The sequence below is a fragment of the Novosphingobium sp. DS6-6 genome (genome assembly GCF_057784975.1).
Map to the genome: position 1 here is coordinate 56366 of NZ_JBYNTS010000005.1, position 113982 is coordinate 170347.

The following is a 113982-nucleotide window of genomic DNA, read 5'->3' on the forward strand; positions in this document are numbered from 1 at the left end:
CTGCTTTGCGTGAGGAGGGCGGCGGCATGGGCCGCTCTTGCCTCCACCGCTTCGAAGCTCATGTCCGCGATGCTGAAATCTGCCAGATCCAGCTCACGACGAAAGAACGCCTGGGACTGCATTTCCTGCCAGACCGCCTCGATAAAGGCTTCCGCCTTTCTAATGGCCGTATCCATCGTGCCCTTCCGGATTACAGGTGATCAAAGTCCCGCTCAACACGTCTCCAGCTGCTTGACGACCTGCCCGCCCTTCATCACCATCATGATATTGTCTTCCTCGGCGAAGACCTTGATATCGTCCAGCGGTTCGCCGTCGACCAGAACGAGATCGGCCATGGCCCCGGGCCGGATCACGCCGATCCTGCCCTCGGCCCGCAGAATCTTCGCATTGATGGATGTTGCCTGGGTCAGGATTTCGACCGGCGAATAGATACCCTCACGCAAGAGCAGCTCGTTGAGCTGATCGGATTCCAGATCGCCGAGCAGGTCGGAGCCAAGTCCGACAATGACGCCCGCGTCCTTGCAGTTCTGCAGGCCCGTGCGCATCTGGCGCTGCACATGCTTGAGCTTTTCGACGCTGTTGGCATGAAGGTTGGCTTCCGCGCTTCGCGCCGCATAGGAATCGACCACTGCCAGCGTGGCAACGACGAAGACGCCGCGCTCGGCCGCCAGCCGCGCCGTTTCGGGCGTGATCATGCTGGCGTGTTCGAGGCAGTGCACGCCCAGTTCGATCGCGCGGCGTATGCCTTTGTCGGTGTGCACGTGGGCCGTGCAATAGATGCCATGCCGTTCGCATTCGCTGACGATGGTCGAAACTTCCTCGTCGCTGAACTCAAGCGCGTCCAGACGGCTGCCGGATGTGGTCACGTCGCCCGAAGCGATGAACTTGATGAACGAGGCCCCGCGCCGGATGTTTTCGCGGACCGCGGTACGGATCGCGTCCACGCCGTCGACGATGGCGCTCATGGTCGAACACTGGCCGCAGGCGCAGGCACCGCCCGTCGAGAACCGCGCGTCGTGCGGATCGCGCAGGTCGAAGCCGCCGCCGGTCTGCGTCAGTGCCCGGCCGCAATAGAACATGCGCGGTCCGCGGATGAAGCCCCGGTCCAGCGCCTGGGCCAGGCCATAATCGCCGCCGCCCACGTCGCGCACCGTTGTGAAGCCACGGTCCAGCATGCGGCCCAGCATGAAACTGGCCCAGCCGGTGCGCAGGGTATCGGGTGCCTTGTCGACCACTTCGGCGTTGGCTGCCATGCCGAACGCGTGGATATGCGCGTCGATCAGCCCCGGCATCAGTACTTTGCCGCCGCAATCGATCATGTCTCCGTCGTCCGGATGCGGCGTCCGTTCCGATACCTCTGCGATGAGGCCGCCCCTCACGAAAACGTTGAGACCGTGGCGCAGGCCCTGGAACTCACCATCGAAAACGCGGGCATTGATAAGAACCGTCATCGGTGGACCTTCCAGCTTTCCGTATCAGAATACGATACATCCCTGCATCGTGTTTGCAACCGTGCCGTATATCAGGCCACGACCAATGGCCGCTGCCGCTCTTGCGTTTCCTTCCCCGCCCGCAGCCCGGCGAGCTTTGCCTCGCGCCACGCGGCCGTCGCTTCGAATGCACGCAGTTTGACATGGCCGAAGCCACGAATGCGATCGGGGTACTGCGCCAATTCGCACAATGCTGCATGATTGTCGGCAGACAGCGTGGGCAGCAATTCTTCGATGAGGCCACGATAGCGTGCGATCTCCTGGCGCTCCATCCGGCGTTCCCGGCTGTAGCCGAATGGATCGATCATCGTGCCGCGCACGTGCTTCATCGTCCGCAGCATGCGGAACACCGGCAGTATCCATTCCCCGAATGCAATTTTCCGGGGCTCGCCGCCTTTCCCGAACAGGCTGAGGACCGGCGGCGCAAGATGGAATTTCAGCCTGGCCGACGCGCCGAACCTGCGGCGCAGATCATCGAGGAATTCGTCGCGGGTGTGCAGCCGGGCGATTTCGTATTCGTCCTTGTAAGCCATCAGCTTGGCCAGCGCGCGCGCCACCGCGATCGCCAGCTTGTCGGACGCGATCGCCGCTTGTTCGCGCGCCTGGACATTGCGCACGAATGCTTCGTAGACATCGGCATAGCCCGCATCCTGATAGGCGGTCAGCCACGCACGGCGATGGGCGATGATGTCTTCGAGGCTGGTCGGGCTGCCGGCCGCCGGCACTGCCGGCAGAAGGCTGGCACAGCTATGCGATCGCCCGGCCCGGAACGCGGCAATGTTGGTCTCGACCGCCAGGCCGAGTTCGGTGATCGCGGCTTCGATCGCGTCGGGCGAAACGGGTATCGCGCCTTCCTGGCATGCGTAGCCGAGCAGGATCATGTTGGCTGTCGCGGCGTCGTCGAACAGCGTCAGCGCCAGGGCATGGGCGTCGAGCGTGCTCAAGGCATCAGGATCGGCAAGGCGGCCCGCCAGTGTCTGCAGTGCGAGCGGCGTCGGCGTGACGAAGTCGGGATCGAGCTGGAAATGGGCGGTTGGCGGCGCATGGCGATTGGCCACGACCTTGCTGCGCTGCGGATCGATTGCCTGCAGCACGTCTGCGCCCGCACCGGCCACGGGGTCGCAGACGATGACGGCGTCGGCATTGCCTTCGGGAATACGCGCCGCGCGCGGCTTCTGGTCCGGCGGGCCGATCCGCAGGTGGCTGAGAACCGCGCCGCCTTTCTGCGCCAGCCCGGTCATGTTGAAGCTTGTTGCCGCAAGCCCGCTTTTGCGAGCGGCCGACGCCAGGATCATGCTGAGCGTCACCACGCCGGTGCCGCCGATTCCGGAGAACAGGATCGAAAACGGCTTGTCGGCGGGCGGTAGCGCGGGTGCGGGCAGATTGTCGAACTGTGGCAGGCTGCCGCGTTTGCGGGAAGCTGCCCCGGCGTGCACGCTGACGAATGAGGGGCAGAACCCGTCCGCGCAACTGGTATCCATGTTGCAGCTTGACTGGTCTATCTGCCGCTTCCTGCCGAGCGCGGTTTCGAGCGGCATCACGCTGACGCAGTTCGACTTCTTCGAGCAGTCACCGCAGCCTTCGCAAACTTCGGGATTGATGAAGATGCGCAGGTCAGGCGCCTTCGCCAGGCCGCGTTTGCGGCGGCGGCGCAGTTCCGTGGCGCAGACCTGCGAATAGATAAGAACCGTCGTGCCAGATACCTGCGCCAGCGCCTTCTGCACCGTATCGAGTTCGCCGCGGTCGTGAATGGCAACGCCTGACGGAACCTTGCCCTGCAACGCCTGCGGATGGTCCGTCACGATCACGCACCGCGCCACGCCGGCCGCCTGTACTTGCTGGGCAATGTCCTGTGCCGTCATCGCCCCTTCGACAGGCTGGCCGCCGGTCATGGCCACGGCATCGTTGTGCAGGATCTTGAACGTGATGTTGACCTTGGCGTTGACCGCGGCACGGATCGCCAGCAGCGCCGAGTGCGAAAACGTGCCGTCGCCCAGGTTCTGGTAGATATGCGCGCGGTTGACGAAGGGCGCGGCGCCGATCCAGTTTGCCCCTTCGCCGCCCATCTGGACAGGCGGAAACGTAGCCCGGTCCATAAACATTGCCATGCCGTGGCAACCGATGCCGCCCAGGGCCACGGCGCCTTCGGGCACCTTCGTCGAACGATTGTGCGGGCAGCCCGAGCAGAAATAGGGCATCCGGGCAGGAACGCCGCTTGCCGGGGCGGGCGGCGCGCCCAGCGCGGCATGGCCGGGTACGGGAATCCCCAGGCTTTCCAGCCGCTGCGCAATGACGCGGGCAACGCCAACCGGATCGAGCTGCTGCCATGACGACAGCAGGGGTTGGCCGTGTTCGTCGGTCTTCCCGACAAGACGCGGCCGGTCGTCGCGGTTGACGATGGCGGACGCGATCTGGCTTTGCAGAAGCTCGCGTTTTTCTTCCACCACCAGGATTTCACGCGCGCCGGCGGTCGCTTCAAGCAGCCCGGCCCGGTCCAGCGGCCAGACAAGCCCCGCCTTGTACACCTGCACGCCGTGGGCGAGGCATCGCTCTTCGTCGAAGCCAAGCAGTTTCAATGCCTCCGCCACGTCGCCAAAGGCTTTGCCGGCCGTTACGATTGACAGGGTAGGCGACAGGCCGTGCGGGTCGGCCCCGATGGCGATGCGATCGATCCGGTTATGGCGCGCGAATTCGGCCGCCAGCCGCAGCTTGCGGTCCACCAACAGGGCCTCATGCTGCAGCGGCGCATAGGTGCCGACGAAATTGACGCCGCCTGGCGGAACATCCGCGCTTTCCGGATTGGAAAAGGACTGGCGCTCCACGGCGGCCAGGTCCACCGTGCCGGTGGTTTCCGCTGTTTCGTTGACCAGCTTGAGCCCTACCCAGGTACCGGCGAACCGCGAAAGCTGCCATCCTGCCAGCCCATAGGTGATGACTTCGGCCACATCGGCTGGATAAAGCACCGGTATCCCGAGTGCGGCAAGCAGGGGCTCGCTCTGGTTGGGCACGGTCGAAGACTTGGACGGGTGATCGTCGCCAAAGGCGATCAGAACGCCGCCCAGAGGCGCAGACCCTGCCAGATTGCCATGACGCAGCGCATCGCTGGACCGGTCGACGCCCGGACCCTTGCCATACCACAAAGCGAAGACACCGTCGCAGTTGGCGCCGAACTGGGCGATCTGCTGCGTTCCGGCCACTGCCGTCGCGGCCAGATCCTCGTTCAGCCCGGGCTCGAAAACGATATCGTCGAGCTGGGATTTTTTCGCAGCCTTGACCAGTTCGGTATCCACACCGCCCAGCGGCGATCCGCGATAGCCCGAGACGAACCCCCGCGTGTTGCGGCCCAACGCCCGATCGCGATCGCGCTGCAGCGCCAGCAGGCGTACGAGAGCCTGCGTCCCGCTGAGGAACTCGGTCTTGGTCATCCTGCTATGTCTCCCGAGGCAGGTTGTCGTCAGAAGGCAACAGCGTCGCTATTGCTGCGATTGTGCGATGCGGCATGAAGAAGTCGGGTGTCGGGATCACGGCTGATCGCCACCCACTTTCCTTCTCCGCCTTCCCTAACCTCGCTCAGCGGTATCTCCCGCCAGGCATAGCCGGTATCGTCGAGCACGTAGGTGTCATAACGCCCGATCGGAAGGTTGATCGTCTGTTGCATCGTCTTCATGTCCAGCCCGGGGACGAAGAAATCGGCCGTATTGACTGCCTGCTCCACGCTCATGCCGAAGGCCGTCACGTTCAACAGGCACTGGAACGTCCGATGATGCAGCCCGGCGCCCATCGAGGCAAAGCTGACGGCTGGCCGGTTGCCCTTGAACAGGATGCCCGTTTCGGTGATCGCCGGCAGCCGCTTGCCGGGGCCGGTCGCGGCAATGGCCTGCTGCTGGAAAGAGCCCGGGTCCCCGATGGTAATACCGTCGATCGTGATGGCCGTCTTGCCCCAGATCACGGAATTGATCGACAAGGTGATCGAAGCCATGTTGCCGTCGGCATCGACTGCCACGACGTCGTCGGAATGGCGTGGCTTGGCTGGAATGAAGGGAACGAGCTGGACGCCGGACGAAATGCGCTGCCAGATCGCCTTGGCATGGTCCATGGTCACGCGCGCTTCGGGCGACATGTCGAGGCCGGGGAACGTCGTGGCCACCACCGATGCCGGCAACTCGCTGATATAGCCAAGGTTCGCAATGTCGAGCGCCTTGCGCAACGCCTTGCCATCCCTGGTCCAGTGCGGACCATCGGCTAGGCCGGAAACGATCGCAAGGTTCTGGGCTTCGATCATCGCCACGCCGCCGGCGTTTGGCCAGGGATTGGTATAGATGCTGTAATCGCCATAGATCGGAGCGACCAGCGGTTCCTTCCACAATACCTCGTAGCGGGCAAGGTCATCCAGTGTCATCTTGCCGCCATCGGCCTGCACGGCCTTGACCAGCTTGCGCGCCCAAGGGCCAGTATACATGTACTGCGCACCCTGTTCGGCCACGCGACGCAGGGTTTCGGCCAGCGCCGTCTGCCGGAACACTTCGCCGGTCTGGTAAATGGAACCATCGGGCTTGAGAAAGTTGGCCTTGGTTGCAGGCAGGCGGGCCAGATCTTCGCGGCGGAACTGGAATTCCCCGGCAAGCGCACGCGAAACCGGCATGCCGTTTTCGGCAATGTGGATCGCAGGGTCGAACAGGGTGGCGAAAGGCAGGCGTCCGAATTTGGCGTGGGCCGCTTCGACTCCCTTCATGAAACCGCCGACCAGCGCGGTACGCCCGCTGGCCGCCCCGGCGCCTCTGCGGCCGCTTTCGGTGGCAAGGTCGATTCCGCCGGGAATGGACAGGGGATCGCGTTCGTTGGCGACCGTGTTCCATTCCGCGTTCATCGTATGCACCTTGCCGGTGCTGGCCTCGTAATAGACCAGCGACATGATGCCGAAATAGCTGACGGGCGCGCCGGCGGTGAGAGCGATCTGGGCAAGCGCCGCCGTCAATGCGGCATCGATGGCCGAACCGCCCTTGCGCAGCGCTTCCAGGCCGGACCGGGCGGCCAGGGCGTTGTAGGAAACGGTGACGGCACCCTTGTAGCCAAGAGCCGAACCGGCGGCCGTGCGATCCTGAAGCTGCAGGCGCATGTAGCGGTCGTAATCGCCGGCAGGCCAGGTCGAGGGAGAGAGATCGACACGCGCCGTGCCCGGTGCGGCGCGGGCCACGATCGGCGGGGTGCCCATGGCAACGGCGGAACCCAGCAGGGCCTTGTTGAGCGTACGGCGATCCACTTGCATCGGTCTCTCCATCGTCCGGCATCGCTGACGGCAAAATCTTGCCGCATCAGCAGTTTGTTTTTTGCGGTGCCCGACGCTGGGGCCGCCGACTCATTGCCCACCCTCATGGTGCCTGCAATACAGTAGTGTATTGCAGGCACCTGTCAAATCCCGGCTCGCTTGCCGGCCGATCTTCTGGCGCGCGAACGCATCTTGTCGTTCAATCGAAAACGATCGTGCTGTTGCCATTGACGAACACTCGCCCCGTCGCATGCCATTGCACGGCACGGGCCAGTACGCTGGCTTCCACTTCCTGGCCGATCTGCACCAGCTCGGAAGGCCAGCGCGCATGGTTCACCCGGCGGACGTCCTGCTCGATGATCGGCCCTTCGTCGAGATCGGTGGTGACGTAGTGGGCCGTGGCGCCGATGATCTTCACACCGCGGGCGTGGGCTTGGTGATAGGGCTTGGCGCCCTTGAAACTGGGCAGGAAGCTGTGGTGGATGTTGATGCAGCGGCCAGCCAGCGCCGCGCACAGGCGCGGGCTCAGCACTTGCATGTAACGCGCGAGCACCACCAGATCGACCTTTGCTTCCTCGATCAACGCCAGCAGCCGGTCTTCCTGCGCCTGCTTGGTTTCGGCCGTCACGGGCAGATGATGATAGGGAAGGCCGCACCATTCGACGAACGAGCGCATGTCGTCATGGTTGGAAACGACTCCGACCACATCGACCGGCAACTGGCCGGCTTGCCAGCGATGCAGCAGGTCGTGCAAACAGTGGCCGAACTTGGACACCATCAGCAGCACGCGGGGTTTCTCGTCCAGATAACGGATCCGGTACTCGATATCGAACCGTGCCGCGATCGGCGCCATCGCTTGGGAAAGGGTGGCTGGCGAGGTAGCGGATTGCTCGCCCGCGAACACGACGCGCATGAAGAATTCCTGCCCCGTCGGGGTGGCATGCTGATGCGCTTCCTGTATCGAACAGCCCTGCTGGTGGATGAATCCCGAAACGGCCGCCACCACGCCGGGGCGGTCGGCGCATCGCACCGTGAGGAGATAGCAGTCTTGCTTGGTCATTGTGTCTCCGCAAATTGCCGGAATTCGAGCGCGGCGTCGTCGAGCCAGCTTTGCAGATAGTCGGCAAAGCCCGCTTCTGTGGTAAGCCTGAAGGCATTCGGCGCGATCCGTTCGACCAGCACGCGGATCTGCGCAAACCGGGTCCTCGCGCAGTGGTCGTGCCCGAACGTAGCGATATGCAGGTCCAGCGTGCAGCCTTTCGACAGCAGCGCGGCGGCGGCTGGCCCGCTTACCAGAAAGCTGACAAGCCCATCGGTTACGTCGGCAAAATGCCACGCGCCTGGAAAATCGAGCGAGTCCAGTATCGCCTGATCGGCATCCACCACCATGTATTCGCCCGGCCCCAGCCACAGGACGCGCGGCCGCGTACCCACCGCGCGATTGGCGGGCGGAATGGTCAGGCCCGACCCCTGCAGTTCGGCCAGGCCGACGGCGTGCGCTCTGACCTTGAGAAGATGAGCCCTGGCAAAATCGGCTCGCTCGACGGTCACGCCCTGCGCGGTTTCGTTATGCTCGGCCATCGCTCACTTGAGCCTCTCGTTCTCTGGATCGTAGACACCCGGCTTGATGACGATCGCTTTCCACTCGCGGGCATCGCCCGTGGTGATGGACACGATCTGCCCGAGCCGCTCCAGCCCGCCCCGCAGCATTCCCAGGGCGACCGGCCGGCCCAGCAGGGGACTGAAAACGCAGGACGTGACATAACCTTCGCTGTCCCGGTGTCTGGCGGTGCCCTGCACGATGTGCGCGCCGACCGGCGGCGCATCGGTTCCCACGATTTCCAGGCCGACGAACTGGTGCCGGTCCGCGCGGGCGTCGTTCTCGCGCAGGAGCGACCGCTTGCCGATGAAATCGACCTTGCGCCGCAGAACGTGGCCCCAGCCCACGTCCAGGGGATTGGTGGTTCCATCGGTATCGCCGCCGATATGGAGATAGCCTTTTTCCGTCCGCAGGATCATCCAGGCCTCGACGCCCACCGGCGTCAGGCCATGGCCGGCCCCCGCGGCCATCAGGCTGTCCCACAACACCCGGGTGGAGCGGGCCGGAACGTTGATTTCGAAACTCGTTTCACCGGTGTAGCTGACGCGCAGGACACGGACGGGAAGACCCGCCAGCATGCCTTCCGCAAACGACATGTGCTCCATTTCGCGGACCGGCAATGTCGTGCCGGCATCGATCAGAATGTCGCGCGCCTTGGGCCCGGTCAGGGTCAGCACGCCCCAGGCGGACGTGACCGGAACCGTGACCACGTCGAGGTTCAACCATTCGCACTGCAGCCATTCCTCGAGCCAGGCGGCGATCCGGTCCGCCCCCGCGCTCGACGTGCAGACCAGGAACCGCTCGTCCCCCAGGCGCGTCACCACGCCATCGTCGATGATCACCCCCTGCTCGTCGAGCATGAGGCCATAGCGCACGCGGCCCTGCTTGAGCGTGGACATCGCCCCGGCATAGACGAGGTCGAGAAACCGCCCGGCGTCAGGCCCCACCACTTCGATCTTGCCCAGCGGAGAGGCTTCGAACAGCCCGGCGGCGGTGCGCACTGCCAGTGCCTCCCGCTGTTCGGCAGCATGAAGCGACTCGCCGTTTCCGGGATAGCTCGACGGACGCGCCCAGCCGCCATGATCTTCCAGCACCGCGCCGGCCGCGACATGGCGGTCGTGCGCCGGCAATTGACGCAAGGGACGGAACAGCTTGCCCCGCGCCCGCCCGCCGAACACGGCAAGAGGCACCGAGGTGAACGGAAAGCGAAAGCGGGTATGGCCCACGTCCTGGGGCTGGCGCCCCGTAAGCGCGCCCATGATGGCCAGCGCGTTGACGTTCGCGGTCTTGCCCTGGTCCGTCGCCATGCCCAGCGTGGTGTAACGCTTGAGATGCTCGATGGCCTGGAAATTCTCCCGGGCGGCCAGCGCGATATCGTCGCTGGTAACGTCGTTCTGGAAATCGACGAAGGCCTTGCCCGGCGCATCGACCTGCCACAGCGGCAGCAACCGCTCCGTCGCTGGCTCGCCCGCGGCGACGGGCGCTTCCCGGTTGTCGGGGGTCCGCCCGGCCGCCTGCGCTTCCGCCAGGCCCGCGCCATGGCCATCCAGCAGCACTTGCGCTGTCGACCAGATTCCCGCCGCGGTGCCTGCCACGCGGGGCAGGCCTTCCGCGGGACGGGGAACGAACGTGGCCAGCTCCTCGCTCCACGCCAGGTTTCCGCCCGCCTGGCTGTAGAGGTGAAGGGCGGGATTGTGCCCGCCGGAAACCGACAGGTGATCGCAGGCGATCCATTCGGACTTGCCGTCATGCGCCACATGCACGGCGGCCAGTGCCTTGCGGCCGCGCGTGCCGACGATTCGCCCGCCCGCGATCAGGCGGACGCCGCGTTCGCGCAGGCGCGCGGCAGCGGCCTCGGGCAACGCGTTGCGCGCATCGATCAGGGCGGCAACGCCGGCGCCCGCATCGCGCAGCGCAAGCGCCGCGTCATAAGCCGCATCGTTATTGGTGAACAACACCGCGTTGCGGCCGGGCACGACGGCGAAGCGTCGAACATAGGCGCGCGTCGCATCGGACAGCATGATGCCGGGGCGGTCGTTGCCGGGAAAGACCAGCGGGCGCTCGATCGCGCCGGTTGCAAGGATAACGCGCTGCGCTCTCACCAGCCACAGGCGATGCCGCGGCAGGGCAGCCGATGCCGCGCAACGGCGATCGTCGCCTACGCGCTCGACGATGCTCACCAGGTTGTCTTCGTGGCAGCCGATGGCCGTTGCCCGCATCATTACCGTGTTCGAGGGAACAGCGGCGATTTCCTGCACGACCTGCGCCGCCCAGTCTGCCCCGTTCAGGCCATCGATCGTGCAATCGGCATGCAGTAGTGCCCCCCCGGCGCAATCGTTCTGCTCCACCAGCATGACCCGCGCGCCGCCGCCCGAAGCGGCCCGGGCCGCGGCAAGACCGGCCGGCCCGGCGCCGATCACCAGCACGTCGCAATGGGCAAAGCGGTACTCGTAGCGGTCAGGGTCAGGTTCCCTGGCCGCCTTGCCAAGCCCGGCCGCGCGCCGGATGAAGCCTTCGAACAAGTGCCAGTCGGGCCACATGAACGTCTTGTAGTAGAATCCGGCCGACAGGAACCGCGACAGCATGTCGTTGATGGCGCCAAGGTCGAAATCGGCAGAAGGCCAGCAATTGACCGGCCCCGCCACCAGCCCCTCGTACAGTTCCACTTCGGTCGCCCTGACGTTGGGCGTCGACCGGCCGCCGCGGCCCAGTTGCACCAGGGCGTTGGGTTCGTGGACGCCGGCAGTCAGGATGCCGCGGGGGCGGTGGTACTTGAACGAGCGCGCCACCAGTTTCACGCCATTCGCGGCCAGGGCCGATGCCAGCGTATCGCCGTGGAAACCGGTGAGCGTCTTGCCCGCCCATTCAAAGGTTACCGGGCGCGAACGATCGATCCGTCCGCCCGCAGGAAGTCGAAATGGTTGCATCGCGTTCAATTCCCGCTCGCCGGGGAGGAGCCGGTCCAGGCGGGTTCGCCCATCCGGTAGGTCGACAGGATCCTGTGTGTGACCGTGTCGCGGACGACGTTGAACCACCGGCCGCAGCCATCGCCATGCAGCCAGCGTTCCACCTGCGGGCCTTTGACGTTCTGGCGGACATAGAGATATCCGCCCCAGGTTTCGGCCGTCACGTCGGCGGCCGGCTCGGGCCGGACGACATGGCTTTCGCCGCCGAACCGGAACTCGATGTCTTCTCGCAGACCGCAATAGGGGCAGGGTATACGGGTCATGGGCTTTGCCTCAATGCGCGATGCCGGAAGCGGCAGCCTCGTTGATAAGGGCACCGGAAACGAACCTGTCCAGCCCGAAAGGACGGGCCAGGGCATGCGGCTCGCCGGTGGCAAGATGATGGGCCAGCAAGTCGCCGCCGGCCGGAATGGCCTTGAAGCCCCCGGTCCCCCAGCCGCAATTGATGTAAAGGCCCTCCACCGGCGTTTGCCCGAGTATCGGGCTGGAATCGGGCGAAACGTCCACCACGCCCGCCCACTGTCGCAGGAACTGGACCCGGCCGAACGACGGATATTGTTCGGCAACGGCGCCAAGCACCGATTGCGGGGTGTGAATCGTGCCGCGCTGGGCATAGGACGGAAACAGATCCAGCCCCCCGCCGATCACCAGCCCGCCCTTGTCGGACTGGCTGATGTAGACGCCGGTCGCCAGGCTCAGTACCACCGTATCGATCGCCGGCTTGATGCTTTCGCTGACGAAGGCCTGCAGGCTGTAGCTCGTGATCGGCAGGCGGAACCCGGCCATTTCCGCAAGGACAGAGGAATGGCCCGCCGCGGCCAGCGCGACCTTGCCGGCGCGGATGCTGCCCCGGCTCGTTTCCACGCCGATCACTCTGCCGCTGGCGTCGCGCTGAAAGCCCGTGACCTCGCACTGCTGGATGATGTCCACGCCCAGGCTATCGGCCGCGCGGGCATAACCCCAGGCCACCGCATCGTGCCGGGCGGTACCGGCGCGCTTCTGCCTGAAACCGCCCAGCACCGGATAGCGTGCGTCGGGCGACATATCGAGCGCGGGCACCCGGGCCGCGATCTCTGCCCTGTCGACCATCTCGGTATCGACGCCGTTGAGCTTCATGGCGACGACCCAGCGCCGCGCCGCGTCGAGATCGTGGCGGGAATGCAGCAGGGTGATGATGCCGCGCTGGCTGAACATGATGTTGTAGTTCAGTTCCCGCGCCAGCCCTTCATAGAGCTTGAGCGAGTGGTCGTAGAGCGCGGCGCTTTCGGGATAGAAATAGTTCGATCGGATGACGGTCGTATTCCGGCCGGTGTTGCCCCCGCCCAGCCAGCCTTTTTCCAGGACCGCCACGTTCGTTATGCCATGGGTCTTGGCCAGATAGTAAGCCGTCGCCAGGCCGTGGCCACCCCCGCCGACGATGACGACGTCATAGGCTGCCTTCGGCTGCGGGCTGCGCCAGGCCGGATGCCACCCCGATTGGCCGCGCAAGCCCTCCCGAAAAACGCGCCACGCGGAGTATCGGTGCGCCATCAGCCTTTCCTCTCGATACACATATGTATCGTGTATGGTTTTGCATGATGCTTGGCAAGGCGCATTTAGACATTATAGAGCGCACATGCCTTCGAAAGTCACAAACCGCGCTGAACCGGCCATGGCCGCGCCTCTCGCACCGAATTTCGCCGGCGCCGAGGCAGCGGCTATCCTGCAGGCAAAAGGCCGGAAAAGCGCAAGGCCTGCGGGCAGGGCCAAGCAGACCAGCAGCGCGAATGCGCCGGAACGCGATACACCCGTGGAGGCCGACTGGATCGCGGCAGCGCGGCAGTTGCTGATGGAAGGTGGTGTGGCTGCGGTGCAGATCAGCCCGCTTGCCGCGCGGCTGGGCGTCACGCGCGGGGGATTTTACTGGCGTTTCCGCAACCGCCAGGACCTGCTCGATCATCTGCTGGTGGATTGGCACAACCGCAATACCCGCCCGTTCATCATGGCGGCCGACCGGGCCGGAACCCCGCGCGAGCGCTACAACCGGGTCATCCGCCTGTGGATCGATGAAAGCGATTTTCTGCCCGAGCTCGATATGGCGGTGCGGCAGTGGGGCGTGATCGATCCCGCCGTCGCCACGCAGGTGCGGCAGGCCGACGAAGACCGGGTGGCCGCGTTGACGCGGATATTCATGGAAGCGGGCGACGATGAAGTGAAAGCCAAAGTCCGCGCCCAGATCATCTATTATCACCAGGTCGGGTACTATGCCCTGGGATTGCACGAATCCAGCAGGGAGCGGCGCAAGCTCGTGCCCATCTACAACGAAATACTCACCGATTTCTGAAGGCTTCCGCCCCCACGGCGCAGGGAGCGCGGCGGGGGCGCATATGGAGAACGGGAGGGAACCCCGGTGGCCCCCCGTCCCGCCCGAAAGACAACCGGGCCGTCAGTGGACGAAGCGGGCCACCACGTCGCGATACGAGCGGCTCACTTTGACTTCCGCGCCCGACTCCAGCACCAGGAAGCATTCGCCGTTGGTGTGCGGGCGTACCTGGCGGACCTGATCCAGATTGACGATCTTGGAGCGATGCACGCGCTGGAACACGCGCGGGTCGAGCCGACGCTCGAGGTCCTTCATCGTTTCGCGCAGGATCAGCGAGTTATCGCCGGTGTAGATGCACATATAGTCGCCAGCGGCCTCGATCCGCTCAATCGTGTCGACATCCACGCGGAATATCTGGCCGCGGTCCTTGATGTTGATCAGCTTTTCGAACCGGCCGGCGGCCACTTCACCGTCGTCTTCGAGTTCGGGCATGGCATCGGGCGCCACTTCGGCCAGCACGTTCTTGAGTTTTTCCACTTCCTCCAGCCCGCGCTTTTCCGCCAGGCGGGTGCGCGCCCGGTCAAGCGCGTCGGCCAGATGGTCTTCCTCCACGGGCTTGAGCAGATAGTCGACCGCATTGGCCTTGAATGCCTTCAGCGCATGCTCGGAAAAGGCAGTGACGAAGACGAACAGCGGCGGATCGATTTCCATCACGCCTTTGACCACGCTGAACCCGTCGAAGCCGGGCATCTGGATGTCAAGGAACACGAGATCGGGCTTTTCCGTCTTGATCTTGCGGATCGCTTCGCGCCCGTTGGAACACGTGTCGATCACCTCGACATCGGGGAAGGCCTGAAGACGCAGCTGAAGGCCCTGGATGGCGAGTTTCTCGTCATCGACGAGGATCGTACGGATGGTCATTGGCTACCTTTGTTTGGAGCGTCTGCCCTGTTGTGATTTTCTTGCCCCCGCGTGACAAATGCGACAAGCTCGAAAAGTTCCCGATGCCTGCGTACAAGCCGCATCATGCCTGCGCCAGCCTGACGGGCTGACCGGGCACGGCCGCTTCCTCCCTGGCTTCGAACGGCAGCTCGATCGTCACGACAAAGCCGCCTTCGGAACGGTTGCCCACCTCGAAGCGCTGCTGGCTGCCATAAGCCTGGGCCAGGCGATCGCGAATGTTGGGCAGGCCAACACCGGTCGAGACGGGGTAGCCCGGCGTGAAGCCGCTATCGGCAGAGTCGGTGTGCACGTCGAACAACGTCGATGGATCGGTGCCCGCTGGCAAGCCCGGCCCGGTATCGGACACGGTGACCCGTAGCGTGGGGCCGACGAGTTGCGCTGCGATCGTGATCTGTGCCCCATCCTCGAGCGGGCCGACTGCATATTTGATCGCGTTTTCCACCAGCGGCTGCAGCAGCAACGAAGGCATCAGCGCCTGCCGCGCGGCATCGTCGATGCGGAATTCGGTGCGCAACCGGTCTTCGAAGCGCATCCGCTCGATATCGAGATAGAGCTTGAGAGTCTCGACCTCCTGCGCCACCGTCACCCGCCCGGTCGGCTCGTTGATCAACGTATAGCGCAGGAACGCGGAAAGGCGGCTGAGCATGGCATTGGCCGGCTCGGTCTGCTTGAGCAGCACCAGCGTGGAAATCGAATTGAGCGTGTTGAACAGGAAGTGCGGATTGAGCTGATAGCGCAGCATCGCCAGCTGCGCCGAGGTTGCCTGCGCTTCGAGATAGAGAAGCTGATCGTTCTGCTCTTCCACCTGGATATAGAAATTGATCGCATAATAGAGTGCCGACCACGCCCCCAGAAGCGTCAGGTCGATGTAGAACACGCCCAGGAAAAGCTGGGCAAACCCTGCGTCGTTGCCCGGGCGATAGAGGCTGATGACCCAGGCGTCGATAAACGCATAGAGCCCGACGGCCACGGCCAGGACCAGCGCAGTGACGCCCCAGGTGATGACGGGACGGCGGTTGATCAGCGCGCGAAAGATCACCGACAGGATCGACGAGATCGAAAAGCCGGTGATCGAAGCGATCAGCACGATCAGCAGGAATGAGACGGGTTGCGCGTTGGCAAGGCTCGACATGGCGCGCAGCAGCATCGCGCCGCCCCAGCCAACGAACTGGAGCCGCCAGAACGCTCGGTTCTTGTTGCCGAAGAACGGCGTGGGACGAAGCGGCAGCATAGCCATGACAGCCCCGGGTCTTAGGCGGCGTGGATGAATTCCGCAACGCCACGGTTGCTCTGCGGGGCTGGACCGGAAACCCCCCATTCCAGCGTCGGCGCGGCGCGGAACATTCCCGATATTGCGCTAGCCTCGCTTGCCGGGACTGGGCCTCATCGCACTGGCCGGTTTTGCTTCCAGCTGCGGCGCAACAGAATTTGTCCACGCCGTCCAGAAGCTTAGGCCCAGAAGCTTGGGCCCAGAAGTTTGGGCCGAAAACTCGGGCTGGGAATCTCACGCATCCTGCGAAAAGCGGCGGGCGCATGCCCCCGCTCTATTCGCGCGATGCGAACCAGTCGGCCAGCAGATAGCGCAGCATCATGTGATAGCCTTGTGGCGTAAGCCGCAGGAACGTCCGCCGCTCGTCGCTGGCGTCACGCACGCGCGTCACCATCCCGCGGTTTTCCAGTATGCCGATCCAGCGCAAGGCGGTGGTTGCGGGCACGCACGCGCCCACGCAGGCGCTCGATACGCTGATATCCTGATTCTGCTCGGTGGCCATGAACAGGTCGAGCAGCAGGTCCCAGGCCGGTTCGCCGAACAATCCTGTGGGAAAGTGCTGCTCGCGCAGGCGGCGTCCGCGATAGATCGCGGCGGCCCGCCCTGCCAGGTCGGGAACATGGCCGGGCGATGCTGCAGCCAGAGACATCATGCCGCGGCGTTCTTTCGAAAGCGCGGTATCATCTCGTTCCGTGGCTAGATGACTGGTCAAAGGCCCCCCTTTCCCCAAAATGAAATGTCCGGACCAAAGCTCATTCGGGCCCCGGCGCTACAAGGCCGGCTTGCCGGCCCGGCGCGCCCGCCAAGCCTCACCGACCCCGGACAATTGCGACTGGAAGCGCGCCATGAATTGCGGCGTAAGCGCAATGGACTTGGTTCGACGGTCGATTGCGTTCGGCTTGACTTCGATGATGCCGTTATCTTCCATTCTTTTGAGCAATTCATGAAACGCTCTGCTGGAAAGACGCGAAAGAAGCCATGCATCCTTTATGATAAGGTGCGGTTTCTTGACAAGGTTAAGTATAAGACGCATTTCATCATTGAAAACATCAAGATGAAAATTCTTTTCGATTTCGTCGTCCGCTTTTAGAAGCGTTTCGCAAAATAGTTCAAAATGGTTATTTTTCTGGCTGACAACATCCGGCAACGACTCCGAGGAAAGTGTCAGAGATTTCTCGTCAACGGCTTGCAGCATAAATATAATCCTTGCGTCAGCGCCTGAACATAACCGGCACCTATCCCGTATCCCCATGACCTTGCATTCAGGCAAGCTTGCAAGCTTCTTGCGTTAAAGGTGTTAACCAACATGTTAATAAGAACAAATACAAATTGAATTTAAAAATGCCGGAAAAAATTATATGTAAAGTCTTCCGATAAATTGTTCTTTGAAAACATGTGGATTATGTAAACACAAAAAATATGATCGGCAAAAACGATTTGAGCAGGCATATGATCGCTAAGGCTATATTATTCATTGATTCCGATATGTGATTTGTACGTATGTGGATATCAATGTGTTTTTACGTTCACAATGGATGCTTCTCGAAGTGTGCAACTGCGAAATATCGGCGAACATGATCTGGATCCGAACCGGATCGCGTTGCTTTTCCGCCTTCTCAACAAAGTCTGGCATGTCGCAAAAGCCCTTCTGGCCACGCCTTGCCGGTGAAACCAAAGTCAAACCGGGGAGATCGCGATGATCGCCTATCTTGTCGTTGCTTCGGTCAGTACATGCCTGGGTTTCCTGCTCGCAGCGCTGGCAAGGGCTGCCAAGATCGACGCTCTCCAGGCCGAGATCGAAGCCCTGCGACTGCGTAGTACGGAGCCGGAAAGCCAGAGAATTCCAGGCGATCGCCCGACCGACCTTGCCGCCTGACCCGCCCGGCACGGCCCTGGCGGCCAGCGCCAAACGGTGCGTCGCAAACGGACCTATTTTGATCCAGAACGGTTCAGAAAGGTATCAACGAACGGACGGCGGCGGGGTGGCGGGGGTATCCGTTTCCCGCCGGAACAGACGCGGCCAATCCGCCAGGCCATCGTTGCCGACGGCGGCTTTCATGGCCTCGATCTCAGCGCCCATGTCGCGCACGCGGGTGCGCCAGCTGCCGTGATCGGGTGACGCCAGGAAGAGGAATTCATAGCGCGGACCGATGCGCCGCATCCAGGTCAGGGCCGCGGCGGGATCATAACCTGCGTTCCATAGCAGCCATACCGAAAGGCGGTCGGCCTCGCGCTCGGTCTTTCGTGCGCTGCCGCCTCGTTCCAGCCAGGTCTGGTGATCGAGCACGGCATGGGCCAGCTCATGCGCCATGAGCGCGGCAATCTCCGCCTCGTCCCACTTCGCCACCTCCGCCATGGGGCGGCCGATGCGCACCACGTCGCGGTTGGCGCCGGCATTGCCCGTGCTGTCATCCATCAGGAAGCGCACCTGGCAGACGGGCTCTCCGGCAACGGTTATCGCTTTGCCGTCAGCCAGTTGGAGCGTCAAACGCCCGTCGCGCGCCACGCCTTTCTCCAGCGCGTCCTGCAAGGCGAAAAGGCGGGTCCACTTGCCCTGACGCGGCACGGGCAGGCTGTCGACGCGCAGGCCGGCAACGGCCGTTACCGTGGCATTGAGTGGCAAGCCGACCCTGGCAGCAGGCCCTGTGCCGGCGATCGCGCCGATTCCGATGTCGCCGGAAAGGCCGTAGACCTGCCGCGCCAGAGCAGGATCGCTGAATGTCTGCGCATCCTGCAGCATCACCCCGATGCCCGGCGCCACCCGGTTGCAGAACCGCGCATTGGCACGGGCCAGATTCCAGCCGATGGTCTGCACGATAATGTCATCGCGCTGAACCTCGTCAACAGGCTGAAGAGTGGCTTCCGGGGCTAAGGCCCGGGCTTCGGTAGTCTGAACACTGCTAGCCTGAATACGCGCAGGCAGCGCGATGCCCGAGGCAGACAGCGCCCATGCCGCCCCTGTCACCAGGCCTCCGGCAAGGCGCGGGGCCGTCATGCACCTTGAACCCTGGCCCCGTTGCGCGTCGCATCGATCGCCTGCTGCAGACGTTCCCGGCCCACGGCGCCGCTGATCAACTGGTCACCGACGATCCAGGCCGGCGTGCCGTTCACGCCCAGCTGGCGCGCCAGATCGATATTGCGCTGCAGCTCGCGCATGGTTTCGGGCCGCCCGGCAAAGGCATTGGCGGCGGCACTATCCAAGCCTGCCTGCTTCGCGGCACTCGCAATGCTTGCCGTATCCGGCCGTTCCCCGCTGAACATGGCCTTGTGGAACGCGGGATACCGGCCTTGCGCGGCCGCCGCCAGGCCCATGCGCGCTGCCGGCACGCTCTGTTCCGAAATGATCGGCAGTTCGCGCACGACCACTTTGAGATCGGGATTGGCCGCGATCAGCGCTTCCACATCGGCGACGCTGCCGCGGCAATACGTGCAGGCGAAATCGGTAAATTCCACCAAGGTCACGCGCCCTTGCGGATTGCCCAGCACGGCGCCGGGAAAGGCGGTTTCCAGCGCCCCGCGCAAGGGTGCGACCCGGCCCGCCGTTTCCCGCGCTTCCAGCCGGTTGGCCGCGTCGCTGAGTATCTCGGGGTGATCGAGCAGCGTCTGGCGTACCAGCGCTTCGAGCGTGGCGCGTTCCCTGCCGTCGATTCCGGCATCGACCAGCGCCCTGGCCAGTTGCTTCTCGTCCATCAGCGCGGCGCTCGACGCAGTGGCTGCCGCGGTTTCCTGATTGCGGTTGGAAACGATCCACCCGGCCAGCCCGGCCGCGCCCAACGCGACCAGGCCCAGCAGGACAAGAAACGAACGCTTCGGAACAGCAGCAGCCATCGGTCTACTTTTTCTTCCTTTGCCGCTCCAGCATCACCTGGGCGGACATTGCGATATCCTGCGCGCGCAGCCAGTCGGGGCTGCCTTTGGGCAGGCCGTCCTCTGCCGCCTGGGCGCTGCGTGCGGCCTGGGGCAACTGCATCTGCATCAACTGCTGCTCGGCACTGGCCAGGCGGGCGCGGGGCGTATCCCCTTGCGCTTCGTAAACCACGCCAAGCTGATACCACGCAAACGGATTTTCGCGGTCCTTGGCGACCGCAGCCTTCAGCACGCGTTCCGCCTCGGCAAAGTTGCCCTTGTCTTCGGTGGCAAGCAGGGCATGTCCGAACGTGGTGGCGATCAGCGGATTGCTGCCCGTTAACTGCGTGGCCCGCCGCAATGGGGCAATCGCGTTCTGAGGCTGCCCGGATTCCAGCAGTATCTGGCCTTTCAGTTCCAGCGCATAGGGATCTTCGGGCAACTGGTTCAGCATTGCGTCGACTTCGGCCAGCGCTTTGTCGAGCAACGCTTCCTTGTGATAGGCATAGGCCCGGGCATAATGGGCCGGGGCATCCTGCAGATAATCGGGATAGGCGTTGAGAGTGGACTGGGGCTCGGCCAGATAACCGTAAAGCTTTGCTTTCACCCGCAGGAACCGCGCCTGAAGCTGCGCATCCATCGGCGCGTTCCACGACGGATCGCGTTCGTAGATGTCCTGAAGATAGGTCAGGCGGTCGGCGGTCATCGGGTGGGTGGAATAGAATTCCGCATCGGCATTGCGGGTGAAGCCATAGCGGAATTCCTGGTTCTGCAGCTTCTTGAAGAAATCGAGCGAACCGCGCCCCGAAATGCCGGCCGTCGAGAGGTACTGCGCGCCGGCGGCATCGGCCTGCGATTCCTGGGCGCGGCTGAAAGCCAGATAGCTGCCGAGAGCCGCCTGCTGCCCGGCCATGAACACGCCCATCCCGGCGTCGGCCGATCCGGCCGCCGCGGCCAGCCCGCCCAGCAGCAGCGACAGCAGCGTGATCCCGGTTGCGGGTTTCGATCCGGCCGTGCTGATGACATGGCCGCCGGTGATATGGCCCAGTTCGTGCGCCACCACGCCCTGCACTTCGTTGATATTGTCAGCCGCGCCGATCAATCCCGAATGGATGTAGACCGCCTGGCCGCCGGCGACGAAAGCGTTGATCGATCCATCGTTGAGCAGCACCATGTCGACATTGCGCGGGTCGAGACCGGCCGCCTTGATCAACGGCGCCGACATGTCGCGGAACAGCGCCTCGGTTTCGGCATCGCGCAGCATGCTCTGCGCCATGACCGGCTGGACCGACAGGGCCAGGACGGCCATGGCGGAACACAGGGCCGCCAGACAGCGACGCAGGCGAACGGGGGAACGGGCGGGGATCACCATGCCGCTTATTGTGGCGTGGAATGAACTGGCGGTGAAGCGCAAACCGCGCGGATGAACGCAAGGACGGCGGCAAGGGGCCGCGTCTCGCGCGCGAAGGGGCGGGCAAAGGCGGTGATCAGCCCTTCGTGGCCCATGGCGTCGAGTACCAGCGCCTCGGTCGGCTGGCCGGCGGCTGTCATTGCCGCCGCCAGCGCGAGACTGTTGCGCGGCCGCACGCGCGTGTCGTCGGCCCCATGCACCAGCAGCAGCGGTGCGGCCCCGGCGCGGGCATGGGCGATCGGCTGGGTCTGTGCCGGATCCGCGCAATGGCCGAACGCCGCGATCGAAGCGGGATCGTCAAGTGGCAGGAAATCGGCGGGCGTTGCCAGGCCGATCGCCCCGGCCAGGGTATCGGCATCGAGACCCTCGGCCGCCAGCCAGCGCTTGTCCAGCGCCAGGGCAAGCGCATTGTAAGCGCCGGCGGAATGGCCCATCAACACCACGCGCGCGGGATCGCCACCCAGCGCCGCGCCGTGATCGGCCACCCAGCGCAGGGCACGCGCACCGTCGGCCAGCATCACTGGCCAGCGCCCCTCGGGCAGAAGCCGGTAGCCGGCCAGCACCACGATGCACCCTCCGGGCGCCATCGCCGCGATCAGCGTACGGGCCAGGAACCGGTAGTCCTGCGGGCGCCCGCTGTTCCACCCGCCGCCATGCAGGAAAACGACGATCGGCAACCGCGCGCCGCGCCCGATGCCGCGCCGGGGGCCGGGCGGGCCATATACTTCCAGCCGCTGTCGGGGATCGGGGCCGAAGCGCGCGCGCGCCAGGCAGGCCGCCCCTGCCCGTCCGCCGCGCATGGCCAGGTCGGCGGCGTCAAGCACGGCAACGGGATTGCGGGCCAGGGCGCGGCGATAGAGGGCTTGTCCGGCCAAGCCGAATGCGATCAGCCCCATGAGCCATCGAGACAATGTCATTGTTCTGGCAACGCCCTCCGCCGGGCGGCGGTTCCCGTCCGGATCAGTGCAGATCAGTGCATCAGGCGGCGTGCCGCACGTTCCAACAAGGGCATGTCGTCCAGCACTTCACCCAGCACGGCAAGGCCGCCATCGGGCAGACGGCGCGCCATGACCAGCAAAAATTCGGGGCCGTCGGCGGAAAGGTCTTCCAGCCGGCGCAGAGGCAGGGTGCGCAGGCTGGCTTCCAGCGCGGCACGCGGATCGATCCGGGCCTCGCTTTCCTCCGCCCGGCGCAGGCGGCGCTCGGCCGCCACGACCCCTTTGAGGCCACCGGGCGCATTGGCCAGGAAACCGGCCAGCTCGCCGCGCGACAGGCCCAGGCGGTACGCATGGGCCAGCGCCGTGGCATATTCGGTCAGCCGCGTCTTGTCATACTGCGCACCGAACACCAGCTTGACCACCGGGACCAGGGGCGCGCGGGCCTGCATCGCAATGCCCGCATCGGCCAGCAGCGCGGCAAGATCGTCCGGCTCCGCCTCGGCCGCCAGGGCAAAGTCCCAGGTGCAGCCGATCGCGGCATAGAGCATCTGGCGGGTGCGGTCCTCGCTGCCCAGCGCCAGGGCGGCCATGGCCCGCGCGCTGGCCAGCCAGTCTGCCAGGCTGTCAGGAGCCGCGATCGCGGCCGCTCGGTCGGGCACGGCAGCGGGATCGGGGGTGGCAAAGCGATCGAGCGGGGGCAAATCCAGCGCAGGCAGGATTTCCACGGCAATCGCGCCCAGGTCCAGCGCGCTGTCGGGTGTCGTGGTCGAGGCCGGGTGATCGCGCGGGTCGCGCGTGCGGGCCGGGCCATCGGCCCACTGGCCCAGCGAATCGGCCAGTGCACCCCAGTCTTCGCCAGCGTCTCCACCGGCGCCGGCCCCGGTGTCGGCGGCAGGATCGGCAAAACTGGGCTGCGGCAGGCGGGGTGGCGTGCGGGCCACGGCTTCGCCGACGGGGGGGAGCGCGGCCACCGCTTTGGCCCGTGGTTTCTTGGCGCCTAGCACCAGGCCGATTTCCGCCATCAGTTCGTCAGTCGTGGCCTGGTCGGCCAATTCTTTCCAGTTGATCACCCCATAGATGTAGTCGAGCGTTGTCCCGTCCGATGAAAATGGCAGGAGAATACCCCGATAAAGGATCGTGCGTCCGCGCTGGTTGACGAATTCGGCTTCGAACCCGATCGGTGCCGTGTTCGCCACGATCTGCATGTAATGGTCGGTGATGCGCGAAAGGATCGAACGTCCGGGCACGTCGCTGAGCCGGGCAAGCGTGCCCTGCGCCTCGCAATCGTCGAACAGGGCGGCGCCGACATAGGCAATCGCCGGGTCTTCCATGCCCCGGTCGAAATGCAACAATACCGAATGATCCGCAAAATCGGGCAGATGGCCCTGAAGAAGCGGGCCGGCCAGCGGCAAGGGCGCATCGCCCAGCATGCCCGCCCAGAAGTTGTAGGCGCGCACCTGCATCCGCCGCTCGTCGGTGCCGACCACGGGGGGCAGCGGCTCGATCAGGTCCTCGTCATAGGGATCGGCGCCGCGTGACAGGCCCAGGCGGCCCGGCTCGTCGGCAGATCCACGCATGCTGTCCATCGCCCAGGCCCTTCGTCATGCTCGCACCGGGCCTTTCTGGCGCAACATGGTGAAGAACCGATTAAGTTGCGCCAATGAAATCATCGAATCCGGAGGGTGGCGTCAACCGCGTGCGGCAATGGCCCTGGCCCGGGCGATCAGCTGCTCGGCCATGTCGCGATGCAGCCGCTCGACCATCCGCCCGTTGACGCGCAGGGCACCCACGCCCGCATTGGCCGGATCGGCAAAAGCCGCAAGGATCGCCTCGGCTTCGGCCAGCGCCATGTCATCGGGGGCAAAGACGCGGTTGGCCACCGGCAGTTGCGCCGGGTGGATCAGAGTCTTGCCGTCGAACCCCAGTTCGCGCGCCTGCAGGCATTCGGCTTCCAGCACGGCCGGATCCTCGATCGTGTTACACACGCCATCCAGCACGGTCAGGCCATTGGCGCGCGCGGCCATGACAGCCTGAGCCATCAGCGGCACGAAAGCGGCACGCCCGGGCGCCTGAACCATGCCCGTGTCCTTGGCCAGGTCGTTAAGGCCCAGCACCAGACCAGACAGGCGCGTGCGGTCGGCGCAATCGGCGATCCGTTCCACCGCCAGGGCCGCGCGCGGGGTTTCCAGCATCACCCACAGGCCGACATCGACGGCAAAGCCTGCGCGGTCCATGGCCGAAGACAGTTCCAGCACATCGGCGGCATCGCTCACCTTGGGCGCCAGCAGCGCTTCCACCGGGGCACTGGCCAGGGCCGCCAGATCGTCATGGCCCCAGGGGCTTGCCAGCGCGTTGCACCGGGCGATCAGCCGACGATGGGCAAAGCCGCCGGCCCGGGTTTCGCGTATCAGCCCCAGGCGGGCGGCCTCTTTCTGGCCGGGGGCGACCGCGTCTTCCAGATCAAGCACCACGGCATCGCAATCGAGACCGCGCGCCTTGGCCATGGCGCGTTCGTTGCTGGCGGGCATGTAAAGCGCAGAGCGCAGCGGGCGGGTGTCGGTCATGCAGTCTCAACCTTTGCGAAAGGCACGGGTTTGCGGGACGGGCTCCGGCACGGCATCCACCCGTCCTTCTTCACGCGCCGGCATGGGCACGAACAGGCGCAGCACCAGATTGCCCGCCAACCAGGCGGCGGCGGCATCGAGCGAGAACGCCAGGCCTTGCTGATCGGCCAGCCACCCCCAGGCCCAGGCCCCCACGGCCATCGATCCGAACGTGACGGCCTGATAAAGCGAGAGGCACCGTCCCAGGATCGCCTCGGGCGAGCGCAACTGCATGGCGACATTGATGCTGGTCAGGGCCGCGACCCACCCCGATCCGGCCACGAACCCGGCGAGCAGTGCGGCCGGCAGGGTGCTTGCCCGCGCCAGCAGCAGCAGCGCGACCAGAAACACGACAGTCCCGCCCGAAACGATCGCTTCGGCGCCGAAGCGACGGCGCGCCCGCGTGACCCACAGGGCCGCGGCGATCGATCCCAGGCCGAACGCGCCGAGCATGAAGCCGTAATCGCGTTCGGTGCCGGCAAGGGTATCATGTGCCACGGCGGGCATCAGCGCCTGAAACGCACTGGCGCCAAAGCCGAACATGGCCCCGCGCAGCAGCACTTTGCGGATCGGGGCGGAGCGGGCACAGAACGCGATGCCGACTTTGATCGATTGCAGGATCGGCTGGCGCACCGGTGCCCGCGCTTCGGGCCGCCAGCGCGCCAGCACCACGATCATGCCAATATAGCTGATGGCATTGGCGGCAAAGGCAGCGCTGACGCTCCAGATCGAAATCATCACCCCGCCAAGCGCCGGCCCCGCGCTGCGCGCAAGATTGGCAGACATGGCATTGAGCGCGACGGCTTGCGGCAGATCGGCCCGCCCCACCTGAAGCCGTACCGAAGCCTGCCAGGCCGGCTGGTTGATCGCGGTTCCCATGCCCACCATCAGCGTCAGCGCCAGCAGCGAAGCCGGCCCCAGCGCTCCGCGATAGCCCATCACGGCCAGCAGGGCCGATACTGCCAGCATCGCGCTCTGCGCCCAGATCATCACCCGGCGACGGTCGAAATTGTCGGCAATGGCTCCGGCGAAGAGGCCCAGCAACAGAATCGGCAGGGTTGACGAGGCCTGGACCAGCGCGATCAGCACGTGGCTGCGCGTCAGTTCGGTCATCAGCCAGGCGGCGGCGGCGGCCTGGATGGTCGAACCCAGATTGGAGAAGAGGTTTGCCGTCCAGATCGCGCGGAAAGCGGGATAGGCAAAGGGAGCCAGCGCCCCGCCCGGCGCCTGCGCGGGGGAAGTCGCGCCGTTCAAAGAAGGTAACGCACGCGGATCGATGTGGTCATCTGCACGTCGCCCAGGGTAAAGGCGGCGGCGGAAAAGCGTGGCGGCCCGAAATGGACCGGCGCATCGCGCGAAAAGCCGAAGCCTTCGCGCGGCATCATGAACAGCTTGTCGAGCCGGCCATTGGCGTTTTCGTCATGGAACAGCGCAACCGCATAGCGGCCTGGCAGCACCTGCTGAAACGTGATCACGTCGCTGCCACGGGCGGGCACGGTCTGGTGCAAGGCCTGCGGGTCTTTCTCGCAATCGGGAAAGGTCACGGGATCGGACGTGAGACAGGCCTGGATCATGCCCTTGGCCGAACGCAGGCCCACCACGTCCACCAGCACCGTGGTGCGTTGCGGTATCACGGCGCCACCCTGGCTGATCGCCAGGGCGGCCAGCGCGCCAAGGCGCACGACGGATCGGTTCATGCCGCCGGCCTTTCTTTCCAGACCGCCAGCCCCGCGTCTGTCTTGCAAAGCCGATCCCATACGCGAAAATAAAGGCCGTAGTTGCACCGATACCGCTCGTGATGCTGCTGATGATGGCTTGCCGTTATCAGCCAGTTCCCTGCCCGGGCATGAACCAGCCAGCGGGGAAAGATCTCCCAGCCCATGTGGTTGGTCACGCCCATCACGGTCATGACGGTCAGAACCAGCGCCAGCATGCCGACGTGGATCGGCACTACGAAGACCAGTGCGGGGACGAACAGGCCGACAATGGCCGCTTCGATCGGATGAAAGTTCATCGCCGCCCATGCGGTGGGGGGCCGGCTGGCGTGATGCACGGCATGGATGGCCCGGAATAGGCGCGGTTCGTGCATCCAGCGGTGCGTCCAGTAGAACCAGGTATCGTGGGCGAACAGGTAAAGCAGGACCGACGCCGGCATCCACCACAGCGGATAGGCGGCCGGATCAGCATAGAGTCGCGTCCAGCCGTGCTGCTGCCAGCCCCAGGCGATGATCCCGGCGGGCACGCCATAGATCGCCGCTGAAGCCAGGCTCCAGCCGATCTCGCGGCGGATCTGTGCCCGCAGCCCGCCATGATAGCCGGGCAGGCGCCGCCCCGTCAGCCAGGCGAACAGGCCGCTGGCCGCCACATAGCGCACCGCGACGATGGCGGTCATGGCAAGCGCCGACAGAAGCAGCGCGGCAAGCGTTGGATTGTTCATGCTTTCCCTGGGCAAAACGCAGCGGCACGGGTCAGCTCTCCCTATGCCAAGCCGCGGCGATGCTGCCCAGCTTTTTCGCGTCGGCAAATGCCGATCATGCCCGCCTTGCAAGCGCAGGGGAGCACGCCTAGATAAGTGGAGTGATTCGGTCTGATTTCGGGTTTCCGCGACAGGCCGGCCTTTCCGGTTTGCGAGCAGGTGCGATGCGATTGTCCAGCATGGCTGACTATGCCGTTGTCATGATGTGCGCGGCCGCGCGCCATTGCGGCCGCCAAGGCGCCGATCGCCCGCTGCTGTCGGCCCAGCAGCTGGCGCTTGAAACCGGCTTGCCCGCGCCCACGGTGCAGAAGCTGGTCAGCAAGATGTCGGCCGCCGGGTTGCTCAAGGCCGTGCGCGGCGCGCGTGGCGGGTTGAAGCTGGCGCGCCCGGCCGCGGCCATCAACCTGGCCGACATCGTCGAGGCGGTGGAAGGCCCCATCGCCATGGCTGCGTGCAGTGGGCAGGGACGCGGCGATTGCACGCTGGAGGCGGCCTGCATGGTGCGACCGCACTGGCCCGCTGTCGACGCCGCCCTGCGGGCCGCGCTTTCCGGCGTCTCGCTAATGCAGCTGGCCCGTCCCGCCCCGATCCACGCGGTCTCGCATGCCGTTGCCGCCACCCCCGTTTCTGCCGAGTTGCCTGCATGACCGATGAAACAATCAACGCGCTGTCCGTGAAGGACGCTTTGCCCGTAAAAGACCAGGCCGCGCGCGATGCCGCTGCAAGAGTGACCGAATACGAGCACGGCTGGGTTGCCGATATCGAGCAGGAATATGGCCCGAAAGGCCTGTCGGAAGACACCGTCCGCTTCATTTCGGCCAAGAAGGAAGAGCCGGAATGGATGCTGGCGTGGCGGCTCAAGGCCTATCGCCACTGGCAGACCATGCCCATGCCCGACTGGGCCAGGCTGAACATCCCGCCGATCGATTATCAGGATGCCTATTACTGGGCCGCGCCCAAGAAAAAGGACGGCCCCAAGTCGCTGGACGAGGTCGATCCCGAAATCCTGCGCGTCTATGAAAAGCTGGGCATTCCGCTGGCCGAGCAGGAAGTGCTTGCCGGCGTGGAAGGCGCGCGCAAAGTGGCGGTCGATGCGGTGTTCGACAGCGTCTCGGTGGCGACCACGTTCCGCAAGGAGCTGGAAGCGGCCGGGGTCATTTTCCGCTCGATCAGCGAAGCGATCCGCGAATATCCCGATCTCGTCCGCCGCTGGCTGGGCAAAGTCGTGCCGATGCACGACAACTTCTTTGCCGCGCTCAACTGCGCGGTCTTTTCCGACGGCACGTTCGTCTACATTCCCGAAGGCGTGCGCTGCCCGATGGAGCTTTCGACCTATTTCCGCATCAATGCGGAAAATACCGGACAGTTCGAACGCACGCTGATCGTGGCCGACAAGGGCGCCTACGTCTCGTACCTTGAAGGGTGCACCGCGCCCCAGCGCGATGAGAACCAGTTGCACGCCGCGGTTGTCGAACTGGTCGCGCTCGATGATGCGGAAATCAAGTATTCCACGGTGCAGAACTGGTACCCCGGCGACGCACAGGGCAAGGGCGGCATCTACAATTTCGTCACCAAGCGCGCGCTGTGCCAGGGCGCGCGCTCCAAGGTTTCGTGGACCCAGGTGGAAACGGGGTCTGCCGTCACCTGGAAATATCCCAGCTGCGTCCTCAATGGCGAGGATTCGGTGGGCGAATTCTATTCGGTGGCGGTCACCAACAATTTCCAGCAGGCCGATACCGGCACCAAGATGATCCACAACGGCAAGCGCAGCCGATCGACCATCGTTTCCAAGGGCATCAGCGCCGGCAGGTCCAACAACACCTATCGCGGCCTCGTGCGGGTCGCCCCGCAGGCCGAAGGGGTTCGCAATTTCACCCAGTGCGACAGCCTCTTGCTGGGCGCCGATTGCGGCGCGCATACGGTGCCCTACATCGAAGTGAGAAACCCTTCGGCCACGATCGAGCACGAGGCGACGACCAGCCGGATCAGCGACGATCAGCTGTTCTATGCCATGCAGCGCGGGCTGGATCAGGAGCAGGCCGTGGCGCTTATCGTCAACGGCTTTGCCCGGGAAGTGCTGCAGCAGCTGCCCATGGAATTCGCCGTCGAAGCGCAGAAGCTGCTGGGCATCAGCCTTGAAGGTTCGGTCGGATGAGCGCGCTTGTCGCACTGATGCTGGCCACGGCGGCCGCGCCCGACAGTGCCCCGGCGCTGGCGGTGGTCCAGTCTTGCGACAAGCAGGCGATGCGGGCGCTGGTCATGCAGGAGCCGCACCGCCGCACCCAGTTCGCCGCCGCCGTCTATGCCGAGCAGCGCGCCATCGCGCAGGAGCGTGCGGCGTTGCTCGACGCGCAGATTTCCGGCAGCCCCAGCGGTGCTGCCACGACGGCCAATGCTCTCGTCCAGATCGACGCCCGGCAGAGGCAGCTGGATGACGTGAAGGCCATCGAAAAATCCTGGCGCGACCTGTTCGACGAGGTGCGCGCCGATTTTCTTGCCAATTGTTCGAGCGGAAAACGCAATGCTGACGATAAGTGATCTTTCCAATGAAATCGCCGGCAAGGCCATTCTCAAGGGCCTTTCGCTCACGATCAATGCCGGTGAAATCCACGCGATCATGGGTCCCAACGGGGCGGGCAAATCGACCCTGGCCTATACCCTGGGCGGGCGCCCCGGCTATGCCGCGACGGGAGGCAGCGTGCTGTTCGACGGGGCCGATCTGCTGGCGCTGGAACCGCACGAGCGTGCCGCAGCCGGCCTGTTCCTGGGCTTTCAGTATCCGGTGGAAATCCCCGGCGTGTCCAACGTGCAGTTCCTGCGCGAGGCGCTCAACGCGCAGCGCAGGAGCCGGGGGGAAGAGCCGCTGTCCGGCGCCGCGTTCCTGAAACTGGCGCGCGAGAAAGCCGATCTGCTGCGCATGGACATGGACATGCTCAAGCGCCCGGTGAACGTGGGCTTTTCCGGCGGCGAAAAGAAGCGCGCGGAAATGGTGCAGATGGGCATTCTCGATCCCAGGCTGGCCATTCTGGACGAGACCGACTCGGGTCTCGATATCGATGCGCTGCGCATCTGTGGCGAAGGGATCAATGCGATCATGCGGCGGCCGGACAAGGCCGTGCTGCTGATCACGCACTATCAGCGCCTGCTCGATTACGTGAAGCCCGATTTCGTCCACGTTCTGGCCGGCGGGCGCATTGTGCGCTCCGGCGGGCCGGAACTGGCGCTCGAACTTGAGCGCCATGGCTACGAGGCGGTGGCGTGATTTCGGCGGAGACTCTTTCTGCACGCCCTCTGCCCACCAGGGCCGACGAAGCGTTCCGCTATGCCGATCTGGCAGCGCTTGCCAAGCTGTGGCCCGTGCCGGCCCAGGCGTTGACGGTGGCGGCAGGCGAACGCCAGAGCCTTTCGGTTGTGCTTGCCGGCGCTGCGCCGGCTGCGCGCGACCTGACGATCACGCTGGGCGAAGGGGCGCAGATGGATTTGCGCCTGCTGAATGCGGGCGGTGCCTATGGCCGCATTGCGGTGACCGCGCGGCTGGCCCGCGGGGCACAGTTCCATCTTGGTGCGGCCCAGATCGGCGGCGGCGATCAAACGCTGGAGATCGTGACCGAGGTTGTCCATGCAGAGCCCGACGCCACGTCCAGCCAGGTGGTCCGCTCTGTCCTCGCGGGGCAGGCGACGGGCACCTACCTGGGCCGCGTGGTGGTCGATCGCGGCGCAGCGGGTACCGACGGGGAACAGTCGATCCGTGCCATGCTGCTGGGTCGCACCGCCACTGCCAATGCCCGGCCCGAACTGGAAATCTATGCCGACGACGTGAAATGCGCTCATGGCTGCGCCGTGGGCGAGCTTGACGCCCAGGGCCTGTTCTATCTGCAATCGCGCGGGCTGCCGCCGGCAGAGGCCAAGGCACTGATGCTGCAGGCCTTCATCGCCGAAGCGTTTATCGACGCGCCCGAGGAGGACGTGCTGACCCAGGCCGCGCTCCAGGCGCTGAAAGGGCTGCTGTGACGATCGCTGTGCCCCACACTCTTGCCCCTTCCACCCTTACCCCGGCCGCCGATTGGCCGGGCCTCGTCAATCCCGACGGTACGCGCTGGCACTATCTCGATACCGGGGCCACCGCGCAAAAGCCGCAGATGGTGATCGACGCCATGACGCGCGCCATTGGCGTGGATTATGCCACGGTCCATCGCGGGGTCTATACGCGGTCGGCGAAAATGACGCTGGGCTTTGAAGCCGCGCGGGGCAAAGTGGCGGCGTTTCTGGGCGCGGGAGAGGGGGAGATCGTCTTTACCCGCGGCGCGACCGAAGCGATAAACCTGGTGGCGCAGACCTGGGGGCTGGCCAATCTCAAGGCTGGCGACCGGGTGCTGCTTTCCACGCTCGAGCACCATTCCAACATCGTGCCCTGGCAATTGCTGGCGCAGCGCATCGGTATTGTCATCGATGTCTGCCCGCTGACTGCCGATGGCCGGATCGATCTCGATGCAGCCCAGGCCATGCTGACCCCGGCGCACAAGCTGGTGGCGCTGGCGCATGTGTCCAACGTGCTGGGCAGCGTGCTCGATGTGCCGCGCGCAGTGGCATTGGCGCGCGGCGTGGGTGCCCGGATCCTGCTCGACGGCTGCCAGGCTGTGGCGCGCCTGCCGGTCGACGTGAAAGCGCTCGGTGTCGATTTCTACGTCTTTTCCGGGCACAAGCTCTATGGGCCGACCGGCATCGGCGCGCTTTATGCGCGGGCTGACATTCTCGATGCGATGCCGCCATGGCAGGGCGGCGGGGCGATGATCGATCGCGTCAGCTTTGCCGGCACCACGTTTGCCCCCCCGCCGCAGCGGTTCGAGGCCGGTACGCCGGCGATCGTCGAGGCGATCGGGCTGGGCGTGGCGATCGATTATGTCGGGAAAGTAGGCCTTGCGGCCATCCATGCGCATGAAGCCGCGCTGGTGCAGGCCACGCGCGACGCGCTGCGCCGCATCAACGCGGTACGCCTGTTCGGACCCGAAGCAGCCGCCGGTATCGTCAGCTTCGTGATCGAAGGCGTGCATCCTCACGACCTTGGCACCATTCTGGACGAGGAAAACGTGGCGATCCGCGCCGGCCATCACTGCGCCCAGCCTTTGATGGAACATCTGGGCGTGCCGGCCACCGCCCGCGCCAGCTTTGGCATCTATAGCGACGAAAGCGATGTCGCCGCGCTGGTGCGCGGCATCGAACGAACCTTGAGGATATTCGGATGAGCGCCGAAACACCCCGCTTCACGATCGAGGAAGTCGACGCGGTGAACCCGCCGCGCCGCGCGCTGGTCGATGATATCCCCCCGCCGCCGGCGCCGCCAGCGGAGCGCAAGCGCGACTATCTGGCCGGCTTCCTGGCGGAAAAACCGCAGGACGTGACACCGGGCGAGCCGGGCGGCGAAATCTATGACGGGGTAATCGCCGCGTTGCGCGACATTTTCGATCCCGAAATCCCGGTCAACATCTATGACCTGGGCCTGATCTATGGCGTCGATGTTTCGGAAGACGGGCATGTGGCGGTGACCATGACGCTGACGACCCCGCATTGCCCCGTGGCCGAATCGATGCCGGGCGAAGTGGAATTGCGGGTGAGCGCGGTTCCCGGCGTGCGCGATGCCGAAGTGACCCTGGTGTGGGACCCGCCGTGGGACCCGCAGAAAATGAGCGACGATGCCAAGCTCGAACTCGGGATGCTGTAAGCCATGACTCAGACCACCACCCGCACCCGCCAGCGCCCCGCAGCCGTTCTGCTGACCCCGGCAGCCGAAGCGCGCATTGCCGCGCTGATGGCCACCGCGCCGGCCGGGGCCATCGGGGTCAAGCTTTCCACCCCGCGCCGGGGCTGCTCGGGCCTTGCCTATTCGGTGGACTATGTGGACCAGGCCGACGCGGCGGACGAGCGCATCGAAACGCCCGGTGGCATCTTTTTCATCGACGGCGCATCGGTGCTTTATCTGGTGGGCAGCACGATGGACTGGGTGGAAGACGATTTTCAGGCCGGTTTCGTGTTCGCCAATCCCAATGCCAAGGGCACTTGCGGCTGCGGGGAAAGCTTCACGATCTAAACGGTGGCCGGCAGGTGGCCCGGCCGATCAGCCCGGGATGGAGGCACGCGCGTCCGCGCCATCGCCCTGGGGTGCGGCCAGGATATCCTTGACCAGCGCGCCCTTGGCAACGGTTTTGGTCTGCGGATCGCCTACCGTGCTGCGGATGCCCGCGGCCGACGCGCCGGCCTTGCCCAGCGTATCGGTTTCCACCGCGCTGCGCGGCGCCGGGCCGCCGAACAAGGCATCGAGGGCCTGGCGCGACGAATCGACATCCTGCGGCCGCGGCGCGCCGGGATTGGGCGGGGTCAGTGCGAAATCGGGCGGCACGACCAGCGGCGCCTGCCGGCTGACGGCGAATTCGTCGGGACGCACGCGATTGAACAGCGAACTGTTCGAACTGCACGCAGCCAGAAGGCTCCCGGCCGAAACGAGAAAGGCAAGGGCGGCGGCTTTGCGCATTACTTAAATCTCCGTGGGGCTGGGGCTGCCCGAAGCGGGCTTTTCGCGCGAAAACAGCGAACGGGCAAGCAGGATCACGACACCGAGCGAGATTGCCACATCGGCCAGGTTGAAAATCAGGAAAGGCCGGAATTCCCCGAAATGGAGATCGGCATAATCGATCACATAGCCACGGGTGAACCGGTCATAAATGTTGCCCATGGCCCCGCCCAGCACCAGCGCCAGACCAGCCAGCTCGCCCATCGCCTTTTCGCGCAGCATCCAGACCACCACGCCGAGCGCGATCAGTCCGGTCAGCGCCAGCAGCGCAAGCTTGCCTTCGCTGGAATCGGCGCTGAACAGGCCGAGCGAAACGCCCAGGTTCTGAGTCCAGCGCAAGCTGAAAAAGCTGGTCACGTAAACAGCGCCCTGTTCGGGCAATGCCAGCGGCCCGGCAACCCAGGTCTTGACCGCGCGGTCGATTGCGAACGTGACGAAAGCCAAGGCAAAGCCAGCCAGGCGGTTGCGCGTCAGCAGGCTCACGCGGCGGCTCCGTCAAGCGTCGCCACCACGCTTTCGCAGCGGTTGCACAGCGCACCGTCCTCGGGCACGTCGGGCAGGTGGCGCCAGCAACGGCCACATTTGTGATCGTCCGTCCGGGCGACGGACAGGCCTTCCCCACGCGAAACCGCCGCACTGATGAACAGTTCGGCCAGGCCCCCTTCGGCATCGGGCGCATCGACCGGTACGGTCACGGCTGCTTCCAGCCCGGAACCCAGCACCTTGTCGCGGCGCAGCGGCTCGATCGCCTCGTTCACCCGGTCACGCAGCGCACGCAGGCTGTCCCACTGCGCCAGATCCGCTTCCACCGCCGGCAATACCGGCCATTCCAGCAGATGGACCGACGCGCCGGGATAGCGGCTTTGCCATACCTCCTCGGCGGTGAAGACCAGCACCGGCGCGCCATAGCGCACCAGGGCGTGGAACAGCGTATCAAGCACGGTGCGATAGGCGCGGCGTTTCGGATCGGCCGGTGCGTCGCAATAGAGGCAGTCCTTGCGGATATCGAAGAAGAAGGCCGAGAGGTCTTCGTTGCAGAATTCGGTCAGGGCGCGGACATAAGTGTTGAAGTCATAGTCCGCCACGGCGCGGGCCAGCGTCGCATCCAGCGTGCCAAGCCGGGCCAGCATGTAACGCTCCAGCGCGGGCATGGCCTCGGGCGCAACGCGCTCGTCCTCGGCAAACCCGTCAAGCGCGCCCAGCAGATAGCGATAGGTATTGCGCAGCTTGCGATACTGGTCGGCCACCCCGGCCAGGATTTCCTTGCCGATGCGGTGATCCTCGGTGAAATCGACCGACAAGGCCCACAGGCGCAGGATATCGGCACCGTAATCGCGCATCAGATCGAGCGGGCTGACCGTGTTGCCCAGGGACTTGGACATCTTGAGGCCCTTGGCGTCCATGGTGAAGCCATGCGTCAACACGGCGTCATAGGGCGCGCGGCCGCGCGTGGCGCAGCTTTCCAGCAGCGAGGACTGGAACCAGCCGCGATGCTGGTCGCTGCCTTCCAGGTAAAGGTCGGCGGGCCAGCGCAGTTCCGGCCAGCGCCCCGATTCCAGCACGAAGGCATGGGTGGAACCGGAATCGAACCAGACGTCGAGAATGTCGGTGACGCGCTCGTAATCCTCGGCCCTGTAGTTGGAGCCGAGATAGTTCTGGGCGCGCTCGTCATCCCAGGCATCCACGCCTTCGGCCATCACACCGGCGATGATGCGGGCGTTGACTTCGGGATCAGCCAGATACGCGCCGGTCTGGCGGTTGACGAACAGGGTGATCGGCACGCCCCAGGCGCGCTGGCGCGACAGCACCCAGTCGGGCCGCCCTTCGACCATGGCGCCGATGCGGTTGCGGCCCTTTTCGGGCACGAAGCGCGTGGCGGCGATCGCGGCCAGGGCCTTTTCGCGCAAAGTGCCGTCATCGCCTGCCCGGTCCATCGGCACGAACCACTGCGGGGTGCAACGATAGATGACCTTGGCTTTCGATCGCCAGGAATGCGGGTAGGAATGCCGATAGTCCGCGCTTGCCGCCAGCAATGCGCCTGCCTCGGCCAGCGCCGTGCAGATCGGCCCCTCTGGCGCGTTGAACCTGGGGTTGATCACGCTGCCCTGGCCGGCCAGCCAGCCCCAGTCGTCGCGATAGCGGCCATCGGCCGTCACGGCGAACTTGGGCTCGATGCCATGCGCCTTGCACAGCTCGAAATCGTCCTCGCCGTGGTCGGGCGCCATGTGCACCAGGCCCGTGCCCGAATCGGTGGTGACGAAATCGCCAGCCAGCAGCGGGCGCGGTTCGGCAAAGAAACCGCCCAGCGCGTGCATCGGGTGGCGGGCCACGGTGCCGGCGAGATCTGCGCCTTTGCCCTGCCAACGCGCTTTGCCCACTAGCTTGGTGCGCAGTTTGAAATCTTCAATCAATTTTTCGGAAACAAGAAATTTCTTGCCGACGGTCGTCTGATACTGATCGAAGGGATAATCAGGGAGTGCTGATCCAGCTTCGATTGTTTGAGGGACGATGATGCTAAGCGCTTCGAATAGGACGTAATCCACCTCAGGCCCATAGGCGAGCGCCTGGTTCACCGGGATCGTCCAGGGCGTGGTCGTCCAGATCACCGCATAGGAACCCTTGAGCGCCTCGATCGGCGAATCCACGATCTCGAACGCCACGTCGATCTGCGTGGAAACGATATCCTCATATTCCACTTCGGCTTCGGCCAGCGCGGTCTTTTCCACCGGGCTCCACATCACCGGCTTGGCGCCGCGATAGAGCTGGCCGCTTTCGGCGAATTTCAGCAGTTCGCCCACGATCGTCGCTTCGGCCTGGAAATCCATGGTCAGGTAGGGCCGGCTCCAGGCGGCGTTGATGCCCAGGCGCTGCAACTGCGCGCGCTGCACATCCACCCATTTCTGGGCATAGGCGCGGCATTCGGCGCGGAATTCGCGTGGAGGAACCTCGTCCTTGTTCTTCTTTTTCTTGCGATACTCTTCCTCGACCTTCCACTCGATGGGCAGACCGTGGCAATCCCACCCCGGAACATAGGGTGCATCCTTGCCCAGCAGAGTCTGGGTGCGCACCACCATGTCCTTGAGAATGTGATTCAGCGCATGGCCGATGTGCATGTCGCCATTGGCATAGGGCGGGCCATCGTGAAGGATGAATTTTTCACGGCCTGCGCGCGCGGCGCGCAGCTGGCCATAGACGTCTTCTTCCTGCCAGCGCGCGAGAATGACCGGCTCCTTCTGCGGGAGGCCGGCTTTCATGGGGAAATCGGTCTTCGGCAGGAAGACGGTGTCTCGATAGTCGCGCTTGTCGGTCATGATCGGCGGGCCTTAGCGATCTGCGCAGATTCCTGCAAACGCCGGATGCAGGCAAATGCCGGGGGCTGCTCGCCGGGCATCGTCATGCAACGTAGCGCCGGAGTTGATCCGGGGTCCCGCTCGATGGCTGGCGCTGTGCGCTTGAAGAAGCGGGGACCCGGGGTGGGGCCAAGGCTGACAAGGCTTCGCTACGGCGTCTTTTCGTCGCGATCCTGCGCAGCCAGGGCTTCGGCGTTGGTGCGCGCGTCCATGCCGGGATGCAGCGCGGGGCCGATGGTCCAGAAATTGTCGATCAGCACGGCGCCGTGGAACGTGGCGGGCACGTCGGGCAGTTCCCGCACGTGGCGCAGGCCGGTCCCCAGCCCGTCCCCGGCGCCGCTTTCGCCGGCAACGACCATGATCTTGCCGCCCGCATCCTCCATCCGCCGCTGCACGCGGTCGGGCCAGCCCCACAGGGTGAAAACCCCGCCAGGAAAGCCGTCGCCCAGGGCGGCGATCATCGTCGTGCCCCGGCAGCTTGCCGGAACCACCGAGGTCCAGCCTTTCCAGCGATAGTCGCTGGCGCAGGTGCGGCCCCGTGCGGGGTCGATGGTCCAGGCGCCAGGCAATGCCCGGTTCACCGCCGCCGCCACCGCGGCATTGCCGACAAAGCCTTCGCCCAGCGCCCGCGCATCGTGGCCGGCCCGGGCCAGCGACGTGATCAGCAGCGGGACCGCAGCAGGGTCGTTGCCCGGAAAGCGATAGAGGAAGCGGCCCATCGGATTGGCCGCCAGAATTTCGTCGAGCGAGGGAATGAGGCCCACCCCTTTGCTGCGCAGCGGGAAGGTCTTGCCACCATCGGCGCTGTAGCCGTGGCCGGCATCGAGCCGGGCAAGCTGCGCCATCGTCTTTTGCGCAACCGGGCCGGTCGCCTCGGTGCGGCAGCCAAGATCGGCATCGGGATAGAGCGCCAGCTGGTTGTCGGCCGTGCGCACCACGTCGATCGCCACGTAATCGGCGCCCATGCGCCGCGCCGTGAAGACCGCGCGCGCGGTGTCTTCGAGAATGGCATGAAGCGGGGGCAGGATGGCGCGCGCCGGGCAGGGCGCGCTGCGTCCGCCGGGCTGGTAATCCTGGGCGATGCCGCCATTGGCAACCAGGCGCGGCCGCCCGGGCGGCGCGGTGACCAGCCAGCTGGCGTTCACGAACGTCAGCACCAGGAACGCCAGAGCACCGGTAAACAGGATGCCCCGCAACCAGATCATGCCGCCGTGCCGGCCGCAAGGCGCCGTGCGGCACCAGTGGGAAGCGAAGCGATCATGCGCTTTCCAGCAATCGCCGCGCTTCCAGGCAATCCCGCGCCATCTGCGCCACCAGCGCGTCAAGGCTGTCGAACTTGGCCTCGGGACGCAGGAAATGGTGAAAGCTCACTTCGATTTCCTGGCCATAGAGATCGCCGGTGAAATCGAAGAAGTGCGGCTCCAGCAGCTCCTTGGGCGGATCGAAAGTAGGGCGGATGCCCACATTGGCCGCGCCCAGCAGTTCGGTCCCGTCATTCAGCAGGCGCCCTTTGACGGCATAGATGCCATAGGCCGGGCGCAGGTACTTGCCCATGGCAAGGTTTGCCGTGGGGAAATTGATCGTGCGGCCCACTTTGTCACCATGCTGGACCACGCCGCGAATGGCAAAGGGGCGAGTCAGCAGCGTAGCGGCGGTGGCGCAATCGCCGGCCTTGAGCGCCTCGCGCACGCGGCTGGACGAAACCACCGCACCATCGTGCATGACCGGCCCCACCGCCCGCGCGGCCAGGCCAAGCGTCTGGCCCAGGTCCTGCAGCACGATCACGTTGCCGCCGCGCTGCTTGCCAAAGGTGAAATCCTCGCCCGTCACCACGCCCGCCGCGCCGATGCGGTCCAGCATCACGTCGGTGACGAACGCCGCGGCCGAAGTCTGCGCCAGAGCGGCATCGAATTCGAACACCAGCATGGCATCTGCCCCGGCTGCGGCAAACAGTTCCTGCCGCTGGTCGAGCGAGGTCAGGCGGAACGGCGGCGCCTTGGGATCGAAATAGCTGACCGGGTGGGGATCGAGCGTGGCGATCATCACCAACCGTCCCTCGGTGCGCGCCCAGCGCACCGCCTCGGCCACCACGGCCTGGTGCCCCCGGTGGAACCCGTCGAAATTTCCGAGCGCCACGATGGCGCCCCGCCAGTTTTCGGGCACGCGGTCCCGTGCATAGAGCCGGATCATGGCTGGCTGCTTTCTTTCTGAGGATGCGCCTGTTCAAGGGTGACGAACGTGTAGGCGGGATGGTCTGCCCCGGCAGGATGGGTCTGCCGGGCGGTTTCGCGCCATTGCGGGCCAGGATAGGGCATCGTGGTATCGCCGGCAAAGCGGGCATGAACCTGGGTCAGCTCGCACCGCGCGGCGTGCGGCGCGAACAGAGCCAGCACTTCGGCCCCGCCGATTACCGCCGCTTCGGGCGCGGTGGCCACGGCGGCCAGCGCGTCCTCCACGCTGTGCACCACCTCTGCCCCCGGTGCGGTCCAGCCGCGGTCGCGGGTCAGCACCACGTGGCGGCGGCCGGGCAGAAGGCCGGGCAGGGATTGGAACGTCTTGCGCCCCATGATCATCGGTTTGCCCATGGTCAGCGCTTTGAACCGCTTGAGATCGGCGGGAATGTGCCAGGGCAGCCGGCCCCGTCCGTCGACCGTTTCGCCGATGGTGCCGTCATCGGCGCGGGCGACGATCAGGAACAGCGCGGCGCCCATTCCTAGCGCACCAACCGCGTGACATGGCCCATCTTGCGCCCGGCACGCGCCTGCGCCTTGCCATAGAGGTGCAGGTGGCTGGCGGGATCGGCCATCAGATCCCGCCAGGCGTCGGCCGCATGGCCGATGAGATTGTCCATGACCGCACCCGCGGAGACCAGGTCGGTGCAGCCGAGCGGCAGGCCCAGAATGGCGCGCACGTGATTCTCGAATTGGCTGGCAATGGCCCCTTCGATGCTCCAGTGCCCGGAATTGTGCACGCGGGGCGCCATTTCGTTGAACACCGGACCATGGGGCGTGGCAAAGAATTCCAGCGTCAATACGCCCACGTAATCGAGCGCCTGCGCGACTTTTTCGGCAAGCGCGCGCGCGGCTGGCACTTGCGCGATGATTTCGGCCGGGGCAGGCACGGTGGAGCGGGACAGGATGCCTCCCTCGTGCTCGTTCCGCGCCGAATCCCAGAAGCGCACGGTGCCGTCCTGCCCGCGCACCAGGATTACCGAGAACTCGCCGAAAAACGAAACCAGGCCTTCATAGATCAGCGGCACCGCCGGCAGAGCGAGGCCGTCCACGCCGTCGGCTGCGGCGATGCGCCACTGGCCCTTGCCGTCATAACCGTCGCGCCGGGTCTTGAGAATGCCAGGCGCGCCGATCGTGGCGATGGCGCGGGCCAGGTCCTGCGGCCCGTCAACCGGCATCCAGGGTGCCGGCCGGCCGCCCAGCGCTTCGACGAAGGATTTCTCGCTGACCCGGTCCTGCGCGACTTCCAGCGCGCGCGCTGGCGGGAACAGCGGCGCGTGGCTGGCCAGGGCGGCAAGCGGCGCCGCGGCGACATTCTCGAACTCATAGGTGACGACGGCCACTTGCGCGGCAAAGGCGGCGAGCGCGGCGTCATCGTCATAGGCGCCTTCGGTATAGCGCGCGCTGACCTGCGCGGCGACCGAGGCTTCGCGCGGTTCGGGCGCATAGACATGGGCGCGATAGCCCAGTTGGGCCGCGGCAAGCGCCATCATCCGGCCAAGCTGTCCGCCGCCCAGGATGCCGATAGTGGCGCCCGGCGCGATCGCGGTCATTGCGGCCGCTCGGCCACGGCATCCGTCTGCGCCTCGCGAAAGGCGATCAGCCGTTCGGCCAGGGCAGCGTCGCCGATGGCCAGGATCGATGCGGCCAGGATGCCTGCATTGGTGGCGCCTGCCGTTCCGATCGCCAGAGTGCCGACCGGAATGCCGCCCGGCATCTGGACGATCGACAACAGGCTGTCCATGCCTTTGAGCGCCTTGGATTCCACGGGAACGCCCAGCACCGGCAGGTGGGTCATGGCCGCCACCATGCCGGGCAGATGCGCCGCGCCGCCCGCGCCGGCGATGATCACTTTGAACCCGGCGCTGTGCGCGGTCCTGGCAAAGTCCACCAGCCGGTCGGGCGTGCGGTGGGCCGAAACGATGCGGCATTCGTGGCCCACGCCCAGCTTTTCCAGCACGGCGGCGGCGTTGCGCATGGTTTCCCAGTCTGACTGGCTGCCCATGATGATAGCGACATGCGCCTTGGGCAGCGGTCTCTCACTCATTCCGATCCCCTCGATCCGGCACGGACATTTTCAGCGTTCGGACAGGTAATAGCGTTCCAGTTCGGCCAGGCCTTCGTCCAGTTCATAGACGATGGGCTGCCCGGTCGGAATTTCAAGGCCGGTGATAGCGGCGTCCGATATGCCCGAAAGGTGCTTGACCAAGGCCCGCAGCGAATTGCCATGGGCCGAAACGATCACCGTCTCCCCGGCCTTGAGCGCGGGCGCGATCAGCGCGTCATAGGCCGGCAGCACCCGGGCAATGGTGTCCTTGAGGCTTTCGGTCGCCGGCACGGCAATCCCGGCATAGCGTGGATCGCCGGCCAGATCGAACGCGCTGCCGGCCTCCAGCACCGGGGGCGGCACGTCGAAGCTGCGGCGCCACACCTTGACCTGCTCGTCGCCATGCTTGGCAGCCGTCTCGGCCTTGTCCAGCCCGGTAAGGCCGCCATAATGGCGCTCGTTCAGGCGCCAGTCCTTGGTTTCGGGTATCCACAGGCGCCCGGCCGCTTCCAGCGCCAGATGCAGCGTCTTGATCGCGCGGGTCTGCAGCGAGGTGAAGGCCACGGTGGGCAGCAAGCCCTTGTCTTTCAGCAGCCGGCCGGCGGCCACGGCCTCGGCCGCACCCTTTTCGGTCACATCCACGTCCCACCAGCCGGTAAAGCGGTTTTCCAGGTTCCATTGCGATTGGCCGTGACGAATCAGGATCAGACGGGGCATCGAGGCATCCTGCTGCAAGAACGGATAGGAAAGCGGCCACTAGCGGGCCAGTGCCGTTTTGAAAAGCGGCTCGGGCTCTAAGCCCCGGGTTCGCGCGGGTTCACGACGGGATCGGCCGCCGCCCCGCCTACGGCCACCTCCCCCGCTTCGGCCCTGGCCCCGGCCGTGCCCCCGGCCGCCGCCAGCGCGCGCGCCTGGGCTTTGCGACGACGCAGATTTTCCCGCAGACGCTCGGCCAGGCGTGCCTCGCGGCTGAGAGTCGGCGGTTGCGGCGACGAAGGGGGCAATGGCGATCCGGTCATGGCCAGGCTTCTTGCCGCGGGAATTTTTTGTCGGCAAGCCCGCTTGACTTTGCCCAGGCCTGCGGCCAATAGCGCGCCTCCACCGGCGGGCACCTGCCGCCGGGCAAAGCCGGCTGCCAAGCGCCCCGGCTTTCGCGGAAATGGTGTGCTGCTGTAGCTCAGTGGTAGAGCGCATCCTTGGTAAGGCTGAGGTCGGGAGTTCAATCCTCCCCAGCAGCACCATTTCCATGCTGGGCAATACGCCGGCCCCAATCACGCATGCAGACCGGCCCATTCGGGGTGCCGGCGGAACTGCGCGGCAACATAGCTGCAGGCTGGTACGATCTTCCATCCCCGTTCGCGCGCGTCGGCAATCAGCGCCTCGACCAGGCGTGCAGCCACGCCGCGTCCGCTGATCGCGGTGGGCACCAGAGTATGATCGGCCACGACCACGCCGGGCGCCGCTTCGCGCCAGGTAAGCACCCCTTGCGCGGTGGCGTCGGCAATGGTCGCGCGATAGGCGCCGTGGCTGCCGTTGTCTTCGTGAGTGATCGAAACGGTGTCGGTCACGCTGCTTCTCCCGCTGGCCACCGGCACGGGGTGGCTTGACCGCAGAACGCCTTCCCGGCCATGTCGGTTTCCATGCACTTTTTCTCCGACAATGCCGCCAGCGTCCATCCTCATGTGTGGGCGGCGATGCGGGCTGCCGATGCGCCCGATTTTCCCTATGACGCCGATGCGCAGAGCCGCGCGCTGGACGAGGCGTTTACCGCACTGTTCGAGACGCCTTGCACGGCCCTGTGGGTGGCGACGGGCACGGCGGCCAACTGCCTGGCGCTGAGCGCGATGGTGCCGCCGCATGGCGGGGTGGTCTGTCACCGCGAGGCGCATATCGAAACGGACGAAGGCGGCGCGCCGGGTTTTTTCCTGCATGGCGCCAAGTTGATCCTGGCCCAGGGGGAAGGCGCGCTGCTGACCCCGGACAGCATTGCGGCGGCGATCGATCCGATCGGTCCCGGAGTTCACCAGGTGCAACCCCATGCCGTCTCGATCACCCAGGCCAGTGAATATGGACGCGCCTATCGCCCGCACGACGTGGCCGCGATCGGATCGCTGGCACGCCAGCGTGGTCTTCTGCTGCATATGGATGGCGCGCGCTTTGCCAACGCCGTGGCTTTTCTCGATTGCCACCCGGCGGCGCTGACCGCGCGGGCCGGAGTCGATGCGCTGAGCTTCGGCTTCATCAAGAACGGGGGGCTGGGGGCAGAAGCGGTTGTGCTGTTCGATCAGGATCTTGCCGACGTGATCCGTTTTCGCCGCAAGCGCGCGGGGCACCTGCAATCCAAGGGCCGCTATCTGGCGGCACAGATCCTGGCCATGCTGAAGGACGATCTGTGGCTGGCCAACGCCCGGGCCGCCAATGCCGCCGCATGCGAACTCGCCGATGCCTGCGCCGGGCGGCTGCTGCACGTGGTCGAGGCCAACGAAGTCTTCGCGATCTTGTCGGATGCGGAAAAGACCGCACTGCGCGGCGCCGGGTTCGATTTCTACGATTGGCCGGCCCCCGCGGGCACGCCGGGCGCGGCGCGGCTGGTCACGGCTTGGAACAGCGACCCGGCGCACGTTTCCGCGTTGGCGCGCGCGATTCGCGGCTTATGAGCGCCGAAGCGCCGGAAACCCTGTGGCGGCCGGGCGTCGTCGCGCCGTTCCTGGCGGTCGCGCTGATCTGGGGTTCCACCTGGTTGGTGATCAAGGGCCAGGCCGGCACGGTGCCGCCGGCCTGGTCGGTCTGTTACCGTTTTGCCATATCGGCAGCGGGGATGTTCGCGCTGGTGTTCCTGCGCCGTGAGCGGCCCGTGCTCGATCGCCAGGGCTGGCTTCTGGCAGCGGGCATCGGCCTGTTTCATTTCACGCTCAACTATCAGTTCCTCTATCCGGCCGAACAACATCTCACTTCCGGACTGGTGGCAGTGCTCTATGCCTTGTTGATGGTGCCCAATGCCGTGCTGGCGCGGCTGTTCCTGGGGCAGCGGGTGGCACGTGGCTTCTGGGCCGGATCGTCGGTGGCGCTGGGGGGCATTGCCCTGCTGTTGTGGCACGAGATACGCGTGGCGCCCGTCACCAACGCCCCTTGGCTCGGCATTGGGCTGGTGACCGTCTCGATCCTCGGCGCGTCGGTCGCGAATGTCATGCAGGCTTCGGGCGCGGCGCGGGAGCGGCCGATACTGCCGATCCTTGCCTGGGCCATGGCGATCGGCACGCTGGCTGACGGCATGATCGCCCTGGCGCTGTCGGGGCCGCCGGTGATCGACCGCAACTGGCCCTACGTTTCAGGCGTGCTCTATCTCAGCCTCGTGGGGTCGGTGATCACGTTCCCGCTCTATTTCCAGTTGCTGAAGGACATGGGCGCGGGCCGGGCCGCCTATAACGGGGTGCTGGTGCCGGTGGTGGCCATGGCGCTGTCCACCGTGTTCGAGGGCTATCGCTGGTCGTTGCTGGCCGTGGCGGGGTCTGCGCTGGCCATGTTGGGCCTGGTCATGGCGCTCAAGGCGCGCAATCCTTCGCGATACGTGGGGTAGAGCGGCCGCCAGACCAGCACGCGCCGCGCCTTGCCCGCCGCCACGCGGCGGCTTTCCGCATAGAAGCCCCGCGCCACGGGGGATAGCCCGGCCTCGTCCGCCGTCTGCAGGGGCGGAAGGGGCAGACCGGTGAGCCGCGCGGCTTCCTCCACCACCGCGTTCTGGCTGGCGGGTTCCTCGTCGGCCAGGTTGTAGATGCCGGGCGGGGCGGAAAAGGCGGCCATGGTCGCGCCGGCAATGTCGTCCACATGGATGCGGCTGAACACCTGGCCGGGTGCGACGATGCGATGGGCCGTGCCATCGCGCAGCCGGTCGATCACGCTGCGCCCCGGGCCATAGATGCCGGGCAGGCGCAGAATGCGCACCGCGGGGGACAGCGCCTGCCAGGCCAGATCCGCCGCAACCCGCGCGGAACGGCGACCGCCGCCGATAGGCGCGGTCTCGTCCACCCAGGCGCCGCGAGCATCGCCGTAGACCCCGGTCGAGGACCAGTAGCCCAGCCATGCTTCCTCCAAGCCACGCAGCGCGGTGCCATAGGCATCGAGCACCGGATCGCCGCTTTCCCGTACCGGCGGCACCGAAGACAGCACGTGGCTGGCACGCGCCAGCGCGGCGTGAACGGCGGCGCGATCGGCAAAATCGATCGTTCCGGCCCGCCCGGTCCCTTCCACCTGCCAACCGCGCGCGCGCAGGGCACGGGCCAGGACCTGCGCGGCATAGCCCATGCCAAAGACGAAGGCGCGGCCTGCCTCGCCTCGTTCATCGTCGCGATCCGGGTGCCTGCTGCTCTGGCGCGTGTCCATGGGCACAGGCAATTATCCGCTGTTTCGCATTTGCTCAATTGCCCCGCCGCGTCCGGCTTCCTAAGTCTGGGGAATGAAAGACCCCGCCACCCAGCCGCCCGTCGTGATCCATCGCGCCGACTATCGCCCGCCTGCCTGGCTGGTGCCCGATATCGCGCTCGATTTCCTGCTCGATCCCACGGCAACGCAGGTGACGGCAACGCTCGACGTCGAACGCAATCCCGTGGTTGGAGAGGCGGGCGGCCCCTTGCGGCTCAATGGCGATGGCCTGGCGGCGCAAAGCGTCGCCGTCGATGGCGAACCTTGCCATGCCTGGTCGATGGATGGCGATGATCTGGTGATCGATCTGCCGGGCGGCGCGCACCAGGTGACGATCGAAACCACGATCAATCCTGTTGCCAATACCCAGCTTTCCGGCCTCTATGCCTCGGGCGGGCTGCTGTGCACCCAGTGCGAGGCCGAGGGCTTTCGCCGTATCACGTTCTTTCCTGACCGGCCGGATGTCCTCAGCCGCTATACGGTAACGCTCACGGCCGACAAGGCCGCGTTCCCGGTGCTTCTGTCCAACGGTAATCCGATGGACAGCGGCGAGGAGGACGATGGCACTCACTGGGCGGTCTGGCACGATCCCTGGCCCAAGCCGTCGTACCTCTTTGCCCTGGTGGCCGGCGATCTGGTGGCCACGCGCGATACGTTCACCACCGCATCGGGCCGCAAGGTGGATCTGGCGATCTGGGTCCGCCCCGGGGACGAAACCCGCACGGCCCACGCCATGCGCTCGCTGATCGCGTCGATGGCATGGGACGAGACAGCCTATGGCCGCGAATACGATCTGGATCTGTTCAACATCGTGGCGGTCTCCGATTTCAACTCGGGCGCGATGGAGAACAAGGGGCTGACGATCTTCAACAGCCGCTATGTCCTGGCCGATCCCGAAACCGCCACCGATGCGGATTACGACAACGTGGAAGGCGTGGTGGCGCACGAATACTTCCACAACTGGTCGGGCAATCGCGTCACCTGCCGCGACTGGTTCCAGCTTTCCCTGAAGGAAGGCTTCACCGTGCTGCGCGACCAGCAGTTCTCGGCCGATCACGGATCGGCCCCGGTCAAACGGATCGAGGACGTGCGCGTTCTGCGCAGCGCCCAGTTTTCCGAGGACTCAGGGCCGCTGGCCCATCCCATCCGGCCGGATTCCTATCAGGAAATCAACAATTTCTACACGGCCACCGTCTATAACAAGGGTGCCGAGGTGATCCGGATGATGACCGTGCTGGCCGGGCCGGAACGGTTCCGCAAGGGCACCGATCTCTATTTCGACCGGCACGACGGTGAGGCGGCGACGTGCGAGGATTTCATCAAGGCCATCGAAGACGGCGCCGGGCTCGATCTCACTCAGTTCCGCCGCTGGTACGAGCAGGCCGGCACTCCGCAGGTCGACGTGACGATGACTCACGATGCCGCCACCGGCACGGTGACGCTGGCCTTGCGGCAGACGGTGCCACCCACGCCGGGCCAGCCGGAAAAGCAGCCCATGGTGATCCCGCTGCGCACGGCCCTGTTCGATCGCGCCAGCGGCCGCCACGCCGGCGAACACCTGATCGTGCTGACGCAGGCCGCGCAGCAGTTCACGTTCGAGGGCCATGCCCGCGCGCCGGTGCTTTCGCTCAACCGCGGCTTTTCCGCGCCGGTGACGATCAATGCGCTGCAAAGCGTGGAAGACCTGGTGTTCCTGGCGGCGCACGATGACGATGCCTTTGCCCGCTACGAAGCGATGCAGCAACTGGTGGTGCAGCATCTGGTTGCGGCGGTGGAAGGGCGGCTCGACGATGCCGCGCGCGATGCCGGCCGCGTGGCCATCGGCGGCGCGCTGAGGGCTGTTCTGGCCGATCGCGGGCTCGACGATCTCATGCGGGGCGAGCTGGTCATGCTTCCCGGCGCGGCCTATGTCGCCGAGCAGATCGATCAGGCCGATCCGGCCCGCGTCCATGCCGAGCGGGAGTCCCTGAAGGCCTGGCTGGGCCGAGAACTGGGCCAGGCCTGGCGCGATCTGCACGATCGTTGCAGCGCGGTGCCCTATGGTCTTGATGCCGCCGCGCGCGGTGCGCGCAAGCTGAAGACCCAGGCTCTCGTCTATCTGGCGGCGGCAGACTCGGTGGAGGCCGGGCGTCGTGCCAAGGCGCAATACGACGCCGCCGACAACATGACCGATCGCCAGGGTGCGCTGATGGTGCTGTGCGGGCTCGATCTGCCAGAGCGCGACGAAGCCCTGGCGAACTTTCGTGCCCGGTTTGCCGAAAACCGCCTGGTGATCGACAAATGGTTTTCGCTCCAGGCCGGATCGCTGCACCCCGATGTGCTCGATCATGTGCGCGCACTGGCGCAACATCCCGATTTCACTCTGACCAATCCCAACCGCGTGCGCGCGCTCTATATGGCCTTTGCTGCCAATTCCCATGCGTTCCACACCGCCGATGGCGCCGGCTATCGCCTGATCGCCGATCTGATTCTGGCCCTGGATCCGATCAACGGCAACGTCGCCGCGCGCTTCGTTGCCCCGCTGGGCCGCTGGCGCCGGATCGAACCGGCCCGCGCCGCGCTGATGCGGGCAGAACTGGAGCGCATTGCCGCCGCGCCCCGTCTGTCGCGTGACGTGCGCGAGCAGGTCGGCAAGAGCCTGGAAGGATGAGCGCGCCGGGCATGGCGGTGGAGGTGCTGACGCATCCCGCCCTGGCCGGGGTGGCGCATGGCTTTCTGGGCCGTCGCGGCGGGGTTTCCGCCGGCATTCACGCCGGCCTCAACGTGGGCTGGGGCAGCGAGGACGATCCGGCCGCCACGGCCGAAAACCGCCACCGCGCGGTGGCGGCCGTGCTGCCCGGTGCCACGCTGGTTTGCGCCTATCAGGTGCATTCGCCCGATGTCGTGACGGTTTCCCGGCCGTGGGATGAAGCCGATCGCCCGCGTGCCGATGCCCTGGTGACCGATCAGCCGGGGCTGCTTCTAGGCATTCTGACCGCCGATTGCGCGCCGGTGCTGTTTCACGATCCCCACGCGGGCGTGATCGGCGCGGCCCATGCCGGCTGGCGCGGCGCCATCGATGGGGTGACCGACCGCACGGTGGAGGCGATGGAAGCGCTGGGCGCCAATCGCGCTGCGATCGCGGCCGTGGTGGGGCCGTGCATCGGCCAGAAAAGCTATGAAGTGGATAGCGCGTTCGAAGCCCGCTTCGTGCAACAGGCGGCCGAGAACGCGCGCTTCTTCAAGGCGGGGCGTGCCGGCCACGCCTGGTTCGATCTGCCTGGCTATGTCGCGCAGCGGCTTCACGCGTTCGGTGTCGGCGTGGTGGGCATGCTGGACGAAGACACCTATGCCCAGCCCGACCGCTTTTTCTCGTTCCGCCGTGCCACCCATGCCGGCGAGCCGGGCTATGGCCGCGAAATCTCGCTGATCGGCCTGCGCTAGCGATGCTTTCGCTGGCGATGCTTTTCCCGCAGGCTCAGCGCCCGTCCAGTCGCCGGCCCAGCGTTTCCACGGCCTGCGTTTCATAGCCGAGCGCGGCATAGAACGCCTTGGTGGCCAGGTTCTCGGCGCGCACCATCAGCATCAGCTTGGGGCAGGCCCGCGCCGTCATCCATGCCTCCGCAGCGTGCATCAGCATGCGGCCCAGACCCCGGCGGCGGAACGCAGGCGCCACACCCAGGTAATAGACCCAGCCGCGGTGGCCGTCATAACCGATCATGATCGTGGCGGCAGGCGCGCCGTCGATGTCGGCCACCAGCACCGCGCTGGCCGGATTTTCCATGGCCAGGCGATAGTCGGTGGCGGGATCGTTCCAGGGCCGCGTCAAGCCCGCCGCCTGCCACAGGGCAATTACCGCAGGAGCATCGGCGGGGCCTGCTTCGCGCAGCACGGGCTGGGTCATCGGCGGTCAGCTTTCGCCAAGTTCCTTGGTGGACGCGTCGGCCTCGCCCGCTACCCAATAGCCGGCCGCCTTGATCCAGCGCCGGTCCAGACCGCGCGTCTCGACCAGATATTCGCGCGCGGCGCGTGCCACGCCGGCCTCGGCGGCCAGCCAGACGAAAGTGCCCGGGACCAGGTTCACCTGTGCCAGCGCGGCCAGCAACGGCGCCGAATCGGTGGCGGCCAGGCTGTCGCGATGGACCCAGCGCACGTCCAGCGTGGCGGCGCTGGCAAAAACCTGTTCGTCGGCCGGCCCCGGAACGGCAGCGATCACCGTGGCGGCAACGCCCGCGGGCAATTCCTCCACCCGGCGGCCTATCGCCGGAAGGGCGGTTTCGTCGCCCACCAGCAGCCAGTGCGCGATTGGCCCTTCGATCACCTGGGAGCCGCGCGGGCCGGCGACGACGATGGGATCGCCCACGCTGGCCGCGCGGGCCCAGTCGGAAACAGGGCCGCCTTCGTGGTCGAAGAAGTCGATCGTCAGGGTACCGGCCGCACGATCGTGATGGCGCGGGGTGTAATCGCGCAGCACCATCTGCCCCTGCGCATCGGTGACGATGATCTTGACGTGATCGTCGGGCGCGCCGCTGACGAAGCCATCGAGTTCGGGGCCTTGCGCCACGATGCGGATCATGTTGGGCGTAAGCCGTTCGTGACGGACGATACGCAGCGTGCGCCGCGCCAGTTCGTGGCGCAGGCGGCGGATCGCGGGCACAGACGTGTCGGCGGCTTGGGTTTCGATGGTCATTGTCGCGGATCCTCTCTCAAGGAAGCGCAATCCACCTTCGAGCGCGCTTTGGCAAGCCCCGCGGCAACTTCGGGATCGGCCAGATCAGGATTGCTGTTCGTCAAGCACCAGCTGGCCGGTTTCCCCCGGGTCGAGCGCGGCCAGAAACCGGGCCAGCCACCACATCACGTCTTCCTTCAGCACCACGTCCATCAGGGCCTGCCAGCGGGCCTGGCGCTCGGCCAGCGGCATGGTCAGTGCCTGGGCAAGGGCGTCGGCGATCTCTTCCGGGCTGTAGGGATTGATCAGCACGGCTTCGCGCAGTTGCACGGCGGCGCCGGCAAAGTTCGACAGGACCAGTACCCCCGGATCGGCCGGGTCCTGCGCGGCGACGAATTCCTTGGCCACCAGGTTCATCCCATCGCGCAGGGGCGTGATCAGGCACACCTTGGCCGCGCGATAGACCCCGGCCAGCACATCGCGCGAATAGCCTTTGTTGACATAGCGCAAAGGCACCCATTCCACGCTGGAAAATTCGCCGTTGATCCGTCCCGACAGGGCATCGAGGCTGGCGCGGATTTCCTGATAGGTCTGCACGCTTTCGCGGCTGGGCGGGGCGATCTGGAGCAGGAAGACCTTCTCGTGCAGATCCTCCCGCTGCGCAAGCAGGCGCTCGTAGCCGGTGAAGCGTTCCTGCAGGCCTTTGGAATAGTCCAGGCGGTCCACGCCCACGATCATCGCGCGGCCGCCCGCGCTTTGCTCCATCCGGCGGCGCATGTCTTCGGCAACCGGGCTATCGGCCGTCTGAGCGAATTCGCGGGCATCGATGCCGATCGGGCAGACCACGGCCCGCAGCGTGCGTCCCTGCCAGGAAATCGCCCCGTCTTCGCCGATTTCCGCGTCTGTCTGCCCGCGCACATAGTCGAGAAAGCCTTCCAGCCAATCCGGAGTGTGAAAGCCTACCACGTCATAGGCGAACAGCGATTCGACCAGTTCCCGGTGATTGGGCAGGGACACCATCAGGGCCATCGGCGGCCAGGGGATATGCAGGAAAAAGCCGATGCGGTTTGCCACGCCCCGCTCGCGAAGTCGGTGGCCCAGCGGGATTAGGTGGTAATCATGCACCCACACCAGATCGTCTTGGGTGATCAGCGGCAGCAGCGTATCGGCAAAGCGGGTATTGACGCGTTCATAACCGTCGACAAACCCGCGTTCGAATTCGGCAAGGCTGACGCGGTAGTGGAACAGCGGCCACAGCGTGCGGTTGGCAAAGCCATCGTAGTATTCGTGGATGTCCTGCGGTTCCAGATCCACCGTCGCGGTGGTCACGCCGGCCGATTTCTGAAAATTGATATGGCCGGTGAAGCTTTCGGTTTCCCCGCCCGACCAGCCGAACCAGATGCCGTTGCTTTCGCGCAGCACGGTCGACAGTGCGACGGTCAGCCCGCCCTGGTTGCCGGGTTCGTCCTCGCTGGGGGGCTGGACGCGGTTCGAAACGACGATCAGGCGCTTCACCTCACGGCACTCCATGGCTTGCTCAACAAGCCGGCGCAATTGATCAGGCCGACGAGCGAGTAGGTTTGCGGGTAATTGCCCCACAGTTCCCCGGAAACGGGGTCGATGTCTTCGGAAAGGAGGCCGGCGGCGGTGCGTCGCGACAGCATCTCGTCGAACAGCACGCGGCCTTCTTCGGCACGACCGGTGGCATGCAGCGCCTCGGTCAGCCAGAACGTGCAGACATTGAACGCGGTTTCGGGCAGCCCGAAATCGTCTTCGCTGGCATAGCGCAGCATGTGGCTGCCCCGGCGCAAGCCTTCCTCCACCGCGCGCAGAGTTCCTCCAAAGCGGGGATCGTCGGGCGGCAGGAACCGCATGTCGAGCAACTGGATCAGGCTTGCGTCCAGATCGTCGCCGCCGAACGTGGCGGAAAAGCGCTGCGTTTCCGGGCGCCAGGCGCGTGCTTCGATCGTGGCGCGGATGGTGCTGGCTCGCCCCTGCCAGTAAGCGGCGCGGTCAGGCAGGGCGAGCGCGCTCGCGATCGTGGCCAGCCGGTCGCACGCGGCCCAGCACATCGCCGCCGAATAGGTGTGGACATGGGCGCGCGTGCGCAGTTCCCACAGGCCCGCATCGGGCTGGTCATAGACCTGGAAGGCGCGCTCTCCCACGGCTTCCAGCGCTTCGAAATCGGCCATGCCGGCCATGCGGTAAAGCCGCTGGTCGATGAACGCCTGGGTGTTGCACAGCACGATCTGGCCATAGGCATCGTGCTGAATCTGTTCATAGGCCTGATTGCCCACGCGCACCGGGCCCATGCCGCGATAGCCGGGCAGCGCCCCGGCCACGCGTTCGGTCAGGCGGTCTTCGCCGCCCAGCCCGTAGAGCGGCTGGATATGCCCGCCCCGCGCGCTTTCCACCACGTTGCGCAGATATTCCAGATAGCCTTCGAGCACATCGAGCGCGCCCAGCCGGTTGAGCGCCTGGATGGTGTAATAAGCATCGCGGATCCAGCAGAAGCGATAGTCCCAGTTGCGCCCGGAATCGGCGTGCTCGGGAATCGAGGTGGTCAATGCCGCCACGATCGCGCCGGTTTCCTCGAACTGGCAAAGCTTGAGCGTGATCGCCGCGCGGATCACCGCCTCCTGCCATTCCAGTGGCGTTGCCAGGCCGCGGGTCCACTGCCGCCATTCCGCGATCGTGCGCGCCAGCATTTCCTCAAGGCCGTGGCCCAGGTCGTTGGCAAAGCTTTCATCGGGACCAAGGAAGAAATAGAGCGTGCGTTCCACCCGGAACGGGCGCTCGTCGTTTATCCAGCCTATTGGCGCATTGGTGGTGAGGCGCAGGGTGATGTCCTGAAGCAGATAGCGGGTGTGATGCGAACCGCTGGTCTGCGCGGGCACGGCCGCACCCCATTCGCTGGCCGGCCGCAGGGCAACGCGGATGCGGGGGCTGCCGGCCAGGCGCCGCACGATCCGGGCAAAGGCCACCGGACGGTACATGCGGCCATGGTTCCGGTAGCGCGGGCAGAAATCCACCACTTCGATCGTGCCGCCCTGGGCATCGGTGTGGCGCGTCACCAGCACTGGCGTGTTGCGAATGTAGTGCTGGGTAATGGACACGGCATCGTCCAGGCCGATCGTCCACAAGCCCCGCGCTGCCGGATCGATCGCGGGTTTGTCGTCCAGCAGCGCGCAGAAGGCGGGATCGCCGTCGAGGCGCGGCACGCAGCCCCAGACGATGCTGCCCGCCCGGTCGATCATTCCGGCCACCTGGCAATTGCCGATCGGCCACAGATCAACGCTCGCCTGCCTCATTCACGGGCCTCTGCCGGGGTATCGGCGAACGTACGCAGGAAAGCGCGAACGGCGGCCGGCGATGGCAGCGCCAGCGTGGCGGCGGTGCTGCTGCCGTCGAGCGCACGGGCGCCCACCAGAACACCGTGCCCGCCCAAAGCCCGGGCTGCGGCAAAGCCGGCCTCGTCGGTCAGATCGTCGCCGAAGAACACCGGTTGCGTGCCGATCATGCCATCGCGGGCCATCAACCGGCGCACGGCCTGGCCCTTGTCGCCGCCGGGCATGCGCAGTTCCACCATGTCCTTGCCGTGCTGGATCTTGAGCGCGTGGACATTGGCCAGATGTACGGCCAGCGCCTGGGCCGGTTGGCGTGCGTCGGGGGCCAGGCGCCAATGAAACGTCACCCCGTACGATTTCTCTTCCACCAGGCAGCCTGGCCAGGCACGGGCCAGGGTGGCGAAATCGCGCGCCACATCATCCAGCACCGGCAGGCGTTCGGGCCGGGCCAAGGTGTCGTTCCAGCGATATTCCAGGCCGTGACTGCCGGTGACCGGCAAAGCCTGGGCAATCGGACCGAGAATGCGGTCGATCTGCGCGAGCGAGCGGCCACTGACGATCGACAGCCGGCCATCGAGCCGCTGCGCCAGATCGGCGAGCAGCACCCGTGTGGCGCCATCGGCCCGGACGGCCTCGGGATCGTCGGCCAACTCGAGCAGGGTCCCGTCGAGGTCGAGAAACACGGTGCCCTGGTCGAGCAGGCGGCGGCATGGCGCGGGAAGCAGGGCGGGCTGGGTGGCGATCAGGGAAATGACGACGCTCCTTGGCGCTGGCGGCTGATGCGCTGCACCAATGGCGAGAGGGCGGCTTTGTTCCCGCTGACGTCAGGCTGCGCCCGGTAAGCAATTGTTTCAAAACGCTGCGTTGTGAAACGGCGAGCGGCCTGTCTGTCTTTAGAGGCGCGCCGGAAAATAGGGCGCGGGATCGCGCGGCACGTTGTCGCGCCGCAATTCGAAATGAAGCGTGGGGCGCCTCGCTTCCCCGCTTCTGCCGATATGGGCGATCGGCTGGCGCGCGGCAACCATCTGCCCTTCCTTCACGTCTACCCGGCCGAGATAGGCATAGGCGGTGACCCAGCCGCCGCCATGATCGATCAGGATCAATTGGCCGAACCGCTCCGGCTCCTGCCCGGCAAAGATCACGCGGCCCGCGGCGGCGGCATAGACCATCGTGCCGGGGAAAGCCGCCAGATCGATGCCGTTGTTGGGACGGCTGCCCGATCCCCCGGCGGCGGCCACGCCATAGCGGCCGATGATCGCGCCCGACGTGGGCCAGGCCAGGCGCGGCGCGCCTGCTTCGCGGGCAGGGGCGTGTGATGGCGTGGGCGCGGGGCGTCGCGGCGGGGCCGGGGGCTGCGGAAGCGGCGCACGGTGCTGGGCCGGTGCCGGCGCTCTGGCTGTTCCGGCGGGCGACGGGCGGCGCAGCACTTGCCCCTGGGTGATCAGATAGGGCAGCGGCACATTGTTTTCGGCGGCCAGGGCCTGCATCGACACCCCCATGCGGCGGGCGATCGCAGCAAAGGTATCGCCTGGCTGCACCACATAAGTCCAGGCGATGATCGGCCTTTCCGCCGCCAGCGCCAGGGACGGAGGCTGCCGGGGCGGCACCGGCCGCTGCGCCGTAGCGGGCGCGACCGGCAGCAGCGCGAGCAGGAAGCCCAGGCCATGCCGCCGCGCGCGTGCCATGGCTTCAGCTTTGGGGGATCAGGCGGGTGATCCCGCCCATATAGGGCGCTAGCACACCCGGTACGTCGACCGAACCGTCTTCCTGCTGATAGTTTTCCAGCACGGCGACGAGCGTGCGGCCTACGGCCAGCCCCGATCCGTTGAGTGTGTGGACGAACGCGGTGCCTTTACCGCCGCCGCTCTGGTCATGGTCCGGGCGATACCGCGCGTTCATGCGCCGCGCCTGGAAATCGCCGCAATCGGAACATGAAGAGATTTCCCGATAGCTGCCCTGTCCCGGCAGCCATACTTCCAGATCATAAGTGACGCGCGCGGAAGGGCCCATGTCGCCCGCGCACAGCAGCAGCTTGCGATAGGGCAGGTCCAGCGCCTGGAGCACGGATTCGGCGGCAGCCGTCATCCGTTCGTGCTCGGCCTGCGCCTCTTCGGGGCGGCAGATGGTGACCAGCTCCACCTTGTCGAACTGATGCTGGCGAATGTAGCCCCGCGTATCGCGCCCGGCCGCGCCCGCTTCGGAACGGAAACACGGCGTCAGCGCGACCAGGCGCAACGGCAGCGCAGCGGCGGGCAGAATCTGCTCGCGCACCGAGTTCGTCAGCGACACTTCGGCCGTGGGGATCAGCCACCGCCCGTCGGTGGTGCGGAACAGGTCTTCGGCAAACTTGGGAAGCTGCCCCGTGCCGAATGCCGCTTCGTCCTTCACCAGCAGCGGCGGGGCACATTCCACATGGCCGTTCACCGCGGTCTGGTGGTCCAGCATGAACTGCGCCAGCGCGCGCTGCAAACGCGCCATCTGGCCGCGCAGAAAGGTGAAGCGCGCGCCGGAAATCAACGCGCCTGTTTCGAAATCCAGCCCCAGCGCCGGGCCGAGATCGGCATGCTCCCTGGGCGCGAAGGCGAAAACGCGCGGCGTGCCCCAGCGCGCCACTTCCACGTTGCCGGCCTCGTCCTCGCCGTCGGGTACGTGGTCCGCAGGCAGGTTGGGCAGCGCGGCTAGCGCGGCGGCGGCCTGCGCGGAAAGCTGGCGTTCTTCGTCTTCCAGCACGGGCAGCGTGGTCTTGAGCGCAGCCACTTCGGCCTTCAGCGCTGCGGCCGTGTCCCCGTCGCCCCTGGCCATGGCCGTGCCGATCAGCTTCGATGCTTCGTTGCGGCGGCTCTGCATTTCCTGAAGGCGGGTGGCCAAGTCGCGCCGGCGCGCGTCGAGTGCGAGCATATCGGCCGAAACCGGCGCCACGCCGCGGCGGGCAAGGGCAGCATCGAAGCGGTCGGGGTTTTCGCGGATCAGGCGGATATCGTGCATGGTGGCCGCGCTATGCCCGCAAGGGCGCGGGGATGCAATCGGGCTTGGGCATTTGCACTTGTCTGCCTGCCGCCGATGCGCAAAGGGTCGCGCCATGAACCAGACCCAGCCCCACACTGCGACACCGGACGCACCGGGCCTCGATATCCAGGTGTCCGATGCGCTCGGCATCGTCACGCTTGCCAATCCGCCGCTCAATTTCCTTTCGGTGGAGCTTCTGGGCGCGATCGCCGATGCGGTTGAGGCGATGGACGCAGACCGGCAGGTGCGCTGCATCGTGCTGCGCGCGCAGGGCAGGACATTTTGCGCCGGCGCGGATCTGGTGAGCGGCGCGGCGGGTAGAAACGGGCCGGAAGGGCTTGCCGCCATTCGCCGGCTCTACGATCATGCCCTGCGCCTGTTTTCCCGGCACAAGCCGATGGTCGCGGCAATAAACGGCGCGGCGGTGGGAGCCGGGCTGGGCCTGGCGCTGGCGGCCGATTTCCGCGTCGCCAGCCCGGACGCCCGGTTCTGCGCCAATTTCGTGGCACTGGGCTTTCACCCCGGATTCGCGATCAGTTGTACCCTGCCGCGCGTGATCGGCGCGCAGCGCGCCGCCTGGATGATGCTGTCCGCCGAACGGGTGAAAGCGGAACGGGCACTGGAGTGGGGCCTGGTCGATCGCGTGGCCGCCGCGGATGACCTGGACGAAGCAGCTCTTGCCATGGCGCACCAGATCGCCGCCAATGGCCCGCTCGCCCTGGTCGACGTGCGCGCCACGCTGGCGCGCGGCCTGGCAAAGGACGTTGCAGCCGCACTGGACCATGAACTGGCACGGCAGGCGCTGCTGCGCGAAACCGCCGACTATGCCGAAGGAGTGGCCGCCGTGTTCGAACGCCGCGCGGCGCACTTTACCGGGCGATAGCGCGAAACCGGATGTCGAGGGGCACCGGCTGCCGCCATGGGCCGCGGGCCGATGGTGGGCGCGACAGGGATTGAACCTGTGACCCCACCCGTGTGAAGGGTGTGCTCTACCGCTGAGCTACGCGCCCGCCGACGTGGCGCACCCGCGGCGGCGATCATGGCCGGTCCCGGGTGTGGAGCGGGCGTCTAATGGCGTTGCACAGCGTTGACAAGTGGGCATGTGAAGATATTTCGCTCAACCATGACCGATGCAATCGACACGCCCGATGATGCGGGCAGCCCCGCCAATGCCGCCACGACCGGGGCAGACCTGCCGCCCGACCGGCTGGCGATCAACCCGCGCAGCCCGTTCTTCGATGCGGAGAAACTGGGCCGCGGCGTAGGCATCCGCTTCAAGGGCGCCGTGCGCAACAATGTCGAGGAATATTGCATTTCCGAAGGCTGGGTGCGCGTCCAGGCCGGCAAGACCATGGATCGCAAAGGCAATCCTCTGACGATCAAGCTTTCCGGCCTGGTAGAGGCCTGGTACGAAGATCTTGGCGAGACCGCGCCGGTGGCCAGGGCCTGAACGGCAGCGCAAGTTTAGCGACGGCTGGGGTAACTCAGCGCGCGCGACCTGTGGCGTTGCCGCGGCCCATGCGGCTGGCGATGATGCGGCCGATCGGGTCGTCGGCCAATGATGCCGCGGCCGAGACCGGGCGGGGCGCGGGCGTGCGCTGGCGCACGGCTGGCCCGGGTGCCGGTTGCGCGTCCCCATCCCTGAAGAAATCGTCCCTGAGGAAATCGGCGTCGATGCGGCGGCGGGGGCCGCCCGGCGCTGGCAGCGCGGCCAGGGTCTGGCGGGGCATCGGCATGCCTTGCGTGGCAGGGCGGCCGAATGACGCCGTGGTGAGCCGCAAGGGCGCACCGATGCCCGGGCGCCTCGGGGGCATACGGTTGTAGATAAAGCCGTCGACCGGCCAATGCGTGGTGCCCAGCGCCTGGATCGGAGCATACCAGACGCGCACTTCGCTCCAGTCGTTGGCATCCGAAACGTCGACCGCGCGGACATCGTCTTCGCGTTGCCCGCGGGCGCCATTGATCGGAGACCAGTTGGCATGGCACAGCAGGACGGTGCGCGAATCGATCACCCGGCTGACCATGGCGACATGGCCCAGGCGCATCGCGCCATAGGGGTGAAAACTCATGACCGCACCCTGCCGGGGCACGAAACCGCGTTCGTAGCGGCCGGCCGCCTGATCCCACCAGGTATGGGCATCGCCGTAGAGCCGGATGCCGGAGACCTGGCGTGCATAAGGCACGCATTGCAAGTAAGGGAGCGCGCCGGTATCGCCGGCCTGGTCGGACGACGCGTCGTCAGCCGCATCTGGGCCGGCGATGACCGCGAGCGGCGCGGCGATGGCAGAGCCAGGGGCAAAAAGCCCCGCGATCGATACCGCTCCCGCGATTGCCCCCGCAATCAGGCCCAGCGGTTTTGTTCCCGTCCAGCACACCATGACGGCCTTTTGCGGGGGAATGGTCAATATTTGCCTGACCATGATGGTTAACGATCACTTTACGATCTGAACCGATGCATCGTCGCGGCGCAACGCCTGCTTGCCTTTGGCGTAAAGCCGGGCCAACGGGGGCTATGCGACCCCAGGTTATCATCATCGGGCGGCCCAATGTCGGCAAGTCCACGCTGTTCAACCGGCTTGTCGGCAAGAAGCTGGCGCTGGTGGACGATCAGCCCGGCGTAACTCGCGACCGTCGTTTCGGCGACGCCACATTGCTGGGCCTGGAATTCACGATCGTGGATACGGCCGGTTGGGAAGACGAGGACCCGTCGAGCCTGCCGGGACGGATGCGGATGCAGACCGAAGCCTCGCTGGAAGGGGCGGACGTGGCGCTGTTCGTGATCGATGCGCGCGCCGGTCTCACCCCGCTTGACGCGGAAATCGGCCGTTACCTGCGCGGGTACGACGTGCCGGTGATTCTCGTTGCCAACAAGGCCGAAGGGCGCGCGGGCGACCATGGCCTGTTCGAAGCGTTCTCGCTGGGCTTTGGCGATCCGGTCGGGATCTCGGCCGAACATGGCGAAGGCATGGGCGATCTGTTCGAGGCCCTGCTGCCCCATATCGGCGAGCCGCCGGACGAGGACGAAGCCGTTTCCGAGGAGGACGTCGAATACGACCCCCGGGCCGTGCTCAAGCTGGCAGTGGTGGGCCGGCCGAATGCCGGCAAATCCACGCTGATCAATCGTTTTCTGGGCGAAGACCGCCTGCTTACCGGCCCGGAGGCCGGCATTACCCGCGATTCGATCGCCATCGACTGGACCTGGATCGATCCCCGGGATGGCGACGCCCGCCCGATCCGGCTGATCGATACGGCGGGCATGCGCAAGAAGGCGCAGGTGATCGACAAGCTGGAAAAGCTGTCGGTTGCCGATGCCCGGCGGGCGATCGATTTTGCCGAAGTGGTGGTCCTGCTGCTCGATGCCACGCGCGGGCTGGAGCACCAGGATCTCAAGATCGCCGCAATGGTGCTGGAAGAAGGGCGCGCCCTGCTGATCGCGATCAACAAGTGGGACGTGGCGCAGGATGCCAGCGGCCTGTTCAACGGCGTGCGCCAGGCCCTTGACGATGGCCTGGCGCAGGTGCGCGGCGTGCCGCTGGTGGCGGTTTCGGCGCGCACCGGCAAGGGGCTGGATAACCTGCTGGCCGCGGCCTTCACTTTGCGCGACGCATGGAGCCGGCGCGTGCCGACCGCCGCGCTCAACCGCTGGTTCGACGATGCCCTGGCTGCCAATCCGCCACCGGCGCCGGGCGGGCGGCGCATCAAGCTGCGCTATATCACCCAGGCCAAGACACGTCCGCCGGGCTTCGTGCTGTTCGGCACGCGGCTGGACCAACTGCCCGAAAGCTATCGCCGCTATCTGATCAACGGCATTCGCCGGGACCTGGGCTTCGACGCCGTGCCGATCCGGCTTACGCTGCGCAGCCCCAAGAACCCGTTCGACAAGAAGTGACGGCCGGCCTTCCCCGCAACCTGGCGGAGGCAGTGTGGCGCGCGGGCCAGGGGCGTTGCCCGCGCTGCGCCGAGGCCCCGCTGTTTGCGCGCTGGGTCAGGCCGCAATCGCAATGCCCGGCATGCGGGCAGGTGTGGGACGGCCATCGTGCCGATGATTTTCCGCCCTATCTGGCGATTCTGGTGACGGGCCATGTCATGGCGCCGGTGATCGTCACGCTTGGCCTCCACACCGCGCTTCCATGGCTGGCGATGCTGGTTCTGTGCCTGGCCATGACGATCACCCTGGTGCTGGGCTTGTTGCAGCCGGCCAAGGGCGCGGTGATCGCCTTGCAATGGTGGCTGGGCCTGCATGGTTTTGCCGGCGCGGCCGGCAAGGGCATGGCTGGCGCACAAATCCAGCCCGAGCAAGATGTCGCGCCTGTCCGCAACGAATCGTAATAGCTGGCCAAGCGCCCTTCGGCGCTTGCCGAGAACGCTTCTGTGCGCAAGATAGGCCGGAGTGACCTGCGATCACGCCGGGAACCGAGGGAGCGCATCTGCGTAGCACTGCCATGCTGGCCACACGTCTTGCCCCGTCCATCGTCCTTGTCGAAGACGATGGTCCGCTCCGCACGCTGGCATCGCGCGCATTGCGCGAACATGGCTATGAAGTTCGCCCCGCGGCAACCGGCGCGGAAATGTGGGTACTGCTCGACAGTGCCCCGGCCGATCTCGTGGTGCTCGATATCATGCTGCCGGGCACCAGCGGGATCGAACTGTTCCGCAAGCTGCGCCGATTGAGCGACGTGCCGATCATTTTCATTTCCGCGCGCGGCAGCGAGGAGGACCGTGTGCTGGGGCTGGAACTCGGCGCGGACGACTATCTGGCCAAGCCGTTCGGCACGCGCGAACTGGTGGCGCGCGTGGGCGCCGTGCTGCGCCGCGGCGCGCAGGGCGCCGACGGCCTTGCCACCACGGAGCCTGGCGAGCGCGCCAGCGAGATCCAGTTCGACGGCTGGACCCTGTCGCTCGCCCGGCGCGAACTCCATGCGCCGGGCGGCGTCATGGTCGATCTGACGGGCGCCGAATTCGATCTGCTCGCCACGTTCGTGGCCCAGCCCCAACGCGTGCTGGGGCGTGAACGGTTGATCGAATTGTCGCGCACGCGGCTGGGCGACAGTTCCGACCGCAGCATCGACGTGCTGGTCTCGCGCCTGCGCCGCAAGTTGACCGCGGCAGGGGGCGAGGCGCCGATCGCTACGGTGCGCGGGGTGGGCTACATGTTCAAGGCCCAGGTCGTCAGGAATTGACGCCCCGCACGCTGACTGCCGTGCCGCCGCACCCGTTGCCGTCACGCCGATGATCAGCCGCCGCGGGCTGTGGCTGCGCCGGGCGACGCGCCGCTTCGGGTTGCCCGAGCGATTGCTGTCGATCCTGGTCCTGATGGCAGCGGTCGATTTCGGCGCCAATGCCATCCTGTTCGATCGCGCCACCAACTTTGCCCTGCGCAGCGACGATGCTGCGCGGATCGCCGAAAATCTTGTGATTGCCGGTCGTGCACTGGAAGCGGCGGAGCCTGCCGCGCGCCCGGCTCTCGCCGCGCGGCTCTCTTCACCCCGCTTTTCGGTCACGTGGAAACCGCGGCTGGCCACGGCCGACATGGCCCTGCCGCATGACCGGCTGCGTGCCCGGGTTCTGGACGCCGCGCCCGAACTGGCGGCAGCGGACCCCCGCTTTGCGCTGCATGCCCTGACTTCGCCCGGGTCCGTCGATGGAGCGATGCTGCTCGACGACGGATCGGGCATGGTGTTCCACACCCAGGCAAGCGAGGCCTGGACGCTGAACGCCGGGCGCCTGGCCGTGCTGCTGGTGCCTACGCCGCTTCTCGTTCTGCTGGCATGGGTGCTGTTCCGCGCGACGATCCGCCCGCTCAAGGCCCTCGTGGCGGCAACCGGGCGCGTCGGCGCGGGGCCGCCGGAGCCGCTTATCGAGCGCGGCCCGGACGAGGTCCGGCGCCTGATCCGTGCGTTCAACCGCATGCACAACCGCATCTATCGGCAGATGCTGGATCGCACGCAGTCGATGCTGGCGATCGGCCACGATCTGCGAACGCCACTCGCGCGCCTGCGCCTGCGGCTCGACGATGCAGGGCTCGATCGCGCCACGCATGCCGACATGGTGCACGACATCGACGAGATGATGCATCTGCTTGCCTCGCTGCAGGCCTATGTCGAAGGGGAAGGGCGGCAGATTCCGGCCGAACCGGTGGATCTGGCGGCCATGGCCATGACGCTGGTGGACAATGCCTATGACCAGGGTCTCGATGCCAGCTACGAAGGAGAGGATAGCCTGGTCATCCAGGCGCGTGCCATATCGCTGCGGCGCGCGCTGGGCAATCTGGTGGAAAACGCGCTGCACTATGCCGGTCATGTCGAAGTCACGGTGGCCCGGGTGGGCGAATGGGCCGAAGTGGTGGTGGCCGATCGCGGGCCGGGCATTCCGGCCGACCGGCTTGACGACGTGACACAGCCTTTCGTTCGCCTCGACGCGGCGCGCGGCCGCGATACGCCGGGAATGGGCCTGGGCCTGGCAATCGTGAAACGGGCGATCCGGGCCGAAGGCGGCACCCTGATTCTGGCCAATCGTGCAACCGGGACAGGGGAAACCGGGCTGATCGCGACAGTTCGCCTGCCCGTCAGATCGGCCCAGCTTTCGGCTGCTGCACGGAAATGATAGCGCGCAAGGCCCATGAAGCCGGGCAAACGGTTGCCATAGGAAAAACCCCACCGGCAGGGCCGGTGGGGTCATCGACCTGTCAGGTTATCGCGCGCGTCAGAAATTGACGGTTGCGGCAAATACCACGCGCGAAGACGAGATCGACTCGCCGTCCTGCGTCTGGAACTTGGTGAAGTTGGGCCGCAGATAGGCCGCCTTGGCATTGCTGATGTCGGTATCGACATAGGCAACGCCCAGCACCACTTTGCCCAGCGCCAGATCCGCGCCGATCAGCCAATCGGCATAAGAGCCCGTGGGCGCCACGCTGGTACCGTTCGGACCCAGGCCCGGGTTGCCTTCGGAATAGCCGAGGTGCGCCTTGAGCGTGACCGGAGTGGAGGGAACGGCGGTGCTGACGTCGGTCCAGATATAGAGATTGTCGTTCTTGGCATTGGGCTGGTCAGGCACGCCGTTCACATAGCTGGCGCCCGAGTTGTACCATTTGCCCAGCGCTTCCTGCTTGGGTGCATAGGCCACGCCGGCCAGCGCCGAAACCGGGCCGATAGTGCCGGAAAGCTTGACGAAGGGTTCGGCAAAGTCGGTCTTGGCCGCGCCGCCCGGATACATGTACCAGGTCAGGCCGACGTCGAGCGTTGCCGGGCCGAAGGTTTTCTTGAAACCGCCGATGGCATCGAGTTCCAGGTTGGGGCCGCCGAACGTGCCCCAGCCGGCCAGGTTCGAACCCCAGGTGCCGACGTAGAAACCGCTTTCATGGGCAATGGTCACCCCGGCTTGCAAGGCAAAGCCGTTGTTGGATTGCGAGACGCCGCGCAGGCGATAATCGCTGACCACGGCGGCGCTGCCGGAAATGGTGATGGGCGAAGGTGGCGCGGTATCCTGCGCCTTGGCGACATTGGCAATGGCCATGCAACTACCAGCCAGCGTTGTTGCCAATACCATGCGGAAAGCCCGGCTGGATGCAGAGCGGTGAGTCATCGGAAACGTCCTTCCCTTTCGGTGATGAAAACGATTCCGCCTGCGTGTTGGCGCCTGCTCGTCTCGTGTGACGACCAGAAAGAGCCTGGACATCACCGGCCGCAGGTTGCGCCGACGTGACTGGATTACGTCGGCGCCTTGTCCGTTTCTTTTCTGTATCGTGACGAAAGATTGCTATGTCGCACCTGTGGCTTCTGCGTCACACCATCATTCGGGAAGGGGGATAAATTCCCGCTCTCCAGGCACCGTGGCAAAGCGCCCCGCTTTCCAGTCCGCCTTGGCTGCCTCGAGCCGATCGGGCCGAGAGGACACGAAGTTCCAGAAGATATGGCGTTTTTCCGGAAAGGGTTCCCCGCCCATGAACATCACGCGCGCCCCCGCTGCCGTTTCGATCACCACCTCCGCACCGGGCTTAAGCACGATCAGCTCGTTGGTGGCGAATTGCCCGGTCTGCCCGACGACGCCGATTTCGCCCGTCACGACATACAGCGCGCGCTCCACATGATCGCTTGCCACGCGGTAACGGCCCCCGGGCGCGATCACCAGTTCGGCATAAACGAGGTCCGACAGCGTCCCGACCGGCGATGTCAGGCCATCGACCTGCCCGGCAATGAGCGTCAGCCGCGTGCTGTCCGCTTCGCCCACGGGAATGCTGTCGGCCTTGTGATGCGCAAAGGCGGGATCGGTCTCCTCAGCATGAGCGGGCAGGGCGACCCAGGCCTGAAGCCCGAAAAGCGTGCCGCCCTGCCGGCGTATGTCCGGCCCCGTGCGTTCGGAATGGACGATGCCGCGGCCCGCGGTCATCCAGTTGACTTCTCCCGGACGGATCGGCTGGACATAACCCAGCGAGTCGCGATGCAGGATTTCGCCTTCCACCAGATAGGTCACGGTCGCGAGGCCGATGTGCGGATGCGGTCGCACGTCCAGCCCCTCGCCGCCGACGAACGCGGCCGGACCCATCTGGTCGAAGAAAATGAACGGCCCCACCATGCGGCGATGGGCAGAAGGCAGCGCGCGGCGCACTTTGAAACCTTCGCCCAGATCGCGGACCGGCGGCAGCAGCGCAAAGTCGATGCCCGGCATGTCGGGCGTGCGAATGGTCATGGCAGTGATCCCTCGTTGATGCCCTTCCCGGGCCGGCACCGGAAATAGGCATCGACGCCGTTCAAGGAAACACTGATAAACTCAATCGGTTTGTTCAAGTACGCCGAACGTTTCAGCGCGCCGCCCTGCGTTCCCTTCAGCAAGCAAAGCGAGGAAGGCATCCAGCGGGCAGAGCGTCGGCCGGCCCGGCAGCGCGCAGGCGGGCAATGGCACGGGCACGCTGACCGCGCCCCGCGGCGCCAGTGTGCGTATCCCTTCCAGCGTCTGGGCCCGATAGCGCACGCGCACCAGCGGCTGGCCCTGCCGGCCACGCAGCCGCTCGATGATCAGCGCGCCACCGGGTGCGGGATCGTCGGCCGCAAAGCCGGGCACCTGCCAATGCGCGTCGATCAGCCCGGCCAGGTTAGCCACCGTGGTATCGTGACCGGAAATCAGCGTGATCCGCGCCGGGCCTGTCAGGCCGTGCCGCACGATCGGGGCCAGGGCGGCGAAGTTGGCCGCCGCGATCGGGCGCGGGCGGGCCACCAGCGCAAATTCCAGCGCGTGAAAGGCCGATAGCGCGGTCACGTCGGCGGCGCTGGCCCGCCCCCAGCCCACATCGCGCAGCGGCTTGCCCTCGGTATATTCCAGCAACAGGATATGCGCGGCGGTAGAGGCCCGGTCCAGCGTGCCGGCAAGCTTGGGCTTCTGCCCGATCGCCGTCGGCACGACAGTGGTGGGTTTCTGGTCCACGCCGCAGCTGCCTGTCGCGTTGCCGCACAGGATGGCGTTGAGCCGCGCCGTGAGCGGCCGCATCTGCGCATCGCGCGCGGCGGGCCCACCTGGCCCCACGGCCTCGGCTACGGCCGCGTCCGCTGCCGCCGGATCAAGCGGCGCAAGCCGATGCTCGATGGCGTTGAAGCGCGGATCTTCCACGTCCTGCGCCAGGTGATCGATCGGCTGCGGGCAATCCGGTGTTAGCGTGCGCGCCCAGTGCTGCGCCGTGGCGATCGTGCGTTGGTCGCTGTCGGCGATGACCGCCACGCGCCCCGGCGCCGGGCAACCGCGCGCCGGCAGCAGACCCTGTGCCCGGAACGTGCGGCCGTCTGCCGCGCCCAGCAGGGCCACGGCCTGGGCGCCATGCCGGGTGAGCCAGCCCGGTGGCACGGTCCAGGCTGGCCAGGGCTGGCTGGTAAAGCCGGCGGGCATGGCCGGGTCCTTCGTCGGCGGGCGCACCCCGTGGCGCATGACCACGACGACCTGCTCCACCACATTTGCAGGTGCCGGCGCCGGGGTGCGTGCCACCGTTGCCCGGGGCAGAGCCGGCAGGGCAAGCCCTGCAAGAAGCGCCGCGATCAGCCTTGCAACGACCTGGGCGCGCATCAGAAATGCACCTGCACGCCGCCGCGCCATAGCGCCCCATAACGCTCGCGCTCGATCAATTGGCTCTTTACCCCCTGATAACGGCGCCATGGGGCATCGGTCAGGTTGATGGCATCGCCGAACACGGTGACCTGGCGCTTGATCTGATAGCCCACGTGCACGTCGAGCTGGCCGTTGTTGTCGGTATATTCGTCGGTTGCCGCGCTATCGCCCAGGGTATCGAGATAGGCCGAACGATAGTTGAATGCGACACGCGCCGACAGGCCGTACTTTTCGTAGAATACCTGCACGTTGCCGACATCGTTCGACTGGAAAGCCAGCGGGATCGGCCCGGCCCGCAACTGTGGGCCATAGGCCCGGCCCCAGACGTGGGTATAGTTGGCCGATAGGCCCAGCCCGCCCAGCGCGCCTGGCAGACCGGTGAACTGGTACTGCACATTGAATTCCACGCCCGAAAGCCGCTGGCGATCCAGATTGACCGGCTGGGTGACATCGGCCCGCGCATAGGACTGGCCAGCCAGCGTCACGTTGGTGCGGATCTGGCCTACGCTATAGATCGGGTTGCGGATGTCCTTGTGGAAATAGCCGGCCGAAAGGATGGCGCCGGGGGCGGGATAATACTCCACGCCGAGATCGTAATTGACCGCGCGATAGGGCTGCAGCCCGGCGTTGCCGAGCGACACCGACGGCAGATTGGGATCGTCCTCGACAATCACGTAAGGCGCCAGGTCGGGATAGTTGGGCCGGCCGATCGAGGTGGTGACGGCGCCGCGGATCACCAGGCCCGGTGCCGGGTCGATCCGCGCGGTCACCCCGGGGAAGAAATCGGTATAGCTGGTCCGGCCATAGCTGTTGTAGCCGTCGTTCAAGGTCGAAGCCGCGTCGACGATCTTCTTGGCGAAAGCCTTGTCCACCGTGCGTTCCAGGCGCACGCCGGGCACAAGGGTAAGCATGCCGGTCTTGATCGTGGCCATGGCATAGGCGGCAGCGATGTCTTCCTTGACGCGGTAGTCGCTGGCCAGGCTGTCCGAGATCGTGGCGGCCCGGTTGAGCGTGTGGCCCGAAGGATTGGCGTCGAACCAGGCGCGAGCCGCGTTGTAATCGATTCGCGCGCCGAACGGAAACTGGCCGCCCATGAAGCTGGTATCGCCGGTATAGTCCACATCGGCCAGCGCCCCGCCGCTTACGCCGATCTTGCCCGTCGTGCTGTAATCCTGCCGGTCATGATCGTCGGTCTTGTCGCGCGAGAGCAGCTTGGCGCCCACGGCCAGCGTCGTGCTCTCGCCCAGGGGGTGGGTGTAGTCGATCCGCCCCTGCCAGATCACCTCGGTCGCGCGCCGCGTTTCGAAATTCATCTTGCTGAACGTGAAAGCAGAAGGGGTGTTGAAAAGATCGGTCGTGGGCGCCAGCGTATAAGGATAGGTACTGGGGTCGTAGTTCGCGGTCACGCCGCCCTTTTTCGTGGAATAGGTGAATTCGCTGCGCAGCGGATCGGTCTTGAGCGCGCGGGTCCAACCACCCGAAAGCGACAGGGTGCCCCCCGCCACTTCGGAAAACTCGCCCCCCAAAGTGGCTGCGCGGGTATTGCTGTTTTCGATGCGGCGGCGGACCAGGACAGTGCCCGTCGCCGTGGCCCTGCCCCCGTCCGTGGCGGTCAGCGCCTCGGCATCGGTGATCGCCAGGCGGTTCTGGTCGCGGGTTTCGTTGTCCTTGTATTCGGAATAGCTGGTGCGCAGAAAGATTTTGGCCACCGGCGAGGGATGCCAGTCGAAATTGCCGACCACGCCCAGCCGCGTGCGGACAAGGTTGTAATTGCGCAGGCCGTTGCCATCGGGCAGCCCGCCGGACCAAGCGCCCGAGCCCTGGTAGTTCTCGCTTTCGATATTGCGGCGCGAATAGTTGACCGAAAGCACTGCCCCGAACTGCTGATCGGGGCCAAAGCGCCCGCCCACCGTGCCATCGGCTTCCCATGCGGCCTTGTGGTTGAGATTGTAGCGTCCGAGCGCGCCGCGCGCATCGAACGTGAAGGGCGCCTTGCTGTCGAACGCCGTGCGGGTGCGGATCGCCACTTCGCCGGCGATCGCGTTGGCATCCTGGTTGGGCAGGACCGACTTGGTGACGGTGACCGCCTGGATCATCGCCGAAGGCAGGTCGTCCAGCTTGACCTGGCGCCCGTCGGGTTCGGGCGCGGGCAGCGTCTGCCCGTTGAGCGTGATGTTAAGCAGTCCCGGATCGATCCCGCGCACGATCGCATAGCGGCCTTCCCCCTGGTCGTTGGCCACCGAAAGGCCGGGCAGGCGCTTGATCGCTTCGGCCACGTTCTGATCGGGCAGCTTGCCCACGTCGTTGGCGCGCAGGGTTTCGACGGTATTGAGCGCGCTCTGCTTTTCGGCCGCGGCCTCTTCCTGCGCGGCGCGCACGCCGGTCACGATGATTGCACTGTCGCCATCGGCTTCGGCGTCGCCGGACGGCGCCAGTGCCGCAGCGGCCGGGGCAAGCGCCGCCTTGTCGGCCACGATCACGAAAACGCCGGGGCCCGTGCTGCGCGCAATGAGCCCGCTATTGCCCAGCATGCGGGCGAGCGCGGTGGGCACGTCCATCGTGCCGTCGATCGCCATGCTGCGGCGTCCGCGTGCGACATTGCCGGCCACCACGATCTGGATGCGGGCCTGGGCGGCGAACTGGCGAACGGCATCGCTCAGGTTCTGGGCGGGAACATGCACGGTGACAGCGGCCATGGGCATCCCCTGCGCGGCAGCGGAAATAGCGGAAAGTCCAGCCACGGCCATGGCCAGCGTCGAGACGGAACGAAACGGCGCAAACATTGCGGAAAACCCCCCTCATGCGGTCCCGCGAAAGCAGGAACACTGGCGTGACGAAGGGCGGTGCCGCTTTCCTTAGCGCGGCTGCAAAAAAACCGGAATCAGCGTTCAATCACCAGGCCATCGGCAGTCTGCCGGGCACGCGCACCCACGCTGGCCGCCACGGCCTGGGCAAACGCGTTGGGATCGTTCAGGCGAAAGGCGCCATACAGCGGTTCGGCGCCCAGCGCGGGGGTGGCAAGAACGATCTGCAGTTGGTTGTGCCGGTTCATTTCGGCCACGGCCTGGCCCAGCGGCTCTCCATCCAGGTCCAGCCGCCCTTCCGTCCAGCCGGCGGTGCGCGCCAGCGTTGCCGCATCGACTGGCTGGGCCGCGGGCAAAGGGCCGCGCAGGGCAAAGTGGGCGCGCTGCCCGCCCGCCAGCAAGCGCGTGCCTTGTGGCGTCGCCACGCGCACCGCGCCTTCGCTGACGATCACGTCCACCGTGCCGGCTTCTTCGTCGCGGCTCACTTCGAACACGGTGCCAATGTCGGTTATGCTAACGCCCCCCGCAAGCACCCGGAATGGATGGGCGGCATCGTGCGTGACGCGAAACAGCGCCCGTCCGCTTGCCATCGTCACTTCGCGGCGCCCGGCGCGCGCCACATCGACGTCAAGCTGCGATCGCGCGTCGACGGCCAGCGACGATCCATCCGCCAGCGCCAGGCGGCGCACTTCGCCGATGCCGGTGGTCACGGCCAGGCCCCCGCCCCATCCCCCGGGCGGAAGCAGTGCCAGGGCCAGCGCCGCCGCCGCCGCGCCGATCGCCCCCGTCAACCCCAGCGCGCGGCGCCAGGGCCACGCCGGCCTGCCAGCGGGCACGGCCTGTGCCGCTCCAGACGGCGCCACTGCCGCATCGGGCGCAAACATCGCCAGCATGGCGCGTGCGCGCAGCAGGGCACCGGCGTGGCGGGGGCTTGCGGCCAGCCAGGCAGCAAGCGCCGGGTCATGCATGGTGTCGGGGTGGGCGTCGATGCGGGCAGCCCAGTGGGTCGCCCAATGGGCGGTGCCGTCTTCAACCGGTGGTAGGCCGCCCTTGTTCAACTTCCATCCATTCCTTGTCGTCGGGGCTGCCAATGGCTTGCTGAATGGCCTTCAGTCCCTTTTGAACATCGTTTTCCACGATGCTTTCGCTCACGCCCAGCCGTGCCGCGATGGTCTTTTGGGACAGACCCTCGATCCGCTTCAACCGGAAAATCGTAGCGCACCGCTCGGGCAGAGTGGCCAGCAGACGCTCGACCAGCCGCAGTTGCATCCGCGCGGCGACCACGGCTTCCACACCATGCGCTTCTTCGGTGACGAACAGCGCGGCATTTTCCGTAATATCTTCGAATTTGACGATCTGTGCACGGCGCAGCGCATCGCGGTGCAGGTTCTTGACCATGGTCATGAAATAAGCACCGGGCTGGGCGATATGGCCCACTTCGGCCATGGCGGCGAACCGGCAATAGGCATCCTGGATCAGATCGTCGACGTCGGCGGGCATTACCCCCGCCCGGTGCAGCGCGGCCCGCACCCGCGGCTCTGCGGGCACCACGTACCGGGCAACCCATGTCACCACGCTCGCCGGCGTCAGTGCGACAGGCGGCTGCGATGATGCGGAGGCGGATTCGGCTGGCACGAAGGCGTTCCTTCCGTGCCGGTGGGCTATCGGTGGTTGGCGACAGCTTCGTGACATAGCCGCGTTGCCGACACCTGCCCCGTTCCCCGACAAGGCCGGCTTTGACAGGAAGCGGGCGGCAGCGCATGAGCGGGCCATGCGCCTTGCCCAGTTCGATATCGTCCAGTTCCTTGCCACGGCCTGGCAGAAGCAGCCGGTGCTGATCCGCAATCCCTGGGGGCAGTGGCGCAATCCGCTCGATCCGGACGAACTGGCGGGCCTTGCCTGCGAGGTGGGGGTGGAATCCCGGCTGATCGTGCGCGCGCCAGATGGCCCCGTCGTGGAACATGGGCCGCTGCCCGAACACCGCTTTGCCAGCCTGGGCACCGATCCGTGGACCTTGCTGGTCCAGGCGGTGGATCAGCACGTACCGGCCGTGGCCGCGCTGATCGAGCCGTTCCGCTTTGTGCCCGATTGGCGGATCGACGATGTCATGGTCAGCTATGCCACGGACGGTGCAGGGGTCGGGCCACATTTCGATCAGTATGATGTGTTTCTGATCCAGGGGCAGGGCCGCCGCCGCTGGCGCACCGGGCCGCGCTGCGACGCCGCCACCCCGTTGCAGTCGCATGCCGATCTGGCGCTGATCGCCGATTTCGCCGCCACGCACGATTGGGTGCTCGATCCGGGCGACATTCTCTACGTGCCTCCGGGCTTTGCCCACGATGGCGTGGCATTGGGCGACGGTTGCATGACCTACTCGATCGGCTTTCGCGCACCCTCGCGGGCCGAGCTTGTGGAAGGCTGGGGCGCGCACGCGGCGCTGGCGCTGGAAGAGCGGGGCGATGCCGAGGCCGATCGCTATGCCGATCCCGATCTGGCGTTGCAGGACCATCCCGGCGAGATCCTGCCGGCCGCGCTCGCCCGGCTTCATGCCATGGCCATGCAGGCGCTGGGCGATCGCGGGGCCTTTGCCCGCTGGTTCGGGCAGATGAGCACCCAGGCAAAGTATCCCGAAACCGATTGGCGGCCAGACGAAGCCGCCGATCCGGACGTCGTGGCGGCATTGCTCAAACAGGGCGCGCCGCTGCGCCGCAACCCGGCGCACCGCATGGCTTTCCTGCATGATGGCGGGGAAACCCTGCTGTTCGCCGATGGCCAGTGCCACCCCTGCCCGGTACCCGGCCTGGCGCCGGCGCTGTGTGGCGGGGCATGCGTCATGCTCGATCCCGGGCTGGCGGTGGCGCCGGGGACGGCGGCGATCGTCACCGCGCTGATCGACCAGGGCACCTTGGCGTTCGACGATGGCGAAGATGACGACGGGCTGGATTGAGCGGTGCTGATCGCTTTCAACAAGCCGTTCGGCGTGTTGTGCCAGTTCACCGTCGAAAAGACCGGCGTGCCCCGGCCCACGCTGGCCGATCACATCGCCATGCCCGGCGTCTATCCTGCCGGTCGGCTCGATCGCGATAGCGAGGGGCTGCTGCTGCTGACCGACGACGGCCGGTTGCAGGCACGCATCGCCGACCCGCGTTTCAAGGCGCCCAAGACCTATCTGGTGCAAGTGGAAGGAGAGCCGGGCGACGCTGCCCTTGCCGCCCTCGCGCGCGGGGTGCGGTTGAACGACGGCATGACGCTGCCTGCCGGGGTGCGCCGTATCGATCCGCCTGCGCTGTGGCCGCGTGTGCCGCCGGTGCGCTTTCGCAAAAGCGTGCCCGATTGCTGGCTGGAACTGGTGCTGCGCGAAGGGCGCAACCGGCAGGTACGCCGGATGACCGCCGCGATCGGCCACCCGACGCTGCGCCTGGTGCGCTGGGCCATCGGCGAATGGACGCTCGACGACCTGCCCCCAGGGCAGTGGCGCGCGGTCGGCTGACCGATCCGGGCGCCAATGCCGCCTCATGCCCGTTCTTCGGCTAGCGAATGGCGAAATCCCGCATCTCCGCCGGCATGGTGACCCCGGGCAGATTGCGCGCATCGGCTTGCGGCTCGCCAACGGTCATGCGGATCGGGATGACGCCCGCCCAGACGGGAAAGGCATAGTCGTCCTCATCATCCTGCGCATCACCCGTCCGCAGTTTGACCGAGGCTTCGTTAAGGTCGATCGACAGGATAGTGGTCGCATTCAGTTCCGGCTCGGTCACGGGCCGCAGGCGCGCCCAATGTCCTGATACCAGACGATCGACAAACCCGGCGAGCAGCGCCGCCTTTTCCTCTGCCGGCTCGACCAGCGCCGCAGTCCCGTAAAGCATGGCCGACCGGTAGTTGAGCGTGCAGTTGAAGGCCGATCGCGCCATCACCAGTCCGTCCACCAGCGTGACGCTGACGCAAACGGGCCGATCGGTCGCCGCGCGGATGAAGCGGCTGGCCGAAGATCCATGCCAATAGATCCGGTGTCCGTCGCGCCAGTGCATCGTGGGTGTAACGACGGGGCCACCGTCGTGGACATAGGCCACGTGGCAGAATGGTGTTGCGTCGAGCACGGCATGCAACGTTTCAAGGGCATAATCGGCACGCCGGTGCTGCCGTTTCACCCGCGTGCGGGCACTGGGGGCGTTGAAGCTGGTCATGGCTCGTTCCTTGCGATGGCGCTTCCCTACCCGCGAAATCGCTTTCGAGAAAGCGCCGTCATTCGGGCCTGCTTGAACCTCCGCCCTGTTGCCGTAGAGTGCGCAGCATGCCCAAGGTCTTGCCTGTCCGTGTCGCCCCTGCCTTTGCGGCCTGGCCATGAACCGCGCAAAGATTCTGGTCAGCGCCTGCCTTATCGGCAAGCCGGTGCGGTACGACGGTTCGGCCAAGCCCTTGCACGTCGCGCGGATCGCGCTTGAAACAGCCGTTCGCAACGGTTGCCGCTATGCGTTGTTGACTGATGGCAGTCCATCCTGCGGCAGCAGCTTCGTGCATGACGGCAGCTTCCGGGGCCAGCGCGTGGAGGGCCAAGGGGCAACCGCGGCATTGCTTCGCCAGCATGGTGTACGGGTCTTCGTGCCACATGATATCGCCGCGCTGGCGGCTCTGCTCGACGGGCCGGAGGAAAGGTGACAGCCTCCCGGCCCCGCGCATTGCCTCAGGCCGCACAGCTTTCGCGGAAGGCCAAGGCGCCCGCGGCCAGCGCGGCCAGTTTTGCCTTGGCGACAGGCCGGGGATAGCGGGTCAGGCCGGCATCCGTCGTTGCGAAAAGCCGTTCGACCGGAACGTACTGCGCCGCCTTGCGCAGTCCCGCTTCCACTTCGGCGGGGGCTTCGACCCAGAAGTTCTTGTTGGAAACGGCGCCGACGCCCAGGTCCTTGTCCACGTCCAGCGATGCGAAAAGCTTGAAGTCTTCGTCGCGAAAGCCGGTTTGCGCAAAAGCGAGACCGAACGCGTCGACCGCCACGTCCTTGAGCACGGGCAGCAGCCGGTCGTAAGGGGTGCGGCCGGGGGGCACGCCGGTGCCGCCATGGCCGAGATGCCATATCTTGTAGCAGTTCACCCCTTCGAACATGGCGCTGATGATCTCGGCGCTTTTCTCCCAGGTCGGCGGGGGCGCCATCATGAACAGGTCGTCGAGCTGAAGGATTTGCGCGCCGGCGGCGACCACCGCTTCCATCTGCTCCCGATAGATCGCCGAAACGTCGCGCAGCAATGCCAGCCAGTCACCGTAATAGGCATCGACCAGCAGACCGGAAAGCTCCGTCGGACCCATGCCGAATTGCGCCTTGACAGGCAGAGGGCTTGCGCCGGTGACCGAAGACTGCGCAATTTCCCAATGGGTTGCAAACGACAGTCCGGCGTCTGCCAAAGGCGCGACGACGGTTGCCGAAACCCCCTGGATCGCGCGCAGCGATGCCTTGTCGCCACCCCCGGCGCGCGGCCCGCTCTGCAACGCGGCATTGGGGCGATAAAGTACCTCGATGCCTTTCATTCGCTTGACGTTGTAGAGAAACGACGAACCCAGCCCGGCGACATTGGTATCGTACCACATCTGGCCTTGACCGATGATGTCGAGGCCCAGCTCAAGCTGCTCGGATATCACGCAGCGTACCGCGTCCCGGTAGGCTTCGTCGAAGCCTTCTTCGAGTAGGGCGGCCGCCAGCTGCCGATCGCCCAGCTGTTCGGTGAACCATGACGGCCGCGGATATCCGCCGTGCATGGTGACCGGGACCAGCTTTGCGGAAAGGTCTCTAAGCGATTTGCGGCCGGCGCCGCGACTGGATTGTCTGGTCATGCAAGCCAACTCGTCTGTTCGAAGTTCAATCTTGGGCCCCGCGGCCGGGAATGGGCAGGATCGGCTCGCCCGATGCCGCAAATGAAATTCGACCGGATGGCGGTATCGGCAAAGAACGCCTTGTCCACCGCCGCGTTGTCGAACCCCGACATGGGCGCGGCATCGAAACCGAGCAGCCGGGCGGCGAGAATGAGATAGGCACCCTGCAACGCGCCGTTGCGGAACGCCGTTTCCTGTGCAGCATCGGGGTTGCCTGCAAAGAATGCCCCCGCCGGGCTGTGCGGAAACAGCTCAGACAATCTGGTATGAAATTCGAGATCGTGGCCGATGATCACCATCGCCGGCGCCGTCTGGATTTTCTGCCGGTTGGGTGGCATCGCGCAGGCGGCGAGCTTCTCTTTCGCGTCCTGGCTTACGCAATAGACAAAGCGCCCCGGGTTGGAATTGAGGCTTGTCGGCGCCCAGCGCATGAGATCGTGGAGCTGCCGAGGCATATCGTCCGGCAGCGGTTCGGGCAGCCAGGCGACAGCGGTGCGCCCCTCCAGAAACAGAGCCGTCGCTGCCGTATCGGCGTTGGATTCAGGCGTCATGACGATCCTCGCTGGCGTTCGCCGTAAGTTTCGCGACCATGGTCTGCCGCCATTCGCCCCTGGTCTGAAAACCCGGTTCGTTGCGCAGCATCTCGAGAGTGGTTGCTTCGATCTCGGCGTCTGACAACGCCAGATCGAACGGTCGTACGAAGGGCTGATAGACGTACCATGGCGTATCGCAGTGGAATTCCAGCATGTTGCCTTCGGGGTCGCGGCCATAGACCGACCATGCGTTGCCATGCGTCATGGAAAACGGCCCTTCGCTGAGCAGGTGGCCGATCCGTCCGGCGATCGCGCGCAGATCCGAAAGCGTATCCACTTTGAACGAAAGGTGGTTCACCACGCTGTACCGCTCGTCGGCCGGACGGCCGACCGCCAGCACGACTTGATGGTGCTCGTCGGGGTCGGCGCTCAGGAACACCGCTTCCGCACCATCCGGCCCGGCGCGCCCACGATCCGTTTCGATGAGGCCCAGAGCGTCACGATAGAACGCGAGCATGGCGTCGACGTCCCATACCCACAGGCCGATATGGCTTACTTGCGGCCGCAGCATTTCTTCAAAGCTCCTTGAACAGGAACGAAGGATTTTGATCGACGGGGCCGCCCGGCATTATCCAGGATGCAGAATACATCAGTTTTGACGAAATATAGATCACGCGTCATCTCCCTACCGAGACGGAAAAATACATTTGAAGATTTCCATCTTTCGTATTGTAGGCGCTTGTATGCTTGACAATGATAGATCGCGCAATGTTATCGAGAATTACTTTGAAAGTAACTTGACTTAACTTTTAAGCATATCGATGTCTCTAAAGGGATTAGAGTTCACATCAAAAAATGGCAATTAATCCGGGGAGGATATAGACGTGTCGCAAAACGTGGCGAATAAAACGCGTGCAAGACTGCGCTGCTCACCCAGCCATATGACTCTGAATTTGTCATGGATTCTGGCATTCGCCGCCGCACCCGCCCCAGCGCTGGCGGCCGACGTCGACACGACTCCGGGGACGGCCGACATTATCGTGACCGCGCAGAAGCGGGAGCAAAGTCTTCGCGACGTGCCGCTGTCGGTGTCTGCAGTATCCGCAGCAGACCTCGAAACGCGCAACGTGACAGTGGCCAGCGATCTTGTCGGGGTCGTACCGGGATTGCAGGTGGCGCGCGGCGCTGATGCGCAAACCGTCAACTATGCCATTCGCGGCATTACGACCGCGCTACTTGATTTTGGCGTGTCACCCAGCGTCGGCGTCTATATCGATGGCGTCTATGTCGATGGCAGGGCTGCGTCCGATCTTGAATTGGCCGATGTCGAGCGCATCGAAGTTCTCCGTGGCCCTCAAGGCACTCTGTTCGGCCGCAATGCCACGGCGGGCGCCATATCGGTGGTGAGCCGGCGCCCCGGCAAAACCATCAACGGTTCGTTTTCGATCGATGCCGACACGCTCAGCCGCCAGCGGCTTCGTGCGAGCCTGGGCGGGCCGATCGCGCACGGGCCATTCCATTTCCGGGCCGCTGCCGTCTATTCGAACAGCAACGGGTGGATCGACAATCGCTACAACAATACCAAATTGAATAGCGGCGATTCGATCGCGACGCGCGCGACATTCGGGTACGATAACGGTGGAAGTTTCACGGCCGACCTCAACGTCGACTGGACCTCGGATGACAGCCAGCCGGCGCCTGCCCAACTGCTTCCGCTCAAGCGGGTGCTGTCCCTCAATACGCCGATGCGCGACGACCGGGAAGCCAAAGGGGCCAGCCTGACGCTTCGTCAGGAGATAGGCGCCCTTAACCTGGTTTCGATTTCCGGTTACCGCAAGGCCACGCAATATACCTCGACAGACAACGATCAGACCGCGAACGACACCGGACAGCCGCTGGATCTGCCCGAATATCTGCTGACCAACGTTTCGCAGGAAAGCTGGAGCCAGGAACTCCGCCTGTCGAATACGCGGGCAGCCAAGTTCAACTGGATGGTTGGCGGCTTCTATTACAATTACAAGATCGGCGCCAGAACCGTCGCGGCGGAGCGGCCCCTGTTCACGCCGGTAAACGGTCAGTCGCGCTACAACATTGAAGAGTATGCGATCTTCGGCCAGGGTGATCTTGCGCTTTCGGACCGCCTTACCGTTACACTGGGCGGGCGCTACAGCAAGTCGGATTTCCGGGCCCGCCTCGATCTCGATGCGATCCCGCCGTTCGTGCCGCAGACCTCTTTCGACGGGTCGGAATCCGATGACAGCTTCACCTGGAAAGCGGCGCTTAGCTACCGGACCGATCCGGCAACGATCTATGCGTCCGTTTCGACCGGATACAAGGCAGCCGGCATCAACACCGCGCCACTGCCGACGTCGCTGGAGCGGTTTCGCCGGTACAAGGGCGAATATATCACCAACTACGAAGCGGGCATCAAAGCCGTCGCAATGCAATCGCGGCTCAGGCTCAATCTTTCGGTGTTCTACATCGATTACAATGATCAGCAGGTGCTAACGACGACCGTAACCAACCTGTCCAGCAACAACTTCATTGCCAACGCAGAGAAGTCTACCAGCCGCGGGGTGGAAGTCGAAGGAAGCTTCGATATCACGAAACGCGTGAAGCTGTCGGCAAACGGCAGCCTGCTGGACTCGCGCTATGACAAGTTCAACGGATGCGGGACTTCGGGACAGGGGCCAACATTGCAGCTGGTCGATTGCAACGGCAACCGGGCGATCCTGGCGCCGCGGTTCTCGGGATCGACCCGTCTGGAATATCATCTGCCGCTGGGGGACAAGATGTTCGTGCTGGGCGGCGATGTCACGTATGCCAGCAGCCTGCAATACGACATCGTCAACACGTCGGCGGGCTTGCGCTCCCCGCTGACGCTGGTCAATCTCGATGCCACGCTGCTAGGCCAGGCCGGGCGCTGGAGCGTGAGAGTCTATGGCCGCAACGTGTTCGATCGGCAGTACTTCTCGTATTGGCGGCAACGCCCGGCGGGGAACACGTACTTCCTGGCAGACCCGGCGACGGCCGGCCTGCGGTTGACGGTGCAGTTCTGATGCAGGATCTGCCGCAGCAGGAAGCGCCCGCCGGCCGAGGGGATGCGGCCCCGCCGGGGGGACGGCAATGGCCGATCCTGGCTGTCCTGCTGTCGTGCATGGCCATAACGTCGATGTCGTGGACCGTGATCGAGGCCGCGCTTCCGCATATGGCCGCGGCATACAGCTATCTCGACAATGCCAGGTTTTACGCCAAGCTCATGATCTCGGCGCCGATGCTGGCCACCATACTGGCGGCTCCGTTCATTGGGCTGCTGGGGGACCGCATCGGACGGGTGCCACTGCTCATCCTCTCGCTGGGGCTGTTCACCCTGGCCGGCATGGCCGGGTTCTGGATCGAGCCTATTGCGCTGCTTCTGGTCAGTCGCATGCTGGCCGGGCTTGGCGGGGTGGGAATCACCAACGCCGTGCTCAGCCTGGTTGCAGAAAGCATAGCGCCTGCGGCCCGCGCCCGCGCGCTTGCCATTGTCGCCATGACGATTCCGCTGAGCGGCCCGGTCTGGGTCGTTCTGGGCGGCGTTCTGGCGGAACATTCGTGGCGGCATCCGTTTCTGCTGGCGGCATTGGGCCTTGTTCCCCTTGCAGCGGTGCTGCTGTTCGGATCGCGGTTGCAGAACCGGGCCACCGACGCAGACCTTGGCGCGCGGGTGCGACAGGACGCTGACGCACCGGCCCCTTCGTTCCTGCGCGCGATTCGGGCCACGGTGCCGGTAATCTGGGTCTTGCTGTTGCTCGGGTTCTGGATGGGCGTCGCGGGCTTGCTGATGGCAACGTTCGGGCCGTTCTTCGCGCACGATCTGGGTGCCACGGAACCACGCGCGATCGGTGCTTTGATCGGCGGGCCGTCGATCGCCAGCGTTCTGCTCGGCGTGGCGCTTTTGCCGCTGCTGGCACGCAGACTGAGCCGACTGTCGCTGTTCACCGTTGCCTTCGTCATGGTCGGCCTCGGTCTGGTCAGCATTGCCGTTGCCGGTTCGACGTTCGTTTTCTGCGCCGGCGTCATGCTGGCGGCGCTGGGGCTCAGTCTCGGCGGCCCCGCGCTCAATCTGGCGATCATCGACCGGACGCCGCCCGCAGCGCATGGTCTGGCCTTCGGCCTCGCCTCGGCTGTGCTGGCGCTCGGCAACGTCATAGCGCCGCTGCCATCCCAGGCCCTTGCCGACTGGATCGGTTCGTCCGCGCTTTTCCTGTGCCTGGGGGCGGGCACCACCGCAGCCGCGCTGGCGGCTTGGTTGCTGTCCTGTTTGAAGTCCCCGTCCTTTCCGGAATAACCATCGCAGCGAGGTTGGAACATGATCCGTTTTTCCATGTTTATGTGTCCGTTCAGCTTGACGCCTGAAACTGACGGTGCCGTCATAAGGCAGACGATAGAAGAAGCGCAGCTGGCCGAGGACCTCGGATTTGCCGGGGTCTTCCTGAGCGAACATCATCTTGCCGGGTATAACTGTTACAGCGATCCAATGGTATTCGGCGCGCGCCTTGCGCCCATTCTGCGCCGCGCCTGGCTGGGAATGGCCGTGGCCACGCCCGTGCTCAATCACCCCATCCATTTTGCCGAACAGGTGAACCTGCTCGATCAGTTGATGGAAGGGCGCTTCCTTCTCGGCATAGGCAAGGGCGGCATCCCTGGCGAGGCGGCCGGGTTCGGCTTTCATCATGACGAAGCTTCGCAGCGAACCGAAGAGGTTATGGAGATCATCCGCAAGCTCTGGGCGAAGAAGGACACCGACCCGCCGTTGCACTTCGATGCCGCCGGGTACAGCGGGCGGGTGCATGGGCGGATCGTGCCGCGTTCATGGCGCGATCCGCATCCGCTTCTGCTGAAAGCGACGCGATCCGACGCCGGTGCACGAGAAGCGGCCCGCGACGGCAGCCCGCTCTATCTTCAAGGTGATTTCCGGGAAAGACTGGCTACCTTGACCAATGCCATGCGCGAATTCGGACATAGCGAGGAAAAGATCGCCGAATGCGTTGACTGGTCGTTGCTGCCGACGGCTGCTGTCGTGACACCGACCGATGCCGACGCGCAGGCGATCATGGCGCCCGCGTTCGAACGCATGGGCGGCTTCATCAGACGCGAAGTATCGATGACGCACCAGTATTGGCCCGAGCGCAACGATGCGCCCGACACGATGCGCGCGCCCGACATGGGAGAAGCCCCCGGCAACACCCCTCCGCTGTTCGGTAGCCCGGATACGGTGGCCAGAGGCCTTCAGACACTGGTGGACGAGGGCGTCACTCACTTCCTCGTCGGTTTCAATTTCGGTCAGATGAGCCGCGAAGACGTGGCCGCGTCGATCCGGCTCTTCGCCAAGGAAGTCATGCCCCGTTTCGCATGATCTCGTTGCGAACGGCTTGTGCGGTGCGTGCCGCGCAAGCCGTTGGTCAGCTTTGGAAAAGGGGCTGAAACACCGCGACGATCTGCTGGGCCAGCAGATCGGGATCCCCTTCCGGCGTGAACATCATGTTGGAAAGGTCCCGCTTGTGAAACAGGATGGCGCCGTGGAGCATGGCTGCGAGCAGACGTGGTTCGGCAGGGGCGATGTGACCGTGCTTTACCGCACGCTCGAACCAGCCGGTCAACTGGTCGATCGCTCCGGCCGCGTCGGGAACCTGCACGGCGGTCATGAATGTTGTGATGTCGACCTCGCTATCCTGGAACAGCCTCAGCGCGGGGCCGATTTCATCGATCGTGGCAACCATCGCACGGGCGATTTCCCGCAGTTGCTCGCCGATCGAGCGGGAATCGGGTCCGCAGCGCAAGGCTTCGTTCGGCCACGGACATGACAGCGGCGTCGCGAAAGTGGCAAGCAGCAGATCCTGCTTGCTGCCGAACCGCTTGTAGATCGCGGGGGGCGTCACCCCAAGCCTGTCGGCGATGACCTGCACGGAAACGCCTGGCCCATCCCTGAGAAAGCAGACGCGGGCGATCCGCCGGATATCATCGTCGGAAACCACTTGCGCTCGCGCCATTACCGTCTCCCTCCCAATCGTTTTTGCAGTGACTTGCCACACCAGTTTCGTTGCACGGAGCATAGCATGCTGTTTCTGACATTTCGATTCCAGGACAAGCTTCGCCTCGGCGTTCTTGAGCAGGAATGGGTCGTCGATCTTCACGCCGTGCCCGACGCTCCTTTCCCTTTTCCCGAAACGCTGTCCGGGTTGATCCTTCTGGGCGACGCCGGTGTCGCCGCGGTCAAGGACACTTTAACCCGGGCGGCCGCGTTGCCGGGACCGCAGGCCTGGCGCCATCGCCTGTCGGACCTTGATGTGGTGGCACCTTTGCCCAGACCCGGCAAGAACGTCTTCTGCGTGGGGCGCAATTACATGGGCCATCTGCAGGAGGGCATCCGCGCCGCTGGCGGGACATCGCAACCGCCGCCCGCCTTTCCCGAATTCTTCACCAAGCCGCCTACCGGCATATCCGGCCCGTTCGACCCCATACCGCTGCATTCCGACGTGACCGCGATGCTGGACTACGAAGTGGAACTGGGGGTGGTGATCGGCCGCCCCGGCCGCAACATCCCCCGGGCGCAGGCATGGGACCACGTCTTCGGATTCATGGTGATCAACGACGTCACGGCGCGCGACCTGCAGCGTCGGCACGGGCAGTGGTTCAAGGGAAAATCGCTCGATGGCTGTTGCGTGACGGGGCCGTGGCTCGTGCACCGCAGCGCGGTTGCCGATCCTGCCCGCCTTAACCTTCGGTTGTGGGTGAACGGGGACCTTCGCCAGCAGGCCAGCACGGCGGATCTCATATTCGACATACCGACGCTGATCGAGCAGCTGTCGCAAGGCCTGACGCTCGAGCCGGGCGACATCATTGCCACCGGCACGCCCGAAGGGGTCGGCTATGCACGAACGCCGCCGCAGTTTCTCAAAGCCGGCGATGTCATTCGCGCCGAAATCGACGGCCTGGGCGCGCAGATCAACCGGGTATCGGAATAGGGTGTGGCTGGACGAGGCGGGTGTGTTCAGGCGTGCGGCGCGTCCGGGGCGCCATAAGTCTGCCCGGCGCGCCATTCGGCTGCCGCCAGAACCAGGACGGTGGCGACGGTCAGGCCGGCGATAGCGTGCCCGAGTGCCGGCCAGCCCCATAGCCCGACCACGAAACCGCCGAGCGGCGGGCCGAGCAGGGCGCCCCCTGCACCGAATTGCGTCAGCAAGCCCTGGGCGACGGCAAGCTTGGGATCGTCTCCCGCGTGCGCGCCGGATAGATGCGGCAGCCGGGCCAGAATGAGCGGGGGAACCAGGCCGCCCAGCAGCACGGTGCCAACGGCAAGGACGCCGGACATCACGATATCCGCAATGCGGCCATCGGCAGCGCCGAAGACGGCCGTAGCGGGCAGGGCGCTGGCCAGCATGGCCAGCGCCGCGGCCGAGACCGTGCGGCCGACTTTCGCCGTTGCGCGACGCATGATCAGCATCATCGCGATGCAGCCGGGCAACGCGGCGGCCGAAACGGTTGCCGCGATGGCACTTGCCACAGGCAGGGCCGCGCCAAGATGCTCGACAAGGTAGCTGGGCAACAGCCCCGTCAGCGCACAGATCAACGTCGTATAAAGGCCGAACGCCAGGGTCGAAAGCCAGGCCGCCGCCTCGGGAAAGGCAAGCCGGCGCCGCGCGCCGCCGGCACCGCCCGGCAGCCGCGTGGCCAACGCCAGCGCCAGCGCGAAGGCAGCCGCCCAAAGCAGCAGGGTTTTTGCCGGACCCAGCCAGGTGGCCCAGATCCCGGTAAGCCCGCTGCCCAGCGCAACGCCAAGCGGCACGAACGTGCTCCACAGGGCGAGCGCTGCGCCGCGCTGGCTTTCGCTGGCGAGCGCCGCGATCATGGTCGGGGCTGCAACCACGACCAGCACATAGCCAAGGCCTTCGACAGCCCGGGCGGCAAACAGCATGGCGGCATCGCCGGCAAGAGCTTCGGCGGCGGCGGCCAGCATCAGCACGGCCAGGCCCGAGAGCAGGAAGCGCCGCGCCCCGATCCGTCCGATCAGAAGACCGGCCGCGAAGCCGAACACGGCCCCGCCGACTTCGAGCAGGGAAACGAGCAGGCCGACCTGCGCCAGCGGCAGATCGAACGTGCGGCGCAGGGCCGGGGCAAGCACGGCCATCTTGGCCAGTTGCGCGGCGGCCAGCACGCCAAGGAGCCACAAGAAGCCGATATGCGCCCATCTGTTCGTCATATGCAGCCGGTAACCCCATGGCGCGCGCAAGAACACGCAAAAAATATGCGTTCCGCCGGTCACCGATCGACAGTGTACCGGCTATTCCGCAAGCGTTGTCGTCAGCCGCCCGATACGCCCGTCGGACAATGGCAGCGTTTCCCATTGCATCAGGCTGGGGCGCACGGGAATCTCGTCGTTGCCATTGTCGCCGGTCTCGAACCGGAAGCGCTGGAACGGGCGTTCGAACCAACCGAGCGGGTCAAGCCCGAATTCCGCCTCCACGATTTCGTCACTGGCAAAGCGCCATAGCGAGATGCCGACATAGTGACTCGCGTCCACCCGCCACGACGCGGCGCGTGCCGGAGAGGCCACCAGCAATTCGTGTGTGGCATCGCATACGAGATGGACGGGTTAGGACGAAGTCAGGATCAGGCGCTTGAGCGCCGCGTCCGCCTCGGACCCGGTATGAGCCCGGATCAGGCGCTCGATCCGCGCGCGATGTTCGGCATCGGGCGCCACTTCGCCACTTTCCCAGCGAGAGACCGTGCCTTGCGACACCCTGAGACGTTCAGCCGCATAGCCCTGTTTCATGGCGGACAGGCGCCGGAACCGGCGCAACGCCTTGCCGATTGGAAGATCAATGGGCATGGCAGCCGATCTACCTTCGACCGGCCGGAAAAGCGAGCCCGGTTTGGCGCATGCACAGGCAGATGGTGGTCATCGGGTCATGTCGATGAAGCGCCTGCAACAGCGGTTCTGTATCTATCCTGCCGGCGTCCCCGAAAGCCGGGGCCACCAGGTCAGCGTGTGCGCATCATGTGCCGTCGTCCAGATGCCTTGCGGGCTGAACCGCAGGCCCCCGCTGCCCGCCGGCTTGCCAACGCGTGCATCGATCGTCATCGTCTGCGCGTCGATCACGGCGAAGACCTGATCGTCGGTCGTCCGCAGCCACACTTTTCCGGCGCCGGTGTCGATATCGCCCCATTTCAGGTTGTCGCCGACTTTTACGCGGCCCAGCAAGGCACCCGTTTGGGGATCGACACGGGCCAGCGTGCCGTCGCCCTGTTCCTGCACCCAGACGTTGCCTTCGCCCGCCGCAAGGAAACCTGGTGCCTTGCCCAGCAGCGTTCGCGCGGTCACCGCGTTGGTCGCCGGATCGATGCGTTGCAAGCTTTGCTGCCCGGCGCTTACAACCCAGACCGCACCCTCGCCAAACGCCATGTACCAGCTGCCGGGATCGACCGGGACAGTGGCGATTACCGTGTTGGTTGCCGGATCGATGCGTGAAACCACGCCCTTGGCATCGCTTGCCACCCAGACCGACCCGGCCCCAACGACCACGTTGAGCTCCCCCTCGCCGGGATTGGCAATGCCCGTGGCGATAGTCGCCACCAACTTGCCGCTCGCCGTATCGATCCGGTTGACGGTACGGTCGGCGCAATTGGCAACCCACAAGGCGCCATTTGCGAGAGCCATGCCACCGCAGGGGCGCGCCAGAGGTACCCGCGCCTTCATGCCCGCGAGAGACCATTGCTCCACCCCGCCCCGATTTGTGGTCCACACGGTATCGCCATCGACCGCCAGGAAATCGGCAAAACCCGGAACGTTCAGCACGGTGGGTTCGGGCGCGGCACGGACGGAAAGCGGCGCCAGAGTCAATCCGGCGAGAAGCGAAAAAGCAAGCTTGCGGCGCATCAGCCTTTCTCCGATCCTTGTCTGTCAGGCATTCTGCGCGATGAACGCGCGCCAGCCGCCCAGCGTGGTGATATCTTGCGCGCCGGCGATTGCGCGCGGTTCCGCCACGAAACCCTTGACGCTGCTGCCGTCGGCCAGTGTTACCGTGCCGATTGCCAAGGGTGCCGGCACCTCGACGGTGAAGCTGCCGAATTCGGCAACGCCCAGCTCGTAGATTTCCACCGCGATCGCCGCGCCATTGGCAGCGTCGTGGATCAGCGCGGGCTTGGGGGGGACGCTGTCGGCCATGGCATAGAGCCGATAGGTGGGCGCGGTGGTCGTCGCTTCGACGAACGTGGCGTTGCGGCTGGTCAGTTGCCAATGCAGCGGCATGTCTTTGAGGTGAGCACCTACAACGGCGAGTTTCACGGTCTGCATCTTGCCCTCCAGATCGAGCGGGGGTGGGGGTGGCAGGGTTGCCACCTGAAGATAGGTGTCGGCCAGATCGAGCAGTGCGCGATCGCTGTCGGCCGGGCCGATCAGTGTAAGGCCAAAGCCGGTGGCATTGTGCCGCATGCCCGCCGGCACAGCGAGCGCGGCCATATCGAGCAGGTTGACGAAATTGGTATAGAATCCGAGGTTGCTGTTAAGCGGGATCGGCGCGGCAAGCAGTTCCGCCACGCGATAGGCCGTGCCCGTGGTGGGGAAGGCCAGCACATCGATTTCGTGCCATAACAGATCGACCTGGCGCTTCAATTCCGCCAGGCGATAGATCCCGTTGAACAGGTCCACCGCGCTCTGGCCCAGCCCCGGTTCCACCACGGCGCGAACGGTCGGATCGATGACAGCGGGATTTTCGGCGAGCAGGCCGGCCAGCGCTGCCGTGCGTTCGGCCACCCATGGCCCGCCGTAAAGCAGCATGGCCGCTTCCTGAAGGGGGGCATAGTCGATTTCGACCAGCGTGCCGATATCGGCCAGCCGCTGCAGCGCGCGATCATAGAGAAACGCGGACTCGGCATCGCCGAACCATTGCCGTTGACTGCCCCGGGGGACGCCGATGACGTGGCCGTCAAGCGTCTTGTCCGCCAGCGGTTTCGACCAGGGGTCAGCCGGGTCATAGCCCGCCACGATCCCGTCGATCAGACCCGCATCGGCCAGATCGGTAGTGAATGCCGATATGCAATCGAGCGAGCGGCAGGCCGGGACGAGCCCTTGCGTGGACCAGCGGCCCTTGGTGGGCTTCAGACCGAAAAGATGGTTGAAAGCGGCCGGGACTCGCCCGGACCCCGCGGTGTCGGTGCCCAAAGCAAAGGGAACGAGGCCCGCCGCCACGGCGACCGACGATCCCGAACTGGACCCGCCCGAAACATAGGCCAGATTGCTGGCGTTGCGCGGGATGCCATAAGGACTGCGCGTGCCGACAAGGCCCGTGGCGAACTGATCGAGATTGGTCTTGCCAACGCAGATCGCCCCTGCAGCCTCGAGCCGCGCCACCACCATGGCCGAGCGTTCGGGGCGGTAGGCGAAGGCAGGACAGGCAGCCGTGGTGGCCAACCCGGCCACATCAATATTGTCCTTGACCGCAAACGGCACCCCGGCAAGCGGCAGGCTCTCCCCCGCGGCAACGCGCGCGTCGACGGCACGGGCTGCAGACAGCAACGCATCGGACGCGGCCCGGCTGATCCACACCTGGGGTTGTACGGCATCATATGCGGCGATGCGCGCCAGCGTCTGTGCGGCCACATCGACGGCGCTCGTCTGCCGCGCGTTGACGGCGGCCGCGATTGCGGCGGCGGAAAGGCGGGGGGCCGGAACGCTCATTCGTGCCTCCGCAAGGCGAGCATCGGAGCGCCGGGTTGAAGCGCCTGCTTTTCCTGCATGTAAAGTGCGGCCACCACGCCGCTGCCAGGACTTTCCACCGCGCATTCCATTTTCATCGCCTCCAGCACGGCGATGGTGTCGCCTGCCTTCACCTCGTCGCCTTCGGCAACCAGCAATTTCCACACGCTGCCGCCGAACGGGGCTTCGACCAGATCGGCGCCCTGAGGCACCTCCACGCTGCCGACCACCGGCGCATCGGCAGCGGCAAGATCGGTCACGCGATCGAATTCGCCACGCTTCTGCCAATCGGCGCGTTCCGCTTCGAAAGCAGCCTGGCGACGTGCTTCGAAAGCGGCGATCTCGGCCGCGTTCGAAGCAAGGAACGCGCGATAATCGGCCAGGCGGAATTCCGACTGCTCGATCCTGATCGAACGGCGCCCGGCCGGGAAATCGCGGCGCCACTCGGCCAGTTCTTCGGCGCTGACCGGGTAGAAGCGGATCTGGTCGAAAAAGCGGAGCAGCCAGGGCTTGCCCTCGATGAACGCGTCGGTCTGGCGGTGGGTGTTCCACACCTGGATCGTGCGGCCGAATAGCTGGTAGCCGCCCGGCCCCTCCATGCCATAGATGCACATGTAGGCCCCGCCGATGCCCACCACGTTGGGCGGCGTCCAGGTGCGCGCCGGGTTGTATTTGGTGGTGACCAGGCGATGGCGGGGATCGACCGGCGTTGCCACCGGCGCGCCCAGATAGACGTCGCCAAGCCCCATGACCAGATAGCTGGCCTCGAATATCAGGTTTTCCACGGCTTCTGCATCAGGCAAACCGTTGATCCGCCGAATAAATTCTATGTTGTCGGGGCACCAGGGCGCATCGTCGCGCACAGCGCCGATGTATTTCTGGATGGTCTCTATCGTCGCGGGGTCGCGCCAACTGAGCGGCAGATGCACGATGCGCGAAGGGATCGTGAAATCCTCCAGATCGCCAAGCCGCTCTTCCGCCGCGATCAGAGCGGCCAGCATGGCCTGCTGATCCAGTCCGTGCCCATCGAAATGAACCTGCAGCGAACGGATGCCGGGCACCACGTCGATGACGCCGGGCATGGCCATGCGCTCAAGCTCGGTCATCAGCGCGTGAACCCGGATACGCAAAGCGATATCCAGCGTGATCGGCCCGTATTCGACCAGGATATTGCGGTCGCCCTGCTGGCGATAGACGGTACGGGGCCGCGTGCCCCGAGCGGCGATCTCCGTCAGGATGGGAGACAGCGTTTCGATTTCGCGCGCCGGGCGCAGGGCCGGGGCGATGCCTTTTTCCACCAGCGCGCGTTGCGCCGCATCGGCGGCCTGTGCATCCGCGATCGAGACCGGCACGAAGCGCAAGCGGTCTCCCGGCACGAGTTGTCCGATTTTCCAGCGATCGGCCGCGATGACCACGAACGGGCAGACGAAGCCACCCAGCGAAGGTCCGTCCGGCCCCAGGATTATCGGCATGTCGCCAGTGAAATCCACCGCCCCGATGGCATAGGGATTGTCGTGAATGTTCGACGGGTGCAAGCCCGCCTCGCCGCCGTCGGCCCGTGCCCATTGCGGCTTGGGGCCGATAAGGCGCACCCCGGTGCGGTTGGAATTGTAGTGCACCTGCCAATCGGCGCCCACGATCATGGCGATGTCTTCGTCGGTGAAGAAATCGGGTGCTCCGTGCGGGCCGTAAAGTACGCGCAGGGTCCACTCGCTGCCCATGGCCGGCAGATCGATCTGCGGCAGCGGCGCGGCGGTGGGGTCGCGCGCCAGATGGAGCACGTCTCCGGCCACCAGGCGGCGTGCGGCATGGCCGCCGAACTGGCCCAGCTCGAATGTCGCGCGGCTGCCCAGATAGGGCGCGATATCAAGGCCCCCCGCGATCAGCAGGTAGCCGCGCATGCCGCCGCCGCGGGTGCGGCCCATCGCCAGCGTCTGCCCGGCCAGCACTTCCACCGCCTGGCCGAGCGGTACCGGCGCGCCATCCAGCGTCGCGCCGAAATCGGCACCGACGAGGCAGATCCGCGCGGGTGCCCCAAAAGCGAGGGTAGGCCCGCTGTGCGTCATTTCCAGGCCGGCCGTGCCTTCCGGATTGCCCAGCAGGCGATTGCCCAGGCGGAATGACTGGTCGTCCATCGGCCCGGACGGCGGCACGCCCACCGCCCACAGGCGCTGGCGCCCCGGCCAGTCCTGTACCGTGGTGGCCGTGCCCCCGGCAATCACGCGCAGGCTCTGCGGGGCGAACGCGATGGCGCCGAGCGCCCGGGTGGAAACCTGGCCGCTCGTAAAGGTTTCGCTCGCCACCACTTCGCGCAGCCAGCGCACGTTCGTTTCTATGCCGTCAACGCGTGTTGCCGCCAGGGCCTGCTGCATCGCGGCCACGGCTGCGGCGCGGGTGGGGCCGTGCACGATAAGCTTGGCCAGCATGGGATCGTACCAGGCGCTGATTTCGGTTCCGGCGGAAACCCAGGTTTCGGTGCGGACGCCATCCGGAAAGGCCACCGCGGTAAGCATGCCGGACGTCGGCCGGTAATCCAGCGCCGGGTCTTCGGCATAGAGCCGCACCTGCACCGCATGGCCGGAAGGGGCAGGTGGCACGCGATCGAGAAACGCAAAATCGCCCGCGCCGCCGCGCACCATCCATTCCACCAGATCGATGCCCATGACCTCTTCGGTGACGCCGTGTTCCACCTGAAGCCGGGTATTCATTTCCAGAAAGAAGAATTCCGCCCGATCCGCATCGTAGAGAAACTCCACCGTGCCGGCGGAACGATAGCGCGCCGCCTGGCCCAGGCGGATGGCTGCCGCGTAGAGATCGGCACGCATGCTTTCGGGCAGCAGCGGGGCGGGCGCCTCCTCTATCACCTTCTGATTGCGGCGCTGCAGCGAACAGTCGCGCTCGCCCAGGGCGACGACGCGGCCCTTGCCGTCGCCGAAGATCTGCACTTCGATATGGCGCGCGCGGCGCACGTAGCGTTCCAGAAAGACGCCGGCATCGCCGAAGTTGCTCTGGCCCAGCCGCGCCACAGTCGCAAAGCCGGCGCGCACGTCCGCTTCGCTTTCGCACACCCGCATGCCGATCCCGCCGCCGCCCGCCGTGGCCTTGAGCATGATCGGATAGCCGATGGCCGCCGCCGCCGTGACGGCCTCGTCCTCGCTGGTCAGAAGATCGGTACCCGGTGCGAGCGGCACGCCGTGGGCCTTGGCCAGCGCGCGCGCGCTGTGCTTGAGGCCGAACGTGCGGATGTTGTCGGGCGTGGGGCCGATGAAGACGATCCCTGCCGCAGAGCAGGCATCGGCAAATTCGACGTTTTCGGCAAGAAAGCCATAGCCGGGATGGATCGCGCCCGCGCCCGTGGCCTTCGCCGCGGCGATGATTGCGGGAATGTTGAGGTAGCTTTCGCTGGCGCGCGCCGGGCCGATGCACACCGCTTCGTCCGCCAGGGCCACATGAGCCGATCCTTCGTCGGCCTGGGAATAGATCGCCACCGAGCGCAGACCCATGGCACGCAGGCTCCGGATGATCCGCGTGGCGATCGCGCCCCGGTTGGCGATGAGCACGGTATCGAACATCACGCCGTCACGATCATGCGCACGGGGGTCGGGTTGAAGGCGTTGCAGGGGTTGTTGATCTGGGGGCAGTTGGACACGACCACGATCACGTCCATCTCTGCCCGCAGGTCTACGGTCAGGCCGGGCGCGGAAATGCCATCCACGATACCCAGCGAGCCATCGGCCTCCACCGGCACGTTCATGAAGAAATTGATGTTGGGCACGATATCGCGCTTGCCGCGCCCTTCCCTGAGGTTGGCCTCCAGGAAGTTTTCCACGCAGGCGTGCTGCGATCTGGTGTGATGGCCATAGCGCAGCGTGTTGGACTCGCAGGAACAGGCGCCCCCGATGGTGTCGTGATATTCCACCGCGCTGGCAGTGATGGTCATCATCGCGCGGCCTTCGTTGGACAGGAGCACAGTGCCGGCGCGCAGGAACAGGTTGCCTTGCGCGGCGACGGTATCCTGCGCGGAGTAGCGCTCGGCATCGTCGGCCGCGCTGTAGATCAGGAAATCGACAGCCTGGTTGCCTTCGAGATCGACGATGCGCAGGCTCTGGCCCCTGGCCACGTGATGGAGCCAGGGCGCCCGCGCCGGCACGATCTCGTCATGCACGACGGCACCCGGCAGACTGCGGGCCTGGCGACCGGAAAGAGAGGGATCGCTCGACATGGGTTTCGGTCCTCTGCCTCAGCGGCGGAAAAAGTCTTCGACATTGAGAAAAGCGCGCAGGCCTTCGGGCGTGGCGTTGCGGACGGGATCCTCGGCTGGCGTAATCGCCCCGCGCCAGGCCGTGACCCGCAAAGGCGTGACCGTGTACGCGGGCCGTGGATCGAGCACATGGGGCACGTTGGCAAGTACCACGATCACGTCCATTTCCGCCCGCAGGACCACCCGGCGTCCGGGCGCGAACGGGCCGACCAGCGGCGTGATCGTGCCGTCGTCCTCGATGCGCGTACCTTTGAACAGATTGACGCAGGGATGGACGTCGCGCCGGCCCAGGCCATGCTTGGCCGCGCCCAGCAGAAAGCGGTCCCGCCCGCTGGGAAAATCCCCGCTGTTGCGCCCTTCCCCATACTTGGCTGCGTTGGTCGCCGCATTCGACGTTCCGCAAAAGCAGTCGTGCGTGCCGGCATCGTCCTCGACAATGCTCAACAGCACGCGGCCCATGTCCGACAGCAGCAGCTTGCCGGCGCCGAGATAGGCGTTCCACTGCACTTTGACGGTATCGGCCACATTCAGCCGTTCGGTGGGCATCGCCGCGTTGAAGACCTGCAGGCCGGCGCAGGCATCGCCCCTGGTATCGGTCAGGCGCAGTCGCGTGCCCCGCGCCAAGCTGCGCGTGGCATAGCCGCCAGCGGCAATCGTTTCCTCCCACACCAGGTCGGCGGGATCGATGCCCGCCGGCAGGTCGTTTGCCACAGGGGGCAGCACCGGCATGGCTTCCACCACCGTGCCGCCCATGCTGCGCGCATGATCGCGTGCGGCAAGCGGGTTTGCCAGAGCGGTGGCGCCGGCGGGGGAACTGGGTGTTTCGGTCATGCGGCGGCTCCGTCGGCCGTGCTCGTGCCGTGATCCTGCACATAGATCGGCGGAAGCAAGGCCGTGGTGGTGACGAGTTCGAGCTGCTGGACGCCGCGCACCCGGCGCAGCGCGTCGGAAAGTTCCTTCAGCCTTATGGCTGGTCCCTGAACCAGCAGGACCTCGAGCGACTGGTCGTCTTCCAGGAAGACATGCTGGGCAGAGATCACTTCCTTCAGGTAATCGGCCTGGGTCTGCGCCAGTTGGTGGCGGACGCGGCCGCGATCGCCGCGATAGACGAGGGTGATCGTGCCCGCGAGCATCTCGTCGGGACGGGTCAAGGCCTCGTGCTCGGCCAGGGCATGGCGGATCAGCTCGGCGATCAGCTGGGAGCGTGAGGGCAGTTGCCGTTCTTCCACCATCATGTCCAGCTTGCGGAACAGATCGGCCGGCAAGCTCATGCTCAGCCGGGCCAGGGTGGCGGGTTCGTTGCTCATGCAGGGTCCTCTCGTTTCATACGGCCACCTTTTGCGGTGGCATCTTGTCATCCTCGGCAGCGGTGTCGGCCGCTTTGTCGTCGCCGCGCGGCCGTAACGGGAGGTCGTAGACTATGGTCGCCCCATATCGGTGCGGCGCGTGGGGATCGTTGCGACGCTTGTCGAGCGCAAGGACCCGCGTGCCGAGGGCAAACGCCTCGCGGATATCGTGCGTCACCATGATCACGGTGAGCGCATGTTCGCGCCACAGCTGGCGGATCAGCAGGTGCATGTCGGCGCGGATGCCGGGATCGAGTGCGCCGAACGGTTCGTCGAGAAGAAGGATGCGCGGCCGCTTGAGCAGGGCCTGGGCAATCGCCAGCCGCTGCTGCATCCCGCCTGACATCTGGGCGGGATAAAGATCCAGCGCATCGGCAAGGCCCACTGCGGCAAGCATCGCGCCCGCTTCTTCCCGCGCGGCGCGCCTGGCCTTGCCGAAAAGGCGCGCCAGCAAGGGGGAACCGGCACATTCCAGGCCGAAGAGCGTGTTCTGCAGTGCCGTGAGGTGCGGAAACACGGAATAGCGCTGAAAGACCACGCCGCGATCCGGGCCGCTTTCCGGGGGCAATACCGCACCGGCCAGGTGGATCGTGCCGCGGCTTGGCGCTTCCTGGCCCAGTACCAGCCGCAACAGGCTGCTTTTGCCCGCGCCGGACGGGCCGACGATGGAGACGAAGCTGCCGGCCGCCACATCCAGATTGATCTTTTCGAGAACGATCTTGTCCCCGAATTCGACCCAGACATCGCGAAGCGAGAGGAGCGCGGTCAACGGCCTGCTCCATGTGCCCAGGGAAACAGGCGGCGGCTTGCCAGGGACAAGACAAAATCCATGGCAATGGCCAGGAACGCGATCCATGCCACATAGGGAATGATCACGTCCATCGACAGGTACCGCCGTACCAGGAAGATGCGATAGCCAAGGCCGGTATCCGAAGCGATCGCTTCGGCCGAGATAAGGAATACCCAGGCCGGCCCGAGCGCCAGGCGCACGGCCTGGATCAAACGCGGCATGGCCTGGGGCAGCGCCACGCGGATCATGATCTGCCAGCTTCCGGCTCCAAGCGTCTGCGCCTTGATAATCTGTTCGCGCGGCAGACTGGCGATATGATCGGTGATGTCGCGAATCATTGCCGGGGCGATTCCGATCACGATCAGCGCCACCTTGGCCGTTTCGCCCAGGCCCAGCGCGATGAACAGGATCGGCAGCAGGGCGATCGGCGGGATGACCGCGATGGCCGTGACCAGCGGCCCCAACGTGGCCCTGACCGGCGGCAGAACGCCCAGCACGAGCCCTGCCACCAGCGTGCCCGCCGTGGCCAGTCCCAGACCAAGGCCCAGTCTTTGCAGGCTGGCAAAGGTATCCGTCCAGAACAGCAGATTTCCCGAAAGCGGATCGGCCTGGAACAGCAAGGTGGAAAGGGCGCGGGCCATGGCATCGGGCAGGGGCAGGATCTTGTCCGAGGGGTTTAGCGCGTGGCGCTGCGCCGCTAGAACCAGATAGACCACCAGCAGCGCCAGAATCGGGAACGCCCCGGCAATCAGCCTGTCATTGCGACGCATTTTTCGGTTGACCCACCGCATGGTGTGCATCCCTTTCGAAACGGCTGGAGCACCGACCGCGCGAGTGCTTCGTGCACTCCTCGCGATCGTTCCCGTCAAAGCTTCCCGGCAGCCGCCAATTTCATGAAACTGTCATCGAAGCGCAGCGTGACGTGCGCCGGATCGCCCAGCGTTTTGCCGCCCGGAAAAGCGATGCCGACCGCATCAGGCGAACCGGCCCCTTTGAACAGGCCCTTGGAAAAGCTGAAATCCCGCACGCGCGTCATGTTGGCAACCAGCGCCGGGCTTTGCGTGGCGGCAACCGCGGCCTGAGGATCGGTATAAAGAAAGGTCGTGGCGAGCTGGCCGTCGAAGGCCTGCGGGCTCGCCCCGGCCAGCCGCGCCATGGCCGCGCGCGCCTGCCTGCCCTGTTCATCCTGTCGCTTCATCAGCGCGACGGTTTCGTACCATATGCCCGCCAACGCCTTGCCGAGATCGGGATTGGCCTTGAGCGTGGCCGTATCGACCACCATGAGATCGAGGATTTCGCCCGGCACCTGCGCCGAGGAGAAGACTTCGGTGGCGCCCCGTTGCCCCCGCATGACCGAGAGCTGCGGATTCCAGGCGACGGCGGCCTGGGCATCGGGGCTTGAAAAAGCACCGACGATATCGGCGTCGGACGTGTTGACCGTCTTGACGTCGCTGAGCGAAAGCCCGGCCGTGCCAAGCGCGCGGGCGAGCAGGTAGTGCGACACCGAAAGCTCGACCAGATAGACCTGCTTGCCTTTCAAGCCGGCCACGGAGGTGGCGCCTTTGAGCAGCACGCCGTCGTTGCCGTTGGAATAGTCGCCGACAATGACAGCGCTGGTATCCTTGCCGCTTGCGGCCGGGATCGTCAGCGCGTCCATGTTGGCCACGGTTACCCCGTCGAACTTGCCAGCGGTATACTGGTTCACGGATTCGACGTAGTCGTTCACCTGGACGATATTGATCTTGATCCCGTATTTATCGGCCCATTTCTTTACGATACCGGCCTGTTGGGCATAAGGCCAAGGCATCCAGCCGGCGTAGATCGACCAGCCGATGTTGAATTCGGTTTTCTTGCTGGCGCCGGCGTCGGGGCCGGGCGAACATGACGCCAGTATCAGCGCACTTGCCGCTAGGGCGATCCTGGCTGCCATGCCGATCGTCTTCATTGTGATTCGTGCCCCTTTCGCAACGCACCATTGCGAGAAAGCGTTATCCTGTCCATGGAAAAATATTACTCACCTCGTATTCTGTAATAACATTTTGCGGAATGCACATACTCCGGGCCTGACTGCGATTGCACCCGGGCCAGCGTGGCTTGGCCAACGACGCGATAGCGGGCCGGTCGTTGCAAGGGTTGCACGGTATCTTCTGCCACATCGTGATCACAATCCGCGCCATGGCGATTCGCGATTCGGATTCGCGCGGTTGCCGCAATGGTGCGATCGGGTGGCGGGATCAAACTTTGCGCCAAGCCAGAATCACGCCACCCTTTTGCTGCATTCGCGAACAAAGTGGCGGCTTTCTGCGGCTTGACGCAGTGCCTTTCATACTTCCACCCGGCAAAATTATTACGCTTGACCGCTTATGTAATATCGGTACCGTGAAGGAGTCGAAAGTTCAGGGCGACACAAAATAAATCAAGTCCGGATCGTGGTTCCCACGCCGCATGCGGCGCGGGCGAAGGGAAATAGTGCCAATTCTGAGCGCGGCGGACAAAGGCAGGCTATCTGCCATCAGCCGCCTGGGTCTGCGCTGTTTCCCCCAATCCCAACGGTCTTGATCTGCACGAGCAAGCACCGCCGCTCCGTCGCGCATGCCCGCAGGGCTGCTGCAGCGGGAAGCCGGGATTACCTGCTTGTCAAACTGCGATGCCAGGTCGGCAAGCGGCCGGCATCGGCCCGGCTCGGGAGGCCGGTGATTGGGGAAGGATGTCACAAGGCACGGCTTGTTGAAAACAGAGCGAGGGGCTGACGTGACCAAGCGATATTTCCGAACCAAACTGCTGGGGGCAACCATCCTGCTCGGCTGCGCGGCAATGCCAACCTTGGCCCATGCCCAGGCCGCACCGGAAGCAGACGCTGTACCGAGTCCCGACGCCGATTCCGGCGCTGACGGCAACTACATCGTGGTCACTGCAACACGGCGCGCAACCACCGTGCAGGACGCGCCGATCAACATCACCGCGGTCAGCGCGCAGGACCTTGCCCGCCAGCGTATCGACGATGTGCGATCGCTTGCCGCGTTCACCCCCGGCATGACGGTTATCGACACCGGGCCGACATCCACCGGCCGGATCGTGTTGCGCGGCATCAGTTCGGCCGATTCCAGCGTCGAAGGCTCGAATGAAAACAGCGCCGTAGGCGTCTATCTGGGCGAAGTGCCGCTCTATCTCGATTTCAAGCTGCTCGACATCGACCGGGTGGAAGTGCTGCAAGGCCCACAGGGCACGCTTTATGGGCTGGGCACGCTGGCCGGCGCGGTGCGCTATATGCCCAACCGGCCCGATACGAACAATTTCACCGCCGATCTGCATGGCCGCTGGTTTGGCCAGAGTCACAGCAGCCAGGCCGGGGTGAATGCCGATGGCACGATCAACGTGCCGATCGTGCAGGATCATATCGCGCTGCGCAGCGTGGTCGGCTATTACGAAAACCCCGGTTTCATCGACTACAACTACCTGCTGCGAGAGCCCGGGGTTTCCGATCCCCAGCCGGTACGCGGCAATACGGCAGCCGAAGGCAGCTTTGGCACGCCCGCGCAACGGGCGGCCAATTTCTATTCGAAGAAGGATGCCAACTACGAACGCACGTTCACCACGCGCAACCAGTTGCTGCTGCAAGCCAATCCGGATCTCAAGCTATACCTGACCTATGCCCACCAGACCACCAAGACGGAGGGTGTGCAGGCCACCGGAGCGGGCGTTCTGGGTACCGGCAGATACGAAGCACCGTGGCGCTATCTCGAGCCGACCGATCGTTCGTCGGATCTCTATGCGGCAGAGATCAATGCCAATGCGTTCGACGTGGCGCAACTCGTTGCCACCACGGCCTTCACCAACCAGACGATCTATCGGCAGCGCGATAATACCGACCTGCTGCTGGACCTGGACTATGGCTACGAAGCATTTCCGGAATTCTCGTCTTACAACACATCGGCCGTGAAGTATCGTCAGTTCAACCAGGAAGTTCGCCTGGTTTCTACTCATGGCGGCCCGTTTAGCTGGGTGGTGGGCGGTTTTTACAACAACTTGCGCTATGGTTCGCAGTACCGCGAATATGTGCCGGGCTATCCGGACTGGGCGGGAATCTATCGGCCCGACAATCTGGAATACATGTCGTTCGTCAACACCCGGACCAAGGAAAAGGCTGCCTATGGCGAAGGCTCGTTCCAGATCACCCCGGCCTGGCAGGTCACCGGCGGGCTTCGCTATTTCAAGTATGACGCCTTTGCCGAAGGTGGCACCGATACGCCGCTGACCAGAGGCGGCCAGCGCCGCACGCCCTATCCCCTGGTGCGCTTCGATCCCAGCCGGATCAGATCGGGCAGCACGGGCAAGGATGGCGTCGTCTGGAAAGCGAACACGTCTTACAAGTTCAGTCCCGACCTCTTGGTCTATTTCACTTACAGCACGGGCTATCGCACCGGCAACGTGAACCGCGTGGCGCAGTGCGTGCTCGAGCCCAACGGCCAGTTGCCACCCGGCCAGAACGTCTGCGCCCTGCCCAACGAGCTGGCTTTCGGCCCCGACAAGACGCGCAACCGCGAGCTTGGCGTCCGTGGCGCGCTGTTCGACAAGAAGCTGCAATTCACCTTGTCGGGCTTTATCGTGAACTGGACCGATGTGCAGGTGCCCAGCCAGACCGTGAACGGCGCGGTGGGTATCACTGTCAACGGCGGGAAGGCAATTTCGAAGGGCATCGATTTTTCCGGCCACCTCAAAGTTACCCCGCGCCTTACCATCGATGGTACCTTTTCCTATAATGACGCGCGCTTGAGCGAGGATGCACCGGGCATCGTTGTCAGCGACGGCGTGAACTATGACGCCTATGCCGGTGATCGCCTGCCGGGTTCGACCAAGCATTCGGGCAGCCTGGGCGCGACATACATGTATCCGCTGCCCGATGGCCACGATATCGAGGCAAGCTGGGCGGCGACCTACACGGGAAATATCTATTCCCGCGTCGGCCTGCGCGGCAACGGCGAAGTCATTCCGGCCTATACCACGCACCGCGCATCGCTGACCTATCATGGCGGCATGGTCGACGTGAGCGTTTACGCCGACAACATCTTCGACAAGTATGCGGTCACCGCCATAGGCAACGATCGCAGTTCCTATAATCGCACCCGTAGCGGCGTGGTGGAGCGTTACTATTCCCAAGGTGTCTTGACACCGCGCAGGGTAGGGCTCGAACTGCGGTTCCGGTACCGGTGATAACTTGGTGGACCGGCCAGCAGCAGTGCGGGGCCGGTCCACCCGCTGCCAGAGGCCCAAGTGTTCCGTGATCCCAGATCGCAAGGATAGATTGGATCGATGACATGAAGCCGCGGTTGATCGGGCTGATTCCTCCCGCCACGCTTTTGGCGGTCATTCTGTTCTGGGCCTATGCGCCCAGGGCAATCGTCAGCTTTCCATGGACGCTGACGATCGTGACGGCCGTCGTTTCGGTATGGATATTGGCGCTGGAATGGCTGTTCGAGCGTCACGAGGGCTGGCGCCTGAACCGGCGCGAGTTTTTCACCGACCTGTTCTATGCCCTGCTCATGGTTACGGTGATTTCCTGGGCGACGGACTTTTTCGCCGATGCCCCGCTCAAGGCGGCCAAGGCCAACCTCGGCCTTGCCACTCCCTGGCTTCAACAGTTGCCGTTTGTGGCACAGGTGGGTCTGATTTTCTTTCTGTTCGAATTCGGACAGTACTGGATGCATCGCGCAATGCACAACTGGCAGCCACTCTGGCTCACGCATGCGCCGCATCATCATATCACCCAGCTCAACGCCCTCAAAGGCTATGTCGGCAATCCGCTGGAATTGTTCCTCATCAGCCTCGGGGTGATTGCACTGCTGGACTTCAGTTCCGTGGCGATCCTGTGTGCGGCGAGCGTTGGCAGCGTCGTGTCGGGCTTTGCCCATGCCAACGTCAAGGCCGATCCCCCGCCGTTCTATTCCTTTTTCTTTACGACCATCCGCCATCACAGCCTGCATCATTCGGTCGGCTATGAGGAAACGCGCTGCAACTATGCCAATTCGATGATCCTGATCGATCGCGTGCTGGGCACCTATCGCGAAGGCGAGGGCATTCTGGTGGGGCAGGGCGAGCGCCGCCGGCTGTCGATCAAGGAACAATTCCTGTTCCCCTTCGTCCCGCTGCTCGCGGCGATCAAGGCCCGGCGCGCTTCTCCCGAAGCGACGGGGCCCTGAGGCCGACGTGGCGACGCTTGCCGGCCCTGGACGTCTTTCAAGGGGGATAATGGCCACACCGCCGGATCAGGGGGTTGCCGTTGCGCGCGGTGCGCTTGGGCAGGGCGATCTCCCTGCCGCGGCGCGTGCCGCGCAAAGCGTGCTGGCGCAAACGCGCGATCACGCCGAAGCACTTTTTCTGCTGGGCCTGGCCCGGGCCGGCATGGGCCAGGTGCGCGATGGAATTGCCGGCATCGCGGCGGCCGTGGCGCGCGATCCGCAAGGCGAATATCGCGCGCAACTGGCACGCCTGCTGATCATGACCCGGCAGGACGGCGCGGCGGCGCAAACGCTGGCCGATGCGGAAGGCGCCCTGCCCGACGATGCGCTCAGCCGCGATACGATGGGTTGCGTCTATGCGCGGTTGGGCAATCATGCCGCTTCGCTGCCGCACTTCGCTTATGCCGTGGCACGCGATCCGGACAACATCGAGTATCGCTATAACCAGGCCGCCGCGCTCAATTTCATCGGCCGGGTCGAAGAGGCGGAAGCCACGCTCGAGCACCTCCTCATTCTGACGCCGGGCCATGGCCGCGCCCACCATCTGCTGGCCAGCCTCAAGCGGCAAAGCGCCGATGCCAACCACGTGCCGCGCCTGCGCACACAGCTTGCTTTCGCAGCCGATCCGCGTGACCGTCTGCTTCTGGGCTATGCCCTGGCCAAGGAACTCGACGATCTTGGCGAATGGGACGCAGCGTTTGCCGCGCTTGCCGCGGCCAATGCGCAACATCGTGCGCGCCTTCCCTATCGGTTCGAAAGCGATGCGGCCAATTTCGACGCCATCGAAGCGGCGTGGCCGGCCGTTGCGCGCGCGCCGGTTTCCAGCCCTGCCGCCGAAGCGCCGATCTTCGTGATCGGGATGCCGCGCACGGGCACGACGCTGGTCGATCGCATTCTGTCGTCGCACCCGGAGGTGGAAAGCGCGGGCGAACTGCAGGCCATGCCCTTGGCGGTCAAGCACGCCGCGGGCACGCGAACGCGCAACGTCCTCGATCCGGAAACGGTGCTGGCGCTGGCCCGGGCCGACCTGGGCACGGTAGGCCATGATTATCTTGCCCGCGCCCGTCATCACCGCCGCGATCCGGCTTCCCGCTTCATCGACAAGTTTCCCGGCAACTTTCACTATGCCGGGGTGATTGCCCGGGCTCTTCCCCAGGCGCGCATCGTCTGCCTGCGCCGTCATCCGATGGACACGGTGCTGAGCAACTTCCGCAACCTTTTCGCCATTACCTCGCGCTATTACGATTACAGCTACGATCTGCTTGATATCGCGCGATATTATGCACGCTTCCATCACCTGATGGCGTTCTGGCAGGCTGCGCTGCCGGGGCGCGTTCTTGAAATATCCTATGAAGACCTGGTGGCCGACCAGGAAGGCACGACCCGGCGTCTGCTGGCCCATTGCGGCCTGGGCTGGGATGCCGCCTGTCTCGATTTTCACCGCAATGCCGCGCCCGTGGCCACCCCCAGCGCCGCGCAGGTGCGCCGCCCGATCTACCGCGACGCGGTTGCGCGGTGGCGCCGGCACGAAGACGCGCTCGCTCCGGTCGCGGCACTTTTCGCCCAGGAAGGGATCACAGTTCCGTGAGCATCGACCGGCAGGCACATGGTTGGTCAGCCCCGCTTCGGCCCGGCGCAAGCCGTCCGGTTTCCCCGATCAGCCTGCGCATTAGCACCTGCAATATGGTATGGACGAAGCATCGGATCCGTATTACCATTCTTCGAAGTAGTATTACTGACGCGGGTACCCAGGTATTACGAGGACAGGCAGATGGAAGGCATTCGGGTCGGCAAGCGGTTCATAGGCACCCAGTCACCGGTCATCGTGGGATGGGAAAACATCCCGCGCGTGGAAGGTGGGCCGTTCAAACGCTTTTTCTTCACCTATTTTCAGCCCGCCGTCCTGTTCGCTTTGATTCTGTTCTGGTACTATGCTCCCAATTCCATCGCCAAAGCTTCGACCGCAATCGGTATTGGCATCGGCTTTCGTGTGTTTCTCATGGGCCTGGAATTTGTCTTTCCCCGCCATGAGAGCTGGCGGTTGACCTGGAAAGAAGTGGCCACCGATCTGTTTTACGTGGGCCTGGGCTATACCGTTTTGCGCCTTGTCGACGGTTTTATCGGCTCCGACGTGATGGTCGGTGCCATTCAGGACACCTTTCATCTGAAAAGTTTCGACTGGTTTATCGGGCTGCCGATATTGCTTCAGGCTTTCGCGATTTCATTCATTTTCGATTTCGGGCAGTACTGGATGCACCGCGGCATGCATAACTGGTATCCGCTTTGGCTGCCCCACTCGGTGCATCACTACATTACCCAGCTCAATATCAACAAGGGCGCCGTGGGCAACCCGATCGAGCTGTTCCTCATCGGGCTGGGTATCGGCGGATTTTTCGATTTCGTGCCGCGCGCGTTCCTGCTGGCAGGGGCGATCGGGCTGGCTGTGGGCAGCTACCAGCATATCAACGTGCGGTTCAATTCGCCACGTTGGTGGCGATTCCTGTTCCATACCACCGAACATCACAGCCTGCACCATTCGCAGGATTTCGAAGCGACGCGCAGCAACTATACCAATACTTACATTTTCATCGACCGTATCTTCGGCACGTGCATCGATGGCGAAGCCGAACTGCTGGGCATGGAGGGTGGCCGCCGGATGGGCCTGCGCGAGCAGATGACTTTCCCTTTCACCGAAGGCTGGCGCGCTATCAAGGGCAAGTTCACAAGCCGACCGATGCACGATACCGCTGCGATCCCGGCTGAATGACCAACGCAGCGGCTTTTCCCGCCCCGCTTCGAAAACCGGTCATGAACCTGCGTTTCGTAGATTGGATCTGGCACGTCCGCGGCAGCATCGACCTGCCCCCCGAACGGACCGGCGAGGATGCCCTGGCCGCGATCGAGCCGTTGCTGCGTGAGCCCGGCACCTATCAGGAGCGCAGCGGCGATGCCTTGCGCTTCACCAAGAAAGATCCCGCTGCGCAAGACAAGCTGGCAGTATTCGAACGCGGCCTGTTGCAACTGGAACAAGGAAGCGCCGGCTCGGTACTGCGCTATCACCTGGTCAGCCGTGCGCTGCTGCTTTGTTTCCTTGCTCCGCTGCTGTTCCTGGCCTTTGCGCAACTCACGGTGACGATAGGGCACTGGAAGCAAACGTCGGCGGCAGAGGCGGCAAAGGGCAAGACTGTCAAGAAGGACGCCAAGAAGGACCGGGTTCTACCAATGAACCCGATCGACAAGGCACTGGGCGCACCCCCCCCGGAGAAAAATGGCAAGAAGCCCGACCGCAAGGGCGACAGGTATTCCCCCACGGCCGCTTATGTCTTCGCCGGCTTGTTCGCCCTGCTCTATGTTATCGGGCGCATTCTGGAAGCCCGCCTGGTGAAAGCGCGGCTGCGCAAGAGCCTGCTGCTCGAACAGGAGTCCAAACGCCGGTGACCCGGGCAAGCACGCCGATCTGACATGCCAGAAACGCGAAGCCGGCGACAGCGATCGCAAGCTCCGCGCGACAGCGATCGCAAGCTCCGGTCGCCAGCCTCGAAAGGCATGACGGGTTCGGCGAGCGGCAGATGTCGGGGGCTGTCCAGACGCGGGCGAACGTGCGCGGACAGGAAAATGGAGCGGGTGAAGGGAATCGAACCCTCGTATTCAGCTTGGGAAGCTGCTGCTCTACCATTGAGCTACACCCGCAAGGTGTTATAAAAAATCAGAAATTTTGCCAAAATCGGCAAGCCTTCCAACATTTTTCCAACAAGCCTTCCAACATCGTGCCTGCCGGAGCCGTGCGGCTAGCCGATTCGCGCGCAAAAGGGAAGCCTAGGAAGGCTTCCCCTGCTGGCCTCGCAGCGCGTGATCAAAGCGCCTCTTCGGTGAGGATCAGCGAGATATCGAGCACCGGCGCATTCGCCACGGAAAGGTTGCCGCCGGGGATGAAGAGCGAGAGATATTCGGTCGCGCCGTTCAGCACGATGCCCTTTTCGTTCTGCCAGGTATACTGGTTGATCCAGCGGTCGACCGCGCCATTGTTGGCCGGCGCCACGTTCAGGCGGCCGGCTTCGACAATCCCGCTGTTGCCGCCCAGCACGGCGCCCACCGCCGGCACGCCGGCGAACAGCGTCAGAACGGAGCCCGGGTTGGGATCGGCACTGTCGCGCTTGTGCAGCGTCGGCGTGCTGGGCGTCCCGCCCGTCGACGCGGCCGACCGGTGCACCAGCTGCAGCGGGATGTTCTGCGCGGCCGTGGCCGAACCACTCAGGATCAGCGCGCGGATCACCGTGCGCTTGCCTGCCGCCCCCTGGATCTGCAGAATATCCGTCGCGTTCGCCGGCAAGGTGATGCCCAGCACGGCATAGCTATAGGTCCAGCGCGTCGGATCGTTGTCCGCCATCGGAATGACGGGGCTCTTGTCCATCTTGTCCAGCACGCCGATCTGGCCGCCGCTTGCATATGGCCTGGTGACCATCGGTTATCTCCTCACTGTTGGTTCGGCTGATCGATCAGCCAGTTATGCAGACCTATGGCGTAGGCTGCCGTGTCGCTGCAGGCTTGCACGTCCCCTTCGGATACCACGACGGCACCCGCGGGCACGCTTTCGCGAAGTCCGGTATCGCCCGGCGGGCTGGCGGGGGCGGCGTTGCCGGCATAACGACCAGCGGTTGATGGGCACACGCGGTGAGCGGCAGCATAAGCAGCGCCGGCAGCGCGCGCAGCGTCCAGTTCCTTGGCATGTTCGGTTTCTCCCACGGCCGCCGCCATGCGCGACGCCGCTTCCTGGTGTTTCACGGCGTCCTGCCATTGCTTAGTCGCCGTGGCCTGGGCATCCTTGATCTTGGCCAGATCGTCGCGGGCGTTCTCTACGTCGGCTTTCAGCCCGGCGATCTCGATCGGCCAGACATGCAACCCCTCGATGCGCACGGTCTGGATGGCCAGCAGGCCCACCGCGATGCCGGCGATCGTCGACCAGCGGGGACCAAGCAGGCGATCGAGCCAGCCCAGCGCCTTGGCCAGCCAAAGGCCGATCATTTCGTCACCGCCATGGCATCCGGTACAGCATCGGCAAGCGCGGCGAGCTTCTTGGACCGGTCCCACGTCTTGAGCTGGCCCATGATGATCGGATATAGGCCGACGCCGACAGCAGCCAGCATCGCCGCCGTGTCGCCAGCCAGCCAGCCACGGCCCACGGCGAACGCGACAACCGGCGGCACGATCTGGCGTGCGGTTGTCCAAAGCTGCTCTGGCCACGGAGAGGCGGGCACGGTCATGGGTTCATCTTTCATCGTCACGCCTCGTTGCTCGAAAGCACGCCGGCCGAGGCCAGGCGATAGGGCTGCACCGTCACCGGCTGCGCTCGATAGACAGGGCGCCGCGCGGCAAACATGCGGTACTTGGCAATCCGCACGATGCTCACCGCATCGCCCTGGTTGCCGCCCAGCACGTGATAGGCCGACTCGTCCTCCGCCACATAGAAGCCCACATGGCCGCCGGAAGGCCGCCTGAACGTCAAGATGTCGCCTAGCATGGGTGTGGGTGCCGCAACCCCGAATTTCGCCCAGGAGAGCGCCCAGAGCGGCTTTTCGACCACATCCCTGCCGGCCCGCTTGGCCACGATCGCCGCGAACAGTCCGCACCAGGGGATGCTATCGGCGCGATAGTCGCGCGCCACGTCGCCGCCCAGCTCGCTCGCCCAGGCCAGGATCACGGGATTGTTGCCCGTGCCGGCCAGCTCGCGCGTACCATAGAGCTTGAGCGCTTCATCGATCATGCGCGGCCGCCCGGTCATGCGATCGAGCCATGCGTATTGTGCTGGCAGTGCCATCTTATGCATCTCCCCTTTTCGATGCCGCTTTTTCCGCCGCCACGATCAGGGCCGCCGTCTGCTTGGCATCGCCCAGGCCGGCGCTCACCGCGCGCAGTCTCATCAGCTCGCCCTCGGCATTCGCCAGCTTGTGCTCGAGTTCGGTAATCCGGCCAGCCTGCTCGATCACCAGATCGCCCAGCCTTTCCACTTCTTTGGTCAAGTGGCCGATCAGCGCGGCCGTTGCCGCCATGCCGGTTGTCTGACTTTCGTTTGCCGCACGCTTGCGATCGGCCATCCCGCGCACCCACCAGATCAAAGCAAGCCCGAATAGCGCCCAAACGCCGGCCCCGCCGGGCGTCAGGCCGGGAATGTTGAGAAGATCGTCGCCATGGACGTCGACCACGGGCATGCTCGCCTCGACCGCACTTTGAGCCACGATGCGCGGCTGCGCCATGTCGCCAGCCTCGCTCATGGTTGGATCAGGTCGATCGCGTCGATATCGCCCGCGCGGTTGGCATTAATCATCCCATCCTCCTACACGAGCCGAACCCAGCCATCGCCGGCCGAGTTTTCGCGGTACTGAATCTGCACGTCGCCCCACGCGCGAACCGGATCGGCATCGCCATCGAGCACATAAGTCGTGGCTTCTTCCGGCGCCGATACGTCGGCGGTCAAAACGGCACGGTGGGTATCGTCGGCCAGGGGCACCAGGCCGATCAGCAGACCGGCGGGGCCGTACCCCGCTGCGATAAGGCGTCGCCGCTTTTCGCCCGCGCGGAATACGCTCCAATCGATATCGCCAGGAGTCAGCAAATCGCGGAACGCCATCTGCCCGGTGTCATCCCCGCGCGTCACAGTGACAGTGCGGATCGTATAAAGCCGCTCGGCGTCGTCGCTGTACGCGGCATCGGCATTTACCGCTGCGTTAACGCTGGCCAGCGCGGCCAGCAGGTTATCATCTTCGATGATCATGCGTCCGCCACCTCTGCTTGCCAGCGCAGCGATTTCGTTGCGCCAGGATCGGTGTAATTGATCCGAAAAGTTGTGGCGTTGATGCCCGAAACATAGAAATCGCTCGTCCAACCGGAACTTAGCTTGGTGAAAGAAAAGTCTGTCGGCGTCGCGGAAAGCCCGTGCGTCACGTCAACGAACGTCGTGCCGGCTGTTATTGAAACGGTGCCCCGCGCATCAAGCAGAACGCCGGGCACAGAGCCAGAAGCCTGCTTGTAACCAAAACGCTGCGTGTTTACCGGCTGCGCGAAAAGTGTCGTAACGGAACTATATCGGTTGTAGCCGTTGAAGTAGCATTTCACCCCATCAACCAAGGCGTCGCTTTGCAGAAAATAATTACCGCTTAGCGTTGCTGATGTTTTATTAGTGCTAGACCCGTTGAATACGAGCGTCGCGGAAAGCACCGTATTGGCCGTAAAACTAATCGAGCTTGTGTCATTACATCCGTTCAGGCCGCGCTTAAAATCGATCGGGTAGTTGACGTATTCGAAAAAATTTCCGGCGATGTTGGCCATATGGAACGCGCGATAATCGCCGCTCGTGTCTGGACGGCTAAAACGAATGCCGCCAGTCAGAGTGGTCGCAGCGTTAGGGCCGCTCATGAACTTGCCGATATGGTTACCGACAAGCGAAAATTCCCATATCGAGTAGCTACAAGCCAGATCGGACTCGATGTAAATGTTGCAGGGCGTGAAGTCCGCATTTGGGACTTTACCGTTGTAGAGTTGGTTGCGCGTTATGTGATAGTGATCTTCGTTTTGAATGCTGGTTGTAGGAGTTCGCAAGTAAATGCACGCACCGTTGACGTTGATATTGCAACGATCGATGTAGACCCACTGCACCCAATTGGTTTTGATACCGTGGGTCGCTGTGCTGCCGTCATTTGTGAACGGCCCGATCGTGCAATAATCGATCGTCGTGGCGTCGGCGTAATCCAGCAGTATGACTTCGCCGGCATGATTTCCACCTGGCTGCATGCGTAACTGACTAAGGCGGCAATTCTGAACTTTCGTTCCAGTCTTGCTGATCTGACCCAAACCATTGACCGGCCCTGCCGTCGCTTGGCCGAAAATGATCCTGGCGTTATTGCGGGCCGAAAGGCTTGAAAAGCCGTTAGGGTCGCCAACAATCGCCGCGCTATCGCGGAGCACACGTAGGTCTGAATAGAAGAGAAACGACGTTCCGGTGCAGGGCACATAGAGCGTTCGACCGTTTGCCGCGTTCAACCAAGTGATGGCCGCTTGCAGGGCCGCAGTGTCATCGGTACTCGAATTACCGATAGCGCCGAACCATCGAACGTCCGCCCAATTGATGACGGCCGGCGCGCGCACCCACGCGCCGGCCGCCCCCGTAGGCGCGCTCGCGGGCGCGACGTAGAACGCCTGCGGCGTATCGGCCGCCACTTGCGTCGAGAGGTTGCCTGAAGTCCAAACAAACGTGCCGGATCGACCGGCTTCCGCCAGCCAGGCCGTTTGCCCCGGCGACGGGATCGCCAGCGCGGCCAGTGCCACGCGCGACGATGCGATCAGCGTGCCGCTGGTAAGCAGCCCAGGGTCCAGCCCTACGGCGACGATGGCCCCCAGGTTATCGAACGCCGCGAACTTGCTGATGCGGCTCGCTAGCGGCGGCAGCACCTGCCCTGTTTCGCCCCATGGCACTTTTACCGCCCGGTCGAAAACCTCACTGACATCGACATCCTGTTCCTGGTCGATCAACATCGCGCGGTCGACGGTGGTTTCGTGCGTTTCCGCGGGGAACCGGTCGTTGGCCACATAATCCGTGGTTTGCGTGCGCGGCGTCCGCCGTTGGATCGTGAGCGTGCTGCCCGCGATCGAGGCCGTGAGCGTCAAGGTCCCGCCCGCATCCGTGGCGCCGCTGGTGGCAGACCAGTTAACGCCATAGCTCAGGGTGCTCTGCACGCCCGCCGCCGTTGTCCGCTTCACCACAAGGTGCGTCGGATCGAGATAGCGGAACGGCACCGGGAAATCCAGGGTGACGCCGTCCTCGGCATAGCTAACCGATGGAGTCAGCGCGGCAACGGTCATATCGTCCCTCCGTCACGAAACGGCCGGAAGTCATGGCGAACCTCCGGCCGATCCGCCGCGCGTGTCGAGGGACGCGCCGCGTGTCGCATTGCTCATATCAGGTCCGCGACTCGGGGAAAAGTCCCCCGGCGCCCACCAGTATTCGGTGCCCTGTTCCTGCGCCCATCGGGCCGCGCGACGCCAGGACTGGCGGTAGTTCGGGTCGATGGCTTCTTGCAGTTGGTCGGCCACTTGGCGATCGAAGGCCAGGCGCCCATACCACAGCGTGCCGCCCGGTATCTGCCGGCGTAGTGCTTTCAGCGTCGCACCCTGCTTGTTCTTGGCCGTCGCGATTGCGGCCACGTCCTGCACGTCGGAAACCAGCGGGCCGGCCAGGGTGCCGGCAAGGCCGCCGCCGGCGCGATTGGTCGTTGAATTGAGAAAGTCACCGAAAATCGCGAAGCCGCCGCCCTGGATCAAGGCCTGCCCCCAAAACGCCGGGTTCTTTCGCGGGTCCATGCCACGTGGATCGCGGCCCGCGGCCAGGTCTTTCAGCGCCAGGGCAACCGCACCCATCATCGTCGTGGCGATCGTCAGGCCGGCCATATAGCGCAGCCGGTTCGGACCGGCCATTTGCATCACGCGCTGCATCTGCATGTGCATCACGGAAATGCCAAAGCCTTTGAACAGCGCGGCCGATCGGATGATTTCGCCATGCCAGGTGCCTTTCGGCGCCGCTGAATTGATCATCGCTCGCGTGGCCAGGTCGGTCACCGGCACGGCATAATCGGTTTCGCGCGCGATCATTTCCAGCAAGCGATCGCCCAGCGCGCGGCTCTCGATGTTCTGCGGCTTGATCCATGGCACGCCGCGGTCCATTTCCAGCGGCGTGGACCTAATCATGTCCCACTCCGCCGCGCCGAACCCATAACGCTCAAGCAGGCCGCGAAAGGCGGGATCGAGCGCGTCGAAGCGCTTCACGCTTTCATCGGTAATGTGGCCCAGCATCTCCATGCCGAATGCCCAGCGACCAGCCTGGGTAAAGCGCGCCAGGCCAGAAGCGCGCAACACCCCTTCCGCCAGGCGCCGCGTCGTTTCCCCCGTCAGTTCCTCGCTCAGATATCGTCCCTGCGATGCCGTGCGCGATGACCATTCCTCGGCGATCAGGCCAAGGCGCACCGCCAGTTTTTGATCCTCGATCGCGCCCGGGCGGAACAGCTTGTAATAATCGCCCAGCATCGTGTGACTGGCCAGGCCGTTGAACGATCGCGCGCGCCATTGGAAACCGAAATCCGTCACGGCCGATAGCATGGCACCGCCCAGCTTCGTTGCCGTCTGCCAAGATCGCAGAGCCGAAAAGGCCAGCGCCAGATTGCGGTTTTCCGGACGGCTGCTGGCACCGGTCAATTCGGCATAGAGGCGGTCGATCTGCTTGCCCGCGGCATGCGCCCTGTCCACGGCCTTGCTGTCCGGCGTCGTGTCCTCGGCCGCGCTCTTGGCGATCGATCCTTTCAACCATTCGATGGTCGAGGCCGGGTTCGGCCCAAGGATTTCCATCATCGCGATATCGCGCGCCATGCCGTCGACGTGGCCCATCATGGCATCGAAAGCATTGCCGGCGCCGAATTTCTCGGCATAGGCCATCCAGTCGTCGGCCGACTTGAAGATCAGGAAGCGCCCTTCGCCGCGCCGGTTGGCCAGGGCGCCACTGCCCACGCCGCCCGCGGCGCGGTCGTTCCAGCCATCGGTCCTGATCGTTTCGAACACGTCGCGCAGCGCGAGCTCGAGCGACTGATCGGTGAAGGGCAGGCCGGTGCGGTTGTCGATCATCCGCGCGCGGTCGAGCCGGGGCAGTATCTCGGCCTTCCACGTGTCATAGCCGGCAGCCCGCACCTGGCGGCTGTCATGGCTTTGCGGCAGGCCCCAGCGATCCAGCTTGCCGATGTCGCCGCCCGCCGCGTTGAACCGCTGCCGCAGCATTTCGGCCGTCTGCATCCACGCGTCGGCCAGCTCGCGCGCATTGGCGTTCCCGCTCTCTTCGCCGAACAGCTCGCGCACAATGTCCTCGAGCTGCGCGCGGTTGCGCACTTCTCCCAGGATATTGCTGGAATGCTGGGCCAGAATATCGTCCATCATGGCATGGGCGCGGCCACGCACGGCCCGCTGGCGCCCATCGACATTCGAATAGGATGCCCGGCCGTCACCCCCCAGGAAGGCCGGGCCGGCGGAAGGATCGATTGGGCCACCGCCAATGCCGTCAGATCCCTTGCCGCCATTGAAGCTGCGCATGTCCATTTCCATCCGCTGCCGCGTCTGGATCGTCAGCCCCGCCAGCAACCGCTTGCGCGCAGCCTCTGCGGTCAACGCCTTAATCGCGGCATCGGTGGCCATCGCCTCGGCCGCCTGATCCCCGAACTGCCGGCGAAAATCCTGGGCAAGCTCGTCGAACAGCGCGCCGGCCCGGTCGGCCTGCTCCTGGGTCAGCTTGCCATCGGCCACCAGGCCGGGAAGGCAGGGTTTCATGCTCATAACAGGCACCCCTTGATCGCATCGATCGCCGCCTGGTCGGCATTGAGCTCGGCCTCGATCTCGGCAATGGTGCGCGCGCCTTTGCCGTCGCCCAAGTCGAATTTAGGCTGGTTAGCCGCATCGAACAGCGGCGAACCCATTGTGCCGTCCTGGTCGACCTTGGCGCGCATCGGCCCATCTGCGCCCAGCTGAGCCTGCTGGCGCTGGCGGTCCGCAATGTTGGGATCGGCCTCTGCCCGCACGTCGTGCCACACGCTCTGCGCGACTTCCTCAACGCCCTTTCCTGCGGGATCGTCGAACGCCTCGTGCGCTTGCTTGTCGAAAAATGCGAAGCCGCCTTGGCCGGCCGCTTCCAGCTCATCACGCGCTGCCGGCGTTACAGCGCCGGGTTCCCCTTCACCCGCTTGAGCTTCATCGTCAGCGATGCCTGTGCGTCCGCTTCCGCCAGGCTGTCCGCCAGGCTCGCCAGCATCGCGAAGCGCGCGCTCATCGGCGAGGGCTTTGGCGAGATCGAGTTGGCGGAGCTCGGCGACGACATCGCGGGTGACGGCTGCAAGGGGCTCGCCTTCGGCGAGGCGCTGCGCGGCGCGGTTGAAGAGGTCGCTAACGGCATTCCCCTTCCTTAGCGCAAGTGCATCCACCAGGCCAAGCGCATTCGCATTGGCCGCGGCTTCCGCCCGACTGGCCGAAACGTCGATACGGTTTCCGGCCTGGTCCAGCGCTTCGGCATTGCGCGCCGCCACGCCGAAAGCGCCTTTCAACTTCCGCAACTCGCCCAGCGTCTTGTCGAGCAGCCGGGCCTTTTGCGCAAAGATCGACGATACCATGCTGCGCGTGCCGAAAAGCTCTTCCTGCGTTTCGGCGTGGAATCCTGCATCCATCGCCTGTCGAACGATCGCCTCCGCTTGCTTGCGGTTCGGCGGATCGGTTTTGGCCAGCAGGTCCACAAGCGCCATATGCGTGGCCGGATCGGGCGCCAGCGCGCCGATCGCGGCGCCATAGTTTTCGGGGATCACGTCGTTGATCACCGCGCCGAAAGCTTCGTCCGAAAGGCTCGCCAGCGCCTTGCCGTCGCGGATCAAGGCGGAACGCGGCGGCAGCGACTTGAGCAGATCGGGATCGAGCCCCACTTCGCGGAACACTTTGGCCGCGTCGGCCGCGCTCCCGCTGCCTTCGCGAATGTGTTTCAGCGCGGTAAGCGTTCGCGCATCGGCCGCGGTAAAGCCATCCGATTCGCGCAGCACGAAGGCATTGAGGCGGATATCCTGCCCAGGATCGGCGGCGGCGATCCGTTTGGCCAGACCTAGGCGCTGGTGACCATCGGCGATAAGGCGCCGGCCGTCGTTCGCTTCCCACACCGTCACCATGCCGGCAGACATGGGGTCCCATTGCTCAACACCGCGCAGGCGTTCAGTCACGCCCTGGGCATCGCCGCCGGATTTGAACTGCATGAGCTTGGCATCGACCCCGATTTCACCGGGGGTGAAGCTGCCGATCGGCACCTCACGGCCGCCCGCGATCAGCTGTGGCCGCACTGCATCCATCGCCTCTGGCCGGATAAGCAGCGGATCGATGCCTTCGGGCGCGATGGCCGCCGGCGCGTTGATTGCAGCGCCGCCGCCGGTTCGCTCGTTGAACTTGCGGACATAGCCTTGCGTTTCCGCCGGCAGGTGGCTTACCCAGTTTTCGGGGCGGCCTTCCGCCGTCGCCCGTGCGATGGCACCGCGCACGCCAGTGCCCCGCTTCGCGCTGCCTTCGCCGGCATTGTAAGCGGCGGCGGCCTTCACCGGATCACCGTCGAACTTGCGCAACAAATCGCTGTAAAGCGCTTGCCCTAGCGCTTCGTTATAGGCCCGGTCGCTGCGCAGGCGCGCCGGGTCATAGGGCAATCCGGCAAGCCGTGCGGCTTCCGGCGCGGTCCCTGGCATCAGCTGCGCCGGCCCGATCGCACCTGCGGGGCTGGTACGAAACGAACCGTCGGGCGCAAGGCCACCCTCGATGTGCAGGATCGCGCCCCATGCGCGCGCGAAATCGGCGGAAACGGCCCGCGCCGCCGGGGCCACGGCCGGCGTCAGGTCCGGGGCTTTCGGGCGGGGCAGGGCTTCCAGATGGTCGATTACCGACTGTATCCGGCTCGCGTGCGCATCGATGGCTGAGTAAGTCTGGTGGAATGGATTGCTTTCGCCGATATCGGCAGAGCGCTCTAGGATGTTGAGTGCTG

General features: G+C 65.3%; 107 protein-coding genes and 3 tRNA genes (2 of these 110 only partly in view). 33 read left to right on the forward strand and 77 right to left on the reverse strand.

The features are described from left to right. The 9 genes from AC3EDY_RS07580 to AC3EDY_RS07620 form a co-directional block, all read right to left on the reverse strand. A protein-coding gene (locus tag AC3EDY_RS07580) for a DUF885 domain-containing protein (protein ID WP_488571879.1) crosses the window boundary here: on the reverse strand, positions 1-176 show its beginning. The gene continues 1534 nt to the left of window position 1, outside the view; the window shows 176 of its 1710 coding nt (coding positions 1-176); it begins with the start codon at positions 174-176; the stop codon falls past the left edge of the window. A 36-nt stretch (positions 177-212) separates the two neighbouring features. Beyond that, the gene (locus tag AC3EDY_RS07585; protein WP_488571880.1) at positions 213-1451 is read right to left on the reverse strand and encodes a metal-dependent hydrolase family protein; all 1239 of its coding nucleotides are present in this window, start codon (positions 1449-1451) and stop codon (positions 213-215) included. Between the two features lie 71 nt (positions 1452-1522). Then, positions 1523-4915: an indolepyruvate ferredoxin oxidoreductase family protein gene (locus AC3EDY_RS07590; protein WP_488571881.1), complete on the reverse strand. Its 3393-nt coding sequence runs from the start codon at positions 4913-4915 to the stop codon at positions 1523-1525. Positions 4916-4944: 29 nt separating this feature from the next. Further along, the gene (locus AC3EDY_RS07595; RefSeq protein ID WP_488571882.1) at positions 4945-6756 is read right to left on the reverse strand and encodes a gamma-glutamyltransferase; all 1812 of its coding nucleotides are present in this window, start codon (positions 6754-6756) and stop codon (positions 4945-4947) included. A gap of 199 nt (positions 6757-6955) precedes the next feature. Beyond that, positions 6956-7816: a formyltetrahydrofolate deformylase gene (gene purU, locus AC3EDY_RS07600; RefSeq protein WP_488571883.1), complete on the reverse strand. Its 861-nt coding sequence runs from the start codon at positions 7814-7816 to the stop codon at positions 6956-6958. After that, on the reverse strand, positions 7813-8337 hold the full coding sequence (locus AC3EDY_RS07605) for a sarcosine oxidase subunit gamma (protein WP_488571884.1): 525 nt from the start codon (positions 8335-8337) through the stop codon (positions 7813-7815). Before AC3EDY_RS07605 ends, purU begins: the two co-directional genes overlap by 4 nt. 3 nt (positions 8338-8340) lie before the next feature. Next, on the reverse strand, positions 8341-11283 hold the full coding sequence (locus tag AC3EDY_RS07610) for a sarcosine oxidase subunit alpha family protein (RefSeq protein WP_488571885.1): 2943 nt from the start codon (positions 11281-11283) through the stop codon (positions 8341-8343). Positions 11284-11288: 5 nt separating this feature from the next. After that, positions 11289-11585 carry a sarcosine oxidase subunit delta gene (locus tag AC3EDY_RS07615; RefSeq protein WP_488571886.1) on the reverse strand — a complete coding sequence of 99 codons (297 nt, stop codon included), beginning with the start codon at positions 11583-11585 and terminating at the stop codon, positions 11289-11291. Between the two features lie 10 nt (positions 11586-11595). After that, entirely contained in the window at positions 11596-12852 is a 1257-nt protein-coding gene (locus AC3EDY_RS07620; protein ID WP_488571887.1) for a sarcosine oxidase subunit beta family protein, read from the reverse strand. Between the two features lie 121 nt (positions 12853-12973). Here AC3EDY_RS07620 and AC3EDY_RS07625 point away from each other — a divergent pair, with 121 nt between their 5' ends. Continuing rightward, on the forward strand, positions 12974-13645 hold the full coding sequence (locus AC3EDY_RS07625) for a TetR/AcrR family transcriptional regulator (protein ID WP_488571888.1): 672 nt from the start codon (positions 12974-12976) through the stop codon (positions 13643-13645). A 102-nt stretch (positions 13646-13747) separates the two neighbouring features. On the opposite strand, the gene AC3EDY_RS07630 is transcribed toward AC3EDY_RS07625, so the two are convergent. The 14 genes from AC3EDY_RS07630 to AC3EDY_RS07695 all read right to left on the reverse strand — a co-directional run bounded on the left by AC3EDY_RS07630 (position 13748) and on the right by AC3EDY_RS07695 (position 27092). Beyond that, complete coding sequence (locus tag AC3EDY_RS07630; protein WP_488571889.1) at positions 13748-14545, reverse strand: LytR/AlgR family response regulator transcription factor; 798 nt, start codon at positions 14543-14545, stop codon at positions 13748-13750. A gap of 103 nt (positions 14546-14648) precedes the next feature. Beyond that, positions 14649-15824, reverse strand: a complete 1176-nt coding sequence (locus AC3EDY_RS07635) for a sensor histidine kinase (protein ID WP_488571890.1) — start codon at positions 15822-15824, stop codon at positions 14649-14651. 307 nt (positions 15825-16131) lie between these two features. Beyond that, positions 16132-16509: a winged helix DNA-binding protein gene (locus AC3EDY_RS07640; protein WP_488571891.1), complete on the reverse strand. Its 378-nt coding sequence runs from the start codon at positions 16507-16509 to the stop codon at positions 16132-16134. A 117-nt stretch (positions 16510-16626) separates the two neighbouring features. Further along, positions 16627-17052 carry a hypothetical protein gene (locus tag AC3EDY_RS07645; protein WP_488571892.1) on the reverse strand — a complete coding sequence of 142 codons (426 nt, stop codon included), beginning with the start codon at positions 17050-17052 and terminating at the stop codon, positions 16627-16629. 276 nt (positions 17053-17328) lie between these two features. Then, complete coding sequence (locus AC3EDY_RS07650) at positions 17329-17766, reverse strand: hypothetical protein (protein ID WP_488571893.1); 438 nt, start codon at positions 17764-17766, stop codon at positions 17329-17331. Between the two features lie 51 nt (positions 17767-17817). Next, on the reverse strand, positions 17818-18852 hold the full coding sequence (locus AC3EDY_RS07655; protein ID WP_488571894.1) for a M48 family metalloprotease: 1035 nt from the start codon (positions 18850-18852) through the stop codon (positions 17818-17820). Continuing rightward, positions 18849-19685, reverse strand: coding sequence for a DsbA family protein (locus AC3EDY_RS07660; protein ID WP_488571895.1), 837 nt, complete (start codon positions 19683-19685; stop codon positions 18849-18851). The genes AC3EDY_RS07655 and AC3EDY_RS07660 overlap by 4 nt, the downstream gene beginning before the upstream one ends. 4 nt (positions 19686-19689) lie before the next feature. After that, a complete protein-coding gene (locus AC3EDY_RS07665; RefSeq protein ID WP_488571896.1) occupies positions 19690-21075 on the reverse strand; it encodes a M48 family metalloprotease in 1386 nt (461 codons plus the stop codon). 5 nt (positions 21076-21080) lie between these two features. Further along, on the reverse strand, positions 21081-22031 hold the full coding sequence (locus AC3EDY_RS07670) for an alpha/beta hydrolase (RefSeq protein WP_488571897.1): 951 nt from the start codon (positions 22029-22031) through the stop codon (positions 21081-21083). A gap of 53 nt (positions 22032-22084) precedes the next feature. Continuing rightward, positions 22085-23629, reverse strand: coding sequence for a PAS domain-containing protein (locus tag AC3EDY_RS07675; protein WP_488571898.1), 1545 nt, complete (start codon positions 23627-23629; stop codon positions 22085-22087). Between the two features lie 111 nt (positions 23630-23740). After that, complete coding sequence (locus tag AC3EDY_RS07680; protein WP_488571899.1) at positions 23741-24616, reverse strand: HpcH/HpaI aldolase/citrate lyase family protein; 876 nt, start codon at positions 24614-24616, stop codon at positions 23741-23743. Between the two features lie 6 nt (positions 24617-24622). After that, the gene (locus AC3EDY_RS07685; RefSeq protein ID WP_488571900.1) at positions 24623-25909 is read right to left on the reverse strand and encodes an MFS transporter; all 1287 of its coding nucleotides are present in this window, start codon (positions 25907-25909) and stop codon (positions 24623-24625) included. Continuing rightward, on the reverse strand, positions 25906-26352 hold the full coding sequence (locus AC3EDY_RS07690; protein ID WP_488571901.1) for a DUF2141 domain-containing protein: 447 nt from the start codon (positions 26350-26352) through the stop codon (positions 25906-25908). Before AC3EDY_RS07690 ends, AC3EDY_RS07685 begins: the two co-directional genes overlap by 4 nt. Then, entirely contained in the window at positions 26349-27092 is a 744-nt protein-coding gene (locus tag AC3EDY_RS07695) for a sterol desaturase family protein (RefSeq protein WP_488571902.1), read from the reverse strand. Before AC3EDY_RS07695 ends, AC3EDY_RS07690 begins: the two co-directional genes overlap by 4 nt. A 203-nt stretch (positions 27093-27295) precedes the next feature. Between AC3EDY_RS07695 and AC3EDY_RS07700 the strand changes: the two genes are divergently transcribed. The 8 genes from AC3EDY_RS07700 to AC3EDY_RS07735 are packed head-to-tail and all read left to right on the forward strand — an operon-like array spanning position 27296 to position 33216. Then, positions 27296-27778: an RrF2 family transcriptional regulator gene (locus tag AC3EDY_RS07700; protein ID WP_488571903.1), complete on the forward strand. Its 483-nt coding sequence runs from the start codon at positions 27296-27298 to the stop codon at positions 27776-27778. Beyond that, positions 27775-29286, forward strand: a complete 1512-nt coding sequence (sufB, locus tag AC3EDY_RS07705; RefSeq protein ID WP_488571904.1) for a Fe-S cluster assembly protein SufB — start codon at positions 27775-27777, stop codon at positions 29284-29286. Before AC3EDY_RS07700 ends, sufB begins: the two co-directional genes overlap by 4 nt. Beyond that, complete coding sequence (locus tag AC3EDY_RS07710; RefSeq protein WP_488571905.1) at positions 29283-29669, forward strand: hypothetical protein; 387 nt, start codon at positions 29283-29285, stop codon at positions 29667-29669. Before sufB ends, AC3EDY_RS07710 begins: the two co-directional genes overlap by 4 nt. Further along, positions 29653-30393: a Fe-S cluster assembly ATPase SufC gene (gene sufC / locus AC3EDY_RS07715; RefSeq protein WP_488571906.1), complete on the forward strand. Its 741-nt coding sequence runs from the start codon at positions 29653-29655 to the stop codon at positions 30391-30393. The genes AC3EDY_RS07710 and sufC overlap by 17 nt, the downstream gene beginning before the upstream one ends. Continuing rightward, a complete protein-coding gene (locus tag AC3EDY_RS07720) occupies positions 30390-31142 on the forward strand; it encodes a SufD family Fe-S cluster assembly protein (protein ID WP_488571907.1) in 753 nt (250 codons plus the stop codon). Before sufC ends, AC3EDY_RS07720 begins: the two co-directional genes overlap by 4 nt. Beyond that, positions 31139-32374 carry a cysteine desulfurase gene (locus AC3EDY_RS07725; protein WP_488571908.1) on the forward strand — a complete coding sequence of 412 codons (1236 nt, stop codon included), beginning with the start codon at positions 31139-31141 and terminating at the stop codon, positions 32372-32374. The genes AC3EDY_RS07720 and AC3EDY_RS07725 overlap by 4 nt, the downstream gene beginning before the upstream one ends. Beyond that, positions 32371-32850: an SUF system Fe-S cluster assembly protein gene (locus tag AC3EDY_RS07730; protein WP_488571909.1), complete on the forward strand. Its 480-nt coding sequence runs from the start codon at positions 32371-32373 to the stop codon at positions 32848-32850. Before AC3EDY_RS07725 ends, AC3EDY_RS07730 begins: the two co-directional genes overlap by 4 nt. Positions 32851-32853: 3 nt before the next feature. Continuing rightward, positions 32854-33216 carry a HesB/IscA family protein gene (locus AC3EDY_RS07735; protein ID WP_488571910.1) on the forward strand — a complete coding sequence of 121 codons (363 nt, stop codon included), beginning with the start codon at positions 32854-32856 and terminating at the stop codon, positions 33214-33216. 27 nt (positions 33217-33243) lie between these two features. Here the strand turns inward: AC3EDY_RS07735 and AC3EDY_RS07740 are convergent, their stop codons facing one another. From AC3EDY_RS07740 to AC3EDY_RS07785, 10 genes are all read right to left on the reverse strand, one after another. After that, a complete protein-coding gene (locus tag AC3EDY_RS07740) occupies positions 33244-33657 on the reverse strand; it encodes a DUF3035 domain-containing protein (RefSeq protein WP_488571911.1) in 414 nt (137 codons plus the stop codon). A 3-nt stretch (positions 33658-33660) separates the two neighbouring features. Continuing rightward, positions 33661-34173: a signal peptidase II gene (gene lspA / locus AC3EDY_RS07745; protein ID WP_488572103.1), complete on the reverse strand. Its 513-nt coding sequence runs from the start codon at positions 34171-34173 to the stop codon at positions 33661-33663. Positions 34174-34175: 2 nt separating this feature from the next. Beyond that, positions 34176-37007, reverse strand: coding sequence for an isoleucine--tRNA ligase (ileS, locus tag AC3EDY_RS07750; RefSeq protein ID WP_488571912.1), 2832 nt, complete (start codon positions 37005-37007; stop codon positions 34176-34178). Positions 37008-37195: 188 nt separating this feature from the next. Next, positions 37196-38251 carry a glycerophosphodiester phosphodiesterase family protein gene (locus tag AC3EDY_RS07755; RefSeq protein WP_488571913.1) on the reverse strand — a complete coding sequence of 352 codons (1056 nt, stop codon included), beginning with the start codon at positions 38249-38251 and terminating at the stop codon, positions 37196-37198. A 52-nt stretch (positions 38252-38303) separates the two neighbouring features. After that, positions 38304-39236 (reverse strand): bifunctional riboflavin kinase/FAD synthetase, encoded by a 933-nt coding sequence (locus AC3EDY_RS07760; RefSeq protein WP_488571914.1) that lies wholly within the window; start codon positions 39234-39236, stop codon positions 38304-38306. Beyond that, a complete protein-coding gene (locus AC3EDY_RS07765) occupies positions 39233-39757 on the reverse strand; it encodes a dihydrofolate reductase (protein ID WP_488571915.1) in 525 nt (174 codons plus the stop codon). Before AC3EDY_RS07765 ends, AC3EDY_RS07760 begins: the two co-directional genes overlap by 4 nt. A gap of 2 nt (positions 39758-39759) precedes the next feature. Next, positions 39760-40830 carry a 5-(carboxyamino)imidazole ribonucleotide synthase gene (locus AC3EDY_RS07770; RefSeq protein ID WP_488571916.1) on the reverse strand — a complete coding sequence of 357 codons (1071 nt, stop codon included), beginning with the start codon at positions 40828-40830 and terminating at the stop codon, positions 39760-39762. After that, entirely contained in the window at positions 40827-41324 is a 498-nt protein-coding gene (gene purE, locus AC3EDY_RS07775) for a 5-(carboxyamino)imidazole ribonucleotide mutase (RefSeq protein WP_488571917.1), read from the reverse strand. The genes AC3EDY_RS07770 and purE overlap by 4 nt, the downstream gene beginning before the upstream one ends. Before the next feature lie 30 nt (positions 41325-41354). Continuing rightward, positions 41355-42041, reverse strand: a complete 687-nt coding sequence (gene gpmA, locus AC3EDY_RS07780) for a 2,3-diphosphoglycerate-dependent phosphoglycerate mutase (protein ID WP_488571918.1) — start codon at positions 42039-42041, stop codon at positions 41355-41357. A gap of 77 nt (positions 42042-42118) precedes the next feature. Beyond that, entirely contained in the window at positions 42119-42343 is a 225-nt protein-coding gene (locus tag AC3EDY_RS07785; RefSeq protein WP_488571919.1) for a hypothetical protein, read from the reverse strand. A 147-nt stretch (positions 42344-42490) separates the two neighbouring features. Between AC3EDY_RS07785 and AC3EDY_RS07790 the strand changes: the two genes are divergently transcribed. Further along, positions 42491-42565: transfer RNA gene (locus tag AC3EDY_RS07790), tRNA-Thr, on the forward strand. 30 nt (positions 42566-42595) lie between these two features. On the opposite strand, the gene AC3EDY_RS07795 is transcribed toward AC3EDY_RS07790, so the two are convergent. Next, entirely contained in the window at positions 42596-42892 is a 297-nt protein-coding gene (locus tag AC3EDY_RS07795) for a GNAT family N-acetyltransferase (protein WP_488571920.1), read from the reverse strand. A gap of 72 nt (positions 42893-42964) precedes the next feature. Between AC3EDY_RS07795 and AC3EDY_RS07800 the strand changes: the two genes are divergently transcribed. Both AC3EDY_RS07800 and AC3EDY_RS07805 read left to right on the forward strand, forming a co-directional pair. After that, a complete protein-coding gene (locus AC3EDY_RS07800) occupies positions 42965-43981 on the forward strand; it encodes a threonine aldolase family protein (RefSeq protein WP_488571921.1) in 1017 nt (338 codons plus the stop codon). Further along, on the forward strand, positions 43978-44901 hold the full coding sequence (locus tag AC3EDY_RS07805; protein ID WP_488571922.1) for a DMT family transporter: 924 nt from the start codon (positions 43978-43980) through the stop codon (positions 44899-44901). Before AC3EDY_RS07800 ends, AC3EDY_RS07805 begins: the two co-directional genes overlap by 4 nt. On the opposite strand, the gene AC3EDY_RS07810 is transcribed toward AC3EDY_RS07805, so the two are convergent. Further along, the gene (locus AC3EDY_RS07810) at positions 44802-45704 is read right to left on the reverse strand and encodes a Rossmann-fold NAD(P)-binding domain-containing protein (RefSeq protein WP_488571923.1); all 903 of its coding nucleotides are present in this window, start codon (positions 45702-45704) and stop codon (positions 44802-44804) included. The two genes, AC3EDY_RS07805 and AC3EDY_RS07810, sit on opposite strands and share 100 nt — an antisense overlap. Before the next feature lie 73 nt (positions 45705-45777). On the opposite strand from AC3EDY_RS07810, the gene pepN reads away from it, so the two are divergent. After that, the gene (gene pepN, locus AC3EDY_RS07815; RefSeq protein ID WP_488571924.1) at positions 45778-48393 is read left to right on the forward strand and encodes an aminopeptidase N; all 2616 of its coding nucleotides are present in this window, start codon (positions 45778-45780) and stop codon (positions 48391-48393) included. After that, the gene (gene pgeF, locus AC3EDY_RS07820) at positions 48390-49166 is read left to right on the forward strand and encodes a peptidoglycan editing factor PgeF (RefSeq protein WP_488571925.1); all 777 of its coding nucleotides are present in this window, start codon (positions 48390-48392) and stop codon (positions 49164-49166) included. Before pepN ends, pgeF begins: the two co-directional genes overlap by 4 nt. 34 nt (positions 49167-49200) lie before the next feature. On the opposite strand, the gene AC3EDY_RS07825 is transcribed toward pgeF, so the two are convergent. The 7 genes from AC3EDY_RS07825 to serS form a co-directional block, all read right to left on the reverse strand. After that, positions 49201-49626 (reverse strand): GNAT family acetyltransferase, encoded by a 426-nt coding sequence (locus AC3EDY_RS07825; protein WP_488571926.1) that lies wholly within the window; start codon positions 49624-49626, stop codon positions 49201-49203. A gap of 6 nt (positions 49627-49632) precedes the next feature. Next, positions 49633-50412, reverse strand: a complete 780-nt coding sequence (locus tag AC3EDY_RS07830) for a siderophore-interacting protein (protein ID WP_488571927.1) — start codon at positions 50410-50412, stop codon at positions 49633-49635. Between the two features lie 84 nt (positions 50413-50496). Next, positions 50497-51906, reverse strand: a complete 1410-nt coding sequence (locus AC3EDY_RS07835) for an alpha,alpha-trehalose-phosphate synthase (UDP-forming) (RefSeq protein WP_488571928.1) — start codon at positions 51904-51906, stop codon at positions 50497-50499. Further along, positions 51903-53702, reverse strand: coding sequence for a glycoside hydrolase family 15 protein (locus tag AC3EDY_RS07840; protein ID WP_488571929.1), 1800 nt, complete (start codon positions 53700-53702; stop codon positions 51903-51905). The genes AC3EDY_RS07835 and AC3EDY_RS07840 overlap by 4 nt, the downstream gene beginning before the upstream one ends. Continuing rightward, positions 53699-54421, reverse strand: coding sequence for a trehalose-phosphatase (gene otsB / locus AC3EDY_RS07845; RefSeq protein ID WP_488571930.1), 723 nt, complete (start codon positions 54419-54421; stop codon positions 53699-53701). The genes AC3EDY_RS07840 and otsB overlap by 4 nt, the downstream gene beginning before the upstream one ends. 210 nt (positions 54422-54631) lie before the next feature. Further along, complete coding sequence (locus tag AC3EDY_RS07850; RefSeq protein ID WP_488571931.1) at positions 54632-55423, reverse strand: peptidoglycan DD-metalloendopeptidase family protein; 792 nt, start codon at positions 55421-55423, stop codon at positions 54632-54634. Positions 55424-55427: 4 nt separating this feature from the next. Further along, entirely contained in the window at positions 55428-56723 is a 1296-nt protein-coding gene (gene serS / locus AC3EDY_RS07855) for a serine--tRNA ligase (protein WP_488571932.1), read from the reverse strand. Between the two features lie 94 nt (positions 56724-56817). On the opposite strand from serS, the gene AC3EDY_RS07860 reads away from it, so the two are divergent. Then, a complete protein-coding gene (locus AC3EDY_RS07860) occupies positions 56818-57627 on the forward strand; it encodes an enoyl-CoA hydratase/isomerase family protein (RefSeq protein WP_488571933.1) in 810 nt (269 codons plus the stop codon). A gap of 52 nt (positions 57628-57679) precedes the next feature. Here AC3EDY_RS07860 and AC3EDY_RS07865 read toward each other — a convergent pair. Continuing rightward, a tRNA-Val gene (locus AC3EDY_RS07865) sits at positions 57680-57754 on the reverse strand. Between the two features lie 113 nt (positions 57755-57867). Here AC3EDY_RS07865 and AC3EDY_RS07870 point away from each other — a divergent pair. Next, on the forward strand, positions 57868-58194 hold the full coding sequence (locus AC3EDY_RS07870) for a DUF3297 family protein (protein WP_488571934.1): 327 nt from the start codon (positions 57868-57870) through the stop codon (positions 58192-58194). A gap of 34 nt (positions 58195-58228) precedes the next feature. On the opposite strand, the gene AC3EDY_RS07875 is transcribed toward AC3EDY_RS07870, so the two are convergent. Next, entirely contained in the window at positions 58229-59164 is a 936-nt protein-coding gene (locus AC3EDY_RS07875; RefSeq protein ID WP_488571935.1) for a CHAP domain-containing protein, read from the reverse strand. A 92-nt stretch (positions 59165-59256) separates the two neighbouring features. Between AC3EDY_RS07875 and der the strand changes: the two genes are divergently transcribed. The 4 genes from der to AC3EDY_RS07895 all read left to right on the forward strand — a co-directional run bounded on the left by der (position 59257) and on the right by AC3EDY_RS07895 (position 63347). Beyond that, complete coding sequence (gene der / locus AC3EDY_RS07880; RefSeq protein WP_488571936.1) at positions 59257-60633, forward strand: ribosome biogenesis GTPase Der; 1377 nt, start codon at positions 59257-59259, stop codon at positions 60631-60633. Then, positions 60630-61073, forward strand: a complete 444-nt coding sequence (locus AC3EDY_RS07885) for a DUF983 domain-containing protein (RefSeq protein WP_488571937.1) — start codon at positions 60630-60632, stop codon at positions 61071-61073. Before der ends, AC3EDY_RS07885 begins: the two co-directional genes overlap by 4 nt. Positions 61074-61186: 113 nt before the next feature. After that, positions 61187-61924, forward strand: a complete 738-nt coding sequence (locus tag AC3EDY_RS07890; protein ID WP_488571938.1) for a response regulator — start codon at positions 61187-61189, stop codon at positions 61922-61924. A 49-nt stretch (positions 61925-61973) separates the two neighbouring features. Further along, on the forward strand, positions 61974-63347 hold the full coding sequence (locus tag AC3EDY_RS07895; protein WP_488571939.1) for an ATP-binding protein: 1374 nt from the start codon (positions 61974-61976) through the stop codon (positions 63345-63347). 99 nt (positions 63348-63446) lie between these two features. Here the strand turns inward: AC3EDY_RS07895 and AC3EDY_RS07900 are convergent, their stop codons facing one another. From AC3EDY_RS07900 to AC3EDY_RS07925, 6 genes are all read right to left on the reverse strand, one after another. Further along, positions 63447-64289, reverse strand: coding sequence for a TorF family putative porin (locus AC3EDY_RS07900; RefSeq protein ID WP_488572104.1), 843 nt, complete (start codon positions 64287-64289; stop codon positions 63447-63449). A gap of 243 nt (positions 64290-64532) precedes the next feature. Further along, positions 64533-65429, reverse strand: a complete 897-nt coding sequence (locus tag AC3EDY_RS07905; protein WP_488571940.1) for a pirin family protein — start codon at positions 65427-65429, stop codon at positions 64533-64535. 81 nt (positions 65430-65510) lie between these two features. Continuing rightward, the gene (locus AC3EDY_RS07910; RefSeq protein WP_488571941.1) at positions 65511-66791 is read right to left on the reverse strand and encodes a histidine-type phosphatase; all 1281 of its coding nucleotides are present in this window, start codon (positions 66789-66791) and stop codon (positions 65511-65513) included. After that, complete coding sequence (locus AC3EDY_RS07915) at positions 66791-69616, reverse strand: TonB-dependent receptor (protein WP_488571942.1); 2826 nt, start codon at positions 69614-69616, stop codon at positions 66791-66793. The genes AC3EDY_RS07910 and AC3EDY_RS07915 overlap by 1 nt, the downstream gene beginning before the upstream one ends. Positions 69617-69714: 98 nt before the next feature. Beyond that, positions 69715-70695, reverse strand: a complete 981-nt coding sequence (locus AC3EDY_RS07920; RefSeq protein ID WP_488571943.1) for a FecR family protein — start codon at positions 70693-70695, stop codon at positions 69715-69717. Further along, positions 70667-71272, reverse strand: a complete 606-nt coding sequence (locus AC3EDY_RS07925; RefSeq protein WP_488571944.1) for an RNA polymerase sigma factor — start codon at positions 71270-71272, stop codon at positions 70667-70669. The genes AC3EDY_RS07920 and AC3EDY_RS07925 overlap by 29 nt, the downstream gene beginning before the upstream one ends. 136 nt (positions 71273-71408) lie before the next feature. Between AC3EDY_RS07925 and AC3EDY_RS07930 the strand changes: the two genes are divergently transcribed. Together AC3EDY_RS07930 and AC3EDY_RS07935 are read left to right on the forward strand one after the other, a co-directional pair. Further along, on the forward strand, positions 71409-72584 hold the full coding sequence (locus tag AC3EDY_RS07930) for a JmjC domain-containing protein (protein WP_488572105.1): 1176 nt from the start codon (positions 71409-71411) through the stop codon (positions 72582-72584). Between the two features lie 3 nt (positions 72585-72587). Next, complete coding sequence (locus AC3EDY_RS07935; protein ID WP_488571945.1) at positions 72588-73127, forward strand: pseudouridine synthase; 540 nt, start codon at positions 72588-72590, stop codon at positions 73125-73127. A gap of 40 nt (positions 73128-73167) precedes the next feature. Here the strand turns inward: AC3EDY_RS07935 and AC3EDY_RS07940 are convergent, their stop codons facing one another. Beyond that, entirely contained in the window at positions 73168-73821 is a 654-nt protein-coding gene (locus tag AC3EDY_RS07940; RefSeq protein WP_488571946.1) for a pyridoxamine 5'-phosphate oxidase family protein, read from the reverse strand. A gap of 157 nt (positions 73822-73978) precedes the next feature. Between AC3EDY_RS07940 and AC3EDY_RS07945 the strand changes: the two genes are divergently transcribed. Next, positions 73979-74293: a 2-thiouracil desulfurase family protein gene (locus AC3EDY_RS07945; RefSeq protein WP_488571947.1), complete on the forward strand. Its 315-nt coding sequence runs from the start codon at positions 73979-73981 to the stop codon at positions 74291-74293. Positions 74294-74318: 25 nt separating this feature from the next. Here the strand turns inward: AC3EDY_RS07945 and AC3EDY_RS07950 are convergent, their stop codons facing one another. The 3 genes from AC3EDY_RS07950 to AC3EDY_RS07960 are packed head-to-tail and all read right to left on the reverse strand — an operon-like array spanning position 74319 to position 76601. Further along, entirely contained in the window at positions 74319-75458 is a 1140-nt protein-coding gene (locus AC3EDY_RS07950) for a hypothetical protein (RefSeq protein ID WP_488571948.1), read from the reverse strand. Continuing rightward, on the reverse strand, positions 75455-76048 hold the full coding sequence (locus tag AC3EDY_RS07955; RefSeq protein WP_488571949.1) for a malonic semialdehyde reductase: 594 nt from the start codon (positions 76046-76048) through the stop codon (positions 75455-75457). Before AC3EDY_RS07955 ends, AC3EDY_RS07950 begins: the two co-directional genes overlap by 4 nt. Continuing rightward, positions 76038-76601, reverse strand: a complete 564-nt coding sequence (locus AC3EDY_RS07960; protein ID WP_488571950.1) for a VOC family protein — start codon at positions 76599-76601, stop codon at positions 76038-76040. The genes AC3EDY_RS07955 and AC3EDY_RS07960 overlap by 11 nt, the downstream gene beginning before the upstream one ends. A gap of 370 nt (positions 76602-76971) precedes the next feature. Between AC3EDY_RS07960 and AC3EDY_RS07965 the strand changes: the two genes are divergently transcribed. Genes AC3EDY_RS07965 through AC3EDY_RS07975 form a run of 3 tightly spaced genes read left to right on the forward strand, consistent with a single transcriptional unit; the run spans position 76972 to position 81428 of the window. Further along, positions 76972-79089, forward strand: a complete 2118-nt coding sequence (locus AC3EDY_RS07965; protein WP_488571951.1) for a TonB-dependent receptor — start codon at positions 76972-76974, stop codon at positions 79087-79089. After that, entirely contained in the window at positions 79089-80360 is a 1272-nt protein-coding gene (locus AC3EDY_RS07970) for an MFS transporter (RefSeq protein WP_488571952.1), read from the forward strand. The genes AC3EDY_RS07965 and AC3EDY_RS07970 overlap by 1 nt, the downstream gene beginning before the upstream one ends. 42 nt (positions 80361-80402) lie before the next feature. Then, positions 80403-81428: an LLM class flavin-dependent oxidoreductase gene (locus AC3EDY_RS07975; RefSeq protein WP_488572106.1), complete on the forward strand. Its 1026-nt coding sequence runs from the start codon at positions 80403-80405 to the stop codon at positions 81426-81428. A 46-nt stretch (positions 81429-81474) separates the two neighbouring features. Here AC3EDY_RS07975 and AC3EDY_RS07980 read toward each other — a convergent pair whose 3' ends face one another. Continuing rightward, positions 81475-82062, reverse strand: a complete 588-nt coding sequence (locus AC3EDY_RS07980) for a TetR/AcrR family transcriptional regulator (RefSeq protein WP_488571953.1) — start codon at positions 82060-82062, stop codon at positions 81475-81477. A gap of 66 nt (positions 82063-82128) precedes the next feature. Between AC3EDY_RS07980 and AC3EDY_RS07985 the strand changes: the two genes are divergently transcribed. Beyond that, positions 82129-83037 carry a fumarylacetoacetate hydrolase family protein gene (locus tag AC3EDY_RS07985; RefSeq protein WP_488571954.1) on the forward strand — a complete coding sequence of 303 codons (909 nt, stop codon included), beginning with the start codon at positions 82129-82131 and terminating at the stop codon, positions 83035-83037. Positions 83038-83063: 26 nt separating this feature from the next. Here AC3EDY_RS07985 and AC3EDY_RS07990 read toward each other — a convergent pair whose 3' ends face one another. The 12 genes from AC3EDY_RS07990 to AC3EDY_RS08045 all read right to left on the reverse strand — a co-directional run bounded on the left by AC3EDY_RS07990 (position 83064) and on the right by AC3EDY_RS08045 (position 96109). Further along, positions 83064-84272: an MFS transporter gene (locus tag AC3EDY_RS07990; RefSeq protein WP_488571955.1), complete on the reverse strand. Its 1209-nt coding sequence runs from the start codon at positions 84270-84272 to the stop codon at positions 83064-83066. An 81-nt stretch (positions 84273-84353) separates the two neighbouring features. Continuing rightward, positions 84354-84626, reverse strand: coding sequence for a hypothetical protein (locus AC3EDY_RS07995; RefSeq protein WP_488571956.1), 273 nt, complete (start codon positions 84624-84626; stop codon positions 84354-84356). 39 nt (positions 84627-84665) lie between these two features. After that, a complete protein-coding gene (locus tag AC3EDY_RS08000) occupies positions 84666-84902 on the reverse strand; it encodes a helix-turn-helix domain-containing protein (RefSeq protein ID WP_488571957.1) in 237 nt (78 codons plus the stop codon). Positions 84903-85016: 114 nt separating this feature from the next. Further along, positions 85017-85949 carry a Vgb family protein gene (locus AC3EDY_RS08005; RefSeq protein WP_488571958.1) on the reverse strand — a complete coding sequence of 311 codons (933 nt, stop codon included), beginning with the start codon at positions 85947-85949 and terminating at the stop codon, positions 85017-85019. 24 nt (positions 85950-85973) lie between these two features. Further along, positions 85974-87749: an allophanate hydrolase gene (atzF, locus tag AC3EDY_RS08010; RefSeq protein ID WP_488571959.1), complete on the reverse strand. Its 1776-nt coding sequence runs from the start codon at positions 87747-87749 to the stop codon at positions 85974-85976. Next, on the reverse strand, positions 87746-91342 hold the full coding sequence (gene uca / locus AC3EDY_RS08015; RefSeq protein ID WP_488571960.1) for an urea carboxylase: 3597 nt from the start codon (positions 91340-91342) through the stop codon (positions 87746-87748). Before uca ends, atzF begins: the two co-directional genes overlap by 4 nt. Continuing rightward, complete coding sequence (locus AC3EDY_RS08020; RefSeq protein ID WP_488571961.1) at positions 91339-91989, reverse strand: urea amidolyase associated protein UAAP2; 651 nt, start codon at positions 91987-91989, stop codon at positions 91339-91341. Before AC3EDY_RS08020 ends, uca begins: the two co-directional genes overlap by 4 nt. Before the next feature lie 18 nt (positions 91990-92007). Continuing rightward, positions 92008-92859, reverse strand: coding sequence for an urea amidolyase associated protein UAAP1 (locus AC3EDY_RS08025; protein ID WP_488571962.1), 852 nt, complete (start codon positions 92857-92859; stop codon positions 92008-92010). After that, positions 92856-93335: a CopG family ribbon-helix-helix protein gene (locus AC3EDY_RS08030; protein ID WP_488571963.1), complete on the reverse strand. Its 480-nt coding sequence runs from the start codon at positions 93333-93335 to the stop codon at positions 92856-92858. Before AC3EDY_RS08030 ends, AC3EDY_RS08025 begins: the two co-directional genes overlap by 4 nt. A 16-nt stretch (positions 93336-93351) precedes the next feature. Then, complete coding sequence (locus tag AC3EDY_RS08035; protein ID WP_488571964.1) at positions 93352-94143, reverse strand: ABC transporter ATP-binding protein; 792 nt, start codon at positions 94141-94143, stop codon at positions 93352-93354. Beyond that, positions 94140-94955, reverse strand: a complete 816-nt coding sequence (locus AC3EDY_RS08040; protein ID WP_488571965.1) for an ABC transporter permease — start codon at positions 94953-94955, stop codon at positions 94140-94142. The genes AC3EDY_RS08035 and AC3EDY_RS08040 overlap by 4 nt, the downstream gene beginning before the upstream one ends. A gap of 74 nt (positions 94956-95029) precedes the next feature. Beyond that, entirely contained in the window at positions 95030-96109 is a 1080-nt protein-coding gene (locus tag AC3EDY_RS08045; protein ID WP_488571966.1) for a putative urea ABC transporter substrate-binding protein, read from the reverse strand. 149 nt (positions 96110-96258) lie between these two features. On the opposite strand from AC3EDY_RS08045, the gene AC3EDY_RS08050 reads away from it, so the two are divergent. The 6 genes from AC3EDY_RS08050 (at position 96259) to AC3EDY_RS08075 (ending at position 103838) form a co-directional block, all read left to right on the forward strand. Then, the gene (locus tag AC3EDY_RS08050; protein ID WP_488571967.1) at positions 96259-96579 is read left to right on the forward strand and encodes a hypothetical protein; all 321 of its coding nucleotides are present in this window, start codon (positions 96259-96261) and stop codon (positions 96577-96579) included. A 336-nt stretch (positions 96580-96915) separates the two neighbouring features. Beyond that, a complete protein-coding gene (locus AC3EDY_RS08055) occupies positions 96916-99375 on the forward strand; it encodes a TonB-dependent receptor (RefSeq protein WP_488571968.1) in 2460 nt (819 codons plus the stop codon). A gap of 104 nt (positions 99376-99479) precedes the next feature. Further along, on the forward strand, positions 99480-100361 hold the full coding sequence (locus AC3EDY_RS08060; protein WP_488571969.1) for a sterol desaturase family protein: 882 nt from the start codon (positions 99480-99482) through the stop codon (positions 100359-100361). A 49-nt stretch (positions 100362-100410) separates the two neighbouring features. Continuing rightward, a complete protein-coding gene (locus AC3EDY_RS08065) occupies positions 100411-101988 on the forward strand; it encodes a sulfotransferase family protein (protein ID WP_488571970.1) in 1578 nt (525 codons plus the stop codon). Between the two features lie 183 nt (positions 101989-102171). Continuing rightward, positions 102172-103167 (forward strand): sterol desaturase family protein, encoded by a 996-nt coding sequence (locus tag AC3EDY_RS08070; protein ID WP_488572107.1) that lies wholly within the window; start codon positions 102172-102174, stop codon positions 103165-103167. Positions 103168-103208: 41 nt separating this feature from the next. Continuing rightward, positions 103209-103838 carry a hypothetical protein gene (locus AC3EDY_RS08075; protein ID WP_488571971.1) on the forward strand — a complete coding sequence of 210 codons (630 nt, stop codon included), beginning with the start codon at positions 103209-103211 and terminating at the stop codon, positions 103836-103838. Between the two features lie 178 nt (positions 103839-104016). Here the strand turns inward: AC3EDY_RS08075 and AC3EDY_RS08080 are convergent. The 10 genes from AC3EDY_RS08080 to AC3EDY_RS08125 form a co-directional block, all read right to left on the reverse strand. Further along, a tRNA-Gly gene (locus AC3EDY_RS08080) sits at positions 104017-104090 on the reverse strand. Between the two features lie 163 nt (positions 104091-104253). Continuing rightward, positions 104254-104862, reverse strand: coding sequence for a hypothetical protein (locus AC3EDY_RS08085; RefSeq protein WP_488571972.1), 609 nt, complete (start codon positions 104860-104862; stop codon positions 104254-104256). Between the two features lie 11 nt (positions 104863-104873). Next, on the reverse strand, positions 104874-105422 hold the full coding sequence (locus AC3EDY_RS08090) for a hypothetical protein (protein WP_488571973.1): 549 nt from the start codon (positions 105420-105422) through the stop codon (positions 104874-104876). Continuing rightward, on the reverse strand, positions 105419-105676 hold the full coding sequence (locus AC3EDY_RS08095) for a hypothetical protein (protein ID WP_488571974.1): 258 nt from the start codon (positions 105674-105676) through the stop codon (positions 105419-105421). Before AC3EDY_RS08095 ends, AC3EDY_RS08090 begins: the two co-directional genes overlap by 4 nt. Positions 105677-105678: 2 nt before the next feature. Beyond that, on the reverse strand, positions 105679-106215 hold the full coding sequence (locus AC3EDY_RS08100) for a TIGR02594 family protein (RefSeq protein ID WP_488571975.1): 537 nt from the start codon (positions 106213-106215) through the stop codon (positions 105679-105681). Position 106216: 1 nt separating this feature from the next. Continuing rightward, positions 106217-106669 carry a hypothetical protein gene (locus tag AC3EDY_RS08105; protein ID WP_488571976.1) on the reverse strand — a complete coding sequence of 151 codons (453 nt, stop codon included), beginning with the start codon at positions 106667-106669 and terminating at the stop codon, positions 106217-106219. Between the two features lie 62 nt (positions 106670-106731). After that, positions 106732-107169 (reverse strand): transglutaminase-like domain-containing protein, encoded by a 438-nt coding sequence (locus AC3EDY_RS08110; RefSeq protein ID WP_488571977.1) that lies wholly within the window; start codon positions 107167-107169, stop codon positions 106732-106734. Continuing rightward, on the reverse strand, positions 107166-109253 hold the full coding sequence (locus AC3EDY_RS08115; RefSeq protein ID WP_488571978.1) for a glycosyl hydrolase family 28-related protein: 2088 nt from the start codon (positions 109251-109253) through the stop codon (positions 107166-107168). Before AC3EDY_RS08115 ends, AC3EDY_RS08110 begins: the two co-directional genes overlap by 4 nt. Positions 109254-109283: 30 nt before the next feature. Beyond that, positions 109284-111761: a hypothetical protein gene (locus AC3EDY_RS08120; RefSeq protein ID WP_488571979.1), complete on the reverse strand. Its 2478-nt coding sequence runs from the start codon at positions 111759-111761 to the stop codon at positions 109284-109286. Beyond that, positions 111758-113982: the 3' portion of a transglycosylase SLT domain-containing protein gene (locus AC3EDY_RS08125; protein WP_488571980.1), read on the reverse strand. It continues 838 nt past the right edge of the window; only the last 2225 of its 3063 coding nucleotides appear in the window; its start codon lies beyond the right edge, outside the window; it ends in the stop codon at positions 111758-111760. Before AC3EDY_RS08125 ends, AC3EDY_RS08120 begins: the two co-directional genes overlap by 4 nt.

Coding starts and splice junctions, on each gene's coding strand:
- AC3EDY_RS07590 (WP_488571881.1), bottom strand. CDS start 4,915: ATGACCAAGACCGAGTTCCTCAGCGGGACGCAGGCTCTCGTACGCCTG.
- AC3EDY_RS07615 (WP_488571886.1), bottom strand. CDS start 11,585: ATGACCCGTATACCCTGCCCCTATTGCGGTCTGCGAGAAGACATCGAG.
- AC3EDY_RS07690 (WP_488571901.1), bottom strand. CDS start 26,352: ATGAACCGATCCGTCGTGCGCCTTGGCGCGCTGGCCGCCCTGGCGATC.
- AC3EDY_RS07680 (WP_488571899.1), bottom strand. CDS start 24,616: ATGACCGACACCCGCCCGCTGCGCTCTGCGCTTTACATGCCCGCCAGC.
- ileS (WP_488571912.1), bottom strand. CDS start 37,007: ATGACCGACAAGCGCGACTATCGAGACACCGTCTTCCTGCCGAAGACC.
- AC3EDY_RS07965 (WP_488571951.1), top strand. CDS start 76,972: ATGACTCTGAATTTGTCATGGATTCTGGCATTCGCCGCCGCACCCGCC.
- purE (WP_488571917.1), bottom strand. CDS start 41,324: ATGAGTGAGAGACCGCTGCCCAAGGCGCATGTCGCTATCATCATGGGC.
- AC3EDY_RS07840 (WP_488571929.1), bottom strand. CDS start 53,702: ATGAGGCAGGCGAGCGTTGATCTGTGGCCGATCGGCAATTGCCAGGTG.
- AC3EDY_RS07740 (WP_488571911.1), bottom strand. CDS start 33,657: ATGCGCAAAGCCGCCGCCCTTGCCTTTCTCGTTTCGGCCGGGAGCCTT.
- AC3EDY_RS08085 (WP_488571972.1), bottom strand. CDS start 104,862: ATGGTCACCAGGCCATATGCAAGCGGCGGCCAGATCGGCGTGCTGGAC.
- AC3EDY_RS08070 (WP_488572107.1), top strand. CDS start 102,172: ATGGAAGGCATTCGGGTCGGCAAGCGGTTCATAGGCACCCAGTCACCG.
- AC3EDY_RS08075 (WP_488571971.1), top strand. CDS start 103,209: ATGAACCTGCGTTTCGTAGATTGGATCTGGCACGTCCGCGGCAGCATC.
- AC3EDY_RS07910 (WP_488571941.1), bottom strand. CDS start 66,791: ATGCGCGCCCAGGTCGTTGCAAGGCTGATCGCGGCGCTTCTTGCAGGG.
- AC3EDY_RS07975 (WP_488572106.1), top strand. CDS start 80,403: ATGTGTCCGTTCAGCTTGACGCCTGAAACTGACGGTGCCGTCATAAGG.
- AC3EDY_RS08110 (WP_488571977.1), bottom strand. CDS start 107,169: ATGATCATCGAAGATGATAACCTGCTGGCCGCGCTGGCCAGCGTTAAC.
- purU (WP_488571883.1), bottom strand. CDS start 7,816: ATGACCAAGCAAGACTGCTATCTCCTCACGGTGCGATGCGCCGACCGC.
- AC3EDY_RS07895 (WP_488571939.1), top strand. CDS start 61,974: ATGATCAGCCGCCGCGGGCTGTGGCTGCGCCGGGCGACGCGCCGCTTC.
- AC3EDY_RS07870 (WP_488571934.1), top strand. CDS start 57,868: ATGACCGATGCAATCGACACGCCCGATGATGCGGGCAGCCCCGCCAAT.
- AC3EDY_RS07825 (WP_488571926.1), bottom strand. CDS start 49,626: ATGACCCAGCCCGTGCTGCGCGAAGCAGGCCCCGCCGATGCTCCTGCG.
- AC3EDY_RS07985 (WP_488571954.1), top strand. CDS start 82,129: ATGCTGTTTCTGACATTTCGATTCCAGGACAAGCTTCGCCTCGGCGTT.
- AC3EDY_RS08045 (WP_488571966.1), bottom strand. CDS start 96,109: ATGAAGACGATCGGCATGGCAGCCAGGATCGCCCTAGCGGCAAGTGCG.
- AC3EDY_RS07905 (WP_488571940.1), bottom strand. CDS start 65,429: ATGACCATTCGCACGCCCGACATGCCGGGCATCGACTTTGCGCTGCTG.
- AC3EDY_RS07915 (WP_488571942.1), bottom strand. CDS start 69,616: ATGTTTGCGCCGTTTCGTTCCGTCTCGACGCTGGCCATGGCCGTGGCT.
- AC3EDY_RS07890 (WP_488571938.1), top strand. CDS start 61,187: ATGCTGGCCACACGTCTTGCCCCGTCCATCGTCCTTGTCGAAGACGAT.
- der (WP_488571936.1), top strand. CDS start 59,257: ATGCGACCCCAGGTTATCATCATCGGGCGGCCCAATGTCGGCAAGTCC.
- AC3EDY_RS07660 (WP_488571895.1), bottom strand. CDS start 19,685: ATGGCTGCTGCTGTTCCGAAGCGTTCGTTTCTTGTCCTGCTGGGCCTG.
- AC3EDY_RS07700 (WP_488571903.1), top strand. CDS start 27,296: ATGCGATTGTCCAGCATGGCTGACTATGCCGTTGTCATGATGTGCGCG.
- AC3EDY_RS07610 (WP_488571885.1), bottom strand. CDS start 11,283: ATGCAACCATTTCGACTTCCTGCGGGCGGACGGATCGATCGTTCGCGC.
- AC3EDY_RS08040 (WP_488571965.1), bottom strand. CDS start 94,955: ATGCGGTGGGTCAACCGAAAAATGCGTCGCAATGACAGGCTGATTGCC.
- AC3EDY_RS07595 (WP_488571882.1), bottom strand. CDS start 6,756: ATGCAAGTGGATCGCCGTACGCTCAACAAGGCCCTGCTGGGTTCCGCC.
- AC3EDY_RS07710 (WP_488571905.1), top strand. CDS start 29,283: ATGAGCGCGCTTGTCGCACTGATGCTGGCCACGGCGGCCGCGCCCGAC.
- AC3EDY_RS07805 (WP_488571922.1), top strand. CDS start 43,978: ATGAGCGCCGAAGCGCCGGAAACCCTGTGGCGGCCGGGCGTCGTCGCG.
- AC3EDY_RS07900 (WP_488572104.1), bottom strand. CDS start 64,289: ATGGTATTGGCAACAACGCTGGCTGGTAGTTGCATGGCCATTGCCAAT.
- AC3EDY_RS08065 (WP_488571970.1), top strand. CDS start 100,411: ATGGCCACACCGCCGGATCAGGGGGTTGCCGTTGCGCGCGGTGCGCTT.
- AC3EDY_RS07635 (WP_488571890.1), bottom strand. CDS start 15,824: ATGGCTATGCTGCCGCTTCGTCCCACGCCGTTCTTCGGCAACAAGAAC.
- AC3EDY_RS07785 (WP_488571919.1), bottom strand. CDS start 42,343: ATGACCGGATCGCCATTGCCCCCTTCGTCGCCGCAACCGCCGACTCTC.
- AC3EDY_RS07675 (WP_488571898.1), bottom strand. CDS start 23,629: ATGCGTGGATCTGCCGACGAGCCGGGCCGCCTGGGCCTGTCACGCGGC.
- AC3EDY_RS07850 (WP_488571931.1), bottom strand. CDS start 55,423: ATGGCACGCGCGCGGCGGCATGGCCTGGGCTTCCTGCTCGCGCTGCTG.
- AC3EDY_RS07695 (WP_488571902.1), bottom strand. CDS start 27,092: ATGAACAATCCAACGCTTGCCGCGCTGCTTCTGTCGGCGCTTGCCATG.
- AC3EDY_RS07645 (WP_488571892.1), bottom strand. CDS start 17,052: ATGCTGCAAGCCGTTGACGAGAAATCTCTGACACTTTCCTCGGAGTCG.
- AC3EDY_RS08000 (WP_488571957.1), bottom strand. CDS start 84,902: ATGCCCATTGATCTTCCAATCGGCAAGGCGTTGCGCCGGTTCCGGCGC.
- AC3EDY_RS07770 (WP_488571916.1), bottom strand. CDS start 40,830: ATGACCGCGATCGCGCCGGGCGCCACTATCGGCATCCTGGGCGGCGGA.
- AC3EDY_RS07665 (WP_488571896.1), bottom strand. CDS start 21,075: ATGGTGATCCCCGCCCGTTCCCCCGTTCGCCTGCGTCGCTGTCTGGCG.
- AC3EDY_RS08025 (WP_488571962.1), bottom strand. CDS start 92,859: ATGACCGAAACACCCAGTTCCCCCGCCGGCGCCACCGCTCTGGCAAAC.
- AC3EDY_RS07955 (WP_488571949.1), bottom strand. CDS start 76,048: ATGACGCCTGAATCCAACGCCGATACGGCAGCGACGGCTCTGTTTCTG.
- AC3EDY_RS07875 (WP_488571935.1), bottom strand. CDS start 59,164: ATGGTCAGGCAAATATTGACCATTCCCCCGCAAAAGGCCGTCATGGTG.
- AC3EDY_RS07755 (WP_488571913.1), bottom strand. CDS start 38,251: ATGATCTGGTTGCGGGGCATCCTGTTTACCGGTGCTCTGGCGTTCCTG.
- AC3EDY_RS07760 (WP_488571914.1), bottom strand. CDS start 39,236: ATGATCCGGCTCTATGCACGGGACCGCGTGCCCGAAAACTGGCGGGGC.
- AC3EDY_RS07830 (WP_488571927.1), bottom strand. CDS start 50,412: ATGACCATCGAAACCCAAGCCGCCGACACGTCTGTGCCCGCGATCCGC.
- AC3EDY_RS08005 (WP_488571958.1), bottom strand. CDS start 85,949: ATGCGCCGCAAGCTTGCTTTTTCGCTTCTCGCCGGATTGACTCTGGCG.
- AC3EDY_RS07735 (WP_488571910.1), top strand. CDS start 32,854: ATGACTCAGACCACCACCCGCACCCGCCAGCGCCCCGCAGCCGTTCTG.
- AC3EDY_RS08060 (WP_488571969.1), top strand. CDS start 99,480: ATGAAGCCGCGGTTGATCGGGCTGATTCCTCCCGCCACGCTTTTGGCG.
- AC3EDY_RS08090 (WP_488571973.1), bottom strand. CDS start 105,422: ATGATCGGCCTTTGGCTGGCCAAGGCGCTGGGCTGGCTCGATCGCCTG.
- AC3EDY_RS07765 (WP_488571915.1), bottom strand. CDS start 39,757: ATGGGCGCCGCGCTGTTCCTGATCGTCGCCCGCGCCGATGACGGCACC.
- AC3EDY_RS07605 (WP_488571884.1), bottom strand. CDS start 8,337: ATGGCCGAGCATAACGAAACCGCGCAGGGCGTGACCGTCGAGCGAGCC.
- sufC (WP_488571906.1), top strand. CDS start 29,653: ATGCTGACGATAAGTGATCTTTCCAATGAAATCGCCGGCAAGGCCATT.
- AC3EDY_RS07950 (WP_488571948.1), bottom strand. CDS start 75,458: ATGACCAGACAATCCAGTCGCGGCGCCGGCCGCAAATCGCTTAGAGAC.
- AC3EDY_RS07810 (WP_488571923.1), bottom strand. CDS start 45,704: ATGGACACGCGCCAGAGCAGCAGGCACCCGGATCGCGACGATGAACGA.
- atzF (WP_488571959.1), bottom strand. CDS start 87,749: ATGAGCGTTCCGGCCCCCCGCCTTTCCGCCGCCGCAATCGCGGCCGCC.
- AC3EDY_RS07625 (WP_488571888.1), top strand. CDS start 12,974: ATGGCCGCGCCTCTCGCACCGAATTTCGCCGGCGCCGAGGCAGCGGCT.
- AC3EDY_RS07930 (WP_488572105.1), top strand. CDS start 71,409: ATGCGCCTTGCCCAGTTCGATATCGTCCAGTTCCTTGCCACGGCCTGG.
- pgeF (WP_488571925.1), top strand. CDS start 48,390: ATGAGCGCGCCGGGCATGGCGGTGGAGGTGCTGACGCATCCCGCCCTG.
- AC3EDY_RS08105 (WP_488571976.1), bottom strand. CDS start 106,669: ATGAGCGAGGCTGGCGACATGGCGCAGCCGCGCATCGTGGCTCAAAGT.
- AC3EDY_RS07990 (WP_488571955.1), bottom strand. CDS start 84,272: ATGACGAACAGATGGGCGCATATCGGCTTCTTGTGGCTCCTTGGCGTG.
- AC3EDY_RS08115 (WP_488571978.1), bottom strand. CDS start 109,253: ATGACCGTTGCCGCGCTGACTCCATCGGTTAGCTATGCCGAGGACGGC.
- AC3EDY_RS08095 (WP_488571974.1), bottom strand. CDS start 105,676: ATGAAAGATGAACCCATGACCGTGCCCGCCTCTCCGTGGCCAGAGCAG.
- AC3EDY_RS07670 (WP_488571897.1), bottom strand. CDS start 22,031: ATGACATTGTCTCGATGGCTCATGGGGCTGATCGCATTCGGCTTGGCC.
- AC3EDY_RS07970 (WP_488571952.1), top strand. CDS start 79,089: ATGCAGGATCTGCCGCAGCAGGAAGCGCCCGCCGGCCGAGGGGATGCG.
- AC3EDY_RS07945 (WP_488571947.1), top strand. CDS start 73,979: ATGAACCGCGCAAAGATTCTGGTCAGCGCCTGCCTTATCGGCAAGCCG.
- gpmA (WP_488571918.1), bottom strand. CDS start 42,041: ATGCCCCGTCTGATCCTGATTCGTCACGGCCAATCGCAATGGAACCTG.
- AC3EDY_RS07860 (WP_488571933.1), top strand. CDS start 56,818: ATGAACCAGACCCAGCCCCACACTGCGACACCGGACGCACCGGGCCTC.
- AC3EDY_RS08020 (WP_488571961.1), bottom strand. CDS start 91,989: ATGTCGAGCGATCCCTCTCTTTCCGGTCGCCAGGCCCGCAGTCTGCCG.
- AC3EDY_RS08120 (WP_488571979.1), bottom strand. CDS start 111,761: ATGAGCATGAAACCCTGCCTTCCCGGCCTGGTGGCCGATGGCAAGCTG.
- sufB (WP_488571904.1), top strand. CDS start 27,775: ATGACCGATGAAACAATCAACGCGCTGTCCGTGAAGGACGCTTTGCCC.
- AC3EDY_RS07940 (WP_488571946.1), bottom strand. CDS start 73,821: ATGACCAGCTTCAACGCCCCCAGTGCCCGCACGCGGGTGAAACGGCAG.
- pepN (WP_488571924.1), top strand. CDS start 45,778: ATGAAAGACCCCGCCACCCAGCCGCCCGTCGTGATCCATCGCGCCGAC.
- AC3EDY_RS07655 (WP_488571894.1), bottom strand. CDS start 18,852: ATGACGGCCCCGCGCCTTGCCGGAGGCCTGGTGACAGGGGCGGCATGG.
- AC3EDY_RS07640 (WP_488571891.1), bottom strand. CDS start 16,509: ATGATGTCTCTGGCTGCAGCATCGCCCGGCCATGTTCCCGACCTGGCA.
- AC3EDY_RS07980 (WP_488571953.1), bottom strand. CDS start 82,062: ATGGCGCGAGCGCAAGTGGTTTCCGACGATGATATCCGGCGGATCGCC.
- AC3EDY_RS07960 (WP_488571950.1), bottom strand. CDS start 76,601: ATGCTGCGGCCGCAAGTAAGCCATATCGGCCTGTGGGTATGGGACGTC.
- AC3EDY_RS08100 (WP_488571975.1), bottom strand. CDS start 106,215: ATGGCACTGCCAGCACAATACGCATGGCTCGATCGCATGACCGGGCGG.
- AC3EDY_RS07620 (WP_488571887.1), bottom strand. CDS start 12,852: ATGGCGCACCGATACTCCGCGTGGCGCGTTTTTCGGGAGGGCTTGCGC.
- AC3EDY_RS07630 (WP_488571889.1), bottom strand. CDS start 14,545: ATGACCATCCGTACGATCCTCGTCGATGACGAGAAACTCGCCATCCAG.
- serS (WP_488571932.1), bottom strand. CDS start 56,723: ATGCACGATATCCGCCTGATCCGCGAAAACCCCGACCGCTTCGATGCT.
- AC3EDY_RS07585 (WP_488571880.1), bottom strand. CDS start 1,451: ATGACGGTTCTTATCAATGCCCGCGTTTTCGATGGTGAGTTCCAGGGC.
- AC3EDY_RS07730 (WP_488571909.1), top strand. CDS start 32,371: ATGAGCGCCGAAACACCCCGCTTCACGATCGAGGAAGTCGACGCGGTG.
- AC3EDY_RS07800 (WP_488571921.1), top strand. CDS start 42,965: ATGCACTTTTTCTCCGACAATGCCGCCAGCGTCCATCCTCATGTGTGG.
- AC3EDY_RS08030 (WP_488571963.1), bottom strand. CDS start 93,335: ATGAGCAACGAACCCGCCACCCTGGCCCGGCTGAGCATGAGCTTGCCG.